Origin of the sequence: Pseudomonas sp. B1(2018) (genome assembly GCF_003097365.1) — a bacterium.
Lineage (GTDB): Bacteria > Pseudomonadota > Gammaproteobacteria > Pseudomonadales > Pseudomonadaceae > Aquipseudomonas > Aquipseudomonas laurylsulfatiphila.
This window is the reverse complement of sequence record NZ_PYUK01000008.1, coordinates 229,146-318,965: the sequence shown is the minus strand read 5'-3', so window position 1 is coordinate 318,965 and position 89,820 is coordinate 229,146. Positions and strand designations below refer to the sequence as shown.

The 89,820-nt window shown below is 60.4% G+C and carries 83 protein-coding genes, 2 tRNA genes, 3 pseudogenes and 1 riboswitch (1 of these 89 cut by a window edge); of the genes and pseudogenes, 42 read left to right on the top strand and 46 right to left on the bottom strand.

All coding sequences use genetic code 11. The features are described from left to right. Positions 1-226 precede the first annotated feature (226 nt). Genes C9422_RS15600 through C9422_RS15590 form a run of 3 tightly spaced genes read left to right on the top strand, consistent with a single transcriptional unit; the run spans position 227 to position 3,792 of the window. Positions 227-886: a paraquat-inducible protein A gene (locus C9422_RS15600; protein WP_116581240.1), complete on the top strand. Its 660-nt coding sequence runs from the start codon at positions 227-229 to the stop codon at positions 884-886. Beyond that, positions 873-1,496 carry a paraquat-inducible protein A gene (locus tag C9422_RS15595; protein ID WP_007978040.1) on the top strand — a complete coding sequence of 208 codons (624 nt, stop codon included), beginning with the start codon at positions 873-875 and terminating at the stop codon, positions 1,494-1,496. Before C9422_RS15600 ends, C9422_RS15595 begins: the two co-directional genes overlap by 14 nt. Continuing rightward, positions 1,489-3,792: an intermembrane transport protein PqiB gene (locus tag C9422_RS15590; protein ID WP_104449423.1), complete on the top strand. Its 2,304-nt coding sequence runs from the start codon at positions 1,489-1,491 to the stop codon at positions 3,790-3,792. Before C9422_RS15595 ends, C9422_RS15590 begins: the two co-directional genes overlap by 8 nt. Before the next feature lie 193 nt (positions 3,793-3,985). Here C9422_RS15590 and mksF read toward each other — a convergent pair whose 3' ends face one another. The 3 genes from mksF to mksB are packed head-to-tail and all read right to left on the bottom strand — an operon-like array spanning position 3,986 to position 8,794. After that, positions 3,986-6,826, bottom strand: coding sequence for an Mks condensin complex protein MksF (gene mksF / locus C9422_RS15585; protein WP_102701500.1), 2,841 nt, complete (start codon positions 6,824-6,826; stop codon positions 3,986-3,988). Continuing rightward, positions 6,823-7,524 carry an Mks condensin complex protein MksE gene (gene mksE / locus C9422_RS15580; protein ID WP_007978043.1) on the bottom strand — a complete coding sequence of 234 codons (702 nt, stop codon included), beginning with the start codon at positions 7,522-7,524 and terminating at the stop codon, positions 6,823-6,825. The genes mksF and mksE overlap by 4 nt, the downstream gene beginning before the upstream one ends. Further along, a complete protein-coding gene (mksB, locus tag C9422_RS15575; RefSeq protein WP_165824779.1) occupies positions 7,514-8,794 on the bottom strand; it encodes an Mks condensin complex protein MksB in 1,281 nt (426 codons plus the stop codon). Before mksB ends, mksE begins: the two co-directional genes overlap by 11 nt. A gap of 220 nt (positions 8,795-9,014) precedes the next feature. Between mksB and C9422_RS15570 the strand changes: the two genes are divergently transcribed. Both C9422_RS15570 and rimI read left to right on the top strand, forming a co-directional pair. Then, a complete protein-coding gene (locus C9422_RS15570) occupies positions 9,015-9,761 on the top strand; it encodes an energy transducer TonB (RefSeq protein WP_116581238.1) in 747 nt (248 codons plus the stop codon). After that, positions 9,754-10,206, top strand: a complete 453-nt coding sequence (gene rimI / locus C9422_RS15565) for a ribosomal protein S18-alanine N-acetyltransferase (RefSeq protein ID WP_007978046.1) — start codon at positions 9,754-9,756, stop codon at positions 10,204-10,206. The genes C9422_RS15570 and rimI overlap by 8 nt, the downstream gene beginning before the upstream one ends. Positions 10,207-10,309: 103 nt before the next feature. Here the strand turns inward: rimI and C9422_RS15555 are convergent, their stop codons facing one another. Continuing rightward, entirely contained in the window at positions 10,310-10,714 is a 405-nt protein-coding gene (locus C9422_RS15555; RefSeq protein ID WP_116581237.1) for a serine kinase/phosphatase, read from the bottom strand. A 168-nt stretch (positions 10,715-10,882) separates the two neighbouring features. Here C9422_RS15555 and can point away from each other — a divergent pair, with 168 nt between their 5' ends. Then, positions 10,883-11,527 carry a carbonate dehydratase gene (can, locus tag C9422_RS15550; protein WP_007978048.1) on the top strand — a complete coding sequence of 215 codons (645 nt, stop codon included), beginning with the start codon at positions 10,883-10,885 and terminating at the stop codon, positions 11,525-11,527. 6 nt (positions 11,528-11,533) lie between these two features. Here the strand turns inward: can and C9422_RS15545 are convergent, their stop codons facing one another. The 3 genes from C9422_RS15545 to C9422_RS15535 form a co-directional block, all read right to left on the bottom strand. Continuing rightward, positions 11,534-12,058, bottom strand: coding sequence for an SET domain-containing protein-lysine N-methyltransferase (locus C9422_RS15545; protein ID WP_116581236.1), 525 nt, complete (start codon positions 12,056-12,058; stop codon positions 11,534-11,536). A gap of 144 nt (positions 12,059-12,202) precedes the next feature. Next, on the bottom strand, positions 12,203-13,375 hold the full coding sequence (locus C9422_RS15540; protein WP_116581235.1) for a hypothetical protein: 1,173 nt from the start codon (positions 13,373-13,375) through the stop codon (positions 12,203-12,205). 270 nt (positions 13,376-13,645) lie between these two features. Further along, positions 13,646-15,064 carry a short-chain fatty acid transporter gene (locus tag C9422_RS15535; protein WP_007978051.1) on the bottom strand — a complete coding sequence of 473 codons (1,419 nt, stop codon included), beginning with the start codon at positions 15,062-15,064 and terminating at the stop codon, positions 13,646-13,648. A 200-nt stretch (positions 15,065-15,264) separates the two neighbouring features. On the opposite strand from C9422_RS15535, the gene C9422_RS15530 reads away from it, so the two are divergent. The 3 genes and pseudogenes from C9422_RS15530 to C9422_RS32920 all read left to right on the top strand — a co-directional run bounded on the left by C9422_RS15530 (position 15,265) and on the right by C9422_RS32920 (position 18,012). Beyond that, positions 15,265-16,578: an MFS transporter gene (locus tag C9422_RS15530; RefSeq protein WP_116581234.1), complete on the top strand. Its 1,314-nt coding sequence runs from the start codon at positions 15,265-15,267 to the stop codon at positions 16,576-16,578. 117 nt (positions 16,579-16,695) lie between these two features. Then, positions 16,696-17,424 (top strand): annotated as a pseudogene (locus C9422_RS32925) (PAS domain-containing protein); the annotation flags it as partial. A 9-nt stretch (positions 17,425-17,433) separates the two neighbouring features. Next, positions 17,434-18,012 carry a methyl-accepting chemotaxis protein gene (locus C9422_RS32920; RefSeq protein ID WP_256589970.1) on the top strand — a complete coding sequence of 193 codons (579 nt, stop codon included), beginning with the start codon at positions 17,434-17,436 and terminating at the stop codon, positions 18,010-18,012. A 92-nt stretch (positions 18,013-18,104) separates the two neighbouring features. On the opposite strand, the gene C9422_RS15520 is transcribed toward C9422_RS32920, so the two are convergent. Beyond that, entirely contained in the window at positions 18,105-18,416 is a 312-nt protein-coding gene (locus C9422_RS15520) for a DUF6124 family protein (protein WP_116581232.1), read from the bottom strand. A 740-nt stretch (positions 18,417-19,156) separates the two neighbouring features. Here C9422_RS15520 and C9422_RS15515 point away from each other — a divergent pair. After that, a complete protein-coding gene (locus C9422_RS15515; RefSeq protein WP_116581231.1) occupies positions 19,157-19,756 on the top strand; it encodes a flavin reductase family protein in 600 nt (199 codons plus the stop codon). A 12-nt stretch (positions 19,757-19,768) separates the two neighbouring features. Here the strand turns inward: C9422_RS15515 and C9422_RS15510 are convergent, their stop codons facing one another. Both C9422_RS15510 and C9422_RS15505 read right to left on the bottom strand, forming a co-directional pair. Beyond that, entirely contained in the window at positions 19,769-20,137 is a 369-nt protein-coding gene (locus tag C9422_RS15510; protein ID WP_007981811.1) for a cupin domain-containing protein, read from the bottom strand. 76 nt (positions 20,138-20,213) lie between these two features. Then, positions 20,214-21,023 (bottom strand): AraC family transcriptional regulator, encoded by an 810-nt coding sequence (locus C9422_RS15505; RefSeq protein ID WP_116581230.1) that lies wholly within the window; start codon positions 21,021-21,023, stop codon positions 20,214-20,216. A gap of 165 nt (positions 21,024-21,188) precedes the next feature. On the opposite strand from C9422_RS15505, the gene ddlA reads away from it, so the two are divergent. After that, positions 21,189-22,283, top strand: coding sequence for a D-alanine--D-alanine ligase (gene ddlA / locus C9422_RS15500; protein WP_116581229.1), 1,095 nt, complete (start codon positions 21,189-21,191; stop codon positions 22,281-22,283). Between the two features lie 308 nt (positions 22,284-22,591). Here ddlA and ggt read toward each other — a convergent pair whose 3' ends face one another. Further along, positions 22,592-24,424, bottom strand: coding sequence for a gamma-glutamyltransferase (gene ggt / locus C9422_RS15490; RefSeq protein ID WP_116581227.1), 1,833 nt, complete (start codon positions 24,422-24,424; stop codon positions 22,592-22,594). 166 nt (positions 24,425-24,590) lie between these two features. Between ggt and C9422_RS15485 the strand changes: the two genes are divergently transcribed. Beyond that, positions 24,591-25,694 carry a DUF2817 domain-containing protein gene (locus C9422_RS15485; RefSeq protein WP_116581226.1) on the top strand — a complete coding sequence of 368 codons (1,104 nt, stop codon included), beginning with the start codon at positions 24,591-24,593 and terminating at the stop codon, positions 25,692-25,694. A gap of 83 nt (positions 25,695-25,777) precedes the next feature. Here C9422_RS15485 and C9422_RS15480 read toward each other — a convergent pair. The 6 genes from C9422_RS15480 to C9422_RS15455 all read right to left on the bottom strand — a co-directional run bounded on the left by C9422_RS15480 (position 25,778) and on the right by C9422_RS15455 (position 31,391). Further along, a tRNA-Met gene (locus tag C9422_RS15480) sits at positions 25,778-25,854 on the bottom strand. 87 nt (positions 25,855-25,941) lie between these two features. Next, the gene (locus C9422_RS15475) at positions 25,942-27,396 is read right to left on the bottom strand and encodes an amidase (RefSeq protein ID WP_116581225.1); all 1,455 of its coding nucleotides are present in this window, start codon (positions 27,394-27,396) and stop codon (positions 25,942-25,944) included. A 60-nt stretch (positions 27,397-27,456) separates the two neighbouring features. Beyond that, a complete protein-coding gene (locus C9422_RS15470) occupies positions 27,457-28,503 on the bottom strand; it encodes an extracellular solute-binding protein (RefSeq protein ID WP_116581224.1) in 1,047 nt (348 codons plus the stop codon). A 27-nt stretch (positions 28,504-28,530) separates the two neighbouring features. Continuing rightward, complete coding sequence (locus C9422_RS15465; RefSeq protein WP_007981818.1) at positions 28,531-29,337, bottom strand: ABC transporter permease; 807 nt, start codon at positions 29,335-29,337, stop codon at positions 28,531-28,533. After that, entirely contained in the window at positions 29,337-30,257 is a 921-nt protein-coding gene (locus tag C9422_RS15460) for an ABC transporter permease (RefSeq protein ID WP_102701515.1), read from the bottom strand. Before C9422_RS15460 ends, C9422_RS15465 begins: the two co-directional genes overlap by 1 nt. Positions 30,258-30,272: 15 nt before the next feature. Next, positions 30,273-31,391, bottom strand: a complete 1,119-nt coding sequence (locus C9422_RS15455) for an ABC transporter ATP-binding protein (protein ID WP_116581223.1) — start codon at positions 31,389-31,391, stop codon at positions 30,273-30,275. Between the two features lie 225 nt (positions 31,392-31,616). Between C9422_RS15455 and C9422_RS15450 the strand changes: the two genes are divergently transcribed. Beyond that, positions 31,617-32,522 carry a LysR substrate-binding domain-containing protein gene (locus C9422_RS15450; RefSeq protein WP_116581222.1) on the top strand — a complete coding sequence of 302 codons (906 nt, stop codon included), beginning with the start codon at positions 31,617-31,619 and terminating at the stop codon, positions 32,520-32,522. Positions 32,523-32,537: 15 nt separating this feature from the next. Here the strand turns inward: C9422_RS15450 and C9422_RS15445 are convergent, their stop codons facing one another. Next, positions 32,538-34,073, bottom strand: coding sequence for a methyl-accepting chemotaxis protein (locus C9422_RS15445; RefSeq protein WP_371924765.1), 1,536 nt, complete (start codon positions 34,071-34,073; stop codon positions 32,538-32,540). Between the two features lie 855 nt (positions 34,074-34,928). Here C9422_RS15445 and C9422_RS15440 point away from each other — a divergent pair. Next, positions 34,929-36,146, top strand: a complete 1,218-nt coding sequence (locus C9422_RS15440) for an MFS transporter (RefSeq protein ID WP_116581220.1) — start codon at positions 34,929-34,931, stop codon at positions 36,144-36,146. 171 nt (positions 36,147-36,317) lie between these two features. Here the strand turns inward: C9422_RS15440 and ychF are convergent, their stop codons facing one another. The 8 genes from ychF to C9422_RS15395 all read right to left on the bottom strand — a co-directional run bounded on the left by ychF (position 36,318) and on the right by C9422_RS15395 (position 43,235). Continuing rightward, positions 36,318-37,418: a redox-regulated ATPase YchF gene (gene ychF / locus C9422_RS15430; RefSeq protein WP_096509090.1), complete on the bottom strand. Its 1,101-nt coding sequence runs from the start codon at positions 37,416-37,418 to the stop codon at positions 36,318-36,320. A 22-nt stretch (positions 37,419-37,440) separates the two neighbouring features. Further along, positions 37,441-38,025 (bottom strand): aminoacyl-tRNA hydrolase, encoded by a 585-nt coding sequence (pth, locus tag C9422_RS15425; RefSeq protein WP_007973893.1) that lies wholly within the window; start codon positions 38,023-38,025, stop codon positions 37,441-37,443. A gap of 169 nt (positions 38,026-38,194) precedes the next feature. Next, positions 38,195-38,794 carry a 50S ribosomal protein L25/general stress protein Ctc gene (locus tag C9422_RS15420; protein WP_007973891.1) on the bottom strand — a complete coding sequence of 200 codons (600 nt, stop codon included), beginning with the start codon at positions 38,792-38,794 and terminating at the stop codon, positions 38,195-38,197. A 142-nt stretch (positions 38,795-38,936) separates the two neighbouring features. Next, positions 38,937-39,878, bottom strand: a complete 942-nt coding sequence (locus C9422_RS15415; RefSeq protein ID WP_003171603.1) for a ribose-phosphate pyrophosphokinase — start codon at positions 39,876-39,878, stop codon at positions 38,937-38,939. A 46-nt stretch (positions 39,879-39,924) separates the two neighbouring features. Then, a tRNA-Gln gene (locus C9422_RS15410) sits at positions 39,925-39,999 on the bottom strand. A gap of 36 nt (positions 40,000-40,035) precedes the next feature. Beyond that, positions 40,036-40,887 (bottom strand): 4-(cytidine 5'-diphospho)-2-C-methyl-D-erythritol kinase, encoded by an 852-nt coding sequence (gene ispE, locus C9422_RS15405; RefSeq protein WP_116581219.1) that lies wholly within the window; start codon positions 40,885-40,887, stop codon positions 40,036-40,038. 1 nt (position 40,888) lies between these two features. Then, positions 40,889-41,506 carry a lipoprotein insertase outer membrane protein LolB gene (gene lolB / locus C9422_RS15400; RefSeq protein WP_007973886.1) on the bottom strand — a complete coding sequence of 206 codons (618 nt, stop codon included), beginning with the start codon at positions 41,504-41,506 and terminating at the stop codon, positions 40,889-40,891. A 4-nt stretch (positions 41,507-41,510) separates the two neighbouring features. Continuing rightward, a complete protein-coding gene (locus C9422_RS15395) occupies positions 41,511-43,235 on the bottom strand; it encodes a tetratricopeptide repeat protein (protein ID WP_116581218.1) in 1,725 nt (574 codons plus the stop codon). 309 nt (positions 43,236-43,544) lie between these two features. On the opposite strand from C9422_RS15395, the gene hemA reads away from it, so the two are divergent. From hemA to C9422_RS15365, 6 genes are all read left to right on the top strand, one after another. Next, positions 43,545-44,834 (top strand): glutamyl-tRNA reductase, encoded by a 1,290-nt coding sequence (gene hemA / locus C9422_RS15390; protein ID WP_007973881.1) that lies wholly within the window; start codon positions 43,545-43,547, stop codon positions 44,832-44,834. Beyond that, positions 44,831-45,913: a peptide chain release factor 1 gene (prfA, locus tag C9422_RS15385; RefSeq protein ID WP_007973879.1), complete on the top strand. Its 1,083-nt coding sequence runs from the start codon at positions 44,831-44,833 to the stop codon at positions 45,911-45,913. The genes hemA and prfA overlap by 4 nt, the downstream gene beginning before the upstream one ends. Further along, a complete protein-coding gene (gene prmC / locus C9422_RS15380) occupies positions 45,914-46,744 on the top strand; it encodes a peptide chain release factor N(5)-glutamine methyltransferase (protein WP_116581217.1) in 831 nt (276 codons plus the stop codon). Beyond that, positions 46,738-47,493 carry a molybdopterin-synthase adenylyltransferase MoeB gene (locus tag C9422_RS15375; RefSeq protein ID WP_116581216.1) on the top strand — a complete coding sequence of 252 codons (756 nt, stop codon included), beginning with the start codon at positions 46,738-46,740 and terminating at the stop codon, positions 47,491-47,493. Before prmC ends, C9422_RS15375 begins: the two co-directional genes overlap by 7 nt. After that, complete coding sequence (murI, locus tag C9422_RS15370) at positions 47,486-48,277, top strand: glutamate racemase (RefSeq protein ID WP_116581215.1); 792 nt, start codon at positions 47,486-47,488, stop codon at positions 48,275-48,277. The genes C9422_RS15375 and murI overlap by 8 nt, the downstream gene beginning before the upstream one ends. Before the next feature lie 123 nt (positions 48,278-48,400). After that, positions 48,401-48,919, top strand: a complete 519-nt coding sequence (locus C9422_RS15365; RefSeq protein ID WP_116581214.1) for an acyloxyacyl hydrolase — start codon at positions 48,401-48,403, stop codon at positions 48,917-48,919. 130 nt (positions 48,920-49,049) lie between these two features. Here C9422_RS15365 and C9422_RS15360 read toward each other — a convergent pair whose 3' ends face one another. From C9422_RS15360 to C9422_RS15330, 7 genes and pseudogenes are all read right to left on the bottom strand, one after another. Next, positions 49,050-49,355, bottom strand: a complete 306-nt coding sequence (locus tag C9422_RS15360) for a YkgJ family cysteine cluster protein (protein WP_116581213.1) — start codon at positions 49,353-49,355, stop codon at positions 49,050-49,052. Between the two features lie 99 nt (positions 49,356-49,454). Then, complete coding sequence (locus tag C9422_RS15355; protein WP_116581212.1) at positions 49,455-50,237, bottom strand: SDR family oxidoreductase; 783 nt, start codon at positions 50,235-50,237, stop codon at positions 49,455-49,457. Further along, a pseudogene (locus tag C9422_RS32545) lies at positions 50,234-50,329 on the bottom strand (transcriptional regulator); the annotation flags it as partial. The pseudogene C9422_RS32545 and the gene C9422_RS15355, both read right to left, overlap by 4 nt. 5 nt (positions 50,330-50,334) lie before the next feature. Next, a complete protein-coding gene (phrB, locus tag C9422_RS15345) occupies positions 50,335-51,777 on the bottom strand; it encodes a deoxyribodipyrimidine photo-lyase (protein ID WP_116581210.1) in 1,443 nt (480 codons plus the stop codon). Positions 51,778-51,798: 21 nt separating this feature from the next. Then, complete coding sequence (locus C9422_RS15340; RefSeq protein WP_116581209.1) at positions 51,799-52,740, bottom strand: MerR family transcriptional regulator; 942 nt, start codon at positions 52,738-52,740, stop codon at positions 51,799-51,801. Beyond that, positions 52,740-53,699 carry a DUF523 and DUF1722 domain-containing protein gene (locus C9422_RS15335; protein WP_116581208.1) on the bottom strand — a complete coding sequence of 320 codons (960 nt, stop codon included), beginning with the start codon at positions 53,697-53,699 and terminating at the stop codon, positions 52,740-52,742. Before C9422_RS15335 ends, C9422_RS15340 begins: the two co-directional genes overlap by 1 nt. A gap of 199 nt (positions 53,700-53,898) precedes the next feature. Next, on the bottom strand, positions 53,899-54,885 hold the full coding sequence (locus C9422_RS15330) for an NAD(P)/FAD-dependent oxidoreductase (RefSeq protein WP_116581207.1): 987 nt from the start codon (positions 54,883-54,885) through the stop codon (positions 53,899-53,901). 196 nt (positions 54,886-55,081) lie between these two features. Here C9422_RS15330 and C9422_RS15325 point away from each other — a divergent pair, with 196 nt between their 5' ends. Then, positions 55,082-55,984: a TIGR01777 family oxidoreductase gene (locus C9422_RS15325; RefSeq protein WP_116581206.1), complete on the top strand. Its 903-nt coding sequence runs from the start codon at positions 55,082-55,084 to the stop codon at positions 55,982-55,984. Positions 55,985-55,997: 13 nt separating this feature from the next. Next, positions 55,998-57,023 (top strand): ferrochelatase, encoded by a 1,026-nt coding sequence (gene hemH, locus C9422_RS15320; protein ID WP_116581205.1) that lies wholly within the window; start codon positions 55,998-56,000, stop codon positions 57,021-57,023. A gap of 120 nt (positions 57,024-57,143) precedes the next feature. Here hemH and C9422_RS15315 read toward each other — a convergent pair whose 3' ends face one another. Both C9422_RS15315 and upp read right to left on the bottom strand, forming a co-directional pair. Further along, positions 57,144-58,418, bottom strand: a complete 1,275-nt coding sequence (locus C9422_RS15315) for a uracil-xanthine permease family protein (protein WP_095965568.1) — start codon at positions 58,416-58,418, stop codon at positions 57,144-57,146. 2 nt (positions 58,419-58,420) lie between these two features. Beyond that, positions 58,421-59,059 (bottom strand): uracil phosphoribosyltransferase, encoded by a 639-nt coding sequence (upp, locus tag C9422_RS15310; RefSeq protein ID WP_007973856.1) that lies wholly within the window; start codon positions 59,057-59,059, stop codon positions 58,421-58,423. Positions 59,060-59,224: 165 nt separating this feature from the next. Here upp and C9422_RS15305 point away from each other — a divergent pair, with 165 nt between their 5' ends. From C9422_RS15305 to C9422_RS15290, 4 genes are all read left to right on the top strand, one after another. Then, positions 59,225-59,782, top strand: coding sequence for a hypoxanthine-guanine phosphoribosyltransferase (locus C9422_RS15305; RefSeq protein WP_007973854.1), 558 nt, complete (start codon positions 59,225-59,227; stop codon positions 59,780-59,782). 3 nt (positions 59,783-59,785) lie between these two features. Beyond that, positions 59,786-60,259, top strand: a complete 474-nt coding sequence (locus tag C9422_RS15300; protein ID WP_104449391.1) for a WbuC family cupin fold metalloprotein — start codon at positions 59,786-59,788, stop codon at positions 60,257-60,259. 99 nt (positions 60,260-60,358) lie between these two features. Then, positions 60,359-60,844: a hypothetical protein gene (locus C9422_RS15295; RefSeq protein ID WP_116581204.1), complete on the top strand. Its 486-nt coding sequence runs from the start codon at positions 60,359-60,361 to the stop codon at positions 60,842-60,844. Between the two features lie 63 nt (positions 60,845-60,907). Next, the gene (locus tag C9422_RS15290) at positions 60,908-61,195 is read left to right on the top strand and encodes a PA4642 family protein (RefSeq protein WP_007973850.1); all 288 of its coding nucleotides are present in this window, start codon (positions 60,908-60,910) and stop codon (positions 61,193-61,195) included. Between the two features lie 117 nt (positions 61,196-61,312). Here C9422_RS15290 and mqo read toward each other — a convergent pair whose 3' ends face one another. Next, positions 61,313-62,821 carry a malate dehydrogenase (quinone) gene (mqo, locus tag C9422_RS15285; RefSeq protein WP_104449388.1) on the bottom strand — a complete coding sequence of 503 codons (1,509 nt, stop codon included), beginning with the start codon at positions 62,819-62,821 and terminating at the stop codon, positions 61,313-61,315. A 742-nt stretch (positions 62,822-63,563) separates the two neighbouring features. Continuing rightward, positions 63,564-63,803 (bottom strand): hypothetical protein, encoded by a 240-nt coding sequence (locus C9422_RS15280; protein WP_104449387.1) that lies wholly within the window; start codon positions 63,801-63,803, stop codon positions 63,564-63,566. 202 nt (positions 63,804-64,005) lie between these two features. On the opposite strand from C9422_RS15280, the gene C9422_RS15275 reads away from it, so the two are divergent. Then, positions 64,006-64,590, top strand: coding sequence for a YajG family lipoprotein (locus C9422_RS15275; RefSeq protein WP_102701910.1), 585 nt, complete (start codon positions 64,006-64,008; stop codon positions 64,588-64,590). Positions 64,591-64,747: 157 nt separating this feature from the next. Here the strand turns inward: C9422_RS15275 and C9422_RS15270 are convergent, their stop codons facing one another. Continuing rightward, positions 64,748-64,954 carry a hypothetical protein gene (locus tag C9422_RS15270; protein WP_116581246.1) on the bottom strand — a complete coding sequence of 69 codons (207 nt, stop codon included), beginning with the start codon at positions 64,952-64,954 and terminating at the stop codon, positions 64,748-64,750. 190 nt (positions 64,955-65,144) lie between these two features. On the opposite strand from C9422_RS15270, the gene C9422_RS15265 reads away from it, so the two are divergent. Next, the gene (locus tag C9422_RS15265; RefSeq protein WP_007979321.1) at positions 65,145-65,423 is read left to right on the top strand and encodes a hypothetical protein; all 279 of its coding nucleotides are present in this window, start codon (positions 65,145-65,147) and stop codon (positions 65,421-65,423) included. Positions 65,424-65,446: 23 nt separating this feature from the next. Here the strand turns inward: C9422_RS15265 and C9422_RS15260 are convergent, their stop codons facing one another. Continuing rightward, positions 65,447-66,610 (bottom strand): 1-acyl-sn-glycerol-3-phosphate acyltransferase, encoded by a 1,164-nt coding sequence (locus C9422_RS15260; protein WP_178082422.1) that lies wholly within the window; start codon positions 66,608-66,610, stop codon positions 65,447-65,449. A 142-nt stretch (positions 66,611-66,752) separates the two neighbouring features. On the opposite strand from C9422_RS15260, the gene C9422_RS15255 reads away from it, so the two are divergent. Genes C9422_RS15255 through C9422_RS15245 form a run of 3 tightly spaced genes read left to right on the top strand, consistent with a single transcriptional unit; the run spans position 66,753 to position 67,864 of the window. Then, positions 66,753-66,935, top strand: coding sequence for a CPXCG motif-containing cysteine-rich protein (locus tag C9422_RS15255; RefSeq protein ID WP_101161926.1), 183 nt, complete (start codon positions 66,753-66,755; stop codon positions 66,933-66,935). Between the two features lie 9 nt (positions 66,936-66,944). Continuing rightward, positions 66,945-67,205, top strand: coding sequence for a putative signal transducing protein (locus C9422_RS15250; RefSeq protein ID WP_007979315.1), 261 nt, complete (start codon positions 66,945-66,947; stop codon positions 67,203-67,205). A 35-nt stretch (positions 67,206-67,240) separates the two neighbouring features. Continuing rightward, positions 67,241-67,864, top strand: coding sequence for an SOS response-associated peptidase (locus tag C9422_RS15245; RefSeq protein WP_102701912.1), 624 nt, complete (start codon positions 67,241-67,243; stop codon positions 67,862-67,864). A 94-nt stretch (positions 67,865-67,958) separates the two neighbouring features. On the opposite strand, the gene C9422_RS32915 is transcribed toward C9422_RS15245, so the two are convergent. Beyond that, on the bottom strand, positions 67,959-68,702 hold the full coding sequence (locus C9422_RS32915) for a methyl-accepting chemotaxis protein (protein WP_371317821.1): 744 nt from the start codon (positions 68,700-68,702) through the stop codon (positions 67,959-67,961). Positions 68,703-68,813: 111 nt separating this feature from the next. Then, positions 68,814-69,011: pseudogene (locus C9422_RS32910) on the bottom strand (HAMP domain-containing protein); the annotation flags it as partial. Positions 69,012-70,372: 1,361 nt separating this feature from the next. On the opposite strand from C9422_RS32910, the gene C9422_RS15235 reads away from it, so the two are divergent. Then, positions 70,373-71,191 (top strand): M48 family metallopeptidase, encoded by an 819-nt coding sequence (locus tag C9422_RS15235; protein WP_116581201.1) that lies wholly within the window; start codon positions 70,373-70,375, stop codon positions 71,189-71,191. A gap of 151 nt (positions 71,192-71,342) precedes the next feature. Here C9422_RS15235 and C9422_RS15230 read toward each other — a convergent pair whose 3' ends face one another. The 3 genes from C9422_RS15230 to C9422_RS15220 all read right to left on the bottom strand — a co-directional run bounded on the left by C9422_RS15230 (position 71,343) and on the right by C9422_RS15220 (position 74,189). After that, positions 71,343-71,927, bottom strand: coding sequence for a TMEM165/GDT1 family protein (locus tag C9422_RS15230; protein WP_007972537.1), 585 nt, complete (start codon positions 71,925-71,927; stop codon positions 71,343-71,345). A gap of 90 nt (positions 71,928-72,017) precedes the next feature. Continuing rightward, a riboswitch (yybP-ykoY riboswitch) is annotated at positions 72,018-72,140 on the bottom strand. Positions 72,141-72,191: 51 nt separating this feature from the next. Continuing rightward, the gene (locus C9422_RS15225; RefSeq protein ID WP_015096796.1) at positions 72,192-73,190 is read right to left on the bottom strand and encodes a class I SAM-dependent methyltransferase; all 999 of its coding nucleotides are present in this window, start codon (positions 73,188-73,190) and stop codon (positions 72,192-72,194) included. Positions 73,191-73,223: 33 nt separating this feature from the next. Further along, positions 73,224-74,189, bottom strand: coding sequence for a 2-hydroxyacid dehydrogenase (locus tag C9422_RS15220; RefSeq protein WP_116581200.1), 966 nt, complete (start codon positions 74,187-74,189; stop codon positions 73,224-73,226). Positions 74,190-74,401: 212 nt separating this feature from the next. Here C9422_RS15220 and C9422_RS15210 point away from each other — a divergent pair, with 212 nt between their 5' ends. The 7 genes from C9422_RS15210 (at position 74,402) to C9422_RS15180 (ending at position 85,091) form a co-directional block, all read left to right on the top strand. After that, a complete protein-coding gene (locus tag C9422_RS15210) occupies positions 74,402-75,031 on the top strand; it encodes a LysE family translocator (RefSeq protein WP_007972540.1) in 630 nt (209 codons plus the stop codon). Positions 75,032-75,289: 258 nt separating this feature from the next. Continuing rightward, entirely contained in the window at positions 75,290-76,972 is a 1,683-nt protein-coding gene (locus C9422_RS15205) for a fatty acid--CoA ligase (RefSeq protein ID WP_116581198.1), read from the top strand. A gap of 339 nt (positions 76,973-77,311) precedes the next feature. Beyond that, on the top strand, positions 77,312-79,213 hold the full coding sequence (locus tag C9422_RS15200; protein WP_116581197.1) for a DUF1302 domain-containing protein: 1,902 nt from the start codon (positions 77,312-77,314) through the stop codon (positions 79,211-79,213). Between the two features lie 28 nt (positions 79,214-79,241). Next, positions 79,242-80,606: a DUF1329 domain-containing protein gene (locus C9422_RS15195; protein WP_116581196.1), complete on the top strand. Its 1,365-nt coding sequence runs from the start codon at positions 79,242-79,244 to the stop codon at positions 80,604-80,606. 174 nt (positions 80,607-80,780) lie between these two features. Further along, positions 80,781-83,519, top strand: coding sequence for a LuxR C-terminal-related transcriptional regulator (locus C9422_RS15190; RefSeq protein ID WP_116581195.1), 2,739 nt, complete (start codon positions 80,781-80,783; stop codon positions 83,517-83,519). Positions 83,520-83,606: 87 nt separating this feature from the next. Then, on the top strand, positions 83,607-84,248 hold the full coding sequence (locus tag C9422_RS15185) for an MBL fold metallo-hydrolase (protein WP_116581194.1): 642 nt from the start codon (positions 83,607-83,609) through the stop codon (positions 84,246-84,248). A 102-nt stretch (positions 84,249-84,350) separates the two neighbouring features. Further along, positions 84,351-85,091 (top strand): OmpA family protein, encoded by a 741-nt coding sequence (locus tag C9422_RS15180; protein WP_116581193.1) that lies wholly within the window; start codon positions 84,351-84,353, stop codon positions 85,089-85,091. A gap of 236 nt (positions 85,092-85,327) precedes the next feature. Here the strand turns inward: C9422_RS15180 and C9422_RS15170 are convergent, their stop codons facing one another. Then, the gene (locus C9422_RS15170) at positions 85,328-85,762 is read right to left on the bottom strand and encodes a YhcB family protein (RefSeq protein ID WP_102701919.1); all 435 of its coding nucleotides are present in this window, start codon (positions 85,760-85,762) and stop codon (positions 85,328-85,330) included. 144 nt (positions 85,763-85,906) lie between these two features. On the opposite strand from C9422_RS15170, the gene C9422_RS15165 reads away from it, so the two are divergent. The 3 genes from C9422_RS15165 to zapE all read left to right on the top strand — a co-directional run bounded on the left by C9422_RS15165 (position 85,907) and on the right by zapE (position 89,101). Continuing rightward, positions 85,907-86,536, top strand: coding sequence for an alpha/beta hydrolase (locus C9422_RS15165; protein ID WP_116581191.1), 630 nt, complete (start codon positions 85,907-85,909; stop codon positions 86,534-86,536). A 24-nt stretch (positions 86,537-86,560) separates the two neighbouring features. Beyond that, positions 86,561-87,916, top strand: coding sequence for a tryptophan--tRNA ligase (locus tag C9422_RS15160; RefSeq protein WP_116581190.1), 1,356 nt, complete (start codon positions 86,561-86,563; stop codon positions 87,914-87,916). 90 nt (positions 87,917-88,006) lie between these two features. Further along, the gene (zapE, locus tag C9422_RS15155; protein ID WP_007998226.1) at positions 88,007-89,101 is read left to right on the top strand and encodes a cell division protein ZapE; all 1,095 of its coding nucleotides are present in this window, start codon (positions 88,007-88,009) and stop codon (positions 89,099-89,101) included. A 122-nt stretch (positions 89,102-89,223) separates the two neighbouring features. Here the strand turns inward: zapE and C9422_RS15150 are convergent, their stop codons facing one another. Continuing rightward, positions 89,224-89,820: the 3' portion of a GlxA family transcriptional regulator gene (locus C9422_RS15150; protein ID WP_178082425.1), read on the bottom strand. The gene runs 324 nt beyond the window's last position; 597 of the gene's 921 nt are visible here — the last part of the coding sequence; the start codon falls outside the window, past its right edge; its stop codon occupies positions 89,224-89,226.

The window sequence follows — 89,820 nt, the reverse complement described above, 5'->3', positions numbered from 1 at the left end:
CATCCCGAACTCAGAAGTGAAACGATGCATCGCCGATGGTAGTGTGGGGTTTCCCCATGTGAGAGTAGGTCATCGTCAAGATTAAATTCCGAAACCCCAATTGCGAAAGCAGTTGGGGTTTTGTTTTGGGCGTAGAAAAAGCACGCTCAATCGAGCACAAATTGGCGCAGTTATTTTTGTCCCGGGACACTAGAATAGGTCCAACTTTTTTAGAGTCAGAGCGCTTATGCCGGATTCGGTTGACGCCAAAGAGCTGTCAGAATTACCACTGGAAAATCTGGTTGCCTGTCATGAGTGCGACTTGCTCATGCGTAAGCCAGAACTCGCCCATGGCGAAAAAGCCCTGTGCCCGCGCTGCGGTTACGAGCTTTATGCCAATCGGTACAACGTCGTACAGCGCAGTCTCGCCCTGGTCATAGCCGCCTTGTTGTTGTTTATTCCGGCGAACTTTTTACCCATCATGCAGCTCAATCTACTCGGGCAGTCTTCGCAAGACACTGTCTGGAGCGGCGTTGTCGCCCTTTTTGATACGGGCATGCAAAGCGTTTCAGTGATTGTATTCCTGTGCAGCATGGGGATCCCGCTGCTCAAGCTGCTGTGCCAACTGGCCGTATTGTTGAGTATTCGTTTTGATGTCGGGCGCAGCTACGGTTTGTTGCTCTATCGCATTTATCACCATATTCGCGAATGGGGGATGCTCGAGGTTTACTTCATGGGCGTGCTGGTGGCGATCGTCAAACTGGCAGATATGGCAGCCATCACCGTCGGCCTCGGCCTGGCGTGCTTCATTGGTTTATTGCTGATTCAAGTCTGGTTGGAGGTCGTAATGTCGCCTCACCAGATCTGGCAAGCGTTATCAGGAGAGGATGCCCATGCGGGCGATTGATGCAGGCATTCTGATTTGCAAGGAATGTCATGAATTGAACAGGCAGGAAGCTGATACCGACGAGCAGGTCTGTACACGCTGCGGAGCGTTGGTGCATGCACGCAGCCCGAATAGCCTGGTGCGCACCTGGGCATTGCTGATTACCGCCGCCATTCTTTACATACCGGCCAATTTGTTGCCGATCATGACCGTGAACTCCCTCGGCAAAGGATCGCCCAGCACGATCATGGCGGGTGTGGTCGAGTTGGTGCACTACGGCATGTTCCCCATTGCGGCCGTGGTGTTTATCGCCAGTATCGTGGTGCCCACGTTCAAGCTGGTGGGCATTGCTCTGCTGCTGTTTTCCGTGCAGCGCCGTCAGCCCCTTTCGGCTCGCCAGCGTATCTGGATGTACCGTTTCATTGAATTCATCGGCCGCTGGTCGATGCTCGATATCTTTGTGATTGCCATCCTCGTGGCGGTCGTGAATTTTGGGCGGCTTGCCAGCATCGAAGCCAATCTTGGCGCCATCGCCTTCGCCTCGGTGGTGATCCTGACGATGCTTGCCGCAGTAACTTTTGATCCCCGACTGATTTGGGACAACACGGAGTCGGACGACGACCATGACTGATTTGCCTGTAGCGAAAACCCGACCGGCTTCGAACTGGTCTGCCATTTGGGTGTTGCCCCTGATCGCCCTGATCATCGGCGGCTGGCTCGGCTGGCGTGCCTATAACGAGACCGGTATCGAGATTCAGGTACGCTTTGAAAGCGGCGAAGGCATTCAGGCCAACAAGACCGAAGTTGTCTATAAAGGCATGCCGGTCGGCAAGGTAAAAAGCCTCAAGCTCGATGACGAAGGCAGTTCCAAAGGCGTGATCGCCAGCATCGAAATGAACAAGGACGTGGAGCAATACCTACGCACCAGCACGCGTTTCTGGCTGGTCAAGCCGAGCGTGACGTTGGCTGGTATTACCGGTCTTGAGACGCTGGTTTCGGGCAACTACGTTGCGATCAGTCCGGGCGAGGGTGAACCGGTTCGCAAGTTCAAGGCCCTGGCCCAGGAACCGCCGCTATCCGATGCCCAGCCCGGTCTGCACCTGACCATCAAGGCTGACCGCCTGGGCTCGCTGAACCGTGGCAGTCCGGTGTTTTACAAACAGATCAAAGTGGGCCAGATCAAAAGCTATGTGTTGTCCGAGGACCAGAGCACCGTCGAGCTCAAGGTCTTCATCGAGCCGACCTATGCCAAACTGGTGCGCAAACACACCCGTTTCTGGAATGCCAGCGGCATCAGCATCGACGCCAATCTTTCGGGGGTGAAGATTCGCAGTGAATCCCTGGCCAGCATTGTCGCCGGTGGTATTGCGTTCGCTACACCCGAAAACCGTAAGGAAAGCCCGCCTACCGACCCAAGCCTGCCGTTCAGACTCTATGAAGACTTCGATGCAGCGGCGGCCGGTATCCGGATCAAGGTCAAGCTCAGCGACTTCGAAGGCTTGCAGGCCGGTCGTACGCCGGTGATGTATAAAGGCATTCAGGTCGGCAATCTCAAGGCGCTGAAGGTCGATCCTGACCTGTCCGGGGCCACCGCCGAGTTGACGATGGACCCGTTGGCCGAAGATTACCTGGTCGACGGTACGCAGTTCTGGGTGGTCAAACCGTCGATTTCTCTCGCCGGGATTACCGGTCTCGAGGCGCTCGTCAAAGGTAACTACATCGCTGTGCGTCCTGGCGACAAGGGTGCCGCGCCGCAACGCGAATTCGTGGCAAGGCCCAAGGCTCCACCCCTGGATCTGCGTGCGCCGGGCCTGCACCTGGTGTTGTTCACCGAAAACCTGGGTTCGCTGGAAGTCGGCAGCCCGGTTCTCTACAAGCAGGTCAAGGTCGGTTCGGTACAGAGCTATCAGTTCTCGCGCACCAAAAAGCAATTGATCATCGGCGTGCATATCGAGAAGGAGTACGAGGATCTGGTCAACGCCTCGACACGCTTCTGGAATGCCAGCGGCATCACGCTTTCGGGTGGACTGACCGGTGGCATTCAAGTCAAGAGTGAATCGCTGCAAAGCCTGATGGCCGGCGGTATTGCCTTTGAAACCCCGGAAGCCAAGGCGCCGCTACAAAAGCGCATTCCACGTTTCCGCTTGTTCGCCAGCCATGACGACGCCACGCAAAAGGGCGAGGTGATTACCATCAAGGTCGATCGCGCCGATGGATTGCGTACGGGCACGCCGATTCGCTTCAAGGGCCTGGATGTCGGCAAGATCGAGGACGTTGACCTGAGTGACGACCTGCAATCGGTGCTGCTGACCGCGCGGATTACCGAAGTGCCGGAGCGCATCGCCCGGGTTGGCAGTCAGTTCTGGGTGGTCAAGCCTGAACTGGGGCTGATCAAGACATCGAACCTTGAAACCCTGGTGACCGGGCAATACATCGAAGTGCTGCCAGCTGCCAAGAATCTGGGGCCGCAGAAAAGCTTCATGGCCCTGGCCAGCCCGCCTGAAGCTGTAAAGCGTGAAGACGGTTTGAGTCTGGTGTTGAGCGCCGCTCGTCGCGGTTCGCTGAAGGCCGGTGTGCCGGTGACGTATCGCGAAATCACGGTGGGCAAGGTAACGGGTTATGAACTGGGGCAGACCGCTGATCGTGTCCTGATCCATATCCTGATCGAGCCGAAGTACGCGCCACTGGTGCGTAGCGGCACGCGGTTCTGGAACACCAGCGGTTTCGACTTCGATGTCGGACTGTTCAGGGGGGCAACGGTGCGCACTGAATCCCTGGAGACGATGATTCAGGGCGGTGTTGCCTTCGCCACGCCGGACGGCGAGCGCATGGGCAGCCCGGCGCGACCGGAGCAGACGTTTGCGTTGTTCGACAAGTTCGAAGAGGAATGGCTGACCTGGGCGCCAAAGATTTCGCTCGGCAAGTAGTTTTCTGGTGTCAGTGATGACACCTTCGCGGGCAAGCCCGCTCCCACAGGGTTATCGGTTGATCACAGACTCTGTGGGAGCGGGCTTGCCCGCGAAGAGGCCCTGAAGTTCACTGCAAAGCTAAATGACACACCTATGAAAAAGGCCGCGATCCATTGGACCGCGGCCTTTTTCATTGCCTTCGATTCAAGCCTCAGACCGCATCCAGCTCCGGTTCATCCGCTTGTTCGTTGACCGTCGCCTTCACCTGATCGTGACGACGGATGTACTTCCAGTCCGCCTCGTCGATGTAGATGCCGGCCGGGCCGCTGCCGCCTTCCAGGTCGATGGCGACACTGGCGCAGACCTGCGGCTTCACGCTCGCCAGGATCGGCACGAAGCCCAGTTGCAGACTGGTTTCCAGCAACGCGGCCTGGTTCTTCTCATCGATGTCCGCCGCTTCATCGAGGTAGTACGGCAGGCGTACACGACCGGCCTGGTCACGATCCATCAAGTGCAGCAACAAGTACATGTTGGTCAGCGCCTTGATGGTCATGGTGGTGCCGTTGGACGCGGCGCCGTCGATGTCGGTGTGGATCACCGGTTGGCCGTTGACCTTGGTGATCTCGAACGCCAACTCGAACAAATCCTTGAGGCCGAGCTGGTTGTGGTTCGCCGCCACCAGTCGCGCCAGGTATTCCTTGGCCTCTTCGTTCTTGTTGTCCTGCTCGGCACTTTGGCTGAGGTCGAAGACCGACAGGGTTTCGCCTTCCTCATACTGACCGGCGCTGTGGATGATCTGGTCGATGTGCTTGAGCGCTTCCTTGTTCGGCGCGAGCACGATGCGGAAGCTTTGCAGGTTGGAGACCTGGCGTTTGTTGATTTCGCGGTTGAACAGAGCCAACTGGTGTTCGAGGCTGTCGTAGTCGCTGCGGATGTTGCGCAGGGTCCGGGCGATGTCCGTCACGGCGGCACGGCGAGCCTTGCCCAGGGTCAGGGCTTCGTCGGTGCGGTGCGCATAGGCGTTGATCAACAGTTGCAGGCGACGTTCCATATCGTCTTCGCTGTCGAACTTGGCCACGCCCTTGAGGCGCACCTGAGCGTACAGCGCCTCGATCTGGCCGTCGGCGCGCAGCAGGCCTTGCCAGCTGTCCTGGTAGTCGTTGAGCAGTGGCAGCAGGTTGTCCATGGAGTCGTCGATCGGGTCCATGAACGGCGTGCCGAACGGCAGGTCCGCCGGCAGCAACTGACGGCGGCGCAGGGCGTCGTCGAGGGTGCGTTGCTTGGCTTCCATGTCGCCGATCTGCCGGCCGACCAATTGCAGCTTGGCCGACAGTTGCTGGACGCGCTCGGTAAAGGCATCGCTGGAACGCTTCAATTCGTCCTGTGCGGCTTCCATCTGAGCCATCTGTTCCAGCTTGTCGCCTTCTTCGGCGCTCAGGGTTTGCGCGCGACGGAAATCTTCCAGGGCTTTCTGCGCATCCAGCACTTGCTGGTACAGCACTTCGGTCTGGGTCTTGCTCGCGGCACGGTCGGCAGCCACGGCTTGCTGGGTTTTCAGTTGCTTGAGTTCTTTTTCCAGGCGTTCTTTCTGGTCGCGCAGGGCTGCACGGTCAGCCAGAGCCTGCAAGGCCGGTGGTTCGATGTGCGAGATGTCGATGGACAGGCCCGGCACTTCGAAGCGTTCGCCCTTGAAGCCGTCGAGGATCAGCTCCACGGATTTCACCCAGTCGCCGTTTTCGTCGAGGGTGATGCCATGTTCGCCCAGCGGCAGGCTGAACAGCGCGCTGTTGAACAGGCGCATCAGGCGCTCGACGTCCTGCTGCGAGAACTCTTCGCGCAGTCGGGCGTAGCTGTTGTTGTCGGCGTGATCGAGCTGCTGCTTGACCGACTTCAGGCGTTTTTCCAGGTCGCGCAAACGCTCATCGAGGTCTTCGGCGCTGAACTGACGAGACTGCGCCAAGGCGCCGGCCAGTTCATCGTGGGCGTCCTTGGCGGCCAGCAGTTGCTGCTCCAGCACCTTGACGTCATCGACCAGGGCAAAGCGATGCTTGAGCACCGACAATTCGCCGAGCCAGCGCTGGATGCCGGTGATTTCCCGCTCCAGGCGCATCAGTTCCTGAGTGCCACCGCGCTGGTCGTTTTGCAGGGCGTCCTGCTCGTTGCGGTAGTGCTCGGCCTGAATGGTCAGCTCTTCCTTGCGCGCACTGGCGTAGTCCGACCAGGTGCCCAGCAGTGAATCGAGCAGCGGCGAGATGCGGTGCAGCTTGCCGCGCAGAATGTCGCGTTGCTTCACGCCGTTGGCCAGCGCTTCGACCAATGGGCCGGCGGCGACCAGCGAGTTGTAGTCCTGCTCCATGCGTCGTACATCACGGAAGGCTTCTTCGCACGCGGCAATGTAATCGACGCTGCCGGAACGCAGGCTGTGTTCGAAGGCATCGAGGAACAGTTGCTTGAGTTTGGCCGCAGTGATTTCGCGCATGTGCAGCAGGTTGATGAACAGTGCGCGGAAGGTCTTCAGGCTCTGCTCGCTGGTGGAGCGCAGCGGGATCAGCGTCAGGTCCAGCGGGATCGAGGTGTGACCACCGACCAGCAAGCGGCGCAGTTCGTCCGGCTTGAGTTCGTAGGCTTTCAGGCCTTCGCGCTCAAGGTTGGTGAACAGCTCTTTCTGACGCAGGCAGGTGTCGTTTTTCTGGTAGTGGGCCAGGTCCAGCTTGCCCGCGTAGGCAAAGAACTGGTGACCGAAACCGCCACCGGGGCCGCGACCGACCACGCCGATCACATGCGGACCGTGGGGCAGGTTGACTTCGACCAGGATGTAGCTGGTGTCCGAGGCAAAGTAAAAGCGCCGGGATTGTTCCAGGCTGTACTTGCCGAAGCTCATGTCCGACATGCGCGCCAGGATCGGGAACTGCAAGGCGTTGATCGAGGCGGATTTACCGAGGTTGTTCGCGCCGTACACCGACAGCGGCTCTTCCAGCGGGAACAGGCCGAGGCTGTAGCCGGCGGTGTTCAAAAGGGCAAAACGGCGGATGCCGTAACGTTCCTTGCTCATGCGTCGAGCTCCTGTTCTTCGGCAATGGCCCGGGCCAGGGCGTCTTCTTCGCTTTCACTTTCGAATTCGCTCAAGTCGAGCGGGTCGTCGGTCTGCAGCAGTTTTTCGTCGCTGTCTTCGTCGATCAGCACCGGCACCGGCAACGGCAGGACGCTGTGCAGGCTGGCGGCCAGATCGCGGTCCTGCTGTACCGACAGGCACACATCGAGGAAACGGTGCATCGGTGGCAGGAAACGGTAGACGCCGTTTTCTTCACTGGCGAAACCGAGTTGGGTCATGCGGCGCATGATCTTTTCTTCCAGTTCGTCCTGGGTCTGCACTTCGGCCTGGATGAACAGGTCGCGGTACTTTTCCAGCAGCGAGGGCAGCTCATCGCGGCCGAGGCTGCCACCGTCGAGCACGGAGATCGGGTCGCGGCCCTGGTCGGCCAGGTGCTCGACGAGGATGAAGGTGAACAGCGCCAGGCGCTGGGCGGTCTTGTTCACCGCCGCTGCCGCGAGGTCCGGCACGAAGTAGTAGAAGCCGCGGGTGTCGCAGACCAGTTCAAAACCCAGTGCCTTGAACAGCGTGCGGTATTGGTCCTGAAAGTTCGACAACTGTGCGTACAGCTCCGGATCGCGGCGGCTGACGTGGTAACCCTTGAACAGCTCGCGAAAGATCGGCGCCAGATGGGACAGTTCGGATAGATCAAGATGCATAAGGAGTGCTCGCAGAATTCTCGGCGGCGTCATCGCTGACCGAGAGCAGGGCGAAGGAGCGCAGGCTGACCTGGTGCTCGTGAGTATGGTATTCGCGACGTTCCAGACGCTCGCGCTTGAAGCGTTTTTCCCGCGACAGGCGCGAGAACCAGTACAGCAATTCGTCGGTGGCGCCGTCCGGTTCCTGCTCCAGCAGCCAGGTCATCAGGTCTGGCATCGGCAGGGCGTCTTCGCAGCGTTCGAGCATTTCCCGAACCGTGCGAGGCGCGCGTGGGGCATCGCCGCCCTTGTGGGTCTTGTGCGCCTTGGGGAAACGCGCCGGTTTCGGTTCGAAACGCGCCAGCGCGTAGACGTAGGCTTCAACCTGACTGGCGCTGCCGAGGAACGTGCTTTGCGGCCGTGTGAACAGCGGCATCGCCGCTTGTGGTACGGCGTCGATGCCCTTGCGCCGGATGGCGGCCAGGGCCAGCGCCGCGCCACGGGTCACGGCATTGTGCCGGCGGGCCTCTTCACGCAACGGCAAGAGCAGCTCGCGGGCATGACGCAGGGTCAGCTGGGCACTGGTCTGCATTTCGAGGATGCGCGCGTGGGTGCGCAGCAGCATGTCGTCGTCGACCAGGTGGCCGAGGCGCTGCTGTTCGCTGAGCATCTTCAGCAGCACGGTCTCGACCTTGCGCACGCCCTGTTCGAAGGCGCCGTCGGCGTTCACCAGATCAATCATCGGCTCGACGTATTCGTCCCAGGTCGCCAGCACTTCCGCGTAACGCTGGCGCAACGGAATCTGCCGGTCGCTGGTTTTCGCCCGTTCGGCGACGGCCACCAGCGCCTGTTCGTCGTTATCGAGTTTTTTCAGCACGTCACGCACGCGCATGTCGAGCAGGCGCAACTGGCGGGCCAGGTCATTGCCGTCGCGGATGTCGAACGCGTCCTGGATATAACCGGCCAGACGCTCGAGGTGGCGCAGGTAAGCTTCGATTTCCAGGCACAGGCCCAGGCGGTGTTCGCGGCGCAGGTAGGCGAGGAAGTCGTGAATCTGCGCATTGAGCTCGAAACGGTTCGGGCTTTTGGCCACGGGAACCAGGATGTCGAGGCGAATCCACACGTCGAGCAGGCTGGTGATGTCCTGCGGCGTACTATCGAGTTGCTGGGCGGCCAGTTGCGTGCGCAGTTCGTTCAGGCTCAGTGTGCCTTGGTCGAAGTGCTCGCACAGTGGCTCCAGAAGTGCCCAGTGTTCAGCGAGGGCGCGCAAGACGCGCTTGGGTTCGATCATCGGAATGGCCGGCTGGTTGGCGATTAAAAGCAGCGATTGTACTGCATCGGGGGCAATGCGATTCACTCTCGGGACGGGCTGTTGTTTTTTCTGTCCGTGAAGTCTATCGATCAACAGCGCGCGATCTTGTGCGAACGGCGGTAGAATCAGCGCACTTTAGTTATCCACAAGTGGCCGACCTTTGCTTATCGAGTCCCGTCGTCGCGCTTATTTGAACGCCATGCAGGTGGTCAACTGGCTGCCGCGCACCGAATTGCCCTTTGCTGCGCCGTCACGCCCCGAGCTGCTGGAGATACCCGAGCCGGCCGTGGTCGCGCCTGTCGTGCCGGCTGTCGTGGCTGAGACGCCCGTGGCGCCTGTGGTCAAACCGGCCGAGCGGGTGAAGATCGAGGTGCCGCGACCATCACTGGCGAGCACCCGCACCGGTGCCAAACCGGTGGAAGAGGCCGAAGAGGCACCCGTCGTGGTCAAGGCACCGGTCGTGCCTCCGCCGCGTTTCGCCCTGCAGTTGCTGCGGGCCGGGCGTTGCCTGCTGCTGGTGGAGTTACCCACAGGCGAATCTTTCCAGAGCCGCGACCCTGCTTATCTGCTGCTCAAGGACATGCTGCGCGCCGCCGGTTTGCCGGACAGCCCGCAGATCGTCGGCGAGCCGGTGCGCTGGCCGCTGCTGGTGCGTGGCACGATGGACCAGGGCCCGGAAGCGGCCCGCGACTTCGTGCAAGGTTTTCTCTCGGTGCGCATGGAAGAAACACCCTGCGCCTGCCTGTGGCTGATCGGCCTGCCCGCCGTGCGTTTTGCCGGCGAAGCGGATGCCGAGGCGTTCAATCGCGAGTTGCAGATCGAAGGCCTGGGTTCGGCCTGGGCGGTACCGGGCCTGGAATTATTAATGGAAGAGCCACAGCGTAAGGCTGATGTCTGGCAAGCCATGCGTCGGCTGATGGCGCGCTGGAAAGAATCGAATGAGTGACGCTGTATCGTTTCGCCCGATGACCGAGGCGGACCTGGAAACCGTGCTGAAAATCGAGTACGCGGCCTATAGCCATCCCTGGACCCGCGGGATTTTCCTCGACGGCCTGGGCAAGTACCAGATCTGGCTGATGTTCGAAGGCCAGCAACAGGTGGGCCACGGTGTGGTGCAGATCATCCTCGACGAGGCGCACCTGCTGAACATCACGGTCAAGCCGGAAAACCAGGGCCGCGGCCTGGGGCTGACATTGCTGGAGCATTTGATGTCGATTGCCTACAAAGCCGACGCCCGGGAGTGTTTCCTGGAAGTGCGCGACAGCAATACCGCGGCGTTCAAACTGTACGAGCGTTATGGTTTCAACGAAATCGGCCGGCGCCGGGACTACTACCCGGCGGTGGGCGGTCGCGAAGATGCGGTGGTCATGGCCTGCACGTTGGTCGATTGAACCCTGTAGGAGCTGCCGAAGGCTGCGATCTTTTGATCTTTATATATGACTAAAAGATCAAAAGATCGCAGCCTTCGGCAGCTCCTACAGATGTCCGTAAGGCTCAGCGTTTTTGGTCGAGAGGATCGCGCCGTGCCAGTTCCGCTTCATCCAGGCCATTGCCACCGCCAATATCGTCCTCATCGACGATGCTCAGGTCCCAATCCGCGCGTTTATCTTTGCCCGACTCCTGGGCATCCCGCGCGCCATCTTCACGGATCAGGGTTTCCGGGCTCATGTCGTCGTCGGTAGGTTGATGGTCGCCGGTCGAGGCCCCCGTCAGGCCTGCTTCACGTCCGCGGCGGCGCGGCATCAGTTGTTCGCGCTCGTTTTCCGGCAGTTCGTCACCGATCCTGGCGCTGGGTTCTTCGGTGTCGAAATCCAGCTCACGCACCGAACCCATGCGGTCTTCGTTATCATCGACGGGTTCCGGTTGCACCGCATCGTAAGGACGTCGTGAATCATTCATGGCAATTCCTCATACTGTAGGCCTTACTACGGTTGACCCACGTGGCTACCGAGAATTCCACCGGCATGGAGCCCCGTGTACCGGATCAGGAGAGCATCCGCATTTAGCGCGTGACCCCGACGGACGGTTGTCAGTCAAAGCTGCGCATCATTCTTGAGGCTTCAGAGCATGAACGAATTACAAGATCTGATTGATAACAACGAGCGTTGGGCCGCTGCGATCAAGGAGGAAGATCCTGACTTCTTCGCCAAGCTGGCTCGCCAACAGACCCCGGAGTTCCTGTGGATCGGTTGTTCCGATGCCCGGGTGCCGGCCAACGAGATCGTCGGCATGCTGCCGGGCGATCTGTTCGTACACCGTAATGTGGCCAACGTCGTGCTGCACACCGACCTCAACTGCCTGTCGGTGATTCAGTACGCGGTCGACGTACTCAAGGTCAAGCATATCCTCGTCACCGGCCACTATGGCTGCGGCGGCGTGCGCGCCTCGATGCAGGATCGCCAGTTCGGCCTGATCGACGGCTGGCTGCGCTCGATTCGCGACCTGTATTACGAAAAGCGCGAAGAACTCGCCAAACTGGCCACCGAAGAAGAGCGGGTCGACCGTCTCTGCGAACTCAACGTGATCCAGCAAGTGGCCAACGTCGGGCACACCAGCATTGTGCAAAACGCCTGGCACCGTGGGCAGAGCCTGTCGATCCATGGCTGCATCTACGGTATCAAGGACGGTCGCTGGAAGAGCCTGAACGCTACCATCAGCGGCTTCGAGCAATTGCCGCCGCAGTACCGCCTGCGTCCGTTCGAACCCCTGTAAAACCCTTCAACGCGGACTTTGCCGACGCCACTGTTGCAAAAACAGCTGGCCGTCGGCGTTCGGCGCTTCATCGAAGCCGGTAATCCAGCCTCGGCAGTTGTACGAACCGCAGAGGCAGGCGAACTGGTGCAGCAGTTGGTCTTCCGTGGCAGCGTAATCCATCGACAGCCAGTCACCTTTCTGAATGTCTTTGAGCGCCCACAACCACAGCTCACTCATGTCGAGAAATACGTTCGGGTCGCAAGAGTGGCGCAGCAGCCCACAGAAATGCGGGTCATGGACATGAATATCTCGGGCCAGTTGTCGGGTATGCCGGCCACGACAGGGCAGCAAATGCCCCGATACCCGGCAGATCCGGCTTATGCGGGGAAACTCGCGCAACGCTGCCGCGGCCATGGGCGTGCCCTGGTCGTTCGAAAGAATCTCGAAATCGGCCTGGGATGGATATCCGAGGTGCAGGGGTAGCTCCACAAATGGGTAAATACCCTGCGGCGGTGACGCGAGAGACTTGCGCAGTGCATCGGCTTTCATAACGATCCCTGTCGGCTGGGTGCTGCGACATCCATCGGCTGACGGTCCAGTCAGCGCTGCAGCACATGGGTACAGCCCAAGCCTCTCGCAGATATCGCGGGCGGTCTACTGTCATAACTGACAGGTTGACTGCCGATAGTCGGTTTACAGCGGTGGCGCGGGCAGGGCGGTGGCCGGTGCGGGTGCCTTGAGCTGTTTGAGCTGCAACTGGATCGCTGCTGTCGAGCATTTGGCCGCCGCCTGTCCCGGTGTCAGGTTGCGAATCGAGGTGTAGAACAGCGCGCAGGTTTTATCCTTCTCGGCCACTTGCCAGGTTTGTGTGCAGGTTTTCAGCTCGATATCGGCATTGCTGTCCGGTTGGCGGCCCATGACGGCCTGCCAGCAGGCGGCACTCAAATCCTGGCCCATGACTTTCAGTCCTGCCGCATCGGCCTTGGCCTTGGCATCGTTGCCGGAATAGCTTGCCGGATCGGAGGCATACCAGATGTAGCTTGGGTGGTTGGAACCCAGCACCCGCACTTTCACCCCGTCACTCGGGCTGATCGTGGCCAGCCCCAGCACATTCACGGTCGGCCCGTATTGTTGCTTGATCCAGTCACGCACCGGTGAGCCGAAGGCGACCATCGGCAATGTTTCACCGCTGGCGTGCAGGCTGACGTTCCTGACCATGGTGGTCTGGTACTCGTTGAAGTAGCTGTAGACGCCCTCCAGGTCCTTGCCGGCGTTGGAGGGGGCGGCAATAGGGGCGATGTCGATGATGGTCTGAAAGGCCGGCGTCTGCTCGGCCGGGATGCCATTGACGGTGAGCAGCGAGGCCCAGCGATCCGTGGTGGCGGACTTCAGGTAATCCTGGGCCTGGGTCAACGAGTAGTCGGGCGGGAAGTGCAGCAGCTCGACACTTTTGCGGTTCTCCAGGGCCATGCCCAGCGGCAGGAACAGGTACCAGCTGTACGCCCACTTGCCGTCGGCATTCAGTTTGCTGGCGCCGTTATAGGCCAGGTCACCGGCATCGAGCAGCGCTGCCAACGGTTTTTCATAGCTATTGGGCACGCCGATGATTTCCGCGTGGAGCTGACCGTTATCGGTTTTGACCAGAACCTTCGCGTCGCCGTAGCCATCGCGCTGCACGCTCTGGGTCAGGTAATGCTCGACGGTTTGCTCGAGCGTCCAGTTGCGAAAGCAGATCACGTTGCAATTGTTGGGGTAGGCGAAGAGGCGGGTAACGCGTTCGGTCGTGCCCAGCTTCAAATTGACATCGGCATGGGCGGTGGTGCTCAGGGTGAGGGCTGCGAGGGTGAGTGCCGCAAGTTTGAACATGCTCAGATCCTTTTCAGCGTATTAGACCAGCAGATACTGAAACCGACGGGCGGAACAACAAGGGGCCGATCAATACCGTAATGCTGTTCACTTAAGAGATAGATCTAACAATAAGCAACCTGTGGCGAGGGAGCTTGCTCCCGCTGGACTGCGCAGCAGTCCCATTTTCAGGGCCGCTTCGCGCCCCAACGGGAGCAAGCTCCCTCGCCACGGATACAGTGTTCGTCCTTACGTGAGCAGCATTACGATCAATACCGGCCCTTTTTTGGGTTACGGCATGACTGGCGGCAAATACGCCAGCGTCGTCCCCAGTGCCCATAACAACACTAGCACCAGTGGCGTGTGTACCAGCAACTGCACGAACGAGAAACCGATCAGGTCCCGCGCCTTCAGCCCCAGAACGCCCAGCAATGGCAGCATGTAGAAGGGGTTGATCAGGTTCGGCAAGGCTTCGGCGGCGTTGTAGATCTGTACCGCCCATCCCAGGTGATAGTTCAGGTCATTGGCCACCTGCATCACGTACGGCGCTTCGATGATCCACTTGCCGCCACCGGACGGAATGAAGAAACCGAGGATCGCCGAGTACACGCCCATCAGCAGGGCATAGGTGTCGTGGGAGGCAATGCTGACGAAGAAGGTCGAGATGTGATGCGCCAGGGTCTGCGCATCGGCGCCCTTGACCGTGGTCATCAGTGCCGCGATCGAGCCATACAGCGGGAACTGGATCAACACCCCGGTGGTGGTCGGCACCGCACGGGACACGGCATCCAGAAAGCTGCGAGGGCGCCAGTGCAGCAGGGCACCGAGCATGATGAACAGGAAGTTGTAGGTGTTCAGCCCGGAAATCGCACTGATGGCCGGCTTGGTCGAAAACTCATGGAACAACCACCCGGCAGCCAGCAACACCAGCAGAATCGTCAGCAGCGGGCTGTGCTCCAGCCATTCGCCGGGGCGGGTGCGCGGTTGCAGCGGTGGCAGGTTGAAACTCGGGTCGACACCACAGGCCTTGGCGTCCCGCGCCGAATTCGGCCCGGGGGCGGTGGCGTAGGCGATGATCAGCGAAATCACGATCAGGGCCAGTAACATCACGCCGGACTGCCAGAGAAAGATCGTCTGGGTAAATGGAATCACCCCGGTGATCGACAGAATCGAGGGCGGCAGGCTGGCCGGGTTGGCCTGCAATTGAGCGGCCGATGACGACAGGCCCAGGGCCCACACGGCACCGAGCCCCAGGTAGGCGGCGGCACCGGCGGCACGGTAATCCATCTTCAGATCGGTGCGGCGGGCGAGGGCGCGCACCAGCAATCCGCCGAACACCAGGGACAAGCCCCAGTTGAGCAGCGAGGCGACCATCGAGATCAGCGCGACCCAGGCCACGGCAGAGCGGCCGTTTTTCGGGATTTTCGCCAGGCGGTCGATCAGTTTCACCGCCGGCGGTGAACTGGCGACCACATAACCGCCGATCACCACGAAGGCCATCTGCATGGTGAAGGGGATCAGGCTCCAGAAGCCATCACCGAAGGCCATGGCGGCGTCGGTGGGCTTGGCGCCCATGGCCATGGTGGCCACCGCCACGATAATCACCGCCAGGGCAGCAAACACCCAGGAGTCGGGGAACCAGCGTTCGGCAAAACTTGAACAGCGCAGGGCAAAGCGGGCGGAGCGGCTATCTTCGATATCAGCGGCCACGGGAGTACCTCGGATTTTTATGTTTGTTGTGGTCTTCGGGGCAGTAACCGCCCGTCTGGACAGACGCCAACATTAATTCAAGCCGTGGATTTTTGCGGGGCTGATTTGTGGCTATGGGACTTTGGTCTAACGGGTTGTCCGCCAGCGCGTTTGCGTAGACCATGGGCGCCTTGGTTTTTGCCTGTGCCAGAGTTCTTTACATGACTGCCAACACCGATTCGCGCCCGGCGCGGTTCAGCCGCTCGGACTACAAGACCCTGGGGCTCGCCGCCCTCGGCGGGGCGCTGGAAATCTACGACTTCATCATTTTCGTGTTTTTCGCCCTGACCCTCAGCCAGTTGTTCTTCCCGCCGGAAATGCCCGAGTGGCTGCGCCTGCTGCAAAGCTTCGGGATTTTCGTCACCGGTTACCTGGCGCGACCGTTGGGCGGCATCCTGATGGCGCACTTCGCCGATCGCCTGGGGCGCAAGAAAGTCTTCAGCCTGAGCATCCTGATGATGGCGTTGCCCTGCCTGCTGATCGGGATCATGCCGACCTACGCGCAAATCGGTTATTTCGCCCCCTTGTTGCTACTGGTCCTGCGCGTTCTCCAGGGCGCGGCGGTGGGCGGCGAAGTGCCGAGTGCCTGGGTTTTCGTCGCCGAGCATGCGCCGATCGGTCACCGAGGTTATGCCCTGGGTTTCCTGCAGGCGGGGCTGACTTTCGGCTATCTGATCGGTGCATTGACCGCGACCTTCCTGGCCCAGGCCTTCACTCCGGCGGAAATTCTCGATTACGCCTGGCGTTACCCCTTCCTGCTCGGCGGCGTGTTTGGCGTGATCGGCGTCTGGCTGCGTCGCTGGCTCAGCGAAACCCCGGTGTTCATGGCCATGCAGGCGCAGCGCGAGGCAGCCGGCGAACTGCCGCTGCGCACGGTCCTGCGCGAGCATCGACTGGCCATTTTGCCGGCGATGATTCTCACCTGTGTGCTGACCTCGGCCGTGGTGGTTTTCGTGGTCATTACCCCGACCATGATGCAGAAAACCTTTGGCATGACCGCCAGCCATACCTTCGCCTTGAGCGCACTGGGCATCGTGTTCCTGAACATCGGCTGCGTGCTCGCGGGGCTGCTGGTCGACCGCATTGGCGCCTGGCGCACGGTGATGCTCTATAGCCTGCTGCTGCCGCTGGGCATCGGTGTGCTTTACAGCTGCCTGATCATGGGTGGTGACTGGATCGGCCTGGCCTACGCCGTGGCAGGGCTGGCCTGCGGGGTGGTCGGTGCGGTGCCATCGGTGATGGTCAGCCTGTTCCCGGCGCGGATTCGCGTCTCGGGCATCTCGTTCACCTACAACATTGCCTATGCCGCCTGGGCGAGCATCACGCCGCTGTTGCTGATCGGCCTGATGCCGTGGAGTCCGTGGATCTGCGTGATGTTCAGTGCGGTAATGGGCGCGGTGGGCGTGGGCAGTGCGGCGTACTTCGGTGTGCGGATGCCGAGAGTCGCAGGCTGTTCTGCCGCTGGCGCGCACTGATCGGGCGCGTCGTCACTATTTTTGTAGGACAAACCTGAAACACGCTTAAGAAAATGTTTCCAAGGCCGATGGTTAGGCTGCATATCGCTTTCTATCCCTGTCCATCGGTGCTTTCCCATGTTCAATAAACGCTTGAAGCAGGAGCTGTCGGCTCTTCGTGAAGAACTCTCCAGCCTCCAGCAAGTGAAGGAAAGTCTGGAAAGCGAGATGCTGGTGCTGACCCTCGACAGCGATGGACGTGTTCAGTCGGTCAATCAGAACTTCCTTGCTGAAATGCATTACAAGAGCGCCGACCTGATCGGCCGGCACATCGACGACCTCGTCCCGGAACACGTGAAATTCGACGAATTCCAGCAGCGCTTCAAGAGCGCGCTGACCCGTGGCGAGCACTTCGCCGGTGCGGTACGCCTGTTGCGCGGCACGGGGCAGGAAGCCTGGTTGCGTTCGATCCTGCAGCCAGTGCGCTCGGCGGACGGGCGGATCAAGTGTTTCTCGATCTTCTCCAGCGACCTGACCCGCACCATCGAGGCCTCCCGCGAACACGAGAACCTGATCGGTGCGCTGGTGCGCTCCACGGCGGTGATCGAGTTCGACCTCAACGGCAACGTGCTGACCGCCAACGACCGCTTCCTCAGTGGCATGGGTTACAGCCTGGCGCAGATCAAAGGCAAGCATCACCGCACCTTCTGCCAGCCGGAGGATTACAACAGTGCCGAGTACCAGAACTTCTGGCGTCGGCTGAACGCGGGTGAGTACGTGGCCGGCCGTTTCAAGCGTGTCGACAGCCATGGTCGTACCGTCTGGCTTGAGGCGTCCTACAACCCGGTCACCGATGCCAACAATAATCTCTACAAAGTGGTGAAGTTCGCCACGGTGATTACCGATCAGGTCAATCAGGAACAGGCCGTCGCCGAAGCCGCCAACATTGCCTACAGCACATCGCAGCAAACCGACCAAAGCGCCCAGCGCGGTAACGCGGTGGTGACCCAGGCCGTGGACGTGATGCGTGACCTGGCCAAGCACATGCAAACCGCCGGCGACGGCATCGAAGCCTTGAACGAGCAGTCGCTGGTGATCGGTACCATCGTCAAAACCATCAGCGGCATTGCCGAACAGACCAACCTGCTGGCGCTCAACGCGGCCATCGAAGCGGCGCGTGCGGGCGAGCAGGGTCGCGGCTTCGCCGTGGTGGCGGATGAAGTCCGGCAACTGGCGTCGCGCACCAGCCAGGCCACCGACGAAATCGTCCTCGTGGTGCGGCAGAACCAGGACATGGCGCGCAACGCCGTGGCCTTGATGACCGATGGCAAACTCCAGGCCGAACAGGGCCTGGCACTGGCGGCGGAAGCGGGCACTGTGATTGTCGAGATTCAGGACGGCGCCCAGAAAGTGGTCAATGCGGTGGGGCAGTTTGCCAATCAGTTGTCCAACTAGATTCTGATTGTTGAGAGATCGCAGCGTGCACACCAATCCAATGTAGGAGCTGCCGCAGGCTGCGATCTTTTGATCTTTTGATCTTTCGATTTCTATTCGGGCGAATCAATCCGATACAGCGCCCGGTTCACCGCCAGTTCCCCCAGCATGATGACTTGGGCAATCCCCAACAGCGTATTTCGACTTGTCCCTTCCGTACGATCCGCCAGATCCATGGTCATGACATTGGCCGAGGCCAGCGACTCACAGGCATGGGCCAGCAGGGTTTCGGTGTCGAGTTCCGGGTCGACGATGAACATCGTGCTGAGTTTGCGCGGGGTGGCCATGATATTGGCGGCTGAGGGAATGGGGTCGGATGGGGGTGTGGGATCGATGCCTGGCGGATCCGGTGTCACTTTAACCATAAGCTGATTTCTCCTGAGTGGGGCCGCCAACTCTTCTCTACTAAAAGAAGGGTGGCGACTGTACGCAGGTTAGTAGACCGGGGAGATCAGCATTTACCGGCGCGCCGAAGCGCCCTGCGCACAGCCACCATCAAGTTCAGGGATGGGGATACCTGACTGACAGAGCCTATGCACTTTACTGATAACACCACGGGCTACTAAACCCGATCACTGACAATCAGTGACGCGAATCAAGTTACCGAGCGGCCCCAAGGCGCACAAGCCGGCGGATTCTGGCGTACCTGTAGGCAACGACGCAAGGCGCTGTGGCTTTCGCGAAGTAACTTGGCGAGCTTTTAAACACGCAAAAACCTGCACGCCAAAAAGCTCCTGAAAGAGATCGAAAAGCCCTCGACTTGTCCCCCTTCAAGTACGTCGAATTAGTCCTGCAGACCCGACACGCCCGGATGCATCCTGCGCGCATACCAGAAGCCTCCTGTTCAGGGCCATAAAAGGCACCAAGGTTCGGAGGGGCTGGGAGAAGCGGGTAGCGCTGGAAGTGTGCGCCGTGTTCGCGAGAGTATGAAGGTTGCCAACGTGTCCCCGTGCGATGGGCTCGGCATTGGGGAGCAGAACTGCTGCGGGTTCAAATTGCAGCGCCCAAGTTTCTTTGGCCCACTCTGTAGGAGCTGCCGCAGGCTGCGATCTTTTCATTTGGGATGTCGCTACAATCAGCTCCTTTCCCCTTGGAGCAGACATCCATGAGCGCTTCCCACCGCCGTCCGGTTCCCTTGTCCAAGGCTTATCGTCTGCTCAATCATGGCCCGACCGTGCTGGTCAGCGCCGCCCACGATGGCCGGCGCAATATCATGGCGGCAGCCTGGGCCATGCCGCTGGATTTCGAACCACCGAAAATTGCCGTGGTGCTGGACAAGTCGACCTGGACTCGCCAATTGCTGGAAGCCTCGGGCACGTTTGTGTTGAACGTTCCTTGCGCTGCCCAGGCCGACATCGTGCAGACCGTCGGTTCGACCTCCGGCCTGGAATTGACCCAGGGCCAGGGGCGCGACAAGTTCGCGACCTACGACTTGCAGACCTTCACCGGTGAATCGGTCGATGCGCCGATGCTCGAGGGTTGCGTGGCCTGGCTGGAATGTCGCCTGTTGCCAGAACCGAACAACCACCAGCAATACGATCTGTTCCTGGCCGAAGTGATTGCCGCCCAGGCCGACGAGCGCGTGTTCAGCGAAGGGCGCTGGCACTTCGAAGGGCAAGATGCCTTGCGCACCTTGCACCACGTGGCGGGCGGGCACTTCCTGACCATTGGCGAGCCGGTGGACGGCAAGACCTTGCAGGCGTAAGCCGGTCGGCGCTCAGATCCACACATCATTCTCGGCCGTGCGCTCGCCACCTTCGCTGCCGGTGTTGAGCACGCCCTTGGGTTCGATCAACAGGAGTTTTACCTCCTGCCCGGCATAGGGTTTGTGCTCGACGCCTTTGGGCACCACGTACATTTCCCCGGCATTCACCAGCACGTGGCCATCGCGAAAGTCGATGCGCAACCGGCCTTCGAGAACGATGAAGGTTTCGTCGGTATCAAGGTGGTCGTGCCAGATAAAGTCCCCCAGCAGCTTTACCACCTTGAACTGATAGTCGTTCATTTCGGCGATGACCCGGGGTGACCAGTGGGAGTCGATCCGGTTGATTTTTTCAGCGAAGTTCAGGCTTTCGTAAGCGTTCATGAAACAGCTCTCGCAGTTGTTTGTGAACCCACGATAGCCAGCGATTCAGTGCGCTTCTTGTACGATTGTGCGTGGCTCAACGGCGCTGCATGTTCATCCAGCGGGCAGGTGACAGGCCGTAGGTTTTGCTGAATTGCCGAGTCATGTGGCTCTGGTCGGTGAAGCCTGCGATCAACGCGGCACTGACCAGCGTCTGACCCTGAATAAGTAGCGCGCGGACCATGTCCAGACGCCGCATGGTCAGGTAGCGGTAGGGGCTGGTGCCGAACAACAGGCGAAAATCCCGGGACAGGCTCCAGCGATCCCGATCGCTATGCTGCGCCAGTTCATCGAGTGTAACGGTACGATCGAGGGCGCCGTGGATGTATTCCCGGGCACGTTGCGCGGCCACGTAGTCGAAGCCCGAGCGTTTGCTCGGCACACCGGAAACCGCGTTCAAGGCCTGCGCCAGGTCGAATAAGGCATCCTGTTCTTCCAGCGGGTCGAGCGGACAATCCAGGCTGCGCAGCAACGCTCCCGTGGCGGCGAACAGGCGGGGATCGCTCGACAACCCGCTCTTGATGAATGGCAGCGGTTGCCCGCCGAGCATCTGCTGGATCAGTGCTGGCTCGATGTACATCATCCGGTACTGGAAACCGGACTCGGTACCGGCCTCGCCATCGTGGGCTTCGTCCGGGTGCAGCACGATCGTTGCGCCCGGCAGGCTGTGACGCCAGTCGCCACGATACTGAAAGCTCTGCACCCCGGCCAGGGTGTGGCCGATGGCATAGGTGTCATGGCGGTGAAGGTCGTAGCCATGGCCGGCAAAAAACGCCTCGAAACGCTGAAGCCCGCCGATATCGGGCGCACGAAGGAACCAGTCATTGCGAGGCGGACGCTTGGCCATGGTGATTGTTGTCTTGAGCTTGATGCGCAATACGGTAACCCACCCGGCGGTTCCCTGTCTTCTGATCGGAAGGCGGCTTGCCTGCTAGAAAACCCAGGGCAAATACTGCACTGTGGGGCGCATTCGCTACAGGTTGTTTTTTATTTGTCAGGATGAGGTCAGGTCATGAGCAAATTGCGTGTGGGGATCATTTTCGGGGGGCGCTCGGCAGAGCACGAAGTGTCGCTGCAGTCGGCGAAAAACATCGTCGATGCGCTGGATCGTTCACGCTTCGAACCGGTACTGATCGGCATCGATAAACAAGGCCACTGGCACCTCAACGACCCTTCCAACTTTTTGCTGAATCAGGAAAACCCGGCGCTGATCGCCCTCAATCAGTCCAATCGCGAGCTGGCCGTCGTGCCGGGCAAAGCCAGCCAGCAACTGGTGGAAACCAGCAGTCAGGAACTGCTCGGCCATGTCGATGTGATTTTCCCGATCGTCCACGGCACCCTGGGTGAAGACGGTTGCCTGCAAGGTTTGCTGCGCATGGCCGATCTGCCGTTTGTCGGCTCCGATGTGCTTGGCTCGGCCGTTTGCATGGACAAGGACATCAGCAAGCGGCTGCTGCGTGATGCCGGCCTGGCCGTGACGCCGTTTGTGACATTGACCCGCGCCTCGGCGGCGCGCACCGGGTTTGCCGAGGTTCAGTCCCGGCTCGGTTTGCCGCTGTTCGTCAAGCCGGCGAACCAGGGCTCTTCCGTGGGCGTGAGCAAGGTTACCGACGAGGCCGAATACAGCGCAGCGGTGGAGCTGGCGTTGAGTTTCGATACCAAGGTGTTGATCGAATCTGCTGTCAGCGGCCGCGAGATTGAATGCGCAGTGCTCGGCAATGAAGAGGCGATTGCCAGTGGTTGCGGTGAGATAGTGGTGCGCAGCGGGTTCTATTCCTACGACAGCAAATACATCGACGACACGGCCGCTGAAGTCGTGGTGCCGGCCAATATCAGCGTCGAGGCCAGCGAGCGCATTCGTGCCCTGGCTGTCGAGGCGTTCCAGGTGCTGGGCTGCTCCGGCCTGGCCCGTGTCGATGTGTTCCTGACCGACAGTGGCGAAGTGCTGATCAACGAAATCAACTCGCTGCCCGGTTTCACCCGCATCAGCATGTACCCGAAATTGTGGCAGGCCACCGGCATGACCTACAGCGAGCTGGTGACGCGATTGATCGAACTGGCGCTGGAAAAACATCAGGTTCGGCAGGGGTTGAAGATCAGTCGTTGAGTGCGCTGCTGAAGGGCGCTGCGTTTATCCAGTTCACACGCGTTATCGTTAACCACCATCGCAGGCAAGCCAGCTCCTACAAGAGACCGTGCCCACGCGGGGAAACTGTAGGAGCCAGCTTGCTGGCGATGGACTCAAGTGCGCCGCGTTTATCCAGATCACACGCGTTATCGTTGACGACCATCGATAGCAAGCCAGCTCCCACCGGAGACCGCGCCCGGGTCGAAAATGAAGTGAGTTCCAGACCAGTGAAGCCCCCCAAAAAGGGCCTGCTCACTGGCAGGCCTTTCATCATTCCAGCGCGTTACTCAATCCCCCAGCGCCTGCCCCTCACGCCGCGGATCAGCACCTCCCGTCAGTGACGCTTTGCCCTTGGCGTCCTTGACCCGAACAATCGCCTGGGTGCCGCTGGTCATGTCGATTTCGCTCACGCTGTGCCCTTTGTCTTTCAGCGCCTGAATCAGCGCGGGGCTGAACTGGCCCTGTTCCAGTTCTGTCGGGCCGTTGCGGCTGCCGAAGTTGGGCAGGTTGATGGTCGCTTGCGCATCGAGATTCCAGTCGAGCAGGCCGATGGTGGATTTGGCCACGTATTCGATGATTTGCGAGCCGCCGGGGGAGCCGACAGTGGCGAGGAATTCGCCGCTCTGACGGTCGAAGATCAGGGTCGGCGCCATGGATGAGCGCGGGCGTTTGCCGGGTTCGACGCGGTTGGCGACTTTCTGCCCGTTTTCCTCGGGGATGAACGAGAAGTCGGTCATCTCGTTATTGAGCATGAAACCCTGAACCATGATGTGCGAGCCAAACGCTGACTCGATGGTGGTGGTCATCGAAACGGCGCCACCTGCGTCATCGACGGCCACCACTTGCGAGGTGGAAATCCGCAGCGGCGAACGGTCCGGCGCATAGGCCACCTGGATGCCCGGCGGCGTGCCGGGTTTGGCCGTGCCCATGCTGCGCTCGCCGATCAGGGCAGCGCGGCTGGCGAGGTAGGCCGGGTCGACCAGGCCCTTGACCGGCACGGGCACGAAGTCGGCATCGGCCAGGTACTGCGCGCGGTCAGCGTAGGCCAGGCGTTCGGCTTCCGAGATCAGGTGCACGGCTTGCGGGTCGGGTTCGCTGCCGGCCGGGGCTGTGGTCTTGACCGGCGTCAGCGGTGCCAGCGCCAGGCGCTTGTCGCGAGCCTCCAGGGCTTGCAGCGTGCCGAGGATCTGCGCCACGGCGATCCCGCCCGAGGACGGTGGTGGCATGCCGCAGACTTGCCAGCGCTTGTAGTTGGTACACAGCGGTGCGCGTTCCTTGGCCTGATAGTTGGCGAGGTCGGTCAGGGACAGGCTGCCGGGGTTAGCGTGGCCCTGAACCTTGGCGGCGATTTCCTCGGCGACCGGGCCTTTGTACAGGGCGTCCGGGCCTTCGTGGGCGATGCGTTTGAACACGGCCGCCAGTGCCGGGTTCTTCAGGTTGGTGCCAACGGCTTTCGGGCTGCCATCGGCATTGCGGAAATAAGCCATCATTTCCGGAGAGCGTGGCATGGACGAATCTGCAGCGATCAACTGGTGCAGGCGCGGTGAAATGGCAAAGCCTTGCTCGGCGAGCCGGATGGCCGGTTCGAACAATTGCGCCCAGGGCAGGCGTCCGTGTTTTCCATGGGCCAGTTCCAGGGCGCGCAGTACGCCGGGCGTGCCTACCGAGCGGCCGCCTATCTGCGCCTGGGTAAAGCCCATTGGTTGTCCGTCGGCCTGCAGGAAAAGCTTCTCGGTGGCACCGGCCGGGGCGGTTTCACGGCCGTCGTAGGTGCGCACGGCCTTGCCATCCCAGAGTACGATCAATGCACCGCCACCGATGCCCGACGACTGTGGCTCGACCAGCGTCAACACCGCTTGCATCGCAATCGCGGCATCGATGGCCGAACCGCCCCGGCGCAGCATCTCCCGACCGGCTTCGGCCGCCAGCGGGTTGGCCGCCGCAGCCATGTATTTCTCGGCGTGTTGAGTTTTCAGGTCGGTGCGGAAACCGGAAGCGCTTTCCGGGGCGAGCGGCAGCGTCGGCACCGAGGCGTTATTGCACGCAGCCAGGGTCAAGGCACTGACGATCAGCGCCAGGCCAGGCAGGCGATAGCGGCGCAAAGCGAAGGTTGAAAACACGTGGGGTACTCCGTCCGTTGGATCTACGATCAGTGGACTTTATCGGCCGACCGGGAGAGACGCAAACCGGGTCCCACGGCTCTGACGTTTTTGTCCTTCATCAATGGCAGGAATTTCTGTAGGGTCGTTGCCAACAGACAGGCCAGAAAATCAACAAGAGGCAGACATGCACACCGAGTTCCCAACCCAGCCCGGCTATCGCACCCAGCGTGAACAGTTCCTGGCCGCAGCGGCTGCCGCAGGCGCAACCCTGACTGAATATCCACATCCGCTCAAAGGTCCGTTCGGTGAATCGCTGAGTACCGATGTGGCGGTGTTGGGTGATCCGGGCGCCAAGCGCCTGTTGATTGCGCTGAGCGGCACTCACGGGGTTGAAGGCTTCTATGGCTCGGGCTGCCAGATCAAATGGCTGCAGGAGCTGGGCAAGCGTTCTCTGCCAACGGATGTCGCCGTGGTCATGATCCATGCCATCAACCCTTGGGGTATGGCGTGGTTGCGCCGGGTCAACGAAGACAACATCGACCTGAACCGCAATCACCTGAACTTCCAGCGCCCGCTACCGGACAACCAGGCCTACAACGCCTTGCATGAAATCTATGCCTGCCCGCAGTTGTACGGTCCGGAGCGTGAGCGTGCCGATGCCTTGCTCGACGAGCAGATTCGCCTGCATGGCTGGCCGGCGGTGATGTCGATTGTCGAGGGCGGTCAGCATGCTCACCCCGATGGCCTGTTCTACGGCGGGCTGGCACCGAGCTGGTCGAACCGCACGCTGCACCGGATCGTGCAACAGCACGTGGCCCATGCCGAAGTGGCCATGTGTTTCGACTTGCACACCGGTGCGGGTGAATACGGTCATCCGATGTTGCTGACCATCACCGAGTCCGCCTACCCGGCGTTGCCGGATGCGCAGGCGATTTACGGCCCGTGGCTCTACAGCCTGCAAACCGGCGCCGACACTGTCAGCGAAACCGGTGTGGCGGCAACGGCCACCGGATACACCTCGCAGGCGTTGATCGATGCGCTGCCACAGGTGCGGCTGATGCCGTTTGTCATTGAGTGCGGGACTTACCCGGGGCCGGACGTTCACCGCCATTTGCGCGATGACCACTGGCTGCATTTGCACGGCAATCCGAGTGACGCAGTGGGGCGTGGGATCAAGTTGAATCTGCTGGAGCAGTTCTATCCGGCCGATAGCGACTGGCAGTCGATGGTCTGGTTGCGCACGTGGCAGATCTGGGAGCGGGCGTTGTCGGCATTGCCGACATTGTAGGAGCGAGCTCGCTCCTACAGACAGGCATAAAAAACACAGGCATAAAAAAACGGCCTACCTTTCGGTAAGCCGTTTTTAGTACTTGGTGGCTACACAGGGACTTGAACCCCGGACCCCAGCATTATGAATGCTATGCTCTAACCAACTGAGCTATGTAGCCAAGTGGCGCGCATTATTCACCGGTAACGGGGATGCGTCAAGCATAAATCTAAAATATTTCTCTGCGCTTTCAACCGTTTATCAAAATCTACCTTCCAAGCAGTGGCGAAGGGCAGCGCTGGAACCAGCGACTGGCCTGTTCGTACGCGTGCGCCAATTGCAGTACAGCGAAGTCGGCCTGGTGTCTGCCGATGATTTGCAGGCCCATCGGCAGGCCGCTGGCGTTGAAGCCGACCTGTACGTTGGCCACCGGGCAGCCGGACAAGGTGCCGGGAATCACCACCTCCATCCAGCGGTGATAGGTGTCCATGCTTACGCCTTCAATGGAAGCGGGCCACGCTTGGGTCTTGTCGAACGGGAAGACCTGGGCGCTGGGCAACAGCAGATAGTCATATTGTTCGAACAGCCTGGAGATCACCCGATACCAGTCGCTGCGCGTCACGGACGCGGCAAACACTTCGCTGGCCGAGAGTTTCAGGCCGTTTTCCACTTCCCAGCAGGCTTCCGGTTTCAACAGCGCACGCTTTTGCGGGTCGGCATAGGTCGCGCCCAATGAGCCGGCGACCATCCAGTGGCGCAAGGTTCGCCAACTGCTCCACAGCTTCTCTGGCGCGAATTCGGATTGAACCGGTTCAATGTGGCAGCCCAGGCTTTCGAAGTCGGCAAAGGCCTTTTCGCACAGCGAGAGGATGCCTTTTTCCATAGGCAGGTAGCCGTTGAAGTCGCCGAGCCAGCCCAGGCGAGTACCTTTGAAATCGCGATCCAGCGGCGCCGCAAAGGCACTGCCGGACTCGGCAATCGACAGTGGCGCCCGCGCATCGGCCCCGGCCTGTACCGACAACAGCAACGCGGCATCGCGCACGCTGCGCGCCATGGGGCCTTCGTAACCGAGTTGGTCGATAAACAGGTCGGCACTGTCATCGAAGGGCACGCGGCCCTGGGACGGACGGAAACCGAAGATGTTGTTGAACGCGGCCGGATTGCGCAGCGAACCCATCATGTCGCTGCCATCGGCCACCGGCACCAGGTGCATGGCCAGTGCCGCCGCTGCGCCACCGCTACTGCCGCCAGCGGTCTTGCTCGGGTCGTAGGCGCAACCGGTCGCGCCGAACAGCGGGTTATAGCTTTGCGAGCCAAGGCCGAATTCCGGGGTGTTGCTCTTGCCGATGATGATCGCGCCGGCGCCCTTGATCCGCTCGACCATGATGCCGTCGCGTTCGGGAATGAAGTCCTTGTACAGCGGCGAGCCCAGGGTGGTGCGGATGCCGCGCGTCAGGGACAGATCCTTGATGGCATGGGGCAGGCCGTGCATCCAGCCACGGTATTGACCGCGGGCCAGCTCGGCATCACGGACATCCGCCTGGGCCAGCAGGTCCTCAGGCGCTTGCAGGCTCACCAGCGCATTGACCTGCGGATTGAAGCGTTCGATATGGGCAAGATAAGTCTGCATCACTTCCCGGCAGGAAACCTGGCGCAGGCGGATGCGTTCGGCGAGCTCATGGGCCTGCAACAGGACCAGTTCGCTGATGTTATTGGAGTTCATTGCAAGCGGCCTTTCAGACGGCTGGAAAAACGCCCCGCCTTTGCGTCGGGGCGGTGGAGATCAACGCATCAGGTTGGTCCAGAGACGGTCGGCCAGGCGGATCGCGCCTTCGCCGCAGGTCTTGCTGAACACCACCGGTGTGCCTTCGGGAATGTGCAGTTCCGGCGCGTCCTTGAGGCCAGCGTCGAGGAACGGCTCCACACCCTTGATCGGGCTCTGGTGCTTGAGGAAGTTCTGGGTCATCGCCGCGTTTTCAGGCTGGCTGAGGAACGCGATGAATGCCTTGGCGTTCGCCGGGTTCTTGCTGCCGGTCGGGATGACCATGTTGTCGACCCAGGCCAGTACGCCTTCTTTCGGGTACAGGTATTTCAGGCTCGGTTTCATTTCCCGGGCGCGCATCGACGAGCCGCCCCAGAAGGTCGACATGTCGATTTCACCCGAGGCGAGGTTTTCGCGGATCGAGCCAGCCTTGGAACTGTAGGTTTTGACGAAGGGTTTCTGCGCCTTGAGCAGGGTCAGGATCTGCTGCATCTGCTTCGGATCTTCACTGCACAGTGGAATGTTCAGGTACAGGCTGGCCATGTCCACCACGTCACTGACCGAGTCGAACATGTTGATTCGCCCTTGCAGCTCGGCCGGTGGCTCGTAAAGCACCTTGAGGCTGTCGGCAGGGCCTTTGTAGCGCTCGGTATTGATCACCACGCTGGTGGTGCCCCAGATGAACGGTACGGAATAGGCGCCTTCCGGGTCCCAGGTCGGCTTTTTCAGATTATCGACGACGCCGGCGTAGTAAGGCTCGTTGACCGGATCGAAACGTTCCAGCAGTTTTTCCTTGATCAGGATCGGAATGAACTGGTGGGAAGGGATCGCCACGTCATAACCGGCGCCGCCCTGTTTCAATTTGGCCAGCAGGGTTTCGTTGGAGTCGTAGGAGTCGACGGTGACTTCAATGCCGGTCTGCTTCTGGAATTTGGCGAGAATTTCCGGCGAAAAGTAACCGCTCCAGCTCACCACGTTGAGTTTTTCCGCGGCCTGAACACTGCCGGCCATGGTCAGCGGCAAGGTCAGGAACAACGAGGCGCCGATGCTTTTAATCCACTTGCTCATGCTATTTCCCCACAGTACGTAGAAGGTTCAGGATTTCTTTTTGCCCAGCAGATAGGAAAGGGTCACGAACAGCACCGAGACGCCCAGGATCAGGGTCGACACGGCGTTGACGTCGGGTGTCACGCCCATGCGCAACAGGCCGAAGATGAAGATCGGCAAGGTGGTGGTGCCGGCCTGGGAGACCATCATCGAGATCACGAAGTTATCCAGCGAGACGATGAAGGCCAGCATCAGCCCGGAGAAAATCCCCGGCATCAGCAGCGGCAACGTGACCTTGCGAAAGGTTCGCCACGGGCCGGCGTAGAGGTCGGCCGAGGCCTGTTCCAGGGACAGGTCCATGTCGTTCAGGCGGGCGCGGATCGGCAGAAAGGCAAACGGAATACAGAACACCGTGTGCGCGATGATCAGGTTGCCGTAGCCCAGGGACAGGCCGATGGTGGAGAACAGCGCCAGGGTGGCGACGCCGACCACGATTTCCGGCAGTACCAGAGGCAGCATGATTGCGCCCATGGACAATTGCAGGCCTTTGAACTTGGCACCCCGAGATGTGCCGAGGGCGGCGAGGGTGGCGATGGCCGTGGCGACCATGCTGGCGCAGACCGCGATCAACAGGCTGTTGCCCGCCGCCTGGCGCAGGGCCTGGTTGGCGAAGGCCGCGCGATACCAGTCGAGGCTGAAGCCGGTCCACACCGTGGCCGACTGGTTGGCGTTGAACGAGAACACCACCAGCACGACGATCGGCGCGTACAGGTACAGGTAGAACAGGAAACTGAATCCGCCGAAGCCGGGGAAGTCCTGCACACCCAGCGTATTGCGTTTGAACAGGCCGATCATCACGCACCTCCCTTGGCGATGCGCTGGCGTTCGGCACGCAGGGCGTAGACCGTCAGTACCAACATCACCGCGGCCATCAGCACCAGCGAAAGCGCTGCGCCGAACGGCCAGTTACGGGCATCGCTGAACTGCCGGAAAATCAGGTTGCCGAGCATCATCCGCGTGCCGCCGCCGAGCAGTTCTGGGGCGATCATCGCGCCCAGGCAAGGCACGAAGGTGAGGATGGCGCCAGCGATGATTCCCGGTTTGGCGATCGGCAACACCACTTTGCGCAAGGTCCGCACGCGTCCTGCATAGAGGTCCTGAGCGGCCTCGAGCAGGCGGGTATCCATCTTCTCCAGCGTGGCGTAGATCGGCAGCACGACGAAGGGCGCATAGGTGTAGACCAGCCCCAGCAGCACCGCGCCGTCGGTGTAGAGCAGTTGCAACGGCTGGTCGATGACCCCGAGCCCCATCAGGCTGTTGTTGATCACCCCGGTGTTGCGCAGCAGCAGAATCCAGGCGTAGGTGCGGATCAACAGGTTGGCCCAGAACGGCACGGTGATCAGGAAGATCAGCAGGCCGCGGCGATGCGCCGGCTGCATGGCCAGCCACACGGCGACCGGAAAGCCGATCAACAGGGTGATGAGCGTGGTCAGTCCGGCGATGCCGATGGAACGCAGGGCGATGATCAGGTAGGAGTCGGCAAACGCCAGGCTGTCATCCAGTTGTCGCTCGAACAGCAGCGAGGTGTAGGCGTCGCTGCTGAAGACCTTGTTCACCCCGCCGTAGGGGTTGGCTTCCATCAGCGAGTATCCGATGACGATCAGGATCGGCACGATCAGAAACAGGCCGATGGCAATCAGCGCGGGGCTGACACCGAGAAAACTCTGGAAGGCCCGCCGACGTTCCAGCGTGTTGGCAATCGGTAATGCGTGCATGGCAATTCCTCGTGCTCAATCGTGCAGGACGCTGGCGCTGCCCTGGTCGAACAACAGACCGGCCTGGCTGCCGACGGCGAAGCGTTTGCTCTGGTCGACGCAGTTGGGGGTGCGCACGGTGAGGCGCGAACCGTCGCTCAGGCTCACTTGATATTGCAGGTCGGTACCGAGGTAGATCTGTGCTTCGATCCGACACGGCAGAGCGTTGTCCGTGCTGGCAGGTACCAGATGCAAACGCTCGGGGCGCACGGACAGTGCGACGTTGGCGCCGACTCGCACATCGCTGCACGGCTGTGCGGGCAGCGGATGACCGGCCGGGCCGGCGAACCAGGCCAGGCCGTCTTCGACGCGGGTGACCGTGCCTTCGATGAAGTTGGTTTCACCGATGAAGTCGGCGACAAAGCGATTGCGCGGGCGTTCGTAGATGTCTTCCGGACGACCGACCTGCTGCACTTCGCCTTCGGACAACACGGCGATGCGGTCGGACATGGTCAGCGCTTCTTCCTGGTCGTGGGTGACGAAGATGAAGGTGATGCCGGTGCGCGCCTGAATGGTTTTCAGCTCTTCGCGCATGGCCTGGCGCAGCTTGAGATCGAGGGCCGAGAGCGGTTCGTCGAGCAGCAAGACTTTGGGATGCGGCGCCAAGGCACGAGCGAGGGCGACGCGCTGCTGCTGACCGCCGGACAGTTGCGCCGGCTTGCGGTTGGCAAAGCGCTCCATCTGCACCAGGGCGAGCATCTCGCGCACCCGTTCGGCCATCTGCGTTTTGTTCAGGATCTTGCCCATCGGGTGGGATTCAAGACCGAAGGCCAGGTTCTCGGCGATGGTCATGTGCGGGAACAGCGCGTAATGCTGGAACACCGTGTTGACCGGGCGCTGGAATGGCGGGCGGTCGGCGATGTTTTCGCCGTAGAGCAGAATCTCGCCTTCGGTAGGGAATTCGAACCCGGCGATCATCCGCAGGAGCGTGGTCTTGCCGCAGCCCGAAGGGCCGAGGAGGGTGAAGAACTCGTTGTCGCGAATGTCCAGGTCGATGCTTTTGAGCGCCACCGGGCCAGTCTTTGGATCGCCGTAGACCTTACGCACTGAGCGGATGGACACCGCCAGCGTTTGCAGCGAATGCAGGGCATTCATGCGTTACCTCCGATTCCCCCATCGTCCGCGAGTGCTGTAGTCAGCCGGGCCGTCGGACCATGGATATTATTTTTCTGGGCAGGATCGAGATTGCGTTCGAGTGTTGTAACCAGCTGTTTTTTTGTTTTGCTGTGGCTGGATTATCAGTGAGGGGTTGCGGGGGCGAAACTTCAATTTTAACATAGGGGCTGTTAAAAAATTTAACAGCAGAGGGCGTTCAGAACCATGCCTGACCAGCGTTTGCCACCCCTCAACGCGGTGCGTGCCTTTGATGCCGCGGCGCGCTTGGGCAGCTATGTCGAAGCTTCGAAAGCCCTGCACGTGACCCAGCCTGCCATCGGCCGCCACGTGAAGTTGCTGGAAGACTGGCTGGGCGTCCAACTGTTCGAGCGCACCTCTCGCGGGGTCAACCTGACGGTGGCGGGGCAGAAGTACCACCGCAAGATCACCGCTGCCTTGCAGCTGATCATCGAAGCCGGAAAAGAGGCGCAACCCAAACACGCCGAGCGCTGGCTGCGCATCATGGTGGTGCCGGGGTTCGCCAAGCGCTGGCTGATGCCGCGCATCGAGGCCATGCGTCACCTGCGCCCGGGTTTGAAATTCGCCATCGAACCCAATTCGACCTTCACCGAAGTGGATGGCAAAAGCGCTGACCTGGGCATCGTCTACGGGGTGGACGGCCAGTATGCCCACTCCCGCACCAGCCTGATCTGTCCTCGGGTGTTTCCGATCTGCTCCCCCGAGTATCTGGCCAGCGTCGAGCCCATCGGCAGCCCCGCGGACCTGGTGAAACACGACCTGATCCACGTCGATGACGGCGAGTGGTGGAACCTGTGGTTCGCCGCCAACGACCTCGACATCCACCTCAATTCGGACATGCTCTACGTCAACAACGACCACGCGCTGTCGGTGGCCGAGAGCGGGCAGGGCATTGCGCTGGCCAACGAAGTGCTGGTGCGTGAAGAACTCCGTACCGGCAAGCTGGTGCGGGTGGTGGACGCGCAAGTGAAGCTGGAAAGCTATCGGGTGCTGACGCCGTCCGCCGAGCTCTCGGCGGATGTAGCGTGGTTTATCGACTGGCTCAAGACCGAGCTGGAGCAGGACTTCCCGCAAGCGGTGATTCGCGCCTGAGCAGGGCTGCCGGATTCAACTCAAGCGGAAGCGCCCGGTGTTGTCGCTTAACGCTTTGCTGCCCTGACTCAGGGTGTCCGCTGCCTGGTTCACCGCGCGGGCACCTTCGAGCAAACGCAGCGCTGCCTGATCGACCTGCTGGATATTACCGCTGACCTCGTCGGCAGTACTGGCCTGCTCTTCCACCGCCGTGGCGATGTGCGCCAGGGTATCGGTGACACTCTGCACCGCACTGGCGATTTCCCCGAGCCGTTCGCCAAGGCCGGTGACTGCGTGTGCATCACTCTCTGCCTGAGTGCACGCAGCCTCCATCAGGTTGACGGCCTCATTCACGGTGTGACGCAGGCTGTCGACCGTGCCGGCAATCTGTGCGGTCGACGATTGAGTGCGCTGCGACAGGCTGCGTACTTCATCGGCCACTACCGCAAAGCCACGCCCTTGTTCGCCCGCCCGCGCCGCCTCGATGGCGGCGTTGAGTGCCAACAGGTTGGTCTGCTCGGCGACGCCGCGAATGGTATCGACCACCAGTTGAATCTGCTGTCCTTGCTCGCTGACCCGGCCCAGTGCCGCGGCAGTTTCGTTCAGGCGTTGATTGAGCTGCTGGATGCTCGCGGTGGTGCGCTGGCTGTCGCGGCTGCTGTCGGCGGCAATGCGCCGGGTGTGCTGGGCGCTGCCGGACGCCTGTTCGCAACTGTGGGCGACCCCTTGTGAGGTGGCGGCCAGTTGCGTCGCCGCCGCAGCAATCTGACTGATCTGCAACTGCTGGGCTTCGACTTCGCCCAAGGCGTCACTGGAATGATGGTTGAGGGATTGCACCGCGTGGCTCAGTTGCAGGGTTTCGTGATCCACGCCTTGCAGGCTGGTGCGCAGTTGCACCACGGCGACGTTCAGCGCGGTGCTGATGACCGCCAGCTCGTCCCGTCCCTGAACCGGTACTTGCAGGCTCAGATTGCCATCGCGCAAGGCCTCGGCCAGCACCGTGATGCCGCTGGCGCTGCGGCGGATCGAAGCCTGCAAGCAGATGAACAGATACAGCGCAGCCAACAGCAGGCAGCCGAACACGGCGGCCACCACAATGAACTGGCGGATCGCCGAGCCGTGGTAGTAATCCAGGCGTTGATCCAGCGACACCAGCGACTGCTGGCGCAACGAGGCGAGGTCAGAGAGCAGGGCGTCAAGACTGCGTTCGAAGTCCTCTGGCTTGAGGTTGATGCTGCCGCCGAACACGCCGTCATCCAGCACCTTCAGGCCTGAGTCCAGGCGCTTGAGGCTGTCATGGTATTGCCCGGCCCAGGTTTGCAGGGCGCTGGGCAAGCGCGCTTCGAGCAGACCCGCCGTTTTCACAAGCTGCTCTCGTGCATCGCCGATGCGGCTGCGCAAGTCGCGCAATTGCAGGCGGCTTTGCAGGGTGAACTGCCCGGACACGACCGACGCCTGGCCCACCGCCGCCAGGCGACCGACTCGTTCGATCAGGTCGGGTGCATGTTGGGTGGAGATCTGCGTCAGCAGATAAGTCTCCAGCCACGGTGCCAGTGTCAGGCGATTGTCCATGGCGATCTGCTCGCGCAAGGCTTGCAGGGCGCTCAGGGCGTTGGTGAAGCGATCGTAGCCATCCGGCCACCAGCCGACGCTGCTCAGGCTTTTCGAGTCGAGGCCATCAAGGGCGGTTTGCAGGGCCTGATAACGGCTCAGTGTTTCGCTCTCGGCAGCTTCTTTTTGCAGGGCATTGCCCAACTCGACGGTGGCCTGGCTGACGGCGGGTTGGACCGCATCGAAGGCGGCCATCGCGGCGAGGGTGGCGGGTGTCGGCTGGCGATTGGTTTCCGTTGCGCGCCAGCGGGCGGCGCGATCGCGCTGGGCGGCGAGCAGGTCATCCAGTGCATCAAGGGCCAGCAGTTGCCGCACCCCGGCACGTTCGCCGGAAATCAGGCTGAGTTTGTCGCGATAGTCCTGGCCGATCATCCACAGGCTGCCGGCCAGCGGCAGGATAAACAGCAGAAACAACAGCTGGAATTTGCGCGCAAAGCCAAAACGCCCCAGCAACCCGATCCCGGGTGATAAAAAAGCCTGCATGCCCCAAGACTCCTATGGACACCACGCACCATTGGCGTGCGTCGGAGGTTGTTGCACCGCCGACTCGTGCCCTCTAAAAAGGCCTCGAAAGTTCACCCTTGTCCGCTCTGTAGGCTGACTCTGTGGCGAAACTTCCCATTGTCGGTCTCCTTTGTAAGGAAGCCGCGTTCAAGCCGACAAAGAAGGCAAGATTCAGACCATGGCGTTGCGCCATCAATGTTGTGGCGATGAAAATCGAGGTCGTTAGCAGGCTAAGGGGATGGCGTTGCCGCACTGAAAAATGGCACATTGACGCACTTGCCCGTTTGTATCTCCTGTTGTCTGGAAATTCCCATGGCTATCAGCAACGCCCAGACCGGCTCAGTGCCGGCGTCCGCTACGCCCCAAAGCAGTCCCCTGGTGATGCGCATCATCGGCGCGGTGGCGCTGGCGCATTTGATCAACGACTTGATCCAGTCGGTGCTGCCGTCGATCTACCCGATGCTCAAGGCCAGCTATGGCCTGAGCTTCACTCAGGTCGGCCTGATCACCCTGACATTCCAGTTGACGGCCTCGCTGTTGCAGCCGTGGGTGGGTTACTACACCGATCGCCACCCCAAACCGTGGCTGCTGCCGGCGGGTACGGTTTGCACCCTGGTCGGCATTCTGATGATGTCGGTGGTCGGCAGCTTCCCGCTGATTTTGCTGGCGGCGGGCTTGATCGGCATCGGTTCTTCGACCTTCCACCCCGAAGCGTCTCGCGTGGCGCGACTGGCTTCGGGCGGGCGCTTCGGGCTGGCGCAATCGACCTTCCAGGTCGGCGGTAACGCAGGCTCGGCGTTCGGCCCGTTACTGGCGGCAGCGATCATCATTCCCTACGGCCAAGGGCACGTGGCCTGGTTCGGCCTGTTCGCGGTGTTTGCGTTGTTCGTGCTGTACCGGATCAGCCGCTGGTACGCCAACCACTTGAACCTGTTCAAGCTCAAGCAGGGTCAGGCAGCGACTCACGGCCTGTCCAAGGGCCGAGTGACCAGCGCGCTGGTGGTGCTCGGGTTGCTGGTGTTCTCCAAGTATTTCTACATGGCCAGCCTCACCAGCTATTTCACCTTCTACCTGATCGAGAAGTTCGACCTGTCGGTCGCCAGTTCTCAGTTGCACCTGTTCCTGTTCCTCGGTGCGGTAGCGGCGGGGACGTTCTTTGGCGGGCCGATCGGCGACAGGATCGGGCGTAAGGCAGTGATCTGGTTCTCGATCCTCGGCGTTGCACCGTTCACCTTGTTGCTGCCCCATGTCGACCTGTTCTGGACCAGCATCCTGAGCGTCGTCATCGGCTTCATCCTCGCCTCGGCGTTCTCGGCCATCGTCGTGTACGCCCAGGAACTGGTGCCGGGCAATGTCGGGATGATCGCCGGGGTGTTCTTCGGTTTGATGTTCGGTTTCGGCGGGATAGGCGCAGCGTTGCTGGGGCACCTGGCGGATATTCACGGCATCGAGTACGTGTATTACCTGTGTTCATTCCTGCCGTTGCTGGGGGGGTTGGCGATCTTCCTGCCGCGTACGAAAAAGTCCTGATCCAGCACAAATCCCCTGTGGGAGCGAGCTTGCTCGCGATGACGGAGTGTCAGTCAGTATCTTTGTTGGCTGACACACCGCTATCGCGAGCAAGCTCGCTCCCACAGAAAAGCAAAAACAAGGCACAAAAAAAGCCGCGTATCAAACGCGGCTTTTTCTTGGGCGTGTGGCTTATACGTTGAAGCGGAAGTGCATCACGTCGCCGTCCTTGACGATGTAGTCCTTGCCTTCCAGACGCCATTTACCGGCTTCCTTGGTACCGGCTTCGCCCTTGTACTGGATGAAGTCGTTGTAGGCGATCACTTCGGCGCGGATGAAGCCTTTCTCGAAGTCGGTGTGGATCACACCAGCGGCTTGTGGTGCGGTAGCACCGACGCGCACGGTCCAGGCGCGGACTTCTTCGACACCGGCGGTGAAGTAGGTCTGCAGGTGCAGCATTTCGTAGCCGGCGCGGATCACGCGGTTCAGGCCAGGCTCTTCGAGGCCCAGGGCTTCGAGGAACATGTCTTTCTCTTCACCGTCATCGAGCTCGGCGATTTCCGCTTCGATCTTGTTGCACACCGGTACAACCACGGCGCCTTCTTCTTCGGCGATGGCCTTGACCACGTCCAGGTGCGGGTTGTTCTCGAAACCGTCTTCAGCGACGTTGGCGATGTACATGACCGGCTTGGTGGTCAGCAGGTGGAAGCCCTTGATCACCGCTTTTTCGTCGGTGCCCATGTTCTTCATCAGGCTGCGCGCCGGCTTGCCTTCGGTGAAGTGAGCGATCAATTGCTCCAGCAGACCTTTCTGGACCACGGCGTCCTTGTCACCACCCTTGGCATTGCGCGCGACTTTCTGCAGTTGCTTTTCGCAGCTGTCGAGGTCGGCGAAGATCAGTTCCAGGTCGATGATTTCGATGTCGCGTTTCGGGTCGACGCTGTTGGAGACGTGAATCACGTTCTCGTCTTCGAAGCAGCGGACCACGTGGGCGATGGCATCGGTTTCACGGATGTTGGCCAAAAACTTGTTGCCCAGGCCTTCACCTTTCGACGCGCCGGCCACCAGGCCCGCGATGTCGACGAATTCCATGGTGGTCGGCAGGATGCGCTTTGGATTGACGATGGCCGCCAGGGCTTCCAGACGCGGATCCGGCATCGGCACGATACCGCTGTTCGGTTCGATGGTGCAGAAGGGGAAGTTCTCGGCCGCGATCCCGGATTTGGTCAGGGCGTTGAACAGGGTGGACTTGCCGACGTTAGGCAGACCGACGATGCCGCAATTGAATCCCATGGTGTTTTCCCCGAGGAGTGAGTCAGGCCTTCTGGCTGTGCAGGTTTTTCATCGCGCGGTTCCATTCCCCGGCGAGGATATCCGGCAGCACGCCGAGGGCAAAGTCGATGCTGGCATCGAGTTTTTCCTGTTCGGCGCGTGGCGCACGACCCAGGACGAAATTTGAAACCATACTGGCAACGCCCGGGTGGCCAATGCCAAGCCGCAAGCGGTGAAAGGTATTCTGATTGCCCAGTTGCGCAATGATGTCGCGCAACCCGTTGTGACCGCCGTGGCCGCCGCCTACTTTGAGCTTGGCAACGCCCGGAGGCAGGTCGAGTTCGTCGTGCGCCACGAGGATTTCTTCGGGCTTGATGCGGAAGAAACCGGCGAGTGCCGCCACGGCCTGGCCGCTGCGGTTCATGTACGTGGTGGGAATCAGCAGACGAACATCCTGACCCTGGTGCGAATAGCGCCCGGTCAGGCCGAAATATTTGCGGTCCGCCACAAGGTTCACGCCTTGTGCGTTCGCGATGCGCTCAACAAAAAGGGCCCCTGCGTTATGCCGGGTCTGTTCGTATTCAGCGCCTGGATTTCCCAGGCCAACGATCAGTTTGATGGCAGTCACGATAGGGGCCCTTCATTGGAGTGGTGGATAACATCGCCGCAATCAGGGAAAGCGGCGAAAGTGGACGAAAATTGCTCATTTACCATGATGTAAACTCCGCGTTCTCGCCCGCTTTCTCGCTATGCTCTAGTCCGCGATGTTTCCGGTCACTCCGGCAGCGCAGAGTAAATTACTCTGCAGCGCCTTCTGCAGCTTCTGGAGCAACACGTGGAGCGTGGACGTTGGCAACAGCCTTGTCATCGCCGTGTGCCAGGGCCACGAACTCAACGCCTTTAGGCGCCTTGAGGTCCGACAGGTGAATGATCGAACCGATTTCAGCGTTAGCCAGGTCGACTTCGATGAACTCAGGCAGATCTTTCGGCAGGCAGGAAACTTCGATCTCGGCAACAACGTGCGAGATTTCGCCGCCTTTCTTGGTCGGTGCTTCTTCGTTGATGAAGTGCACTGGAACGATCGCGGTCAGTTTCTGGCCAGCGACTACGCGTACGAAGTCAGCGTGCATCACGTGGCCTTTGGCCGGGTGACGCTGCAGGGCTTTGATCACGACGTTCTGCTTGGTGCCACCAACGTTCAGCTCGATGATGTGGCTGTAAGCCGCTTCGTTTTCGAGCAGTTTGGCAACTTCTTTGGCCAGCATGCTGATGGATTCAGGGGCTTTGTCGCCACCGTAAACTACAGCTGGAACCAGGCTTGCGAGACGACGCAGGCGGCGGCTCGCACCTTTCCCCAGGTCGGAACGCACTTCAGCATTCAGAGTAAAATCGTTCATGTTGTATCTCCAAAATAACCACACTCGCCCCAGCGTTTGCGACCAGCGCTAAAGGCGATATGGGCAAAAAAGCCCCGCCCCGACAGGAATGCCGGGGCGGGGCGCTTTTCGTCAACGAGACATTTCGAGAAGGGCAGGGCCCTTAGCGGAACATCGCGCTGATCGATTCTTCATTGCTGATGCGGCGGACCGCCTCGGCAACTACCGGTGCGATATCCAGTTGGCGGATACGCGCACAGGCTTGTGCTGCAGCGGACAGCGGAATGGTGTTGGTCACCACCAGCTCGTCCAGCACGGAATTTTCAATGTTCTCGATTGCCCGACCCGACAGCACAGGGTGCGTGCAGTAGGCGAAAACCTTGGCAGCGCCATGCTCTTTCAGGGCCTTGGCCGCGTGGCACAGGGTGCCGGCGGTATCGACCATGTCATCGACCAGAATACAGGTACGCCCTTCGACATCACCGATGATATGCATCACTTCAGAGTGATTGGCTTTCTCACGGCGTTTGTCGATGATCCCGAGATCCACGCCCAGGGATTTGGCAACGGCACGTGCACGCACGACGCCGCCAATGTCCGGGGACACGATCATCAGGTTTTCGAAGCGCTGATCTTCGATGTCATCCACCAGAACCGGGGAGCCGTAGATGTTATCTACCGGAATATCGAAGAAACCCTGGATTTGGTCAGCATGCAGATCAACCGTGAGAACACGGTCGATGCCGACTACGGTAAGCATGTCAGCCACGACTTTCGCGCTGATAGCCACACGTGCGGAACGCGGACGGCGATCCTGACGGGCATAACCAAAGTAAGGAATAACAGCAGTGATACGAGTAGCCGAGGAGCGGCGGAAGGCATCAGCCATCACTACCAGTTCCATCAGGTTATCGTTGGTCGGAGCGCAAGTCGGCTGAATAATGAAGACGTCTTTACCGCGGACGTTTTCATTGATCTCGGCTGTAATTTCGCCGTCGGAGAATTTACCGACAGAGATGTCACCGAGAGGGATATGCAGCTGACGTACGACACGCCGAGCCAGATCGGGGTTAGCGTTCCCCGTAAAGACCATCATCTTGGACACGCGCAGTACCTGAAGGCTGAGGGTAACCTGGATGAGTATAGGAAAATGGCAGGGGCGGCTGGATTCGAACCAACGCATGGCAGGATCAAAACCTGCTGCCTTACCGCTTGGCGACGCCCCTGTATCTGTTGCAACGATTACCCGGTAATCGGTTCCTTTAGAGCAGACTTTGAAGCTTGCGATGCAACATCGAAACGTTGCTTCCTTTTGCTACAAAACCTGTAAGGGTCTCTGTCAGAAGGGCCGAGACTTTATCAGCTTCAGCTTTGCTTGGGAAGCCCCCAAACACACAACTTCCAGTTCCGGTGAGTTTTGCTTCGGTAAATTTACCTAACAAATTCAAAGCGTTACGTACCTCTGGATAACGCCTTGTTACCACCGGCAAGCAGTCATTTCGACTGTTTCCCTTGGGAACGGGGCGCACTTTAATGGGAGGAGTGTTACGTGTCAACAACGGATCTGAAAAAATTTCTGCCGTACTTACAGAGACTTGCGGCACCAGCACCAGATACCACGGTTCTTCGGGGTCGACAGGGGTCAGTTTCTCCCCCACGCCCTCGGCGAAAGCCGCATGACCACGAACGAAAACCGGGACGTCGGCGCCCAGCGTCAATCCCAGGCCAGCCAGGCGATCTTCATCCCAGCCCAATTGCCACAGGTGATTGAGGCCGAGCAAAGTCGTGGCGGCATTCGAACTGCCGCCGCCAATGCCGCCGCCCATGGGCAGGATCTTTTCGATCCAGATATCGACGCCCAGCGAACAACCGGATTGCTCCTGGAGTTTTTTCGCGGCCTTGACGATCAGGTTGCTGTCGTGGGGTACGCCGGCAAATTCGGTGTGCAGTTGAATGGCACCGTCATCGCGCAAGGCGTAGGTGATTTCGTCGCCGTAATCGAGAAACTGAAACATCGTTTGCAGTTCGTGGTAGCCGTCTTCGCGGCGACCGAGAATGTGCAGCATCAAATTGAGTTTGGCCGGGGACGGCAAAGTCAGGCGATTGGCTGGCATGTCATGACCCCAGTTTGCGTGGCTGCCAGGCCTTGATCACCAGGGTGACGTCAAGGTCGGTGCCATGCAGCTTGATGCGCTCGGGCAGCCAGTAACCGTTTTGCTGGGTGTAGTCGGTGTATTCGACCTGCCAGCCATCCTGCTCGAGGTTGGCCAGGCGACTGTCGGCATCCAGGGTCAGGTGACTTTTGCTGTCCGGAGACGGGAGCCCGCGCACCCACCAGGCCAGATTGGACACCGGCAGCTTCCAGCCCAGCTGTTCTTCGAGCAGCACTTCCGGATTCGGCGCGTCGTAGCGTCCCTGGTTGGCGACTTCCAGCGACACCTTGCCCGGACGTCCGGTCAGGCGAGCCGCACCGCGGCCCAGTGGCCCGGACAGGCGAATGTCGTAGTAATCCTGGCGCTGCAGCCAGAACAGCGTGCCGCTGCCCGAGTCTTTCGGCGCACGGATGCCGATCTTGCCGTCGATCTGCCAGCCGTCGAGGCCGGTCAGTTGCTGTTTGTGCTCGCGCCATTGGGCGGCGTTGCCATGACCCTCGACCGATTCGCGGGGACCCAGGCCTGCGCAACCGGCGAGCAGGGCGATAAAGCTGAAAACGATGAAATGGCGCAAAAACATAATCTTAAAGAGTCTCTGATCCGGTCAGGCGTTTGATGGTGCCACGCAGAGTCGGGCTGTCAGGCTGTTCCTTGAGGAATTTGCCCCAGACTTGTCTGGCCTCGCGCTGTTTGCCGTTGGCCCACAGGACTTCGCCCAGGTGTGCGGCGACTTCCTGGTCGGGGAAGCGTTCCAGGGCCTGGCGCAGCAGGCGCTCGGCTTCGTCGAGATTGCCCAGGCGGTAATTCACCCAGCCAAGGCTGTCGAGTACCGCCGGGTCTTCCGGACTGATCTGGTGCGCCTGTTCGATCAGGGCCTTGGCTTCGGCGTAGCGCGTGGTGCGGTCGGACAGGGTGTAACCGAGGGCGTTCAATGCCATGGCGTTGTCCGGGTCACGCTTGATGATCGTGCGCAGGTCTTTTTCCATCTGCGCCAGGTCATTGCGTTTTTCCGCCTGCATGGCACGGGTGTAGAGCAGGTTCAAATCGTCCGGGTATTGCTGCAAGGCTTGATGCAGAACGCTCCAGGCCTTGTCGCCCTGATTGTTGGCGGACAGGGTTTCGGCTTCGATCAGATACAGCTGGATCGCGTAATCCGGCTGCTCGTCGCGCTCTGCCGCCAGCTTTCTCTGCGCTTCGGCGGTCCTGCCGTTGTCTATCAGGATGTCGGCCTGACGCAATTGCGCCGGCAGGAAATCGTTGCCCGGGCCAACCTTGGCGTACTCGATCAATGCGCCTTGCGGGTCGTTTTGTTCTTCGGCGATGCGGCCGAGGTTCAGGTGCGCCGAGTCGACGTGGCTGTCCCGGGCGATCAGGTCTTCAAGATAACCCTTGGCCTCGTTCCAGGCCTTGGCTTCCAGGCAGACCAGTGCCAGGGAGTATCGCAGCTCGTCGTCTTCCGGGTATTGCTGAACCAGGCTGGAGAACTCGGCCTTGGCGTCGTCCATGCGGTCCTGTTCAACCAGCATCCGCGCATAAGTCAGGCGCAGGCGCTTGTCGTCCGGGTATTTCTTGATGCTTTTCTGCAGCAGCGGCAAGGCCTCGTCACCGCGATCGAGGGTTTGCAGCAGGCGTGCGCGCAGCAGGATCGGAGCAATTTCGCCGTCGTCCGGCGGATTTTCTTCCAGCAGTTTCAGTGCGCCTTTGGCGTCGCCATCCTGTTGCATCAGCAGTGCCTTGCCGAAAATCAGCTGGCTGTTGTTCGGATGGCGTTGCAGCAAGCGGTCGAAGCTTTTCATCAGGCCGTTGCGTGTGTCCTGGTCGGTGTCGGCCGCCGACAGCGCCAGGAAGTCGAAATGAGTGTCGCCCTTGCCTTGCAGGACTTTCTCCATATAGACCATGGAGTCGTCATAACGCCCGGCGCGGGCCAGTTGCACGGCGGCGGCGCGTTGCGCTTCGAGGTCGTCGGGAGCGTTTTTCGCCCAGATCAGCGCAGTGTCCAGGGCAGCCTGATCGGCGCCCAGGTATTCGGCGATACGGAATGCCCGCTCCGAGATGCCCGGATCCTGGGTGTTGATGGCCTGGGTCACATAGTTGTCCAGGGCAATGTCGAAACGATTGCGCTGGCCAGCCAGTTCGGCGCTCAACAGGCTGAAGACGGTTTCCTCGCTGAAGGAGCTGTAGACCTTCGGCTTTTCAGGGGCCGGGGTGCTGTCTTCAACCGGCGGCGTACCGTCCGACGAAACGGGTGCCAAGGCCTGGCAGCCGCTGAGGAAGACAAAAGCGAGGAGCAACGCGGAAGATCTATTCATATAGGAAGAGGACGACTAACCTGCGGTCGGATCATCATGACACAAGCTTTAGGCCAAACATAACCGGCCCGCCAATTTACCCAATCCCGGGACTTGCGCGATGCCCCTGTAGGAGCTGCCGCAGGCTGCGATCTTTTGATCTTGAAAAACAAAGTCAAAAGATCGCAGCCTGCGGCAGCTCCTACAGGTCGGGAACGAGAATGGCTCGCAAGCCGGGGCGTCCCATCGGCGCGATAGATATCGAGTGGTTGTTCTGATTCCGTCGAAGTAGGACAATTGCCGGCTTCACGTCACCATCAGCGACTTTGAATGGCCTTCCTTGCACTCGGTATTAACCACAAGACTGCTTCAGTAGACGTCCGCGAGCGCGTGGCTTTTACCCCTGAGCAGCTGGTTGAGGCCTTGCAGCAGCTCTGCCGACTCACCGACAGCCGCGAAGCTGCGATCCTCTCCACCTGCAATCGCAGTGAACTCTATATAGAACAGGATCACCTGTCGGCGGATGTCGTGCTGCGCTGGCTGGCCGAATACCATCATTTGAGCTACGACGAGCTGCGCGAAAGCGCCTATGTGCATGAAGATGATGCGGCAGTTCGTCACATGATGCGGGTGGCCTCCGGGCTCGACTCGCTGGTGTTGGGCGAGCCGCAGATTCTCGGCCAGATGAAATCGGCCTATGCCGTGGCTCGCGAGGCGGGCACCATCGGGCCATTGCTCGGGCGGCTGTTCCAGGCCACGTTCAACGCGGCCAAGCAGGTGCGCACCGACACGGCCATCGGCGAGAACCCGGTGTCGGTAGCATTTGCCGCGGTGAGCCTGGCCAAGCAGATTTTCAGTGACCTGCAACGCAGCCAGGCCTTGTTGATCGGCGCCGGCGAGACCATCACCCTGGTCGCCCGCCATCTGCATGACCTGGGGGTAAAGCGCATCGTGGTCGCCAACCGTACCCTGGAGCGCGCCAGTATTCTTGCCGAACAGTTCGGCGCCCATGCGGTGTTGCTGTCGGATATTCCGGCAGAGCTGGTGCGCAGCGATATCGTCATCAGTTCCACCGCCAGCCAGTTGCCGATCCTGGGCAAGGGCGCAGTGGAAAGCGCCTTGAAACTGCGCAAGCACAAACCCATTTTCATGGTGGATATCGCCGTTCCCCGCGATATCGAACCCGAAGTCGGCGAGTTGGACGACGTTTACCTCTATAGCGTCGACGATCTTCACGAAGTGGTCGCCGAGAACCTCAAGAGCCGCCAGGGCGCTGCCCAGGCCGCCGAAGAGATGGTCTCGGTCGGCGCCGAAGACTTCATGGTCCGCCTGCGTGAATTGGCGGCGGTGGACGTGCTCAAGGCCTATCGTCAACAGAGCGAACGCCTGCGCGACGAAGAATTGCAAAAGGCCCAGCGCATGCTGGCCAACGGCAGCAGCGCCGAAGAGGTGCTGGTGCAATTGGCTCGCGGGCTGACCAACAAACTCTTGCACGCACCGAGCGTGCAGTTGAAAAAGCTCTCTGCCGAAGGTCGCCTGGACGCGCTGGCGATGGCCCAGGAACTCTTTGCCCTCGGTGAGGGCTCATCGGATAGCTTTTCGGATAAAAAACCGCAATGAAAGCGTCACTGCTCAATAAGCTGGATATTCTCCAGGACCGTTTCGAGGAATTGACTGCCCTGCTGGGCGACGGCGAGGTCATTTCCGATCAGAACAAGTTCCGTACCTATTCCAAGGAGTACGCGGAAGTTGAACCGATCGTGGGCACCTATAAAGAACTGCTGAAAGTGCAGGATGACCTTGAGGGCGCCCAGGCTCTGCTCAAGGACAGCGACCCGGACATGCGTGAAATGGCCGTGGAAGAAGTCCGCGAGGCCAAGGAGCGCCTGGTCACGCTCGAAGCCGACCTGCAGCGCATGCTGCTGCCCAAGGACCCGAACGACGGGCGCAACGTGTTCCTCGAAATCCGTGCCGGCACCGGCGGCGACGAGGCGGCGATTTTCTCTGGCGACCTGTTCCGCATGTATTCGCGTTACGCCGAGCGTCGTGGCTGGCGGGTGGAGATCCTCTCGGAAAACGAGGGTGAACACGGCGGCTATAAAGAGGTGATTGCCCGGGTCGAGGGCGACAACGTCTACGGCAAACTCAAGTTCGAATCCGGTGCGCACCGCGTGCAGCGGGTTCCGGCGACCGAATCCCAGGGGCGCATCCACACGTCGGCCTGCACCGTGGCGGTATTGCCCGAGCCGGACGAACAGGAAGCCATCGAGATCAACCCGGCCGACCTGCGCATCGATACCTATCGCTCCTCCGGCGCCGGTGGCCAGCACGTCAACAAGACCGACTCGGCGATCCGCATCACTCACTTGCCGTCCGGCATCGTGGTCGAGTGCCAGGAAGAACGTTCGCAGCACAAGAACCGCGCCCGGGCGATGTCCTGGTTGTCGGCCAAGCTGAACGATCAGCAGACCTCCGCCGCGGCCAACGCCATTGCCAGCGAACGCAAGCTGCTGGTGGGTTCCGGTGATCGCTCCGAGCGCATCCGCACCTACAATTTTGCCCAGGGCCGGGTCACTGACCACCGGGTCAACCTGACCTTGTATTCCCTCGACGAGATCCTCGCCGGCGGCGTCGAGGCGGTGATCGAGCCGCTGCTGGCCGAGTACCAGGCCGATCAACTGGCAGCGATAGGTGAGTAAATGACGATCATCGCCAGTTTGTTGCGTGCCGCTGATCTACCCGACTCGCCGACGGCGCGTCTGGATGCCGAATTGCTGCTGGCGGCGGCGTTGGGCAAGTCCCGCAGCTTCCTGCACACCTGGCCGGAACGCATCGTGCCGAGCGAAGCGGCGCTGACGTTCGCCGAATATTTGCAGCGCCGCCGCAGCGGCGAGCCGGTGGCCTATATCCTCGGCCAGCAAGGTTTCTGGAAGCTGGACCTGGAAGTGGCACCGCACACGCTGATCCCGCGCCCGGACACCGAACTGCTGGTGGAGGCTGCGCTGGAATTGTTGCCGGCCACACCGGCCAAGGTGCTCGACCTCGGTACCGGCAGCGGCGCGATTGCCCTGGCGTTGGCCAGCGAGCGTCCGGCCTGGAGCGTCACGGCCGTGGATCGCGTGCTGGAAGCCGTCGCCCTGGCCGAACGCAATCGCCAGCGTTTGCACCTGAACAACGCCAAGGTGCTGAGTAGCCATTGGTTCAGCGCCCTGGAAGGTCAGCGTTTTCAGCTGATCATCAGCAATCCGCCCTACATTGCAGCGGCCGATCCGCATCTGGTCGAGGGCGATGTGCGCTTTGAACCGGCCAGTGCCCTGGTGGCCGGTGTCGACGGGCTCGACGATCTGCGTCTGATCGTCGCCCAGGCGCCGGATCACCTTGAAACGGGTGGCTGGCTGATGCTCGAACACGGTTACGATCAGGCCGAGGCGGTCCGCGACCTGCTGTTGACCCGCGGTTTTGAAGAAGTCCACAGCCGCACCGATCTGGGCGGTCATCAACGCATCAGTCTGGGGCGCCTGCCGTGCTGAATGATCAGGAGTTGCTGCGTTACAGTCGGCAGATTCTGCTGCAACACATCGATATCGACGGCCAGTTGCGGCTCAAGGACAGCCGCGTATTGATCGTCGGACTGGGCGGCCTTGGCGCGCCAGTGGCGCTGTATCTGGCGGCCGCCGGCATTGGCGAGATGCACCTGGCGGACTTCGACACGGTCGACCTGACCAACCTGCAACGCCAGATCATTCACGACACCGATAGCATCGGCATGGGCAAGGTCGATTCAGCGATCAAGCGCCTGACGGCGATCAACCCCGAGATCCGGTTGGTCGCCCATCGCGCGGCGTTGGACGAAGATTCCCTGGCCGCCGTGGTGGCCGGGGTGGATCTGGTCCTCGATTGCTCGGACAATTTTACCACCCGTGAAGCGGTCAATGCCGCGTGCGTGGCCGCCGGCAAACCGCTGGTCAGCGGTGCGGCGATTCGCCTCGAAGGCCAACTGTCGGTGTTCGATCCGCGTCGGCCCGAGAGTCCGTGCTACCACTGTTTGTACGGGCACGGCAGCGAAGCCGAACTGACTTGCAGCGAGGCCGGCGTGGTCGGTCCGCTGGTCGGGCTGGTCGGCAGCCTGCAAGCGCTTGAAGCGCTGAAGTTGCTGGCCGGATTCGGTGAGCCACTGGTGGGGCGCCTGTTGCTGATCGATGCCTTGGGCACGCGCTTTCGCGAATTGCGGGTCAAGCGTGATCCGGGCTGTAGCGTCTGTGGGTCGAAACATGCGTGAAGCGCCGATTGGCGTGTTCGACTCCGGTGTCGGTGGGCTCTCGGTGCTGGCCGAGATCCAGCGCTTGCTGCCCAACGAGACGCTGATGTACGTCGCCGATTGCGGCAATGTTCCCTATGGCGAGAAAACTCCGGCATTTATCCAGCAGCGTTGCAGCGTGATGGCCGACTTCTTTCAGCAGCAGGGCGCCAAGGCCCTGGTGCTGGCCTGCAACACGGCAACGGTGGCCGGCGTCGCCGACTTGCGTCGCGACTATCCCGAATGGCCCATCGTCGGCATGGAGCCGGCCGTCAAGCCGGCCGCCGCCGCAACCCGCTCCGGCGTGGTCGGGGTGCTGGCCACCACCGGCACCTTGCAGAGCGCCAAGTTCGCCGCATTGCTCGACCGCTTCGCCACGGACGTGAAAGTGATCACCCAGCCCTGTCCCGGGCTGGTGGAACTGATTGAAAACGGCGACCTGCATAGCGCCGAGCTGCGTGAGCTGTTGGCCGGGTATGTCGAGCCACTGCTGGCGGCTGGCGCGGACACCCTGATTCTCGGCTGCACCCATTACCCCTTTCTCAAGCCGATGCTCCGGCAGATGATCCCCGCGGACATCAGCCTGATCGATACCGGTGCTGCCGTCGCGCGGCAACTCCAGCGGCTTTTGGCCGAACGCGAACTGCTCGCCGCCGGGCCTGCCCGTGAAGCGCAGTTCTGGACCAGCGCCGATCCGCTTCATTTCAGAAATATCTTGCCAATACTGTGGAATACCTCTGGCGTTGTGCGAAGCTTCAACTGGTAGAAGGCTGTCTGGGGGAGTACGAAGAAATCGGGGTGAACTTCTGATAAATCGCTGACTTCTATAGTTTTGCTGGGCCAGGCAACAAAAAATTCATACGAAATCGTTCGGAAAAGGAAGTTTCTAGTGAAGCGACTATTCTGCTTGGCCGCGATTGCGGCCGCATTAATGGGGCACACCTTGACTGCGCAGGCGGCAGGTGTGGAGTTCGCGGTTGGTCAGACCAGCGATTCGACCATGACGTATCGGCTGGGCATGCAATTCGATTGGGACCAGAGTTGGTGGCAGAGCGACGTGGGTCGCCTGACCGGTTACTGGAGCGGCGCGTACACCTATTGGGAAGGTGACGAGAAATCCAGTAACCACAGCCTGTCGTTCTCGCCTGTGCTGGTTTATGAATTTTCCGGCCAGAACGTCAAACCCTACGTCGAGTTCGGGGTAGGCGTGGCGGCGTTTGCCAGTACCGAAGTCGAAAGCAACGATCTGGGCAGCGCCTTCCAGTTTGAAGACCGCTTTGGATTCGGTTTGCGCTTTGCCGGCGGACATGAAGTCGGGGTTCGTGCGACGCACTATTCCAACGCCGGGATTACCACTCCGAACGATGGTGTAGAAAGTTACGCATTGCATTACACGATGCCGTTGTAACTGCTTAATACACACCCATGTGGGAGCGGGCTTGCTCGCGAAAGCAGTGGAACAGTCGACACTTTGATCGACTGACCTGACGCTTTCGCGAGCAAGCCCGCTCCCACATTGGTATTGGGACAACTTCAAATTAGCGATACGCCGTCGAAATCTCCAGGCGTTCGTCGATGCACTCCGGTGCGCCCATCTCGAACTCCCGGCAGATCAGCGGACGTTTTTCGTAGATGGTGCACATCATCGTGTTGCGATCCAGGGCGGCACACCAGCCGTCGTCCAGACGCAGCATGACTTCCCCGCCCCAGTCATCGGTATCGATGAACCGTTCAGGCACACCCGTGTCGGTGATCAGCATGACTTCGAGCTGGCAGCAACAGGCTGCGCAGGTCGAGCACGTGACCGCGGGTTCCGCGATTTGCGTATGGGGGATGGTTTTCATGGCGCGCAGTGTAAGGCAGTCACCCGGTACTGTGTGAAAGGTCTGACGGACGCCCGGGTATCGGCGCGTCCGGGATGCCGCTGCCGATGATGGCGATTTTCAGGGTTGGTCCTTGATCGGTGGCTGGCTGCGTACCATGCGTTTGCCGATCTCCAGTTTCACTTGGTCCGGCCGTTTGGACAGCGGCCAGAGGGCGGCCATGAACGCAGCCGGGAAAGCGATTTCCAGCGGGCGGTCCTTGAGCTTTTCGAAGATGTGTCGCGCAGCTTTCTCCACCGGCCAGCTCAAGGGCATGGGAAAGTCGTTTTTCGCCCTCAGCGGCGTTTCGACAGGCCCAGGGTTGATCACCGTGAGTTCTATGCCTTCAGGGGCCAGGTCGATGCGCAGGGATTCGAACAGGTAACGCAGCCCGGCTTTTGAGGTGCCATACGCTTCTGCCTCGGGCAGCGGCAGGTAGGTGACCGTACTGGCCATGGCCACCAAATGGGGTGCGGTACCGGCCCGCAGCAAAGGCAGGGCGGCATCGATGCAATAACTACTGGCCAACAGGTTGGTACGCAATACATGCTCGACAATCGACGCATCGAACTGCCTGGCATCCACGTACTCGCTGGTGCCGGCATTGAGTATCACGGTGTCCAGCGAGCCCCAGTCCTCGGCAATCTGCTCGCCGATCTCGCGCACGGTCTGGCTGTTGGTCAGGTCACCGGCCACAACCAGCACTTGCCCCGGATAGCGTTGCGACAAGACTTTCAACTGCGCTACCGAGCGCGAACTGACGGCCAGGTGCGCACCGGTTTTCAGGATTTCTTCGGCCAGGGCCGCACCAATGCCACTGCTGGCACCGGTCAGCCAGTATCGTCGTGAGAGCGTATGACTCATCCCAATCTCCTTTTCAGCCAGGCCATTGGCCGGCCCAATATGGGTAAACATTTATGAAGCAGAGCCCCGGCATCGAGGTAGTTCCGGTGGCGGTCATTCATGATCCAACGCCGGCGTATTGGCGTGACGGCAGATTTTTGAACGCTGTCAACGCACGCGTACGGGATGCGCTCAAGTCGACGATCGGTGAAGGGTAATCCACCCCACCAAACAGGCCGCCGAGATTGGCGGGGTTGTGCACGTCTTTTTTATTCAGCCCTGCCAGCTCCGGCAGCCATTGCTTGATGAATACACCTTCGGGATCGAATTTTTCCGACTGGCTCAGCGGGTTGAAAATCCGGAAGTAAGGCGCCGAGTCGGTGCCGGTGGAAGAGCTCCATTGCCAGCCACCATTGTTCGCCGCCAGGTCGCCATCGATCAGGTGACGCATGAAAAAGCGTTCGCCTTCGCGCCAGTCGATCAGCAGGTTCTTGGTCAGGAACATCGCCACCACCATGCGCAGGCGGTTGTGCATCCAGCCGGTGGCCAGCAGTTGGCGCATGGCGGCGTCGATGATCGGCAAACCGGTGCGCGCCTGTTGCCAGGCGGCCAGTTCATCGGGAGCGTTGCGCCAGGCCAGCGCTTCGGTTTCCGGGCGAAACGCGCGGTGCCGGGACACTCGCGGGTAGCCCACCAGGATGTGTTTGTAGAATTCGCGCCACAGCAGTTCGTTGATCCAGGTGACGGCGCCTGTGTTGCCGCTTTCGAACTCGCCCTGATTGCTGTTCAACGCGGCGTGCAGGCATTGGCGTGGAGAAATCACCCCGGCGGCAAGATAGGCCGAGAGCTGACTGGTGCCGGGTTTTGCCGGGAAGTCGCGTTCGTTCCGGTAGTGGTCGATCTGCGCTTCGCTAAAGCTGTCGAGGCGGCGCCGGGCTTCGGTTTCGCCGGCCGGCCACAGGCTGCGCAAGTGATCACCGGGCGTTGCGAAACCCTCGATGCTCAAGGGGATCGCATCGCTGGCAATGTTCAGCGGCGCTTGTTTGTGCGGCGCGCGGACCAGGCTGGGCAGCGAGTGGTGCAGTCGTTCGTAGCAGACTTTGCGGAACTGGCTGAAGACCTGAAAGTAAGTGCCGGTCCGGGTCAGCACGCTCCCGGGCTTGAACAGCAATTGATCGAGGTAGCGGTGAACTTCGATGCCTTCGGCCTGTAGCGCCCAGGCGACCGCAGCATCGCGACGGGACTCGTGAATGCCGTACTCATCGTTGAGGTGCAACGCGTCGACCTGCCACTGTCGGCACAGGTTGAGCAATACGCTGGGCGCGTCATCCCAGCGGGGTGCCTGGCGGATCAGCAGGGGAATGTTCAGTTGAGCCAGTTCGCTGCTCAGCTCGCGCAGGTTGCGCAGCCAGAAGTCCACTTTGCAGGGCGCATCGTCATGTTCCAGCCATTGCTCCGGACTCAGCAGGTACACCGCCACGCACGGGCCACGAGCCGCGGCGGCCGAGAGGGCGGTGTTGTCATGTAGGCGCAAGTCGCTGCGCAGCCAGATCAATTGCATAGGGGGATCCACGCGATTCATTTAAATCAGCCCGCACTGAACGAGTGCCTGATGTGCCGACAATGGATCTTCGGCCAGGTACAAGTCAGTGATCTCGTTGGTACTGGCGGACAACTCGGCGTGGTGGATGCACACCGTTGGTCCGGCAATCATTTTTGGGCAACTGACACCTTTGAAAAGTTTCGGCAGTTGCGCCAGGTTCATGGCCTTGCTGGAGTACAGCAAAACCCCGCGGGGTTGCAGCAGTTCGACCGCCAATGCCAGTTCGCTGACTGGCAGCGGCCCGTCGAAGACCTCCACCGGGCAATCCGCGCTGCTGATCAGCCAGGCCGTGAGCCACAGCTGAGGTTCCATGGGCAGGTCCGAGTGGTTGATCAACAGCAGTGGCGCGGTGCGCAACTGACGATTGTTATGGTAGATGCGCGCGCCGAATTTGCTGCGCAGCCAGGCAGAAAAAAACACACGCTCCATCTGCGCACCGAACTGGCCTTGCCAGCGTTGCTCCAGAGCGGCCAGCAAAGGCATCAACAATTGCTCGCACAGGGTTCGCGGCGGATACAGCGCCATCGCCTGATTGACGTTGTCATCCAGGGCGCGTTCCTGCAATTCGCTGACTGCCTGCAGCAGCGTTAGCAGCAAGGTGTGCCAGTCGTTGTCCACGGACTCGCTGAATACTTGCGGCGTGTCGAGCAATTCCTTGACCTGGCTGACGGCGACGCCACGGTTGAGCCAGGTGAGGATGGCCTGGACACGTTGTACATGATCGGGCGAGAACAGCCGATGCCCCTTGGGGGTGCGTTGCGGCACGATCAGACCGTAGCGCCGCTCCCAGGCGCGCAGGGTCACGGCATTGACGCCGGTCAGGCGCGCCACCTCGCGGATCGGCAGCCAGCCCTCGTCCAGTGCCTTTTTAAAGTCATCGCCGAGGTCTTCGCGGGCGCTGGTGTCGAGTGTCTTTTTCATCAGATGGCGTTTCGCAGGCTGAGGTTTTCCGGGTGCGGTTGCAGATAGACCTGCTGTGCGATGTACGGATCGGGGTGTTGGCGAAAGTGATGTTTGAGCAGCGTCAGCGGCACCACCAACGGCACGATGCCTTGGTGGTACTGGCTGATCAGCTGTTGCACTTCCTGCTTGTCTTCGCGGCTGATGGCCTGTTTCAGGTAACCGCTGATGTGTTGCAGGACGTTGGTATGGGTGCGGCGGGTGGCGCACTTTTTCAGCGCTGCCATCAATTCGCTGAAATATCGGGGGCCCAGTTCCTGCGGATCGTTTTTGCCCATGCTGCCCAGCAGGTGGCCCAGGGCTTTGTATTGCACCGGATTGTGGGCCATCAACAGGTATTTGTAGCGTGAGTGAAAGTCCGTGAGGCCGCGCCGGGTCAAGCCTGCCTGGCGTAGCTGCTGCCAGGCACTGTAGGCGAATACGCGGGTGAGGAAGTTTTCCCGAAGCACCGGATCGTTGAGCCGGCCGTCTTCCTCCACCGGCAAGTCCGGGTGCAGCAGGCAGAAGGCCTGGGCGTAGATCCCGCGACCGCCACTGTCCGCTCGTGTGCCGTTGGCGTGGTAGACCTTGACCCGCTCCAGGCCACAGGACGGGGAATTTTGCATGAAGATATAGCCGCAAATATCCCCCAACTGCCCTGCCATGTCCCGGCCGTAGTTGGCCAGCGGTTGTGTCACGTTCAGGTTGTGATCCAGGGTTCCCACGGCTTCGGGTTGATCGGCACCACTCACCAGTCGAATCGGTTGGCGGGGTACGCCGAGACCGATGGCCACTTCCGGGCAGACCGGGATGAAATCGAAATAATCAGTGAGGGTACGGCTGCACAGCCGCGATTCCTTGTGCCCGCCGTTGAAGCGCACATCGAGTCCCATCAGGCAGGCGCTGATGGCTATTTTCGGTTTGACAGGGGCGTGGGACATCGGAACACCTCGAATCTAAACCTGTACAAACATTTGTGTCTGTACAAGATAACCTCATCATAGATTCGAAGTTATACAAGTCAAATTTTTTGTATAGGTTTTTGGGTGCAATGCCCCCTGTAGGAGCTGCCGAAGGCTGCGATCTTTTGATTTTGTTTTTCAAGATCAAAAGATCGCAGCCTTCGGCAGCTCCTACGCATCATTGCAGGTGTTCATGCAAGCGGCGGGCAGCTTCCTGACCGCTCAGCCAGGCGCCTTCGACGCGTCCGGACAGGCACCAGTCGCCACAGGCGTACAGCCCCAGGTCGGCATCGGCCAGGGTGCCCCATTCGTGATTGCTGGCGGGGCGGGCGTAAAGCCAGCGGTGGGCGAGGCTGAAGCTCGGCGCTGGCATGGAGTCGTGCAGCAGTTCGGCAAACGCGCCGTGCAACTGCTCGATCACCGCTTCCTTGGGCAGGTCGATGTGTTGCCGGCTCCAGGCACTCGTGGCGTGCAGCACCCAGGTGTCGAGGGTGTTGTCGCGCCCGGGCTTGCTGCGGTTGCGGGCCAGCCAGTCGAGTGGGCTGTCCTGTACGAAGCAGCCTTCCATGGGCGTTTCCAGGGGCGTTTCGAAGGCGAGGGCGATGGCCCAGGTCGGGTCCATTTTCACCCCGGCGGCAGCCCCTGCGAGTTTCGGCGCCGATGCCAGCAAAGCCGTGGCCTGGGGCGCCGGCGTGGCGATGACGACGTGGCTGAACGGTCCATGGGTGAAGCCCTCGGCGTCCTGCAGATGCCAGTGCTCTTCCCCGCGATAGACCTCGGTGATCCGGCAGGCGAAATGCACTTCAAGATCACCGAGCAGGGCGCGGGTGATGGCACTCATGCGGGGTGTGCCGACCCAGCGGGTCTGCTCGTCCGGCGACAGATTGAGCTGACCGCCATGGTAGGTGTATAGCTGCGGCGTCCACTCGGCGACCCAGCCTCTGGCCTGCCAGCGCTGGACTTCCGTGACAAAGCGGCGGTCGCGGGCGGTGAAATACTGCGCGCCCATGTCCAGAGCACCCGCATCGCTGCGCTTGCTCGACATGCGCCCGCCGCTGCCGCGGCTTTTATCGAAAAGTTGAACCACATACCCGAGGTCCGTAAGGGCCTGGGCGGCGGAGAGTCCGGCAATGCCGGTGCCAATGATTGCGATAGGTACAGTCATAGGGGCCTCGTTTACCTTTCTGTACAGACTACGCCGGGGTTCAAACCTGTACAATATTGTTTTTTGGTATAACTTTTAGCGTTCTCGTTCTGACAGCTTGGCCTATTGTTAACCATAGAGCCTGCTCGATACCAAAGATCCCTGCTTATAAAAATAGACTAGTGGACAGGGTAAAACGCCACGCGAGGAAGAAGTCATGCACATATTGCTGACCGGCGGTACTGGTTTGATAGGACGTCAGCTCTGCCGGCACTGGTCGGGACAGGGCCATCGCCTGACAGTCTGGAGTCGCAAGCCTGAAAAAGTCGCGAAAACATGTGGTGCCCAGGTGCGTGGAATTGCCCGGTTGGAGGATCTGGGGCAGGAGCCGGTAGATGCAATCGTCAATCTGGCCGGAGCGCCGATTGCCGACCGGCCCTGGACGCACAAGCGTAAAACCTTGTTGTGGAGTAGCCGGATCACACTGACTGAAACCCTGCTGGCGTGGCTGGAAAGTCGCGAGCAGAAACCCCAGGTGTTGATTTCCGGTTCGGCTGTCGGCTGGTATGGCGACGGTGGCGAGCGAGAACTGACCGAGGACTCGGGGCCGGTCAGCGAAGACTTCGCCAGCCAGTTATGCATCGCCTGGGAAGAAACCGCACAACGGGCTGAAGCGCTGGGGATTCGCGTCATCCTCATTCGAACCGGGTTGGTGCTGTCGGCCGAGGGCGGCTTTTTGTCGCGGCTGTTACTGCCCTTCAAGCTGGGGCTGGGAGGGCCGATCGGCAACGGCCGGCAATGGATGCCATGGATTCATATCGACGATCAAATCGCTCTGATTGATTTTCTTCTGCATCGTAACGAGGCCAGCGGTCCCTATAATGCGTGCGCACCCAAACCGGTGCGCAACCGCGAGTTTGCCAAGACGTTGGGCAGCGTGCTGCATCGCCCGGCATTCATGCCGATGCCGGCCTTCGCCTTGAAGGTCGGGCTGGGCGAGTTGTCCTTGCTGTTGCTGGGCGGCCAACGGGCCACGCCGGTTCGCTTGTTACAGGCGGGTTTCACTTTTCAGTTCACGGATTTGCGTGCGGCACTGGATGATCTGTCCGCTCGCCTTTGAAATAGGATGTTGCATGACCGATCACGCGTTGCTTCTGGTCAACCTGGGTTCACCTGCCTCCACCTCGGTGGCGGATGTGCGCAGCTACCTCAATCAATTTCTGATGGACCCGTACGTGATCGACCTGCCATGGCCGGTGCGGCGCCTGCTGGTGTCGCTGATCCTGATCAAGCGTCCCGAGCAGTCGGCCCATGCCTATGCCTCGATCTGGTGGGACGAGGGCTCGCCGCTGGTGGTGCTCAGCCGTCGCCTGCAACGGGCCATGACTGCCCAGTGGCAACACGGCCCGGTCGAGCTGGCGATGCGCTACGGTGAGCCGTCGATCGAGTCGACGCTGGTGCGCATGGCTGCGGCGGGGCACAAGCGAATAACCCTGGCGCCGCTTTATCCACAGTTCGCCGACAGCACCACCACCACGGTGATTGCAGAAGCCAAGCGTGTGCTGCGCGAAAAAGGACTCGATCTGCAATTGTCGATTCTTCAGCCATTTTATGACCAACCGGAATACATCGACGCATTGGTCGCCAGCACGAGGCCACATTTGCAGCAGGATTACGATCACTTGCTGCTGAGCTTTCACGGATTGCCGGAGCGGCACCTGACCAAGCTCGATCCGACGGGGAAGCATTGCTTCAAGAATGAGGATTGCTGCAAGAACGCGTCGCCAGCGGTATTGGCCACCTGCTATCGCGCGCAATGCCTGCGGACAGCATCGGAGTTTGCCAAGCGCATGGGTTTGCCGGACGGCAAGTGGTCGGTGTCATTCCAGTCGCGCCTGGGACGCGCCAAATGGATCGAACCCTACACCGAGGCGCGCCTCGATGAGTTGGCCAAAAGCGGCGTGAAAAAGATTCTGGTGATGTGCCCGGCGTTCGTTGCCGATTGCATCGAGACCCTGGAAGAGATCGGTGATCGCGGCAAGGAGCAATTCCGCGCGGCGGGGGGGGAGGAGTTGGTGCTGGTGCCGTGCCTCAACGACGACCCGCATTGGGCGCGGGCGTTGAGTGCGTTGTGCGAGCGCGCGCCGTTGGCGCTTTAAAAGCTTCGTCGGAACGCCGCCCGGAGCAAGCCCGCTCCCACAGGGAAATGCATTCCAAAATTGTGGGAGCGGGCTTGCTCGCGAAGAGGCTCTTACAGTCAGCGAAAAATCCGAACCTGCTTAGATCAGCGGCTCATTCGCCTTCTTGTGCTTCCAGCTGTCATTGCCCGGCAGGATCAGGTTCAAGCCAATCGCCACCACCGCGCACAGCGCGATGCCTTTGAGGCCGAAGTCGTCCGGCCCGGTGCCAGTGCCGATCAGCACACCGCCGATCCCGAACACCAGGGTCACCGAGACAATCACCAGATTGCGCGCCTCGCCCAGATCGATCTTGTGGCGGATCAGTGTGTTCATCCCCACCGCCGCAATCGAACCGAACAACAGGCACAGAATTCCGCCCATCACCGGCACTGGAATGCTTTGCAGCAGCGCACCGAACTTGCCGATGAACGCCAGGCTGATGGCGAAGATCGCCGCCCAGGTCATGATTTTCGGGTTGTAGTTCTTGGTCAGCATGACCGCGCCGGTCACTTCGGCGTAGGTGGTGTTGGGCGGGCCGCCAAACAGACCGGCCGCCGTGGTGGCAATGCCGTCGCCGAGCAGGGTGCGGTGCAGGCCGGGCTTCTTCAGGTAATCGCGACCGGTCACGCTACCCACGGCAATCACGCCGCCGATGTGTTCGATGGCCGGGGCCAGAGCCACCGGAACGATGAACAGGATCGCCTGCCAGTTGAATTCCGGCGCAGTGAAGTGAGGAATGGCGAACCAGGGGGCCGCAGCGATCTTCGCGGTATCGACCACGCCGAAGTAGAACGACATGCCGAAACCGACCAGCACGCCGGAAATGATCGGCACCAGGCGGAAGATGCCCTTGCCGAAAACCGCAACGATCAGCGTGGTCAGCAGCGCAGGCATCGAGATCATCATCGCCGTCTGGTAATGAATCAATTCACTGCCGTCACCGGCCTTGCCCATGGCCATGTTGGCGGCAATCGGTGCCATTGCCAGGCCAATCGAAATGATCACCGGCCCGATCACCACCGGCGGCAGCAGGCGGTCGATGAAACCGGTGCCTTTGATTTTCACCGCGAGGCCGAGGAAGGTATAGACGAAACCTGCTGCCATTACGCCGCCCATGGTCGCGGCCAGGCCGAACTGGCCCTTGGCGAGAATGATCGGGGTAATGAAGGCAAAGCTCGATGCCAGGAACACCGGCACCTGACGCCCGGTGACGATCTGGAACAGGATCGTCCCCAGGCCGGCCGTGAACAGCGCCACGTTCGGGTCGAGACCGGTGATCAGCGGCATCAACACCAGGGCGCCGAAGGCCACGAACAGCATCTGTGCACCCGACAGCACCGTGCGCCAGAGCGGATCGTTGAACTCTTGCTGCATGGTCACGCGTCCTTCTGCTTGGTGCCGAAGATCTTGTCACCGGCATCGCCCAGCCCCGGGATGATGTAGCCATGTTCGTTCAGTTTTTGATCAATGGACGCGGTATAGATGATCACGTCCGGGTGAGCCTTCTCGACCACGGCAATACCTTCTGGCGCAGCGACCAGCACCATGGCGCGGATGTCCTTGCAGCCGGCTTTTTTCAGCAGGTCGATGGTTGCAACCATCGAGCCGCCGGTGGCGAGCATCGGGTCGATGATCATGGCCAGGCGTTCGTCGATTTCCGGTACCAGCTTCTCGAGGTAGGTGTGGGCCTCGAGGGTTTCCTCGTTGCGGGCCACGCCCACTGCGCTGACTTTGGCACCAGGGATCAGGCTGAGCACGCCTTCGAGCATGCCGATGCCGGCACGCAGGATCGGCACCACGGTAATTTTCTTGCCGGCGATTTTCTCGACCGACACAGTGCCGCACCAGCCATCGATATCGTAGGATTCCAGCGGCAGGTCTTTGGTGGCTTCATAGGTCAACAGGGCGCCGACTTCCTGAGCGAGCTCACGGAAATTCTTGGTGCTGATGTCTGCGCGGCGCATAAGGCCAAGTTTATGACGGATCAGCGGGTGGCGGATCTCATGGATGGGCATGGGGAAAGGCTCCGGCGGCGGGCAAAAAAACCGGCCTAGATTAATCTATCCGAGGGTGTTGTCCTATAGACATACAGTACGTTAGTCCACAAACGCTTGATCTGGCCTCGCTTGATGCGTACCTTTGCCCGCTTTTCCCGAATCCGCCATCCCCTGGAGAGCACCATGTCCGCTGATCTCGAGCATATCCGTCAAATCATGCGAGAGGCTGACTGCCTGTACACCGAAGCTGAAGTCGAGGCGGCCATCGCCCGCGTCGGTGCACAAATCAACGATCAACTGGCGGATTCCAACCCGGTGGTGTTCTGCGTGATGAACGGCGGGCTGATTTTCTCCGGCAAGCTGCTGACCTATCTGCACTTCCCGCTGGAAGCGTCCTACCTGCACGCTACCCGCTATCGCAACGAAACCAGCGGCGGCGACCTGTTCTGGAAGGCCAAGCCGGAAGTTTCCTTCATCGACCGTGATGTCTTGATCATCGACGACATCCTCGACGAAGGGCACACCCTGGGTGCGATCATCGACTTCTGTAAACACGCTGGCGCACGTAAAGTGCACACCGCCGTGCTGATTGATAAAGACCACGACCGCAAGGCCCGTCCGGACCTCAAGGCCGATTTCGTCGGTCTGCCGTGCGTCGACCGCTACATCTTCGGTTACGGTATGGACTACAAAGGCTACTGGCGTAACGCCAACGGGATTTTCGCCGTTAAAGGAATGTAAGACATGGATACGCCGCGTTTTCTGGATCAGACCTTGTTCGCCGAGCTGGCCGGGAAAGCCGCGGCCAATCCTCGCGGGCGCCAACACCATAATTTCCATCAGATGGAAGACGCTTGCCATCGCATGGCGGTGGGGCTGCAACCGTCCACGTATATCCCGCCTCACCGGCACTTGGGTGACAACAAGGCCGAAACCTTGCTGGTCCTCAAAGGCCGCCTCGGCGTGTTGATTTTCGACGAAGCCGGCGCTGTGCTGAGCAAGACAGTTCTGCAGGCCGGTGGCGACTGTGTGGGCGTGGATCTGCCAACTGGCGTATTCCACGGCTTGGTGGTGCTGGAAGCCGATAGCCTGATGTTCGAATGCAAGGCCGGTCCTTACCGTCCGGTCGGTGAGGGTGAGCTGGCGCATTGGGCGCCGCGCGAAGGCGAGCCTGGTGTTGCCGAGTATCAGGCCTGGATGCACGCGCAGTTCGATTAGGATCAAAAGATCGCAGCCTGCGGCAGCTCCTACAGGGGCTGCGATCTTTTGCTTTTACACCCGTGGTAAAGTGCCCGGCCCCGCCCTCCGGAGCCCGTCATGAGTGTTTTGATCCGCTGTTGCGCCGCTCTGGCGCTGACCCTCAGCCTGCCCTTGGCCGCCGCCCCGGCGCCCATGCACAGTCAATTCCTGCCGCCGGACGATCTCACTTTACGCGCTGCTGATCCCGAGCAGCAGCAACTGATGCAGGTCACCGATTATTCGGTGGTGGTCGGCGCTCAGCGTCAATCCACTCAACAGCCGATTCCGGTCACTTCGCCGTTGCTGATTCGTCTCAAGGGCAAATCCCTGAACAAGGGCGCTAACATCAGTCAGGTGCTGGTCAACTTCGATGGTGAAAGCAAGAGCCTGAAGAAGCCGATTTACGATGAGTCGAGCAAGACCCTGACCCTTTATTACCCGCTGGCGCAATACCGGGTGGTGATCGACTTGCTGCGCAATGAGACGGTGTATTGCCAGTTTCTCAGCTACGCCAACGGCCATGTTTGGGCCGATCTGCATACCGGCAGCACTCGTGCGCGTTGAGCCCTGTGCCTGCGCGGGGGTAAACTGCCCGCCCCGTGAAATGTCTGCGAGCTGGAGTCGGCAATGCGTAAAGATAAAAAACAAGTGATTGGTGACGAGATCGGCGATGAGCAGATCAAGTTGTTCCTCGATTTCGAACCGGTCGACGCGACTTCTCCGTCCCTGCACAAACTGGTCAAGGCTTACCGTGGCCTGCGCATCGACGATTTCGAGCGTTTCCTGACGTTCTTCGTCGAAGCCGGTTACGACGTGAATGGCAAGGATGAGCACGGCAATGACTTTGTTGCCCTGATCAAGGATCAGCGCAACGCGCCGGACTACATCGAGTTGATCGAGAAAGTTCGCGGTTAAGATCCACAGATCGGTTGTTCCTGTAGGAGCTGTCGAGCGAAGCGAGGCTGCGATCTTTCAAGGCATAAAAAAACGCCCCGTCCTCAGTGAGAACGGGGCGTTTTTCATGCAACCGAATCAAGCGTAGCTTTCGGTCTCGCTGCTGGCTTCAACCAGTTCCAGGGCAACGTTGTTCTGCGTGTTGATCTTGCGATACAACGCAGCGTCGGTTTCCAGAACCTTCTCCCGGGCCGGGAAGATTTCTGCCAGTTTGCCTGCCCATTCGCCCTTGGCTTTGCTCGGGAAGCATTTCTCGATGAGTTCGAGCATGATCGAAACAGTCACCGATGCACCTGGCGAAGCGCCGAGCAGTGCCGCCAGGGAACCGTCCTTGGCCGCAACCAGTTCGGTGCCGAATTGCAGGATGCCGCCTTTTTTCGGGTCTTTCTTGATGATCTGCACCCGTTGGCCGGCCACTTCCAGGCGCCAGTCTTCGGCTTTCGCCTCCGGGTAGAAACGACGCAGGGAATCCAGGCGCTGCTCCATCGACTGCATCACTTCGCTGACCAGGTACTTGGTCAGGTCCATGTTGTTTTTTGCCACGGCCAGCATCGGGCCGATGTTGCCGGCGCGAACCGACAGCGGCAGGTCCATGAAGGAGCCGTGCTTGAGGAACTTGGTGGTGAAACCGGCGTACGGTCCGAACAGCAGGGACTTCTTGCCATCGACCACGCGGGTGTCCAGGTGCGGCACGGACATTGGCGGTGAACCTACGGCAGCCTGGCTGTACACCTTGGCCTGGTGGTGCTTGACCACTTCCGGGTTGTCGCAGCGCAGCCACTGGCCGCTGATCGGGAAGCCGCCGAAGCCTTTGCTCTCTTCGATGCCCGAGGCTTGCAGCAGCGGCAGTGCCGCGCCACCAGCGCCGAGGAAGACGAATTTGGCGTCGACTTCACGGGTGTTGCCGCTGTTGACGTCCTTGATGCTGACGGTCCAGCCGCCGTTGCTGCGCTTGAGACCGGTCACGCGCTTGCAGTACTTGACCTGGGCATCGGGTGCGCTGGTCAGGTGCTTGAGCAACTGGTTGGTCAAGGCGCCGAAGTTGACGTCGGTACCATTGATCACGCGGGTGGCGGCAAGGGTTTCGCCGGGGTCGCGCCCAGGCATCATCAATGGCATCCACTCTGCCATTGTCGCCTTGTCTTCGGTGTATTCCATGTCGGCGAAGGCGTGGTGCTTGCTCAGCACCTTGAAGCGTTCCTTGAGGAAGGACACGCCGCTGTCGCCCTGCACGAAACTCAGGTGTGGCACCGGGCTGATAAACGACTTGCACGAGCCGAACGTGCCTTTTTTGGTCAGGTACGACCAGAACTGCTTCGACACCTCGAACTGGGTGTTGATGTGCACGGCTTTCTTGATGTCGACGGCGCCATCGGCTGCCTGCGGCGTGTAGTTGAGCTCACACAGCCCGGCGTGACCGGTACCGGCGTTGTTCCACGGGTTGGAACTCTCCGCGGCACCGGAATCCATCAGCTCGACGACTTCCAGCTTGATCGCGGGGTCGAGCTCTTTGAGCAGGACTGCAAGGGTGGCACTCATGATGCCGGCCCCAACCAGTACTACGTCGACTGCTTCGTTATGCGCCATTTAACGCGTCTCCAAAATCTGCAGCACCAAATTGTCGGCATGGCTGCCAGGTGTTCCGGGGCGTGTCAGTGTGGCCCCAAGGTATCCATGGCAGTATCGCCATGTCCGAATCTTCGCAATTTATCGCAACTTCGACGGACGCTACCTGCCGGGTCTAATAAGAGCCCTATGGACTCATTTCAACGTGCGACTGGCAATTCGACTTATGGTCGATACATCCGTTTGTGCAACCAAATCCGTAGCGGACAGGCTTCAGGCTCCGGTGTTCGAGGAATACTCGGTCCTGTGTCGTTGGGCTGTTGTAGACGCTAATGGTGCATGTTCAGACGCAAAACTATTCATTTGCTCGCCACACTCTTGTGAAGTTGTGAAAACCCGTTTTTTTCACGCTCTTTTGAAGACGTGAACCTCAAAAAGGGCTGTCCCAGCCTGGCACCGTGCCCGGGTGGATTGCCGCCATGGGATACAGGGCAGGCAAAAACGGGCAAACAGCTCAGTGACCGAGCGTAATGACAGCTCTGCAGATTCGCGAAAAGTGGAGGTTTTGCTCAACAAAACAGCAAGCGCGCCAGCTTCACTCGATCTGTGTGGGCGGCTCTCTGTGGGCGGAGCGGGGTGTCAACACAAGCGCATTGACGATGCTGCGAGGCCCGATCAGGAGACGTCCTTATAATCGGGGGGAGATTGTATCTAAGAAACGCAGGGAAATGGTCGTGTTTTATGACTTTTATTAGGTGTTTGGTCAGGTCGTCAGCAGTTGCTGTGCACGCGAGCGTGGCTGGTGCGGTTGCGAAACGACGCGGGCGCCGGCCGGCAGCGGCTGATTCAGCCAGTTCAGGCGGATTTCCTCGATTTCAACCCAGCCATCTCCCATGGGCTGCAAGCTGCACTGCTTGAAGGCCTGGCAGTGGCCGTTGCGGTCGAGCAGGGCGAAGCAGCGGTGCAACGGGCGTGGCGCGAACAGAGAGATCAGATGGCGCATGGTGAAGTACCGTGTGGGGATTGCCAGAAGGTTGCCTGTAGGCCATTACGTGCAAGTGTAGGAGTGGTGACATCTGTGTGACATGAACTGCAATCCCCTGGGTTTGTCAGAGATTTCATCAAACACTGTGAGGTGCTGGTTCCCCGCAGTGGCGCACCGCTATACTGCCGGCCTGTTTGTGCCTGATTCTGGAGAGAAGAGCATGTTGCAACGCCTGTTGTTCGGTTTGATCACTGTGACCAGTTTGACCCTGGTTGGCTGCGCCCACAGCCCGCAACAACTGAGCCCGGAACCCAAGCTGACCGCCCAGTTGGCCCCGGTCGGCCATGGCCAGCCCGTCGTGGTGCGTGTCGTGGACGGTCGCCCGTCGCCGACGCTGGGCACCCGTGGTGGGCTGTACCCGGAAACCAGCGCGATCACCGTGCAGGGCGCGCAGATCCTGCCGAAGCTGCAGGCCCAGGCTGAAGCTGCCGTGCGTCTGTTGGGCTTTACCCCGACGACCAACGCCATGAATGCGCCGCAACTGACCGTGACCCTGGCGGAACTGAAGTACCAGTCGCCCAAGGAAGGCATGTATGTGACCGAAGCCACCATCGGCGCGACGTTCCGCTCGGATGTGCAGAACGCCAACCGTCGCTACAGCGGCCGTTATGGTTCGTCCCTGGACCAGCGCTTCGGCATGGCGCCGAACCAGGAAACCAACACCAAGCTGGTGAGCGATGTGCTGAGCGATGCGTTGACCCGCCTGTTCAAGGACCCGACCGTAGGGCAGATTCTGGGCGAGTAATGCGAGCCCCGTAGGAGCTGCCGAAGGCTGCGATCTTTTGATCTTGATCTTGATCTTCGGCGGCTCAACCCTCAAAAAACAAATCAAAAGATCGCAGCCTGCGGCAGCTCCTACAGGACGGTTTCGTCAGAAGGATGTCGTCAGGAGAAGGGCGTCATTAAGCAGCCTGCGAGTAAAAATCCAGCACACTCACGCCCGTCAGCAAGTCCGCCTCCGGCAAATCCGCATGTTGATGCCCACCCAAGGCGCAATACACCAGCCAATGGCGATCCTGAACGTTGAAGGCGAGGCTGCCAACGAGGGTTTGTTGTTCTTCGCTGGGGGTGATGAGGTAGAGACGATCCTGGTTTTCGGCGTGGAGCATGACGTGATCCGTGTCGGTTTCGGGATGCGCATGTTCGCCGATACAGATGACGAAGCCGTGACTCAGGACAGCCATTGATCAAAAGCTTCGTTATTTGTCGGAAACAGAGGGCAGGGGCGCAGGCTTTCGGTAGAATCCGCGCCGCGGTCGCCCGTCTGGCACCTGCTACCTGATTGACCTGAGGTTCGTAATGTCGCTGCACTTGATGACGCTGTTTACCGCCCATCCCGCCAAACTGATCAATCTGCTGGCCTTGCTGTTTGCCTTCCCGGGCGGCTGGTTGCTGCACGCCACCCGTCGCCGCGAACTGCGTGCGATGGCCAGTTTGCAGGCGCAGCGCCAGAGCAGCCCAAACGTAGAGCCCACGCTGGATTGGGCGACCTTGCGCATGAACCGGTTTTTCTACATCTTCGGTTTTGCCTGCATGGGGATGGCGCTGCTGGTGTCGTGGATCAGCACTCAGGTCTGAATCTTTTCAAAGCAAAAGATCGCTTACAGCGGCAACCCTGCCTTCACCCGGTACTGATTGCGCACCGGCGTTGCATATTGCAGCACCAGGAATGGACGATGCTCTGGCGGGCAAGCGTCCAGGCGGCGTTGCCATTCTTCCTGGGCCTTGGCCAGTTCTTCGGCCGGGAACACCTCGGCGGCCTTCGGCACCTGCAACTGCGGATCAGCGTCTTTCCACTGCGCGTAAGCCAGGTAGTGCACCGGGAACAAGCGATAGCCGCTGAGGATTTGCTTGTCCATCTCGACCGCCAATTGCTTGGTGTCCTCGAACAGTTCGGTGATCGGCGCGGCAAAGTTCACATGCACCCGGCCCTTGTAGCCGGTGATGCCCTTGGCGATGCTCACGTCATCCTCGCCCGGCACCTTGGTGTAGCTGCCGGTGGTGGCGCGGATGTAAAGCTCGCGGGCCTTGGCCTGATCGCAGGGGTCGTATTCGTAGCTGATCGACACCGGGGTCAGGTTCAGCGACTGAATGACTTCGCCGAACGGCTCGTCCTTGCGGCTCATGTGGAACATCTTGAGGATCGCCGATTCGGTACGGTCGTCACCGTCCTTGGCGCGGCCCTCGGCCTGGGCGATCCAGATCGAGGCGCAATCGTTGCGGATCGAATGGTTGATATACGCCGACAGCAATTGATAGGCCGCCATTTTCTCCCGGCGACCGCTGATCGAGCGGTGCACGATGAAGCTCTTGTTCAAGCGCATCAGGTCGCTGACGAAAGGCTTTTGCAGCAGGTTGTCGCCAATGGCGATGCGCGGGGTCGGCAGGCCGGCGTGGTACACGGCGTAGTTGACGAAGGCCGGGTCCATCACGATATCGCGGTGGTTGGCGATAAACAGGTAGGCGCTGCCGGACTTGAATTGCTCCACCCCGGTATAAGTGACACCGTCGGTGGCGCGCTCGATGGTGTGGTCGACGTAAACCTCGACTTTGTCCTGTAACGTGGCCACGCAGGTCACGCCGGCAAACTCACGGCGCAGCCGATGGGCTATAAGAGGTTTGAGCGCCCAGCCTAAAGCGCCGGCAAAACGCGGGAAGCGGAAGTGGGTGAGGATATCTAGAAACGCCTTGTCGCCGAGCAGCCGGTCCAGCACCGCTGGGACTTCGCTGTCGTCGTAAGGTCGGATGGCATCGAATTCGCCCATCATGCTCTCTTGTTAGAAACGGCTAGGGTAAGTAAAGGTTTTGTTCGAAAACCGGCGGGGCACGGTCTGAAAAAGTAGCCAGACAAAAATAGCCCTGCAAATAGACCGGCGATTATACGCACAAGTCACCTGGGAGACCGCGATGCTGGAAAACGCAGTGTATGAATGTCCGTATTGTGGTGAGGAGGTAGAGACTACTCTGGATTTGTCCGGTGGCGATCAGACCTACATCGAGGACTGTCAGGTGTGCTGCCGGCCGATAACCTTCGTGTTGCAGGTTCATGAGGATGAATGGCATCTCGAAGTGTTCAGTGAAAACGAATGAGGGGCGTGTATGCAGCGCATCTACGATCCGGAAAACCTGATGGAAGGCGAGTTGCTGCAAGGCATGCTCGCCAGCGAGGGTATCGAGGCGCATCTGGTGGGCCGTGATTTGCTCGGCGGCTCCGGGGAGTTGCCGATCTATGGCCTGCTCGGGCTGTCGGTCGAGAACGACCAGGCCGAATACGCCCGCGAGCTGATCACCGCGTACAATGCAGCGCTGCCGCTGTCCGGCGATGAACCGGACAGCTTTCCCGGCACGCTGGTCTGTTAGGCTGGCGTTCGTTTGATCAAGAGCCGTGTTGCCCCATGTGTGGACGTTATGCCTTGTTTCGCTGGAACCCTGCCTTCGCGGCCCTGCCCGGTTTTCCCGCCGACCAGAAGGCGCAGTGGAACATTTCTCCGAATGATTCGGTGTTGATGCTGCGGGCCGAGCCTGACGGTCAGCGCTCGCTTGCCCGCGCCCGCTGGGGCCTGACGCCACCCTGGCTGACCGATCTGTCCCGCACCCCGGCCCACGCCCGCGCCGAAACCGTTGCCGAGCAGCCAATGTTTCGCCAGGCCTTGCGCGAGCGCCGCTGCCTGTTGCCGGCCAATGGTTTCTACGAGTGGCGCGGCACGACGCGCAAGCGCCCGTACTGGCTGACACCGGGGGAGGGCTCGTCATTGTTTTTTGCGGCGATCTGGGAGGCGTATCCGGTACAGGAGCAGGTGTGGCTGAGTACCGCCGTGATTACCCAGCCGGCGGCGAGCCAGCGACGACCGTTGATTCTTGATGAGGCGGGGCAGGCCGCGTGGCTCGATCCCGAGACGCCGTTGCATGCTTTGCAAGCCTTGCTGGCCAGCGAGCCTGCCGCGTTGCGCGAACGGGTGCTGGCCAATATGGTGAATGATCCGAAGCTCAATGGACCGGAGTGTCTCACGCCGGGTTGAGTGGCGCGTCTGAAAAGATCGCAGCCTGCGGCAGCTCCTACACGGGATCGGCGTACATCCTGTAGGAGCTGCCGCAGGCTGCGATCTTTCAATCCTAAACCCTGAACTGATTGATCAACCGCCGCTGCTGTTCCGCCAGCTTGGTCAAATCCGCACTGGCCGCACTCGACTCATCCGCACCACCGGCCACTTCATTGGCCACCTGCCCAATGTTGATCACGTTGCGGTTGATGTCGTCCGCCACCGCACTTTGCTCCTCGGCCGCGCTGGCGATCTGGGTGTTCATGTCGTTGATCACCGACACCGCCTGAGTAATGGTCTCCAGTGCTTCGGCGGCCTTCGAAGCGTGCAGTACGCTTTCGTCCGTGCGGTTCTGGCTGTCTTCCATGACTCGCACCACATCCCGCGTGCCTTGCTGCAGTTGCTGGATCATGGCCTGGATTTCTTCGGTGGCCTTTTGCGTCTTCTGCGCCAGGTTGCGCACCTCGTCGGCCACCACGGCAAAACCCCGGCCCTGTTCACCGGCACGGGCCGCTTCGATGGCTGCGTTCAGGGCCAGCAGGTTGGTCTGCTCGGCGATCCCGCGAATGGCGGTGAGGATGGCGTTGATGTTTTCGCTGTCCTTGGCCAGGGTCTGCACCACGCCGACGGCCCGACCGATCTCCACGGCGAGGGCGCCAATCGAGTTCGAGGTGTCGCGCACGATCTGCATGCCTTGGCTGGCAGCTTGATCGGCATGGCTGGCGGCCTGTGCGGCCTGGGTCGCGTTGCGTGCCACGTCCTGGGCGGTGGCGGTCATTTCCTGCACGGCGGTGGCCACCTGATCGATCTCGGCCATTTGCTTGTGTACGCCGGTGTTGGTGCGGATGGCGATGTCGGCGGTGTGTTCCGATGAATCGCTGACGCTCTGCACCGATGTCACCACCTGGGTGATCATCGCCTGCAACTTGGCCAGGAAGGTGTTGAAGCCTTTGGCGATCGAGCCCAGCTCATCGGCGCGGTCGCTGGTCAGGCGGCGGGTCAGGTCGCCTTCACCCTGGGCGATATCGTCGAGCATGGCCACCATCTGCTTGAGCGGACGGGCGATGCCGTGGCCCACCAGCCAGATCACCAGCAAACCGATACCGGCAATCACCAGGCCGACCATCGCCATGCCGAAGGTGTCGGATTTACGCTGCGCATCCAGGTCGGCCTGGAGTTTTAGCAGGTCGGCCATGACCGCGTTCAGCGGCAATTGCAGCATCAGGGTCCAGCGGGCTTCGGTCTGGCCGATGCCGAACGGCAGGTACAACTCGATCCGGCCCTGGGCCTTGTCGACGGTGTAGGTGACTTCGCCGCGCTTGAGATTGGCCATGTTGGCAATCTGCTTGCTGTCGAGGATATCGCTGACCTTTTCGCCGAACTTGCTTGGATCCTTGGTGTAGGCAACGATGCGGCCATTGCCGCCGATCAGGGCCATTTCCCCGGCGCCGCTGTAGAGTTTCTGGTTGGCGCCCAGGAGCATTTCCTGAATGAAGTTCACCGACAGGTCGGCGCCAACGATGCCCTGGAAAGCACCATTGAGCATGATCGGTTCAATAAAGGAGGCGAGCATGACGATTTTGTCGCCCACCTTATAAGGCGCCGGATCGATCACGCAGGATTTTCCGGTTTCTTTCGAGCACAGGTAGTACTCGCTGGCGCGCACGCCGGTGGACAGGGTTTTCTGGTCGTCGACGTCCACCAGTTTGTCCAGGCCCAGGGTGCCGTCGTCGTTGCGGAACCACCAGGGCAGGAAGCGCCCGTTGCTGGCGTCGATGCCGACCACCTGGGTGCCGACGTAGGCCGCATCGTTGTGGTCCAGTGCGTCTTTTTCCCAACCGATGTAGGTGCCGAGGATCTTCGGGTTCTTGACCACGTTTTCCTTGATCAGGCCGATCAGTTGCTCACGGCTGAGGCTCAGGGCGGGCTGGCCATCGGCACCGGGTGTGCCGATCAGGGCGTTGACCCGCACCAGTCCGCCGGCGATCAGCAGCGGTGCTTCGAGTTCACGCTGGATCTGGCTGACCTGGGTCTGCGCCAGGGACGTCAGGCGTTGTTCGATGACTTGCTCGAACTGGGCCTGGGTCCGTTCCTGGACCATGTCCTGCGTCCGGGCCCCGGAAAACAGCGCGTACACCACCAGCGCTGCCACGACACTAAGGACAATGGCGCCGGCAAGGGCCGCCACGGAAAACTGGATCGACTTGAATTTCATGGAGGCTCCACACGCGAAAGGACGTCTGCCCAGGTGTATCGGCAAGGTGTCGGGCGGGCATGAGCGAGGGTCGTTGAAATGGCTGTTTTTGCGTGGCGGATGTCGCAAATGAATCAATGCGCGGCGTGACGGGCTGCGGCTCGCCCCGGAATGTGAATTTTTTCCTGCATCGATGAGAGCTTTGCCTGAATTGCGCGTCTTATGTCTATTGTCTCTGGCGTCGATACCATTCCACGCCTAGGATACCCGGCATGTTTTCAGGGAGTTTTTCGATGAACAAGACATTGGCTCTATGTGCGCTGAGCGCCAGTCTGCTGCTCGCTGGTTGCCAGTCGGTCAATACCACCAGTGGTGGCGCTGTCGGCGTTGAGCGCAAGCAGTACATGTTCAGCATGTTGTCCTCGCAAGAGGTCGACCAGATGTACGCCCAGTCCTATACACAGACTGTGAATGAGGCGAGCAGCAAAGGCGTGCTGGACAAGACCAGCAGCGATGCCAAGCGTGTTCGGGTCATTGCTGACCGGCTGATTGCCCAGGCGCCGAACTTTCGTCCGGACGCGGCCCAGTGGAAATGGGAAGTGAACCTGATCAAGAGCGACGAGCTCAATGCCAACTGTGGTCCTGGCGGCAAGATCTTTGTCTACACCGGGCTGATCGACAGTCTTCAACTCACTGACGATGAACTCGCCGCGGTCATGGGCCATGAAATCGCCCACGCCCTGCGTGAGCACGGTCGTGAGGCGATGTCCAAGGCATACGGTATTGAAATGGCCAAGCAGGGCGCCGGTGCATTGCTCGGGTTGGGCCAGGACAGCCTGGCCCTGGCGGATGCGGTAGCCAACTACGGCATGACCTTGCCCAACAGCCGTGCCAATGAAAACGAGGCGGACCTGATCGGCCTGGAGCTGGCTGCCCGCGCCGGGTACAACCCGAACGCCGCGATCACCCTGTGGAACAAGATGAGCAAGGCCAGCGAAGGTGCCCCGCCGGAGTTCCTCAGCACGCACCCGTCTTCGAGCAGCCGGACTGCGGCGTTGCAGGCGGCGATTCCGAAGGTTATGCCGTTGTACGAGCAGGCCAAGAAGTCCTGATAGTCATGCGGTAAGGCTGTTGGCCTCTTCGCGAGCAAGCCCGCTCCCACACTGGATATCGGTCGTACACAAAATTTGTGTTCACCGAAGATCAATTGTGGGAGCGGGCTTGCTCGCGAAGAACGATAACGCGGTCTAACGACCTATCGGGTCAAACCCACCCGCTGCTCTGCATCGCCTTGTACACCGCGACAATCGCCAGGATGAAGAACGCCGACGCCGCCAGTCGACGGATCAGGGTCAATGGCAGCTTGTCTGCGGCAAAGTTACCCGCCAGAACCACCGGTACGTTGGCAATCAGCATGCCGGCGGTGGTGCCGATGATCACCAGCCACAACTCCGGATATTGCGCAGCCAGCATCACGGTCGCGATCTGGGTCTTGTCGCCGATTTCCGCCAGGAAGAATGCGATCAGTGTGGTCAGGAACGGGCCGAACTTGCGGGCGGTGCTGGCCTCGTCGTCATCCATCTTGTCCGGCACCAGGGTCCACAGGGCGGTCGCGGCGAAGCTCGCGGCGAGGATCCAGTGCAGCATCGTATCCGAGAAGAAACTGCCGACCCAGGCACCGACTGCACCGGCGGCCGCGTGGTTGGCCAGGGTCGCGGCAACGATACCTGCGATGATTGGCCAGGGCTTGCGGAAGCGAGCGGCGAGGATGAGCGCGAGCAGTTGCGTCTTGTCGCCGATTTCGGCCAAGGCAACGATTGCGGTGGGAACGAGTAGTGAATCCAGCATCAGGGGTTTTCCTAAGGGGCGGGTCGACACGGCTATGACACGTACAGCCTTCCCGCCCCGGGTAAGGTGTGCGTGTCATAGGTCTTGTCAAACCCTGCGATCCATCTGGTGTGGATGCTTGGGTCGCATGCGCCATGGTCTGAGGACCAAGTATGTTGACGCATGCCGGACGAGCGTGGCGCTCGTGGGAGACTACTCCCCTAGGACGGAGCGGATTCTGCCTTCGCAAAACCCATTCGGCAAGCCCTCTTTTTCAAAAAGGTTTCAGCCGCGTTTTGCCCGGTAAATTCGAAAGCCCTGTCCTTCGGCCTTGATCGCGCACACGCCAAGATGCTCTTCGATCAGCGGTTGATACTTCAGGAAGCTGTTCGCTACCAGGCGAAGTTCTCCGCCGTTTTTCAGATGTTTGGCTGCTTTTCGCAGCAAATTCTCCGTTGCGAAATAGTCGGTGTGCACGCCGACATGGAACGGCGGATTGCTCAAGATCGCACTCAGACCCATCGGCGCGGCGTCGATTCCGTCACCGGTAATCACCTCGGCTTCCAGACCATTGGCCGCCAGGGTCAGGCGACTGCTAGCAGCGGCAAAGGCGTCCACATCCAGCATCGTGACCTGGTTGTGCGGGTAACGACGTTTCACCGCAGCGCCCAGAACCCCGGCGCCGCAACCGAAATCAAGCAAGTGTCCGCTGGGCAGTTTGTCCAGATGCTCCAGCAGCAGCGCGCTGCCACGATCGAGGCGACCATGGCTGAATACCCCCGGCAGGCTGATGACCTTCAGCGGGCCTTCGGCCAGCGGCAGTTCGTAGGTCTGTGCCAGGCTTTCCAGCGGCTTGGCTTCAGGCGCGTTGGCCACGGTCACCTGCCAGAGCTGGCAGTGGCGCGCGCTGTCGAGTTTGCGTGGCTTGCCGAACGGGTTGAGTTGTTTGGCGGCACCTTCGATGCCGCTTTTTTTCTCGCCGACCAGGTACAGCTCGCGGCCGGCCAGCCGCGAGGCGAGGGCGTTGAGGATGTAGTCGGTCAGGTCCTTGGCCTTGGGCAGAAAGACCACGGCGCTATCGAACCCGCGCTCCGGTGCGTTCACGCCAAAGTGGCTGCGCCCGTCGAAGCGGGCGTCCAGCGCGGCCTGATCGCCGGCGTGCCAGCACCAGCCATGGGCATCGGGCAGACGGCCCAGCAGGTCGTCGGCGGGCAAACCGGCCAACAGCACCGAACCCTGGAATAACTCGGCCTGACGAAGCAGTACTTCACTGCGCGGATCCATAACTGCTCCCGTGAAAAAAAGTGCCGCAGTTTATCAACTGACGACCCGCAGCGCCTTACCGCTGAAGTATCCCAGTGCATTTTCGGTCACTTGGCCAACGATTCGCTGGCGCGCTTCGCGGCTGCCCCAGGCGTTGTGCGGGGTGACGATCAGGCGCGGGATGTCTTGGGCCAGCAGAGGATTGCCGTTGACGGGAGGCTCGACGCTCAGCACGTCAGTGGCGGCGCCTCCCAGATGACCGTTGCGCAAGGCATCGGCCAGCGCCTGTTCGTCGATCAGGCCGCCGCGGGCGGTGTTCACCAGGAACGCTTCGGGTTTCATCGAGGCCAGTTCGCGGGCACCGATGAAGTGACGGGTGTGTTCGTTGAGCGGGCAGTGCAGGGTCAGGGCATCGACTTGCGGCAGCAGTTCATCCAGTGGCAGGCGGTCCGGCCGGGCAGGGCGTCCGGGAATCTGCCCCAGCAGCACGCGCATGCCGAAGGCTTCAGCCAGCCGTGCGACCGCGCTGCCCAATTCGCCGTGACCCAGCAGGCCAAGGGTTTTGCCTTCGAGTTCGACAATCGGGTAGTCCAGCAAGCAGAACTGTTTGGCCTGTTGCCAGCGGCCTGCACCGACGGCCTTCTGATAGTCGGCCAGGCGCGTGGCCAGGTTGAGCAGCAGCATGATCGTGTGTTGCGCCACCGACGGCGTGCCGTAACCCTGGCAGTTGCACACGGTGATCCCGTGGGCGCGGGCGGCAGCGAGGTCGACGTTGTTGGTGCCGGTGGCGGTGATCAGGATCAGCTTGAGGTCAGGGCTGGCGGCCATGGCGGCGGCGTCGATCAGGATCTTGTTGCTGATGGCGACGGTGGCGCCCTTGAGGTGTTCGATGACTTGATCGGGCAAGGTCTGGGCGAACAGCTGCAATTCGCTGAAACAACTGCGCAGCGGGCTGAGGTCAAGGTCGCCGAGGTCCAGGGACGGGTGGTCGAGGAAAACGGCGCGGCGAGTGTTCGTCATCAACTGTACCTTTTGTGCATTGAACTGAAGGCGTAATCTGCCGAGCCTACCAGATGAAATAACTGTGGCGAGTGGGCTTGCCCCCGTTGGGGCGCGAAGCGGCCCCGGTTTTGCGACTGCTGCGCAGTCGAACGGGAGCGAGCCCCCTCGCCACAGGTGTGATGGATGTCTCGGACTTTTTATTGATTGGACTACCCCTAAAGGAGCCCCACATGTACTGGACAGAGTTCTTGACCGTTGCCCTGATTCACTTGCTGGCCGTGGCCAGCCCCGGCCCGGACTTTGCCGTGGTGGTACGTGAAAGTGTTACCCACGGTCGCCGCGCGGGCACCTGGACCGCGCTGGGTGTGGGGACGGCGATTTTCCTGCATGTGGGTTATTCATTGTTGGGTATCGGCCTGATCGTGTCCCAGTCGATCGTGCTGTTCAATGCCTTGAAATGGGCCGCCGCCGCTTACCTGCTGTACATCGGTTACAAGGCGCTGCGCGCGCAACCGGCCAAGCCTGTGGCGGACGATCTGCACAAGGAAGCGGGGGAGCGCACGGCCCGTGGCGCCTTCACCTCGGGTTTCGTCACCAACGGTCTCAACCCGAAAGCCACGCTGTTCTTCCTCTCGTTGTTCACCGTGGTAATCAACCCGCACACGCCGCTGGCCGTGCAGGCCGGTTACGGGGTTTACCTGGCAGCTGCCACAGCGACCTGGTTCTGCCTGGTGGCGATGTTGTTCAGCCAGCAGCGCGTACGCGCCGGTTTCGCGCGCATGGGGCACTGGTTCGACCGGACCATGGGTGCGGTGCTGATTGCGATTGGCGTGAAACTCGCTTTTACCGAGATGCATTGATCAATCGTGATTCCCTGTAGGAGCTGCCGCAGGCTGCGATCTTTTTGATCTTTGACAATTCTGGAGTTGCTGAAGAACAAGATCAAAAGATCGCAGCCTGCGGCAGCTCCTACAGTGTGTAATAAATAGCTGGTGCTGGCGCAATGCTAGTATTTGCGGGGTTCTGCAAATCATTCCTTTGGCTGATTTGGCTGACGATCAGGGGCACTACAGTGCGTACTTTCAGTCACGTCCGTGCAGTCAGAAAAAGGGATTCTTATGTTGCAGACTCGCGTTATCCCCCCGGCCGAAGGCGCTTACCAATACCCGCTGCTGATCAAGCGGCTGCTGATGTCCGGTGCCCGTTATGAGAAAACCCGCGAGATCATCTACCGCGACAAGTTGCGCTACAGCTACCCGACCCTGATCGAACGGGTGGCCCGCCTGGCCAACGTGCTGACAGCGGCCGGGGTCAAGCCCGGGGATGCCGTGGGTGTGATGGACTGGGACAGCCATCGTTACCTGGAATGCATGTTCGCCATCCCGATGATCGGCGCGGTGATCCACACCATCAACGTGCGCCTGTCGCCGGAACAGATCCTCTACACCATGAACCACGCCGAGGACCGCTTTGTGTTGGTCAACAGCGAGTTCGTCGGCCTCTACAAGGCCATCGAAGGGCATCTGACCACGGTCGATAAAACCCTGTTGCTGACTGACCTGCCGGAAAAAACCGCGGACCTGCCGAACCTTGTCGGCGAATACGAACAACTGCTGGCCGCGGCGAGCCCGCAGTACGATTTCCAGGATTTCGACGAAAACTCGGTTGCGACCACGTTCTATACCACCGGTACCACCGGCAATCCCAAGGGCGTGTACTTCACCCATCGGCAACTGGTGCTGCACACCATGGGCGTGTCGACCATCATGGGCGCGATCGACAGCGTGCGCCTGCTGGGTACCAGCGACGTGTACATGCCGATCACCCCGATGTTCCACGTGCACGCCTGGGGCTTGCCGTATGTGGCGACCATGCTCGGACTCAAACAGGTGTACCCCGGCCGCTATGACCCGGAGTACCTGGTGGAGTTGTGGCGCAAGGAGAAGGTCACGTTCTCCCATTGCGTACCGACTATTTTGCAGATGGTCCTCAATGCCAAGGCCGCGCAGAACGTCGACTTCGGCGGCTGGAAAATCGTCATCGGCGGCAGCGCCCTGAACCGCACGCTGTACGAAGCGGCCAAGGCCAAGGGCATTCAGTTGACCGCCGCCTACGGTATGTCGGAAACCGGGCCACTGGTCTCGTGCGCGCACTTGAACGATGAGTTGATGGCCGGCACCGAAGATGAGCGTACCACCTACCGGATCAAGGCCGGCGTGCCCGGACCGCTGGTGGAGGCGGCGATCGTCGATACCGAGGGCAACTTCCTGCCCGCCGACGGCGAGACCCAGGGCGAACTGGTGCTGCGTGCACCCTGGCTGACCGAGGGTTACTTCAACGAGCCGCAGAAGGGCGCCGAACTCTGGGCCGGAGGCTGGCTGCACACCGGCGACGTGGCGACCCTGGACAGCATGGGGGTGATCGACATTCGGGACCGCATCAAGGATGTGATCAAGACCGGTGGCGAGTGGATCTCCTCCCTGGACCTGGAAGACCTGATCAGTCGTCATGTGGCGGTACGTGAAGTAGCAGTGGTGGGGATCCCTGATCCGCAGTGGGGAGAACGGCCGTTTGCCCTGCTCGTACTGCGTGAAGGTCATGTCATCGGGGCGCGGGAACTCAAGGAACACCTCAAGCCTTTTGTGGAGTTGGGGCACCTGAGCAAGTGGGCGATTCCGAGCCAGATCGCTCTTGTTACTGAAATTCCCAAGACCAGCGTCGGCAAACTCGACAAGAAGCGCATTCGTGTCGACATCAGCGAATGGCAGGCCACCAACAGCACCTTCCTCTCGACGCTTTAAGCACCTCCCGGCGTGCCCGAAAGGGCACGCCAGCCCCACCAAGCAAGCGCTTGGCTTGTCAAATCGGAATTTTCAGCCATCCTTGCCGTGCCGACGGGTGTCGGCCTGGCGAAAGGACTGTTCCAGAGTGGCTGGCAACTGCAAATCACACTTTAGAGGGATCAAGCACTACTACCTGCTGGCTATAGTCCGCTCAAGGATTTTTAGAAACGGAGCACACGCACAAACTGAGGCGATGCAACTTTGGAATGACTTTGGGATGCCATGGCTCCCGGTTATCCACAGCGTTTTTAGAAGTGCTCAATGCCATAAAAATAAAATGCACATGGAGTAGCGTCGATGACATCAGTAAACCAGTTCTGGCGCCGGGCGAAGCTGCCCCTGGCTGTCAGTCTTGCCTCTACGCTCGCCGGGCCAGCATTCGGCGTCAGTTTCAACGTCGGTGAAATCGAAGGTCAGTTCGACTCATCCCTGTCGATTGGTGCCAGTTGGTCTACCGAGCAGCCGAACAAGAACCTCATTGGTGTCAACAACGGCGGCAAGGGTCTGTCCCAGACTTCTGATGACGGTCACCTGAACTTCAAGAGCGGGGAAACCTTCTCGAAGATCTTCAAGGGCATCCATGACCTTGAACTCAAGTACGGCGATACCGGTGTTTTCGTCCGTGGCAAATACTGGTACGACTTTGAACTGAAGGACGAAAGCCGTCCGTTCAAGGACATCAGCGACGATGGCCGCAAGGAAGGCGCCAAGTCCGCCGGCGGCCAGATCCTCGACGCCTTCGTCTACCACAACTACTCCATTGCCGAGCAACCAGGCTCCGTGCGCCTGGGTAAGCAGGTGGTGAGCTGGGGTGAAAGTACCTTCATCGGTGGTGGCATCAACTCGATCAACCCGATCGACGTGTCCGCGTTCCGTCGTCCGGGTGCCGAGATCAAGGAAGGCCTGATCCCGGTCAACATGTTCTATGTGTCCCAGAGCCTGACCGAAAACCTCTCGGCCGAAGCGTTCTATCAAATTGAATGGGACCAGACCGTCGTCGATAACTGCGGCACGTTCTTCTCCCAGCCGGACATCGTTGCCGACGGCTGTAACGACAACCTGCGCGTGCTGGCCAAGCGCTCGCAGATTCCGGCCATTGCCCTGGGGCCTTTGGCCGCCAACGGCGTCGACGTCAACAATGAGGGTGTTCTGGTACGTCGTGGCGGCGATCGTGATGCCCGCGACGGCGGCCAGTGGGGCGCGTCCTTCAAGTACATGTTCGATCCACTGGACACCGAATTCGGTGCCTATTTCATGAACTACCACAGCCGTGCGCCGATCTTCAGTGCCACCGGTGCGCCGCAGTCGGTCTACAACACAGCGGCGGGGCTCCCGGGGCCGTTCGCCGCGCTGGCGCCATTGCTGGTGGCGGGTAATTCGCAGTACTTCATCGAATACCCGGAGGACATTCGCCTGTATGGCTTGAGCTTCTCCACCACCCTGCCTACCGGTACCGCGTGGAGCGGTGAGATCAGCTACCGTCCGAACGCTCCGGTGCAGCTCAACTCCACCGACATCCTGTTCGCCGGTGTACGTCCTTTGGGCAACAACAACCCGAACAACCCGTTGACCAACGCATCGCTGCTGACCGGCGTGCCGGGTCAGGACCTGCACGGGTATCGTCGCAAGGAAATCACCCAGTTCCAGACCACCCTGACGCACTTCTTCGATCAGGTCATGGGCGCCAGCCGTCTGACCCTGGTGGGTGAAGTGGGCGTGACCCACGTCGGCGGCCTGGAAAGCACTTCCGATGTTCGTTATGGCCGCGATCCGGTCTACGGCCCGGGTGAGTTGCCAGCCTCTGGCGCGCTCGATACCTGCGTGGCGCTCAACACCAGCACCATCAACGGTGCCGGCCCGGGTACGCCTACCAACAACCGCAGTCGCAACTGCACCGACGAAGGTTTCACCACTGCGACTTCGTGGGGCTACCGCGGTCGTGCCATCTGGGAATACAACGACGTGTTTGCCGGTGTGAACCTCAAGCCGAACGTTGCCTGGTCCCATGACGTGAGCGGTTACTCGCCAGGCCCTGGCGGCAACTTCGAGGAAGGCCGCAAGGCGGTGAGCCTCGGTGTCGATGCCGAGTACCAGAACACCTACACCGCGAGCCTGGCCTACACCAACTTCTTCGACGGTAAGTACACCACCGTGGATGACCGCGACTTCGTTGCGCTCAGCGTCGGCGTGAACTTCTAAGCACTGAATTTTCAGGACGAACAAACATATGAAAATAACAAAGAGTCTGTTCCACGCCGGTGTTCTGGGTCTTTCGCTGCTGGCGACCAGCGTCATCGCAGCGGTTCCCCAGGCCGAGGCCGACAAGCTGGGCAAGAGCCTGACCCCGATGGGCGCCGAAATGGCGGGTAACGCCGACGGTTCGATCCCGGCCTGGAAACCGATGGCGAAAAACGCCGGTACGGTCGACAGCAAAGGTTTCCTGTCCAATCCGTTCGCCAGCGAAAAACCGCTGTTCACCATCACGGCGCAGAACGTCGACCAGTACAAGGACAAGCTCGCACCGGGCCAGTACGCGATGTTCAAGCGCTACCCGGAAACCTTCAAGATGCCGGTCTATCCATCCCATCGCGGTGCTACCGTGCCGGATGATGTATTCGCCGCCATCAAGCGCAACGCTACCAACACCAACCTGGTGTCTGGCGGCAACGGCCTGGAGAACTTTGAAACCGCCATTCCGTTCCCGATTCCGAAAAGCGGCGTTGAAGTCATCTGGAACCACATCACCCGTTATCGCGGTGGTAGCGTGACCCGCCTGGTAACCCAGGCTACGCCACAGCCGAACGGCTCGTTCAGTCTGGTGTACTTCCAGGACCAGTTCGTGTTCCGCGACAAGATGAAGGATTACGATCCGAAAAACCCGGGCAACATCCTGTTCTACTTCAAGCAGAAAGTGACCGCGCCGGCGCGTCTGGCCGGTGGTGTGCTGCTGGTTCACGAAACCCTCGACCAGGTCAAGGAACCGCGCTCGGCGTGGGTCTACAACGCCGGCCAGCGTCGCGTGCGCCGTGCACCGCAAGTGTCCTATGACGGCCCGGGTACCGCGGCTGACGGCCTGCGTACTTCCGACAACCTGGACATGTACAACGGTGCGCCGGATCGTTACGACTGGAAGCTCGAAGGCAAGAAAGAGATGTACATCGCCTCCGATAGCTACAAGCTCGACGACCCGAGCCTCAAGTACACCGACATCATCAAGGCCGGTCACATCAACCAGGATCTGGCGCGTTACGAGCTGCGCCGAGTGTGGCATGTGGTTGCCACCTTGAAGGAAGGCCAGCGTCACATCTACGCCAAGCGTGACTTCTACATCGACGAAGATACCTGGCAGGCAGCCGTCATCGACCATTACGACGGTCGCGGCCAACTGTGGCGTGTAGGTGAGGCACATGCCGAGAACTACTACGACAAGCAAGTGCCGTGGTATGCCCTCGAAGCCCTGTATGACCTGCAGTCGGGTCGTTACCTGGCGCTGGGCATGAAGAACGAAGAGAAGTCGGCTTATGACTTCGGTTTCCAGGCCACCACCAGCGACTTCACCCCGGCCGCCTTGCGTCAGGATGGTGTTCGCTAAGGTGAACTGAGTAGAGACCGCGCCCTCTGAAACGCCCCGACTGGTTCGGGGCGTTTTTTTTGCTTGTAGACTTTTTGTAGCCATTTGTAGCAATTACCTTCATTCCCTATCCGTTTACGGCTAGTCTGCGGACATCTGCAACGCCGCCACCCGCAATTCAAACAAGAGCCGGCTATGACTGATTTGTCCACACCCCAAGGTTCTGCACCGGTTGCTGTCGCGACACTCGACGGGCGGTTTTTCCGTCCGCCGTTGCCCGACGGCCATGTGCTGCGCCCACGTTTGTGCGAGCGTCTGAGTGCCGGGCTCGCAGGCAGGTTACTGCTGGTCAGTGCCCCGGCAGGGTTTGGCAAGAGTTCGCTGGCGGTGGAGTTTTGTCAGGGGTTGCCGGCGCACTGGCAAAGTCTCTGGCTGGGGTTGAGCCCGCGAGACAGTGACCCGGGGCGCTTTCTCGAGCGGCTGCTGGAAGGCCTTCAGGACTATTTCCCGCACTTGGGCAGGCAATCCCTCGGGCTGTTGAAGATGCGTCAGCGCCATCAGCCGTTCGCATTCGAAGAATGGCTCGACGGCTTGCTCGACGAACTGGCCGTACACCTGTCCACGGCTAAGCCCTTGCTGCTGGTGCTGGATGATTACCACCTGGCTCAGGGGCCGGTGCTGGACCGTTGCCTGCAATTTTTCCTCAATCATCTTCCCGATGGTTTGCTGGTGATGGTCACCAGTCGCCAACGTCCCGACTGGCACCTGGCGCGGCTTCGGCTGTCGCGGCAATTGCTGGAATTACATGAACAGGATCTGCGCCTGACCCACGACGAGGCCTTGAGCCTGCTCGACCGGCACAGCAGCTCCTTGCGCGGCGAGGCACTGGAAAACCTGATCCAGCGCAGCGAAGGCTGGGTTGCGGGGTTGCGCTTCTGGCTGCTGGCGGCTTCGGAGGCGGGCACCGATGGCACGCTGCCGCAATCGTTGCATGGCGGGGAGGGGTTGATCCGCGATTATCTGCTCGAAGAAGTCATCGATTGCCTGCCCGCCGAGGTCCAGTCGTTCCTCTATGACACGGCGCCCCAGGAGCGTTTCTGCAGCGAACTGTGCGATGCCGTTCGCGACGCCCATGACAGTGGGGAGATCCTGCGCTTCCTGCTGGCCCATCAAGTGTTCCTGGTACCGCTGGACGAACATGGTCATTGGTACCGTTATCACCATCTGTTTTCCGATCTGTTGCGCACGCGGCCGACGTCCCAGTCGATGGTGCCGGCCGCGAGCCTGCACCTGCGTGCCTGTCGCTGGTTCAATGCCCAGGGGCTGCTCGATGAGGCGGTGGAGCAAGCCTTGCGTGCCGGTCACCTGGACGTCGCGGCGAACCTGGTGCAGAACCTCTCCGAAGAGCAATTGCTGGCCGAGCAGAATGTCGGCATGTTGCTGCGCTGGAAAATGGACTTGCCTGACAGCTTGCTGATCAGCACGCCGCGACTGATTGTGCTGTATAGCTGGGCACTGGGCATGGCGTGCCAGCTGGATGCTGCTGAAGAGCTGGCCAGCCATTTGAGCCGCTTCCTGCCCGCGCCGTCGGCCACCGCCCAGAAATCCATGCTGGCTCAATGGCTGGCGTTGAGTGGCATCATTGCCCGTGGGCGCGGCAACCGCGAACTGACGCTGCGGTACTGCCGCGAGGCATTGGAAAGTCTTCCGTCCAAGCGTTACGGCCAGCGCCTGATGTGCCTTTCGACCTTGTCCAACCTGGCCATTGCCGACGGTGATTTATGGCGGGCGCGGGGGCTGAACCGTGAATCGCTGGAACTGGCGCAACGTGTCGGCAATCCATTGTTCGAAGCGCTGGCGCACTACGACCGCGCACGGGTGCTGCAAGCGCGCGGAGAAATCTGTCGGGCACTGGAAGAAGTCCGTCAGGGCCTGCAACGCCTGCAGAGCTTGTCTGCGCAACGGCTGTATGCGGTTCGCGCCCGGCTGACCCTGTACGAAGGGTTTTTGCTGGCCCTGCGCATGCAGCCGCAATTGGCGCGGGTGCGCTTGCAGGCCGGTCTGAGCGAGGCGCGCGCCTGCCGTGACATCAGCGTGCTGATCGGCCACTGCGTGATTGCCAGGCTGGAAGGCAGCAGCGGCGAGTTCGCCAAAGCCTTTGCCGAGTTGGCCGAAGCCGAGCGGCTCATGCACATCTGGGACGTGCCACCGATCTACTACCTGGCCATGATCACCCTGGTCAAATGCGAGCTCTGGCTGGCCCAGGGGCGTACCGATCTGGCCGAAGCCTGGCTGGCGCGCCTGGGGCAGACCTATAACGGCGAGAACGGGGCGGCACCACCGGAGTTCCATCCGCAATTGCCCTTGCATATCGAATTGCAACAAGCCTTGCTGGAAGTCATCCAGGGCCAGCCGATGCTGGCTGAAGGGCGATTGAATGCGCTGCTCGAACATGGCCAGCAAAGCGGTCGGCAGATGCTCAGTGCCATGGCGCTGACCCAGAAAGTGGCGTTGTTGCTGGGCAGCGGACGGGAGCCGGAAGCACGCAAGGCCCTGGTCCAGGCATTGGACGCCGCTGGTGGAGGCGTGCTGCAACCCTTCGAGGGCTTGCTGGCCGAGCACCCGGACTGGCTGCGTGGGCAGCTTCAACAGTGTTCGCCAACCCCTGTTTCCCTGAGTCTCAGTGAAAAGCTGCCGGCGCTGACAGCCCGCCCCGGAGCGGAATCCGGCGCGGCGGCGGAGCAACTCAGCACGCGGGAACTGGCGGTTCTGCGATTGATTGCCCAGGGCTGTTCGAATCAGGAAATCAGCGATCAGCTGTTTATTTCCTTACACACGGTCAAGACCCACGCCAGCCACATCAACAGCAAGCTCGGGGTCGAGCGGCGTACGCAGGCCGTGGCGCGGGCGAAGGAGCTTGGGGTGCTGGGTTAAGGATTTTTCACGTTACACATCGCGGCGATTGGCTGGATACTCAATTGTGCGAAAATCGCTCGTCCCCGTTTATCGAGCAGGCCCCCGATGTCCCAGCATCCCACCCTCATCCGCGAAACCTTCCCCGTCGGCCCTTTGCAGTGCAACTGCACGATCATCGGCGATCCGGTGACGAAAAAGGCCATCGTCGTCGATCCAGGTGGCAATCATGAGCTGATCCTGGCGCGTCTCGATGCCCTGGGGCTGAAAGTGGTCAGCATCATTCACACCCACGCGCACCTCGATCATTTCCTGGCGTCCGGTCAACTCAAGGAGAAAACTGGCGCAACCTTGCATCTGCACAAGGAAGACCAGTTTCTGTGGGACAACCTGGAAATGCAGTGCCAGATGTTTGGTGTCCCTTACACCCCGGTACCGTCCCCGGATCGCTGGCTGGCCGATGATGAAGAACTGGCCTGCGGCTGTGGCGTGGCGCTTCACACGCCTGGGCACACACCGGGGTCGATGAGTTTCTGGTTTGCCGATGCCAGGCTGCTGATTGCCGGTGACACGTTGTTCAAGCGTGGGGTAGGGCGCACGGATTTGTGGGGTGGCGACCAGGCCACCATCGTGCGTTCGATCAAGCAGCGTTTGTACACCCTCGACGAAGAGGCGACGGTGGTCGCCGGACACGGTCCGGACACCCGTCTGGGCGATGAAATGCGCGAAAACCCCTTTGTACGGGCCTGATTTGTAACGAGTGGAATTTTTGTTCACCGAAGTGATCCAACACCCGCAATGGCTATGCCTTGGTCCGTTGCACCACAGAATGCAAAAAAGTAGGAGCTATACATGTTCACCACGCGTCGTTTGATTATTGTCGCTACGGCTGTGGCCGTTTTGTCCGGTTGTGCCTCGCCCAATCCTTACGGCGGTCAAGGCCAGGCTCAGGGGCAGGCGGACAGCGGCTCCGAAGGCATGAGCAAGACCGCGAAGTATGGTGGTCTCGGCGCTCTGGCCGGTGCGCTGGCGGGTGCTGCGATCAACCACGATAACCGTGGCAAGGGCGCGCTGATCGGTGCGGCAGTGGTCGGTGCTTCGGCCGCCGGTTACGGCTACTACGCCGACCAGCAAGAGAAAAAGCTGCGTGCCAGCATGGCCAATACCGGTGTTGAAGTGCAGCGCCAGGGCGACCAGATCAAGCTGATCATGCCGGGCAACATCACGTTCGCTACCGATTCGGCCAACATTGCCCCAAGTTTCTATCAGCCGCTGAACAACCTGGCGGGCTCGCTGAAAGAGTTCAACCAGAACCAGATCGAAATCGTGGGCTATACCGACAGCACCGGCAGCCGCCAACACAACATGGACCTGTCCCAGCGTCGTGCACAAAGCGTGGCCACCTACCTGACCTCGCAAGGGGTTAGCGGTACCAACCTGAGTGCCCGTGGCGCGGGTCCGGATAGCCCGGTTGCCAGCAACGGCGATGCCAACGGCCGGGCGCAGAACCGCCGTGTAGAGGTCAACCTCAAGGCGATTCCGGGCCAGCAGTATGGTGGTCAGCAGCAAGGTCAGGTTCAGCAGTACCCTTGATCGTCTGATTGAACCCCAGGTGTAAATAAACCGCCCGATCCTCATCAGATCGGGCGGTTTTTTTTGTGCTGTAGGAGCTGCCGCAGGCTGCGATCTTTTGATCTTGCTTCTGAAAATCAAAAGATCGCAGCCTGCGGCAGCTCCTACAGGAGACCATTCACATCAATGAAGAATCCAGAAACGAAAAAGCCCCGGACAATCAATCGTCCGGGGGCTTTTTCACACCTGCAGCCTGATTACTTCTTCAGGCCGTAATGCTCATCGAGCATGCCGGGCGCGTTCGGGGCTTTTGGCGCGTAGTCGCGAGGCGGCTCCTGATCGCGCGGTGGCGTCAGGCGTTCACGGGGTGCCTGCGCCGCATCGGCGTGCAGGGAGGCCAGCAGGCGTTGGCGAGTCTGTTCATCCAGGGCCAGGCGGTTGGCGCCCTCGGCGAGATGGTCCTGCACTTCCTGATAGCTCGCAGTCAGTTTCTTGACCAATGTTGCAGTGCTGTTGAAGTGGGTCACCACTTCGTTCTGATAACTGTCGAAACGTTCCTGAATATCGTCCAGCTGACGTTGCGTGCTGCTAGGCGCGGCATTCGGCGCAAGGCGAGCGATCAGGAACCCAATGGCGACACCCACAACCAGGGCAAGAGTCGGTAGCAACCAAACTAAGAGCGAGTGTTCCACGAGTCCTTCCTCTATAAACGGCTTTGCTTTACGTTAACGGCTCGAACCTGCGCTGTATACCGCGATTCACTCGCAATAGACAGCCACAGACAATTTGCTAGACGAGTCGACCCGATTCGAGGTCACGGAGTTCCTTCCTTGCTTATGCGCGAAACCCCTGTAGTGATTGATGGCCCGGTAGGTCAACTGGAAGCCCTTTACCTGGACAACGAGCAGCCTCGCGGCCTGGCGCTGATCTGCCATCCGAACCCGGTACAGGGCGGCACCATGCTCAACAAAGTGGTTTCGACCCTGCAGCGCACCGCGCGCGACGCCGGACTGGTGACCCTGCGCTTCAACTATCGTGGCGTCGGTGCCAGCGAGGGCTCCCACGACATGGGCACCGGTGAAGTTGATGATGCCCAGGCTGTCGCCGAATGGTTTCGCAGCAAACACCCGGAGTTGCCGCTGACCCTGTTCGGTTTCTCCTTCGGCGGTTTTGTTGCAGCAAGTCTCGGCGGACGCCTTGAGGTCAAGGGCGAGCAGCTCAAGCACCTGTTCATGGTTGCGCCAGCGGTCATGCGCCTGGGCGATCAGGATCAGCTGCCGCAGCACGGCGAGCTGACCTTGATCCAGCCGGAAACCGACGAAGTGATAGATCCACAAGTCGTTTACCAATGGTCCGACAAGCTCGAACGTCCCCATGAGCTGCTGAAAGTGGCAGAATGCGGACACTTTTTTCATGGCAAGCTGACCGATCTCAAGGATCTGATCCTGCCGCGTCTCTCGAATTGATTGCAGTCTGACAAGCGATTACCCATGACGACTCGTACCCGTATCCTCACCGGCATCACCACCACCGGCACGCCGCACCTGGGCAACTACGCTGGCGCCATCCGCCCGGCGATCGTCGCCAGCCGTGACAGCAATGCCGATTCGTTCTACTTCCTGGCCGACTACCACGCCCTGATCAAGTGCGATGACCCGCTGCGCATCCAGCGCTCGCGTCTGGAAATCGCCGCGACCTGGCTGGCCGGTGGCCTGGATGTCGACCGCGTGACCTTCTACCGCCAGTCCGACATCCCGGAAATCCCCGAGCTGACCTGGCTGCTGACCTGCGTCGCCGCCAAGGGCCTGCTCAATCGCGCCCACGCCTACAAGGCTTCCGTGGACAAGAACGTCGAGACCGGCGAAGACCCGGACGCCGGCATCACCATGGGCCTGTACAGCTACCCGGTGCTGATGGCGGCGGACATCCTGATGTTCAACGCGCACAAGGTGCCGGTCGGTCGCGACCAGATCCAGCACGTGGAAATGGCGCGGGACATCGGCCAGCGCTTCAACCACCTGTTTGGCCAGGGCAAAGAGTTCTTCACCATGCCCGAGGCGTTGATCGAAGAGAGCGTCGCCACGTTGCCGGGCCTGGATGGCCGCAAGATGTCGAAGAGCTACGACAACACCATTCCGCTGTTCTCAAGCGCCAAGGAAATGAAGGACGCGATTTCGCGGATCGTCACCGACTCCCGCGCGCCGGGTGAAGCCAAGGATCCTGATAACTCGCACCTGTTCACCCTGTTCCAGGCATTCGCCACCCCGACGCAGGCCGACGAGTTCCGCAGCGAACTGTTGCAGGGCCTGGGTTGGGGGGAGGCGAAGAATCGTCTGTTCCAACTGCTGGACAGTGAACTGGGCGAATCCCGTGAGCGCTACAACCAACTGATCGAGCGCCCGGCGGATCTGGAAGACATCCTGCAGCACGGTGCGAAAAAGGCCCGTGCGGTCGCGACCCCCTTCCTCAATGAATTGCGTGAAGCGGTGGGCCTGCGTTCCTTCGTTGCCCAGACCCAGGTGGCGACAACCATCAAGAAAAAAGCCGCGAAAGCTGCGCGTTTTGTCAGCTTCCGTGAAGACGACGGCAGTTTCCGCTTCCGTCTGCTGGCCGCCGATGGTGAACAACTGCTGCTGTCGCGCCACTTCGCCGATGGCAAGACCGCCGGTCAGGTGACCAAGCAACTGCAATCGGGTCAGCCACTGGACGTGCGGAATGAAGAACTGAACTTCAGTGTCTGGCTGGAAGGCGAGTGCGTTGCCGACAGCCCGGCCTTTGCCGACAGTGCTGCGCGTGATGCTGCCGTCGAGGCTTTGCGCATCGCCCTGACGCCTGTTCAGGACTAAACAACGGTCCGGCCCGACCAAGGGCCGATTGCCATTCCTCCGGGCCGTCGCTACAGTGTCGGCCCGTTTTTGTTGCCTTGCTAACGAATTATGACGCCCCTAGAACGATATCAAGCTGATCTGAAACGCCCGGAATTCTTCCATGACGCCGCGCAGGAAACTGCCGTGCGTCATTTGCAGCGCCTGTACGACGATCTGGTCGCGGCCGAGCAAAACAAGCCGGGCCTGCTGGGCAAGTTGTTTGGCAAGAAGGATCAGACCCCGGTCAAGGGCCTGTATTTCTGGGGCGGCGTAGGTCGCGGCAAGACTTACCTGGTGGACACCTTCTTCGAAGCACTGCCCTTCAAGGAAAAGTCCCGTACGCACTTCCACCGCTTCATGAAGCGCGTGCACGAAGAGATGAAAACCCTGGGCGGCGAAAAAAACCCGCTGACCATCATCGCCAAGCGCTTCGCCACCGAAGCCCGGGTCATCTGCTTCGATGAATTCTTCGTTTCCGACATCACCGACGCCATGATCCTCGGCACCCTGATGGAAGAACTGTTCAAGAACGGCGTGACCCTGGTCGCGACGTCGAACATCGTGCCGGACGGCCTGTACAAGGACGGTCTGCAACGCGCGCGCTTCCTGCCGGCCATTGCGCTGATCAAGCAGAATACCGAGATCGTCAACGTTGACAGCGGCGTCGACTATCGTCTGCGTCACCTCGAACAAGCCGAGCTGTTCCACTATCCGCTCGACGAAGCCGCCAACGAAAGCCTGCGCAAGAGCTTCCGTGCGCTGACACCGGAATGCACGGCAGCGGTCGAAAATGACGTGCTGATGATCGAAAATCGTGAGATTCGTGCCCTGCGCACCTGCGATGACGTGGCCTGGTTCAACTTCCGTGAACTGTGCGACGGCCCGCGCAGCCAGAACGACTACATCGAACTGGGCAAGATCTTCCACGCCGTGTTGCTCAGCGATGTCGAGCAGATGAGCGTCACCACCGATGACATCGCCCGGCGCTTCATCAACATGGTCGACGAGTTCTACGACCGTAACGTGAAGCTGATCATTTCTGCCGAAGTCGAACTCAAGGACCTGTACACCGGCGGGCGCTTGAACTTCGAGTTCCAGCGTACCCTGAGTCGTCTGCTGGAAATGCAATCCCACGAATTCCTGTCCCGGGCACACAAGCCGTAAGAGGATTCGTAAAATAAAAGGGCCTGCATTTGCAGGCCCTTTTTTATGCGCTGAAGATCCACCCTGTAGGAGCTGCCGCAGCCTGCGGCAGCTCCTACAGTGTTTTGCGAATGCCTTGAGGCTCAGGCAGCTTGCTGGAACTGCTGCCGATACTGGTTCGGCGACAGCTCCGTGTGCTGGCGGAACAGCCGCGCAAAGAAGCTCGCATCGTCATAGCCCACCTCATAACTGATGGTCTTGATGCTCTTGCGGCTGGCGGACAACAAGCCCTTGGCGGTTTCGATGCGCAGGCGTTGCAGGTAATGCAGTGGCTTGTCGCCGGTGGCGGTCTGGAAGCGGCGCATGAAATTGCGGATGCTCATGCCGTGTTCGCGGGCGACGTCTTCGAAACGGAACTTGTCGGCGAAGTGTTCTTCGAGCCAGTGCTGGATCTGCAGAATGATCACGTCCTGGTGCAGTTTTTGTCCGCCAAAACCGATGCGTCCCGGCGAGTAGCTGCGCTGCACCTCATACAGAATGTCCCGCGCTACGGCCTGGGACACATTGGCGCCACAGAAGCGCTCGATCAGGTAAATGTACAGGTCGCACGCCGAGGTGGTGCCGCCGGCGCAGTACAGGTTATCGGCGTCGGTAAGGTGTTTGTCCTGATTGAGCTGGACCTGTGGGAAGCGTTCGGCGAAGGCATTGAAGAAGCGCCAGTAGGTGGTCGCTTCCTTGCC

What these genes read in the sequence shown, in the direction of transcription:
- C9422_RS15600 (WP_116581240.1), top strand. Translation starts at nt 227, where the DNA reads ATGCCGGATTCGGTTGACGCCAAAGAGCTGTCAGAATTACCACTGGAA.
- C9422_RS15300 (WP_104449391.1), top strand. Translation starts at nt 59,786, where the DNA reads ATGGATACGCCGCGTTTTCTGGATCAGACCTTGTTCGCCGAGCTGGCC.
- C9422_RS15590 (WP_104449423.1), top strand. Translation starts at nt 1,489, where the DNA reads ATGACTGATTTGCCTGTAGCGAAAACCCGACCGGCTTCGAACTGGTCT.
- C9422_RS15485 (WP_116581226.1), top strand. Translation starts at nt 24,591, where the DNA reads ATGCACACCGAGTTCCCAACCCAGCCCGGCTATCGCACCCAGCGTGAA.
- mqo (WP_104449388.1), bottom strand. Translation starts at nt 62,821, where the DNA reads ATGGCGCATAACGAAGCAGTCGACGTAGTACTGGTTGGGGCCGGCATC.
- C9422_RS15280 (WP_104449387.1), bottom strand. Translation starts at nt 63,803, where the DNA reads ATGCGCCATCTGATCTCTCTGTTCGCGCCACGCCCGTTGCACCGCTGC.
- C9422_RS15420 (WP_007973891.1), bottom strand. Translation starts at nt 38,794, where the DNA reads ATGAACGATTTTACTCTGAATGCTGAAGTGCGTTCCGACCTGGGGAAA.
- C9422_RS15355 (WP_116581212.1), bottom strand. Translation starts at nt 50,237, where the DNA reads ATGAGTCATACGCTCTCACGACGATACTGGCTGACCGGTGCCAGCAGT.
- prmC (WP_116581217.1), top strand. Translation starts at nt 45,914, where the DNA reads ATGACGATCATCGCCAGTTTGTTGCGTGCCGCTGATCTACCCGACTCG.
- murI (WP_116581215.1), top strand. Translation starts at nt 47,486, where the DNA reads ATGCGTGAAGCGCCGATTGGCGTGTTCGACTCCGGTGTCGGTGGGCTC.
- C9422_RS15290 (WP_007973850.1), top strand. Translation starts at nt 60,908, where the DNA reads ATGCGTAAAGATAAAAAACAAGTGATTGGTGACGAGATCGGCGATGAG.
- C9422_RS15245 (WP_102701912.1), top strand. Translation starts at nt 67,241, where the DNA reads ATGTGTGGACGTTATGCCTTGTTTCGCTGGAACCCTGCCTTCGCGGCC.
- C9422_RS15235 (WP_116581201.1), top strand. Translation starts at nt 70,373, where the DNA reads ATGAACAAGACATTGGCTCTATGTGCGCTGAGCGCCAGTCTGCTGCTC.
- C9422_RS15515 (WP_116581231.1), top strand. Translation starts at nt 19,157, where the DNA reads ATGAGCGCTTCCCACCGCCGTCCGGTTCCCTTGTCCAAGGCTTATCGT.
- C9422_RS15190 (WP_116581195.1), top strand. Translation starts at nt 80,781, where the DNA reads ATGACTGATTTGTCCACACCCCAAGGTTCTGCACCGGTTGCTGTCGCG.
- C9422_RS15445 (WP_371924765.1), bottom strand. Translation starts at nt 34,073, where the DNA reads ATGGACAATCGCCTGACACTGGCACCGTGGCTGGAGACTTATCTGCTG.
- C9422_RS15455 (WP_116581223.1), bottom strand. Translation starts at nt 31,391, where the DNA reads ATGAATGCCCTGCATTCGCTGCAAACGCTGGCGGTGTCCATCCGCTCA.
- C9422_RS15325 (WP_116581206.1), top strand. Translation starts at nt 55,082, where the DNA reads ATGCACATATTGCTGACCGGCGGTACTGGTTTGATAGGACGTCAGCTC.
- lolB (WP_007973886.1), bottom strand. Translation starts at nt 41,506, where the DNA reads ATGTTTTTGCGCCATTTCATCGTTTTCAGCTTTATCGCCCTGCTCGCC.
- C9422_RS15395 (WP_116581218.1), bottom strand. Translation starts at nt 43,235, where the DNA reads ATGAATAGATCTTCCGCGTTGCTCCTCGCTTTTGTCTTCCTCAGCGGC.
- C9422_RS15230 (WP_007972537.1), bottom strand. Translation starts at nt 71,927, where the DNA reads ATGCTGGATTCACTACTCGTTCCCACCGCAATCGTTGCCTTGGCCGAA.
- C9422_RS15470 (WP_116581224.1), bottom strand. Translation starts at nt 28,503, where the DNA reads ATGAGCAAGTGGATTAAAAGCATCGGCGCCTCGTTGTTCCTGACCTTG.
- C9422_RS15195 (WP_116581196.1), top strand. Translation starts at nt 79,242, where the DNA reads ATGAAAATAACAAAGAGTCTGTTCCACGCCGGTGTTCTGGGTCTTTCG.
- hemH (WP_116581205.1), top strand. Translation starts at nt 55,998, where the DNA reads ATGACCGATCACGCGTTGCTTCTGGTCAACCTGGGTTCACCTGCCTCC.
- C9422_RS15440 (WP_116581220.1), top strand. Translation starts at nt 34,929, where the DNA reads ATGGCTATCAGCAACGCCCAGACCGGCTCAGTGCCGGCGTCCGCTACG.
- C9422_RS15475 (WP_116581225.1), bottom strand. Translation starts at nt 27,396, where the DNA reads ATGAACTCCAATAACATCAGCGAACTGGTCCTGTTGCAGGCCCATGAG.
- can (WP_007978048.1), top strand. Translation starts at nt 10,883, where the DNA reads ATGAACGAATTACAAGATCTGATTGATAACAACGAGCGTTGGGCCGCT.
- C9422_RS15220 (WP_116581200.1), bottom strand. Translation starts at nt 74,189, where the DNA reads ATGACGAACACTCGCCGCGCCGTTTTCCTCGACCACCCGTCCCTGGAC.
- C9422_RS15330 (WP_116581207.1), bottom strand. Translation starts at nt 54,885, where the DNA reads ATGACTGTACCTATCGCAATCATTGGCACCGGCATTGCCGGACTCTCC.
- C9422_RS15360 (WP_116581213.1), bottom strand. Translation starts at nt 49,355, where the DNA reads ATGAAAACCATCCCCCATACGCAAATCGCGGAACCCGCGGTCACGTGC.
- C9422_RS15260 (WP_178082422.1), bottom strand. Translation starts at nt 66,610, where the DNA reads ATGGGCGAATTCGATGCCATCCGACCTTACGACGACAGCGAAGTCCCA.
- C9422_RS15275 (WP_102701910.1), top strand. Translation starts at nt 64,006, where the DNA reads ATGTTGCAACGCCTGTTGTTCGGTTTGATCACTGTGACCAGTTTGACC.
- C9422_RS15160 (WP_116581190.1), top strand. Translation starts at nt 86,561, where the DNA reads ATGACGACTCGTACCCGTATCCTCACCGGCATCACCACCACCGGCACG.
- upp (WP_007973856.1), bottom strand. Translation starts at nt 59,059, where the DNA reads ATGCCCATCCATGAGATCCGCCACCCGCTGATCCGTCATAAACTTGGC.
- phrB (WP_116581210.1), bottom strand. Translation starts at nt 51,777, where the DNA reads ATGCAATTGATCTGGCTGCGCAGCGACTTGCGCCTACATGACAACACC.
- prfA (WP_007973879.1), top strand. Translation starts at nt 44,831, where the DNA reads ATGAAAGCGTCACTGCTCAATAAGCTGGATATTCTCCAGGACCGTTTC.
- C9422_RS15225 (WP_015096796.1), bottom strand. Translation starts at nt 73,190, where the DNA reads ATGGATCCGCGCAGTGAAGTACTGCTTCGTCAGGCCGAGTTATTCCAG.
- C9422_RS15315 (WP_095965568.1), bottom strand. Translation starts at nt 58,418, where the DNA reads ATGCAGCAAGAGTTCAACGATCCGCTCTGGCGCACGGTGCTGTCGGGT.
- mksB (WP_165824779.1), bottom strand. Translation starts at nt 8,794, where the DNA reads ATGATCGAACCCAAGCGCGTCTTGCGCGCCCTCGCTGAACACTGGGCA.
- C9422_RS15250 (WP_007979315.1), top strand. Translation starts at nt 66,945, where the DNA reads ATGCAGCGCATCTACGATCCGGAAAACCTGATGGAAGGCGAGTTGCTG.
- C9422_RS15505 (WP_116581230.1), bottom strand. Translation starts at nt 21,023, where the DNA reads ATGGCCAAGCGTCCGCCTCGCAATGACTGGTTCCTTCGTGCGCCCGAT.
- ychF (WP_096509090.1), bottom strand. Translation starts at nt 37,418, where the DNA reads ATGGGATTCAATTGCGGCATCGTCGGTCTGCCTAACGTCGGCAAGTCC.
- mksF (WP_102701500.1), bottom strand. Translation starts at nt 6,826, where the DNA reads ATGAGCAAGGAACGTTACGGCATCCGCCGTTTTGCCCTTTTGAACACC.
- C9422_RS15520 (WP_116581232.1), bottom strand. Translation starts at nt 18,416, where the DNA reads ATGGTTAAAGTGACACCGGATCCGCCAGGCATCGATCCCACACCCCCA.
- C9422_RS15555 (WP_116581237.1), bottom strand. Translation starts at nt 10,714, where the DNA reads ATGAATGATTCACGACGTCCTTACGATGCGGTGCAACCGGAACCCGTC.
- C9422_RS15270 (WP_116581246.1), bottom strand. Translation starts at nt 64,954, where the DNA reads ATGCTCCACGCCGAAAACCAGGATCGTCTCTACCTCATCACCCCCAGC.
- rimI (WP_007978046.1), top strand. Translation starts at nt 9,754, where the DNA reads ATGAGTGACGCTGTATCGTTTCGCCCGATGACCGAGGCGGACCTGGAA.
- C9422_RS32915 (WP_371317821.1), bottom strand. Translation starts at nt 68,702, where the DNA reads ATGGCCGAGATCGATCAGGTGGCCACCGCCGTGCAGGAAATGACCGCC.
- C9422_RS15210 (WP_007972540.1), top strand. Translation starts at nt 74,402, where the DNA reads ATGTACTGGACAGAGTTCTTGACCGTTGCCCTGATTCACTTGCTGGCC.
- C9422_RS15340 (WP_116581209.1), bottom strand. Translation starts at nt 52,740, where the DNA reads ATGAAAAAGACACTCGACACCAGCGCCCGCGAAGACCTCGGCGATGAC.
- C9422_RS15185 (WP_116581194.1), top strand. Translation starts at nt 83,607, where the DNA reads ATGTCCCAGCATCCCACCCTCATCCGCGAAACCTTCCCCGTCGGCCCT.
- ispE (WP_116581219.1), bottom strand. Translation starts at nt 40,887, where the DNA reads ATGCCAGCCAATCGCCTGACTTTGCCGTCCCCGGCCAAACTCAATTTG.
- zapE (WP_007998226.1), top strand. Translation starts at nt 88,007, where the DNA reads ATGACGCCCCTAGAACGATATCAAGCTGATCTGAAACGCCCGGAATTC.
- C9422_RS15510 (WP_007981811.1), bottom strand. Translation starts at nt 20,137, where the DNA reads ATGAACGCTTACGAAAGCCTGAACTTCGCTGAAAAAATCAACCGGATC.
- C9422_RS15205 (WP_116581198.1), top strand. Translation starts at nt 75,290, where the DNA reads ATGTTGCAGACTCGCGTTATCCCCCCGGCCGAAGGCGCTTACCAATAC.
- C9422_RS15255 (WP_101161926.1), top strand. Translation starts at nt 66,753, where the DNA reads ATGCTGGAAAACGCAGTGTATGAATGTCCGTATTGTGGTGAGGAGGTA.
- C9422_RS15545 (WP_116581236.1), bottom strand. Translation starts at nt 12,058, where the DNA reads ATGAAAGCCGATGCACTGCGCAAGTCTCTCGCGTCACCGCCGCAGGGT.
- C9422_RS15530 (WP_116581234.1), top strand. Translation starts at nt 15,265, where the DNA reads ATGACTGCCAACACCGATTCGCGCCCGGCGCGGTTCAGCCGCTCGGAC.
- C9422_RS15180 (WP_116581193.1), top strand. Translation starts at nt 84,351, where the DNA reads ATGTTCACCACGCGTCGTTTGATTATTGTCGCTACGGCTGTGGCCGTT.
- C9422_RS15295 (WP_116581204.1), top strand. Translation starts at nt 60,359, where the DNA reads ATGAGTGTTTTGATCCGCTGTTGCGCCGCTCTGGCGCTGACCCTCAGC.
- C9422_RS15450 (WP_116581222.1), top strand. Translation starts at nt 31,617, where the DNA reads ATGCCTGACCAGCGTTTGCCACCCCTCAACGCGGTGCGTGCCTTTGAT.
- C9422_RS15595 (WP_007978040.1), top strand. Translation starts at nt 873, where the DNA reads ATGCGGGCGATTGATGCAGGCATTCTGATTTGCAAGGAATGTCATGAA.
- hemA (WP_007973881.1), top strand. Translation starts at nt 43,545, where the DNA reads ATGGCCTTCCTTGCACTCGGTATTAACCACAAGACTGCTTCAGTAGAC.
- C9422_RS15335 (WP_116581208.1), bottom strand. Translation starts at nt 53,699, where the DNA reads ATGTCCCACGCCCCTGTCAAACCGAAAATAGCCATCAGCGCCTGCCTG.
- C9422_RS15540 (WP_116581235.1), bottom strand. Translation starts at nt 13,375, where the DNA reads ATGTTCAAACTTGCGGCACTCACCCTCGCAGCCCTCACCCTGAGCACC.
- C9422_RS15305 (WP_007973854.1), top strand. Translation starts at nt 59,225, where the DNA reads ATGTCCGCTGATCTCGAGCATATCCGTCAAATCATGCGAGAGGCTGAC.
- mksE (WP_007978043.1), bottom strand. Translation starts at nt 7,524, where the DNA reads ATGCATCTTGATCTATCCGAACTGTCCCATCTGGCGCCGATCTTTCGC.
- C9422_RS15465 (WP_007981818.1), bottom strand. Translation starts at nt 29,337, where the DNA reads ATGATCGGCCTGTTCAAACGCAATACGCTGGGTGTGCAGGACTTCCCC.
- ddlA (WP_116581229.1), top strand. Translation starts at nt 21,189, where the DNA reads ATGAGCAAATTGCGTGTGGGGATCATTTTCGGGGGGCGCTCGGCAGAG.
- C9422_RS15200 (WP_116581197.1), top strand. Translation starts at nt 77,312, where the DNA reads ATGACATCAGTAAACCAGTTCTGGCGCCGGGCGAAGCTGCCCCTGGCT.
- C9422_RS15265 (WP_007979321.1), top strand. Translation starts at nt 65,145, where the DNA reads ATGTCGCTGCACTTGATGACGCTGTTTACCGCCCATCCCGCCAAACTG.
- C9422_RS15165 (WP_116581191.1), top strand. Translation starts at nt 85,907, where the DNA reads ATGCGCGAAACCCCTGTAGTGATTGATGGCCCGGTAGGTCAACTGGAA.
- C9422_RS15460 (WP_102701515.1), bottom strand. Translation starts at nt 30,257, where the DNA reads ATGCACGCATTACCGATTGCCAACACGCTGGAACGTCGGCGGGCCTTC.
- C9422_RS15570 (WP_116581238.1), top strand. Translation starts at nt 9,015, where the DNA reads ATGCAGGTGGTCAACTGGCTGCCGCGCACCGAATTGCCCTTTGCTGCG.